General features: G+C 28.3%; 116 protein-coding genes and 1 tRNA gene (2 of these 117 only partly in view). 89 read left to right on the forward strand and 28 right to left on the reverse strand.

Going from position 1 to position 115,343, the window contains the following annotated elements:
• The 11 genes in view from murC to CURT_RS01550 are tightly spaced (at most 39 nt apart) and all read left to right on the forward strand, a layout consistent with a single transcriptional unit that may run on beyond the window.
• A protein-coding gene (gene murC / locus CURT_RS01500; protein WP_018712460.1) for a UDP-N-acetylmuramate--L-alanine ligase crosses the window boundary here: on the forward strand, positions 1–1,302 show its 3' portion. The gene continues 6 nt to the left of window position 1, outside the view; 1,302 of the gene's 1,308 nt are visible here — the last part of the coding sequence; its start codon lies beyond the left edge, outside the window; the stop codon is at positions 1,300–1,302.
• On the forward strand, positions 1,299–1,649 hold the full coding sequence (locus tag CURT_RS01505; RefSeq protein ID WP_018712459.1) for a hypothetical protein: 351 nt from the start codon (positions 1,299–1,301) through the stop codon (positions 1,647–1,649). The genes murC and CURT_RS01505 overlap by 4 nt, the downstream gene beginning before the upstream one ends.
• Positions 1,636–3,834 (forward strand): endonuclease MutS2, encoded by a 2,199-nt coding sequence (locus tag CURT_RS01510; RefSeq protein ID WP_018712458.1) that lies wholly within the window; start codon positions 1,636–1,638, stop codon positions 3,832–3,834. Before CURT_RS01505 ends, CURT_RS01510 begins: the two co-directional genes overlap by 14 nt.
• Before the next feature lie 39 nt (positions 3,835–3,873).
• Positions 3,874–4,479: a LysE family transporter gene (locus tag CURT_RS01515; protein ID WP_018712457.1), complete on the forward strand. Its 606-nt coding sequence runs from the start codon at positions 3,874–3,876 to the stop codon at positions 4,477–4,479.
• Positions 4,476–5,588, forward strand: coding sequence for a succinyl-diaminopimelate desuccinylase (gene dapE / locus CURT_RS01520; RefSeq protein ID WP_018712456.1), 1,113 nt, complete (start codon positions 4,476–4,478; stop codon positions 5,586–5,588). Before CURT_RS01515 ends, dapE begins: the two co-directional genes overlap by 4 nt.
• Positions 5,589–5,597: 9 nt before the next feature.
• Positions 5,598–5,969, forward strand: coding sequence for a RidA family protein (locus CURT_RS01525; RefSeq protein WP_018712455.1), 372 nt, complete (start codon positions 5,598–5,600; stop codon positions 5,967–5,969).
• A gap of 1 nt (position 5,970) precedes the next feature.
• Complete coding sequence (locus CURT_RS01530) at positions 5,971–7,059, forward strand: nitrous oxide reductase accessory protein NosL (RefSeq protein ID WP_018712454.1); 1,089 nt, start codon at positions 5,971–5,973, stop codon at positions 7,057–7,059.
• The gene (locus tag CURT_RS01535) at positions 7,052–7,336 is read left to right on the forward strand and encodes a hypothetical protein (protein WP_018712453.1); all 285 of its coding nucleotides are present in this window, start codon (positions 7,052–7,054) and stop codon (positions 7,334–7,336) included. Before CURT_RS01530 ends, CURT_RS01535 begins: the two co-directional genes overlap by 8 nt.
• A gap of 2 nt (positions 7,337–7,338) precedes the next feature.
• Entirely contained in the window at positions 7,339–8,508 is a 1,170-nt protein-coding gene (locus CURT_RS01540; protein WP_018712452.1) for an ABC transporter permease, read from the forward strand.
• A gap of 5 nt (positions 8,509–8,513) precedes the next feature.
• Complete coding sequence (locus CURT_RS01545) at positions 8,514–9,167, forward strand: ABC transporter ATP-binding protein (protein WP_016646010.1); 654 nt, start codon at positions 8,514–8,516, stop codon at positions 9,165–9,167.
• A gap of 1 nt (position 9,168) precedes the next feature.
• The gene (locus tag CURT_RS01550; protein WP_018712451.1) at positions 9,169–10,134 is read left to right on the forward strand and encodes a hypothetical protein; all 966 of its coding nucleotides are present in this window, start codon (positions 9,169–9,171) and stop codon (positions 10,132–10,134) included.
• A gap of 42 nt (positions 10,135–10,176) precedes the next feature.
• On the opposite strand, the gene CURT_RS01555 is transcribed toward CURT_RS01550, so the two are convergent.
• A complete protein-coding gene (locus CURT_RS01555; protein WP_018712450.1) occupies positions 10,177–11,961 on the reverse strand; it encodes a biotin/lipoyl-containing protein in 1,785 nt (594 codons plus the stop codon).
• Between the two features lie 158 nt (positions 11,962–12,119).
• Here CURT_RS01555 and pyk point away from each other — a divergent pair, with 158 nt between their 5' ends.
• A complete protein-coding gene (gene pyk, locus CURT_RS01560; protein WP_018712449.1) occupies positions 12,120–13,574 on the forward strand; it encodes a pyruvate kinase in 1,455 nt (484 codons plus the stop codon).
• Here the strand turns inward: pyk and recR are convergent.
• Genes recR through CURT_RS01575 form a run of 3 tightly spaced genes read right to left on the reverse strand, consistent with a single transcriptional unit; the run spans position 13,571 to position 16,085 of the window.
• Complete coding sequence (gene recR / locus CURT_RS01565; protein ID WP_018712448.1) at positions 13,571–14,137, reverse strand: recombination mediator RecR; 567 nt, start codon at positions 14,135–14,137, stop codon at positions 13,571–13,573. The genes pyk and recR overlap by 4 nt on opposite strands.
• The gene (locus tag CURT_RS01570) at positions 14,134–15,417 is read right to left on the reverse strand and encodes an ArsS family sensor histidine kinase (protein ID WP_018712447.1); all 1,284 of its coding nucleotides are present in this window, start codon (positions 15,415–15,417) and stop codon (positions 14,134–14,136) included. Before CURT_RS01570 ends, recR begins: the two co-directional genes overlap by 4 nt.
• Positions 15,414–16,085, reverse strand: a complete 672-nt coding sequence (locus tag CURT_RS01575) for a response regulator transcription factor (RefSeq protein WP_018712446.1) — start codon at positions 16,083–16,085, stop codon at positions 15,414–15,416. The genes CURT_RS01570 and CURT_RS01575 overlap by 4 nt, the downstream gene beginning before the upstream one ends.
• Positions 16,086–16,201: 116 nt before the next feature.
• On the opposite strand from CURT_RS01575, the gene dnaJ reads away from it, so the two are divergent.
• Positions 16,202–17,317 (forward strand): molecular chaperone DnaJ, encoded by a 1,116-nt coding sequence (gene dnaJ / locus CURT_RS01580; protein ID WP_018712445.1) that lies wholly within the window; start codon positions 16,202–16,204, stop codon positions 17,315–17,317.
• 599 nt (positions 17,318–17,916) lie between these two features.
• Here dnaJ and CURT_RS01585 read toward each other — a convergent pair.
• The 5 genes from CURT_RS01585 to CURT_RS01605 are packed head-to-tail and all read right to left on the reverse strand — an operon-like array spanning position 17,917 to position 25,416.
• On the reverse strand, positions 17,917–18,294 hold the full coding sequence (locus CURT_RS01585) for a response regulator (protein ID WP_018712444.1): 378 nt from the start codon (positions 18,292–18,294) through the stop codon (positions 17,917–17,919).
• 4 nt (positions 18,295–18,298) lie between these two features.
• Positions 18,299–22,321 carry an ATP-binding protein gene (locus CURT_RS01590; protein ID WP_018712443.1) on the reverse strand — a complete coding sequence of 1,341 codons (4,023 nt, stop codon included), beginning with the start codon at positions 22,319–22,321 and terminating at the stop codon, positions 18,299–18,301.
• Positions 22,318–23,112 carry a hypothetical protein gene (locus CURT_RS01595; RefSeq protein ID WP_018712442.1) on the reverse strand — a complete coding sequence of 265 codons (795 nt, stop codon included), beginning with the start codon at positions 23,110–23,112 and terminating at the stop codon, positions 22,318–22,320. Before CURT_RS01595 ends, CURT_RS01590 begins: the two co-directional genes overlap by 4 nt.
• Before the next feature lie 56 nt (positions 23,113–23,168).
• Entirely contained in the window at positions 23,169–24,974 is a 1,806-nt protein-coding gene (gene uvrC, locus CURT_RS01600) for an excinuclease ABC subunit UvrC (protein WP_018712441.1), read from the reverse strand.
• Entirely contained in the window at positions 24,961–25,416 is a 456-nt protein-coding gene (locus CURT_RS01605) for a hypothetical protein (protein ID WP_018712440.1), read from the reverse strand. Before CURT_RS01605 ends, uvrC begins: the two co-directional genes overlap by 14 nt.
• Before the next feature lie 164 nt (positions 25,417–25,580).
• On the opposite strand from CURT_RS01605, the gene guaA reads away from it, so the two are divergent.
• The 36 genes from guaA to CURT_RS01775 all read left to right on the forward strand — a co-directional run bounded on the left by guaA (position 25,581) and on the right by CURT_RS01775 (position 58,167).
• Positions 25,581–27,119, forward strand: coding sequence for a glutamine-hydrolyzing GMP synthase (gene guaA, locus CURT_RS01610; RefSeq protein ID WP_018712438.1), 1,539 nt, complete (start codon positions 25,581–25,583; stop codon positions 27,117–27,119).
• Positions 27,120–27,502: 383 nt separating this feature from the next.
• The gene (locus CURT_RS09280) at positions 27,503–27,712 is read left to right on the forward strand and encodes a helix-turn-helix transcriptional regulator (protein ID WP_217907054.1); all 210 of its coding nucleotides are present in this window, start codon (positions 27,503–27,505) and stop codon (positions 27,710–27,712) included.
• 162 nt (positions 27,713–27,874) lie between these two features.
• Positions 27,875–28,114, forward strand: coding sequence for a hypothetical protein (locus CURT_RS09285; protein WP_211216840.1), 240 nt, complete (start codon positions 27,875–27,877; stop codon positions 28,112–28,114).
• A 537-nt stretch (positions 28,115–28,651) separates the two neighbouring features.
• Positions 28,652–30,007 (forward strand): RNA-binding domain-containing protein, encoded by a 1,356-nt coding sequence (locus CURT_RS01620; protein WP_018712437.1) that lies wholly within the window; start codon positions 28,652–28,654, stop codon positions 30,005–30,007.
• Between the two features lie 234 nt (positions 30,008–30,241).
• Positions 30,242–30,631 (forward strand): HpaII family restriction endonuclease, encoded by a 390-nt coding sequence (locus CURT_RS01625; protein ID WP_255199046.1) that lies wholly within the window; start codon positions 30,242–30,244, stop codon positions 30,629–30,631.
• A gap of 43 nt (positions 30,632–30,674) precedes the next feature.
• The gene (locus CURT_RS09290) at positions 30,675–31,478 is read left to right on the forward strand and encodes an AAA family ATPase (RefSeq protein ID WP_202751549.1); all 804 of its coding nucleotides are present in this window, start codon (positions 30,675–30,677) and stop codon (positions 31,476–31,478) included.
• Positions 31,479–31,540: 62 nt separating this feature from the next.
• Positions 31,541–32,290, forward strand: coding sequence for a DUF4435 domain-containing protein (locus CURT_RS09295; RefSeq protein WP_202751547.1), 750 nt, complete (start codon positions 31,541–31,543; stop codon positions 32,288–32,290).
• A gap of 509 nt (positions 32,291–32,799) precedes the next feature.
• Positions 32,800–33,405, forward strand: coding sequence for an arginase family protein (locus CURT_RS01635; protein WP_255199047.1), 606 nt, complete (start codon positions 32,800–32,802; stop codon positions 33,403–33,405).
• 493 nt (positions 33,406–33,898) lie between these two features.
• Entirely contained in the window at positions 33,899–34,372 is a 474-nt protein-coding gene (locus tag CURT_RS01640) for a 4'-phosphopantetheinyl transferase superfamily protein (RefSeq protein WP_169478810.1), read from the forward strand.
• 68 nt (positions 34,373–34,440) lie between these two features.
• The gene (locus CURT_RS01645) at positions 34,441–35,640 is read left to right on the forward strand and encodes an NAD(P)/FAD-dependent oxidoreductase (protein ID WP_018712431.1); all 1,200 of its coding nucleotides are present in this window, start codon (positions 34,441–34,443) and stop codon (positions 35,638–35,640) included.
• Positions 35,641–35,650: 10 nt separating this feature from the next.
• Positions 35,651–35,980 (forward strand): hypothetical protein, encoded by a 330-nt coding sequence (locus tag CURT_RS01650; RefSeq protein ID WP_101636438.1) that lies wholly within the window; start codon positions 35,651–35,653, stop codon positions 35,978–35,980.
• Positions 35,977–37,119 carry a beta-ketoacyl synthase N-terminal-like domain-containing protein gene (locus CURT_RS01655; protein ID WP_018712429.1) on the forward strand — a complete coding sequence of 381 codons (1,143 nt, stop codon included), beginning with the start codon at positions 35,977–35,979 and terminating at the stop codon, positions 37,117–37,119. The genes CURT_RS01650 and CURT_RS01655 overlap by 4 nt, the downstream gene beginning before the upstream one ends.
• Positions 37,116–37,571: an ApeP family dehydratase gene (locus CURT_RS01660; RefSeq protein WP_018712428.1), complete on the forward strand. Its 456-nt coding sequence runs from the start codon at positions 37,116–37,118 to the stop codon at positions 37,569–37,571. Before CURT_RS01655 ends, CURT_RS01660 begins: the two co-directional genes overlap by 4 nt.
• Positions 37,564–38,262, forward strand: a complete 699-nt coding sequence (gene fabG / locus CURT_RS01665; RefSeq protein WP_018712427.1) for a 3-oxoacyl-ACP reductase FabG — start codon at positions 37,564–37,566, stop codon at positions 38,260–38,262. The genes CURT_RS01660 and fabG overlap by 8 nt, the downstream gene beginning before the upstream one ends.
• Before the next feature lie 10 nt (positions 38,263–38,272).
• The gene (locus tag CURT_RS01670; protein ID WP_018712426.1) at positions 38,273–39,487 is read left to right on the forward strand and encodes a beta-ketoacyl-ACP synthase; all 1,215 of its coding nucleotides are present in this window, start codon (positions 38,273–38,275) and stop codon (positions 39,485–39,487) included.
• Between the two features lie 9 nt (positions 39,488–39,496).
• Positions 39,497–39,943 carry a hypothetical protein gene (locus CURT_RS01675; protein ID WP_018712425.1) on the forward strand — a complete coding sequence of 149 codons (447 nt, stop codon included), beginning with the start codon at positions 39,497–39,499 and terminating at the stop codon, positions 39,941–39,943.
• Positions 39,944–39,953: 10 nt separating this feature from the next.
• A complete protein-coding gene (locus CURT_RS01680; RefSeq protein WP_018712424.1) occupies positions 39,954–40,373 on the forward strand; it encodes a hypothetical protein in 420 nt (139 codons plus the stop codon).
• Positions 40,370–40,915 (forward strand): beta-ketoacyl synthase chain length factor, encoded by a 546-nt coding sequence (locus tag CURT_RS01685; RefSeq protein WP_018712423.1) that lies wholly within the window; start codon positions 40,370–40,372, stop codon positions 40,913–40,915. Before CURT_RS01680 ends, CURT_RS01685 begins: the two co-directional genes overlap by 4 nt.
• Positions 40,912–41,637, forward strand: a complete 726-nt coding sequence (locus tag CURT_RS01690) for a lysophospholipid acyltransferase family protein (protein ID WP_018712422.1) — start codon at positions 40,912–40,914, stop codon at positions 41,635–41,637. Before CURT_RS01685 ends, CURT_RS01690 begins: the two co-directional genes overlap by 4 nt.
• A complete protein-coding gene (locus tag CURT_RS01695) occupies positions 41,634–41,888 on the forward strand; it encodes a phosphopantetheine-binding protein (RefSeq protein ID WP_018712421.1) in 255 nt (84 codons plus the stop codon). Before CURT_RS01690 ends, CURT_RS01695 begins: the two co-directional genes overlap by 4 nt.
• Positions 41,885–42,127, forward strand: coding sequence for an acyl carrier protein (locus CURT_RS01700; protein ID WP_018712420.1), 243 nt, complete (start codon positions 41,885–41,887; stop codon positions 42,125–42,127). Before CURT_RS01695 ends, CURT_RS01700 begins: the two co-directional genes overlap by 4 nt.
• 10 nt (positions 42,128–42,137) lie before the next feature.
• On the forward strand, positions 42,138–42,626 hold the full coding sequence (locus CURT_RS01705) for a COG4648 family protein (RefSeq protein ID WP_018712419.1): 489 nt from the start codon (positions 42,138–42,140) through the stop codon (positions 42,624–42,626).
• Positions 42,619–44,178 carry an AMP-binding protein gene (locus CURT_RS01710; RefSeq protein ID WP_018712418.1) on the forward strand — a complete coding sequence of 520 codons (1,560 nt, stop codon included), beginning with the start codon at positions 42,619–42,621 and terminating at the stop codon, positions 44,176–44,178. Before CURT_RS01705 ends, CURT_RS01710 begins: the two co-directional genes overlap by 8 nt.
• A 3-nt stretch (positions 44,179–44,181) precedes the next feature.
• A complete protein-coding gene (locus CURT_RS01715) occupies positions 44,182–44,880 on the forward strand; it encodes a glycosyltransferase family 2 protein (protein WP_018712417.1) in 699 nt (232 codons plus the stop codon).
• Positions 44,867–45,763, forward strand: a complete 897-nt coding sequence (locus tag CURT_RS01720; RefSeq protein WP_018712416.1) for an LpxL/LpxP family acyltransferase — start codon at positions 44,867–44,869, stop codon at positions 45,761–45,763. Before CURT_RS01715 ends, CURT_RS01720 begins: the two co-directional genes overlap by 14 nt.
• Positions 45,738–46,139, forward strand: a complete 402-nt coding sequence (locus CURT_RS01725) for an acyl-CoA thioesterase (RefSeq protein ID WP_018712415.1) — start codon at positions 45,738–45,740, stop codon at positions 46,137–46,139. Before CURT_RS01720 ends, CURT_RS01725 begins: the two co-directional genes overlap by 26 nt.
• Positions 46,136–46,651, forward strand: coding sequence for a LolA family protein (locus tag CURT_RS01730; protein WP_018712414.1), 516 nt, complete (start codon positions 46,136–46,138; stop codon positions 46,649–46,651). The genes CURT_RS01725 and CURT_RS01730 overlap by 4 nt, the downstream gene beginning before the upstream one ends.
• Positions 46,648–48,771 carry an MMPL family transporter gene (locus tag CURT_RS01735; RefSeq protein WP_018712413.1) on the forward strand — a complete coding sequence of 708 codons (2,124 nt, stop codon included), beginning with the start codon at positions 46,648–46,650 and terminating at the stop codon, positions 48,769–48,771. Before CURT_RS01730 ends, CURT_RS01735 begins: the two co-directional genes overlap by 4 nt.
• A complete protein-coding gene (locus tag CURT_RS01740; RefSeq protein WP_018712412.1) occupies positions 48,764–49,408 on the forward strand; it encodes a uroporphyrinogen-III synthase in 645 nt (214 codons plus the stop codon). The genes CURT_RS01735 and CURT_RS01740 overlap by 8 nt, the downstream gene beginning before the upstream one ends.
• 254 nt (positions 49,409–49,662) lie before the next feature.
• On the forward strand, positions 49,663–50,910 hold the full coding sequence (gene purD / locus CURT_RS01745) for a phosphoribosylamine--glycine ligase (protein ID WP_018712410.1): 1,248 nt from the start codon (positions 49,663–49,665) through the stop codon (positions 50,908–50,910).
• Positions 50,907–51,329 carry an RDD family protein gene (locus CURT_RS01750; RefSeq protein ID WP_018712409.1) on the forward strand — a complete coding sequence of 141 codons (423 nt, stop codon included), beginning with the start codon at positions 50,907–50,909 and terminating at the stop codon, positions 51,327–51,329. The genes purD and CURT_RS01750 overlap by 4 nt, the downstream gene beginning before the upstream one ends.
• Positions 51,319–53,556 (forward strand): LPS-assembly protein LptD, encoded by a 2,238-nt coding sequence (locus tag CURT_RS01755; RefSeq protein ID WP_018712408.1) that lies wholly within the window; start codon positions 51,319–51,321, stop codon positions 53,554–53,556. Before CURT_RS01750 ends, CURT_RS01755 begins: the two co-directional genes overlap by 11 nt.
• A complete protein-coding gene (locus tag CURT_RS01760) occupies positions 53,553–54,263 on the forward strand; it encodes a hypothetical protein (RefSeq protein WP_018712407.1) in 711 nt (236 codons plus the stop codon). Before CURT_RS01755 ends, CURT_RS01760 begins: the two co-directional genes overlap by 4 nt.
• The gene (locus tag CURT_RS01765; RefSeq protein ID WP_018712406.1) at positions 54,248–56,410 is read left to right on the forward strand and encodes a polyribonucleotide nucleotidyltransferase; all 2,163 of its coding nucleotides are present in this window, start codon (positions 54,248–54,250) and stop codon (positions 56,408–56,410) included. The genes CURT_RS01760 and CURT_RS01765 overlap by 16 nt, the downstream gene beginning before the upstream one ends.
• 81 nt (positions 56,411–56,491) lie before the next feature.
• The gene (locus tag CURT_RS01770) at positions 56,492–57,343 is read left to right on the forward strand and encodes a universal stress protein (RefSeq protein ID WP_018712405.1); all 852 of its coding nucleotides are present in this window, start codon (positions 56,492–56,494) and stop codon (positions 57,341–57,343) included.
• A 155-nt stretch (positions 57,344–57,498) separates the two neighbouring features.
• Positions 57,499–58,167: a hypothetical protein gene (locus CURT_RS01775; protein WP_018712404.1), complete on the forward strand. Its 669-nt coding sequence runs from the start codon at positions 57,499–57,501 to the stop codon at positions 58,165–58,167.
• A 94-nt stretch (positions 58,168–58,261) separates the two neighbouring features.
• Here CURT_RS01775 and argH read toward each other — a convergent pair whose 3' ends face one another.
• Genes argH through pckA form a run of 3 tightly spaced genes read right to left on the reverse strand, consistent with a single transcriptional unit; the run spans position 58,262 to position 62,537 of the window.
• Positions 58,262–59,653 carry an argininosuccinate lyase gene (gene argH / locus CURT_RS01780; RefSeq protein WP_018712403.1) on the reverse strand — a complete coding sequence of 464 codons (1,392 nt, stop codon included), beginning with the start codon at positions 59,651–59,653 and terminating at the stop codon, positions 58,262–58,264.
• Positions 59,654–60,985 (reverse strand): CAP domain-containing protein, encoded by a 1,332-nt coding sequence (locus CURT_RS01785; RefSeq protein ID WP_018712402.1) that lies wholly within the window; start codon positions 60,983–60,985, stop codon positions 59,654–59,656. It lies immediately after the preceding gene.
• Positions 60,960–62,537, reverse strand: coding sequence for a phosphoenolpyruvate carboxykinase (ATP) (gene pckA / locus CURT_RS01790; protein WP_018712401.1), 1,578 nt, complete (start codon positions 62,535–62,537; stop codon positions 60,960–60,962). The genes CURT_RS01785 and pckA overlap by 26 nt, the downstream gene beginning before the upstream one ends.
• 224 nt (positions 62,538–62,761) lie before the next feature.
• On the opposite strand from pckA, the gene CURT_RS01795 reads away from it, so the two are divergent.
• The 4 genes from CURT_RS01795 to CURT_RS01810 all read left to right on the forward strand — a co-directional run bounded on the left by CURT_RS01795 (position 62,762) and on the right by CURT_RS01810 (position 64,779).
• Positions 62,762–63,457 (forward strand): thiol:disulfide interchange protein DsbA/DsbL, encoded by a 696-nt coding sequence (locus CURT_RS01795; RefSeq protein ID WP_018712400.1) that lies wholly within the window; start codon positions 62,762–62,764, stop codon positions 63,455–63,457.
• A 31-nt stretch (positions 63,458–63,488) separates the two neighbouring features.
• Entirely contained in the window at positions 63,489–64,154 is a 666-nt protein-coding gene (dsbI, locus tag CURT_RS01800; protein WP_018712399.1) for a protein-disulfide oxidoreductase DsbI, read from the forward strand.
• A 157-nt stretch (positions 64,155–64,311) separates the two neighbouring features.
• Positions 64,312–64,656, forward strand: coding sequence for an ATP synthase F0 subunit C (gene atpE / locus CURT_RS01805; RefSeq protein ID WP_016645977.1), 345 nt, complete (start codon positions 64,312–64,314; stop codon positions 64,654–64,656).
• Between the two features lie 37 nt (positions 64,657–64,693).
• Positions 64,694–64,779 (forward strand) — tRNA-Leu (locus tag CURT_RS01810).
• Positions 64,780–64,803: 24 nt separating this feature from the next.
• On the opposite strand, the gene CURT_RS01815 is transcribed toward CURT_RS01810, so the two are convergent.
• The 9 genes from CURT_RS01815 to CURT_RS01850 form a co-directional block, all read right to left on the reverse strand.
• Positions 64,804–65,688: a tyrosine-type recombinase/integrase gene (locus CURT_RS01815; RefSeq protein ID WP_018712398.1), complete on the reverse strand. Its 885-nt coding sequence runs from the start codon at positions 65,686–65,688 to the stop codon at positions 64,804–64,806.
• A gap of 2 nt (positions 65,689–65,690) precedes the next feature.
• Positions 65,691–67,121 (reverse strand): replication endonuclease, encoded by a 1,431-nt coding sequence (locus CURT_RS01820; protein WP_018712397.1) that lies wholly within the window; start codon positions 67,119–67,121, stop codon positions 65,691–65,693.
• Position 67,122: 1 nt separating this feature from the next.
• Positions 67,123–68,352, reverse strand: a complete 1,230-nt coding sequence (locus CURT_RS01825; protein ID WP_018712396.1) for a type II secretion system protein GspD — start codon at positions 68,350–68,352, stop codon at positions 67,123–67,125.
• Positions 68,303–69,427 carry a zonular occludens toxin domain-containing protein gene (locus CURT_RS01830; RefSeq protein WP_018712395.1) on the reverse strand — a complete coding sequence of 375 codons (1,125 nt, stop codon included), beginning with the start codon at positions 69,425–69,427 and terminating at the stop codon, positions 68,303–68,305. Before CURT_RS01830 ends, CURT_RS01825 begins: the two co-directional genes overlap by 50 nt.
• A gap of 2 nt (positions 69,428–69,429) precedes the next feature.
• Positions 69,430–69,876: a hypothetical protein gene (locus CURT_RS01835; RefSeq protein ID WP_018712394.1), complete on the reverse strand. Its 447-nt coding sequence runs from the start codon at positions 69,874–69,876 to the stop codon at positions 69,430–69,432.
• 14 nt (positions 69,877–69,890) lie between these two features.
• Positions 69,891–71,243, reverse strand: coding sequence for a hypothetical protein (locus CURT_RS01840; RefSeq protein ID WP_018712393.1), 1,353 nt, complete (start codon positions 71,241–71,243; stop codon positions 69,891–69,893).
• 178 nt (positions 71,244–71,421) lie between these two features.
• Positions 71,422–71,556 carry a hypothetical protein gene (locus tag CURT_RS09340; protein WP_018712391.1) on the reverse strand — a complete coding sequence of 45 codons (135 nt, stop codon included), beginning with the start codon at positions 71,554–71,556 and terminating at the stop codon, positions 71,422–71,424.
• Positions 71,557–71,692: 136 nt separating this feature from the next.
• Positions 71,693–71,929: a hypothetical protein gene (locus CURT_RS01845; protein WP_018712390.1), complete on the reverse strand. Its 237-nt coding sequence runs from the start codon at positions 71,927–71,929 to the stop codon at positions 71,693–71,695.
• Between the two features lie 78 nt (positions 71,930–72,007).
• Entirely contained in the window at positions 72,008–72,499 is a 492-nt protein-coding gene (locus CURT_RS01850) for a hypothetical protein (protein WP_018712389.1), read from the reverse strand.
• Between the two features lie 366 nt (positions 72,500–72,865).
• On the opposite strand from CURT_RS01850, the gene CURT_RS01855 reads away from it, so the two are divergent.
• Both CURT_RS01855 and CURT_RS01860 read left to right on the forward strand, forming a co-directional pair.
• The gene (locus CURT_RS01855) at positions 72,866–73,066 is read left to right on the forward strand and encodes a hypothetical protein (protein WP_018712388.1); all 201 of its coding nucleotides are present in this window, start codon (positions 72,866–72,868) and stop codon (positions 73,064–73,066) included.
• Positions 73,067–73,075: 9 nt separating this feature from the next.
• The gene (locus tag CURT_RS01860; protein ID WP_018712387.1) at positions 73,076–73,624 is read left to right on the forward strand and encodes a hypothetical protein; all 549 of its coding nucleotides are present in this window, start codon (positions 73,076–73,078) and stop codon (positions 73,622–73,624) included.
• A gap of 640 nt (positions 73,625–74,264) precedes the next feature.
• On the opposite strand, the gene CURT_RS01865 is transcribed toward CURT_RS01860, so the two are convergent.
• A complete protein-coding gene (locus tag CURT_RS01865; protein ID WP_081617937.1) occupies positions 74,265–74,882 on the reverse strand; it encodes a site-specific integrase in 618 nt (205 codons plus the stop codon).
• A 105-nt stretch (positions 74,883–74,987) separates the two neighbouring features.
• On the opposite strand from CURT_RS01865, the gene CURT_RS01870 reads away from it, so the two are divergent.
• Entirely contained in the window at positions 74,988–75,818 is an 831-nt protein-coding gene (locus CURT_RS01870) for a transporter substrate-binding domain-containing protein (protein WP_018712385.1), read from the forward strand.
• A gap of 104 nt (positions 75,819–75,922) precedes the next feature.
• On the opposite strand, the gene CURT_RS01875 is transcribed toward CURT_RS01870, so the two are convergent.
• The gene (locus tag CURT_RS01875; RefSeq protein WP_016645975.1) at positions 75,923–76,282 is read right to left on the reverse strand and encodes a histidine triad nucleotide-binding protein; all 360 of its coding nucleotides are present in this window, start codon (positions 76,280–76,282) and stop codon (positions 75,923–75,925) included.
• Between the two features lie 133 nt (positions 76,283–76,415).
• Between CURT_RS01875 and pheS the strand changes: the two genes are divergently transcribed.
• The 8 genes from pheS to CURT_RS01915 all read left to right on the forward strand — a co-directional run bounded on the left by pheS (position 76,416) and on the right by CURT_RS01915 (position 88,822).
• Positions 76,416–77,399 carry a phenylalanine--tRNA ligase subunit alpha gene (pheS, locus tag CURT_RS01880; protein ID WP_172539789.1) on the forward strand — a complete coding sequence of 328 codons (984 nt, stop codon included), beginning with the start codon at positions 76,416–76,418 and terminating at the stop codon, positions 77,397–77,399.
• The gene (gene pheT / locus CURT_RS01885) at positions 77,396–79,723 is read left to right on the forward strand and encodes a phenylalanine--tRNA ligase subunit beta (RefSeq protein WP_018712383.1); all 2,328 of its coding nucleotides are present in this window, start codon (positions 77,396–77,398) and stop codon (positions 79,721–79,723) included. The genes pheS and pheT overlap by 4 nt, the downstream gene beginning before the upstream one ends.
• Positions 79,720–80,997 (forward strand): 3-phosphoshikimate 1-carboxyvinyltransferase, encoded by a 1,278-nt coding sequence (aroA, locus tag CURT_RS01890; protein ID WP_018712382.1) that lies wholly within the window; start codon positions 79,720–79,722, stop codon positions 80,995–80,997. Before pheT ends, aroA begins: the two co-directional genes overlap by 4 nt.
• Positions 80,987–81,814: a 4-hydroxy-3-methylbut-2-enyl diphosphate reductase gene (locus tag CURT_RS01895; protein WP_018712381.1), complete on the forward strand. Its 828-nt coding sequence runs from the start codon at positions 80,987–80,989 to the stop codon at positions 81,812–81,814. Before aroA ends, CURT_RS01895 begins: the two co-directional genes overlap by 11 nt.
• Positions 81,815–81,918: 104 nt before the next feature.
• Complete coding sequence (locus CURT_RS01900) at positions 81,919–83,595, forward strand: 30S ribosomal protein S1 (protein WP_018712380.1); 1,677 nt, start codon at positions 81,919–81,921, stop codon at positions 83,593–83,595.
• A gap of 45 nt (positions 83,596–83,640) precedes the next feature.
• Positions 83,641–85,221: a phosphoglycerate dehydrogenase gene (gene serA, locus CURT_RS01905; RefSeq protein WP_237721139.1), complete on the forward strand. Its 1,581-nt coding sequence runs from the start codon at positions 83,641–83,643 to the stop codon at positions 85,219–85,221.
• A complete protein-coding gene (locus CURT_RS01910) occupies positions 85,221–86,093 on the forward strand; it encodes a Ppx/GppA phosphatase family protein (protein ID WP_018712378.1) in 873 nt (290 codons plus the stop codon). Before serA ends, CURT_RS01910 begins: the two co-directional genes overlap by 1 nt.
• Complete coding sequence (locus CURT_RS01915; protein ID WP_018712377.1) at positions 86,090–88,822, forward strand: M16 family metallopeptidase; 2,733 nt, start codon at positions 86,090–86,092, stop codon at positions 88,820–88,822. The genes CURT_RS01910 and CURT_RS01915 overlap by 4 nt, the downstream gene beginning before the upstream one ends.
• A gap of 24 nt (positions 88,823–88,846) precedes the next feature.
• Here CURT_RS01915 and CURT_RS01920 read toward each other — a convergent pair whose 3' ends face one another.
• Genes CURT_RS01920 through glnA form a run of 5 tightly spaced genes read right to left on the reverse strand, consistent with a single transcriptional unit; the run spans position 88,847 to position 94,843 of the window.
• The gene (locus CURT_RS01920; protein WP_018712376.1) at positions 88,847–89,344 is read right to left on the reverse strand and encodes a threonine/serine exporter family protein; all 498 of its coding nucleotides are present in this window, start codon (positions 89,342–89,344) and stop codon (positions 88,847–88,849) included.
• Positions 89,341–90,114, reverse strand: coding sequence for a threonine/serine exporter family protein (locus CURT_RS01925; RefSeq protein ID WP_018712375.1), 774 nt, complete (start codon positions 90,112–90,114; stop codon positions 89,341–89,343). The genes CURT_RS01920 and CURT_RS01925 overlap by 4 nt, the downstream gene beginning before the upstream one ends.
• A complete protein-coding gene (locus CURT_RS01930; protein WP_018712374.1) occupies positions 90,095–91,420 on the reverse strand; it encodes a sodium:solute symporter family protein in 1,326 nt (441 codons plus the stop codon). The genes CURT_RS01925 and CURT_RS01930 overlap by 20 nt, the downstream gene beginning before the upstream one ends.
• A 3-nt stretch (positions 91,421–91,423) precedes the next feature.
• Positions 91,424–93,367, reverse strand: coding sequence for an adenosylmethionine--8-amino-7-oxononanoate transaminase (gene bioA, locus CURT_RS01935; RefSeq protein ID WP_018712373.1), 1,944 nt, complete (start codon positions 93,365–93,367; stop codon positions 91,424–91,426).
• Between the two features lie 48 nt (positions 93,368–93,415).
• Positions 93,416–94,843 carry a type I glutamate--ammonia ligase gene (glnA, locus tag CURT_RS01940; RefSeq protein ID WP_018712372.1) on the reverse strand — a complete coding sequence of 476 codons (1,428 nt, stop codon included), beginning with the start codon at positions 94,841–94,843 and terminating at the stop codon, positions 93,416–93,418.
• 183 nt (positions 94,844–95,026) lie between these two features.
• On the opposite strand from glnA, the gene CURT_RS01945 reads away from it, so the two are divergent.
• From CURT_RS01945 to CURT_RS02065, 25 genes are all read left to right on the forward strand, one after another.
• The gene (locus CURT_RS01945) at positions 95,027–96,466 is read left to right on the forward strand and encodes a WG repeat-containing protein (RefSeq protein WP_018712371.1); all 1,440 of its coding nucleotides are present in this window, start codon (positions 95,027–95,029) and stop codon (positions 96,464–96,466) included.
• 93 nt (positions 96,467–96,559) lie between these two features.
• Complete coding sequence (gene pdxS, locus CURT_RS01950) at positions 96,560–97,441, forward strand: pyridoxal 5'-phosphate synthase lyase subunit PdxS (RefSeq protein ID WP_018712370.1); 882 nt, start codon at positions 96,560–96,562, stop codon at positions 97,439–97,441.
• 66 nt (positions 97,442–97,507) lie between these two features.
• Positions 97,508–98,191, forward strand: a complete 684-nt coding sequence (locus CURT_RS01955) for a hypothetical protein (RefSeq protein ID WP_018712369.1) — start codon at positions 97,508–97,510, stop codon at positions 98,189–98,191.
• A gap of 14 nt (positions 98,192–98,205) precedes the next feature.
• Positions 98,206–99,465, forward strand: a complete 1,260-nt coding sequence (locus CURT_RS01960; protein ID WP_018712368.1) for a peptidase U32 family protein — start codon at positions 98,206–98,208, stop codon at positions 99,463–99,465.
• A gap of 15 nt (positions 99,466–99,480) precedes the next feature.
• Positions 99,481–99,987: a 5-(carboxyamino)imidazole ribonucleotide mutase gene (gene purE, locus CURT_RS01965; RefSeq protein ID WP_018712367.1), complete on the forward strand. Its 507-nt coding sequence runs from the start codon at positions 99,481–99,483 to the stop codon at positions 99,985–99,987.
• Positions 99,984–100,886, forward strand: coding sequence for a glycine--tRNA ligase subunit alpha (gene glyQ / locus CURT_RS01970; RefSeq protein ID WP_018712366.1), 903 nt, complete (start codon positions 99,984–99,986; stop codon positions 100,884–100,886). Before purE ends, glyQ begins: the two co-directional genes overlap by 4 nt.
• A complete protein-coding gene (locus CURT_RS01975) occupies positions 100,873–101,595 on the forward strand; it encodes a Nif3-like dinuclear metal center hexameric protein (protein WP_018712365.1) in 723 nt (240 codons plus the stop codon). Before glyQ ends, CURT_RS01975 begins: the two co-directional genes overlap by 14 nt.
• 11 nt (positions 101,596–101,606) lie before the next feature.
• A complete protein-coding gene (locus CURT_RS01980; protein ID WP_018712364.1) occupies positions 101,607–102,326 on the forward strand; it encodes a zinc ribbon domain-containing protein in 720 nt (239 codons plus the stop codon).
• Positions 102,326–103,474, forward strand: coding sequence for a lipid IV(A) 3-deoxy-D-manno-octulosonic acid transferase (gene waaA / locus CURT_RS01985; RefSeq protein WP_018712363.1), 1,149 nt, complete (start codon positions 102,326–102,328; stop codon positions 103,472–103,474). Before CURT_RS01980 ends, waaA begins: the two co-directional genes overlap by 1 nt.
• On the forward strand, positions 103,464–104,237 hold the full coding sequence (locus tag CURT_RS01990) for a pseudouridine synthase family protein (protein ID WP_018712362.1): 774 nt from the start codon (positions 103,464–103,466) through the stop codon (positions 104,235–104,237). Before waaA ends, CURT_RS01990 begins: the two co-directional genes overlap by 11 nt.
• 60 nt (positions 104,238–104,297) lie before the next feature.
• Positions 104,298–105,635: a signal recognition particle protein gene (gene ffh / locus CURT_RS01995; RefSeq protein WP_018712361.1), complete on the forward strand. Its 1,338-nt coding sequence runs from the start codon at positions 104,298–104,300 to the stop codon at positions 105,633–105,635.
• A gap of 77 nt (positions 105,636–105,712) precedes the next feature.
• Positions 105,713–105,940: a 30S ribosomal protein S16 gene (gene rpsP / locus CURT_RS02000; RefSeq protein WP_018712360.1), complete on the forward strand. Its 228-nt coding sequence runs from the start codon at positions 105,713–105,715 to the stop codon at positions 105,938–105,940.
• A gap of 8 nt (positions 105,941–105,948) precedes the next feature.
• On the forward strand, positions 105,949–106,194 hold the full coding sequence (locus CURT_RS02005; protein ID WP_018712359.1) for a KH domain-containing protein: 246 nt from the start codon (positions 105,949–105,951) through the stop codon (positions 106,192–106,194).
• Positions 106,195–106,198: 4 nt separating this feature from the next.
• Positions 106,199–106,726: a ribosome maturation factor RimM gene (gene rimM, locus CURT_RS02010; protein ID WP_018712358.1), complete on the forward strand. Its 528-nt coding sequence runs from the start codon at positions 106,199–106,201 to the stop codon at positions 106,724–106,726.
• A complete protein-coding gene (gene trmD, locus CURT_RS02015; protein WP_018712357.1) occupies positions 106,723–107,409 on the forward strand; it encodes a tRNA (guanosine(37)-N1)-methyltransferase TrmD in 687 nt (228 codons plus the stop codon). The genes rimM and trmD overlap by 4 nt, the downstream gene beginning before the upstream one ends.
• A complete protein-coding gene (gene rplS / locus CURT_RS02020) occupies positions 107,399–107,755 on the forward strand; it encodes a 50S ribosomal protein L19 (RefSeq protein WP_018712356.1) in 357 nt (118 codons plus the stop codon). Before trmD ends, rplS begins: the two co-directional genes overlap by 11 nt.
• Before the next feature lie 99 nt (positions 107,756–107,854).
• Positions 107,855–108,187, forward strand: coding sequence for a cupin domain-containing protein (locus CURT_RS02025; protein WP_018712355.1), 333 nt, complete (start codon positions 107,855–107,857; stop codon positions 108,185–108,187).
• 82 nt (positions 108,188–108,269) lie between these two features.
• Positions 108,270–109,211 carry an AAA family ATPase gene (locus CURT_RS02030; protein WP_018712354.1) on the forward strand — a complete coding sequence of 314 codons (942 nt, stop codon included), beginning with the start codon at positions 108,270–108,272 and terminating at the stop codon, positions 109,209–109,211.
• Between the two features lie 4 nt (positions 109,212–109,215).
• Positions 109,216–110,040 carry a DUF58 domain-containing protein gene (locus CURT_RS02035; RefSeq protein ID WP_018712353.1) on the forward strand — a complete coding sequence of 275 codons (825 nt, stop codon included), beginning with the start codon at positions 109,216–109,218 and terminating at the stop codon, positions 110,038–110,040.
• Position 110,041: 1 nt separating this feature from the next.
• On the forward strand, positions 110,042–110,458 hold the full coding sequence (locus CURT_RS02040; protein ID WP_018712352.1) for a hypothetical protein: 417 nt from the start codon (positions 110,042–110,044) through the stop codon (positions 110,456–110,458).
• Positions 110,455–111,345 carry a vWA domain-containing protein gene (locus CURT_RS02045; RefSeq protein WP_018712351.1) on the forward strand — a complete coding sequence of 297 codons (891 nt, stop codon included), beginning with the start codon at positions 110,455–110,457 and terminating at the stop codon, positions 111,343–111,345. Before CURT_RS02040 ends, CURT_RS02045 begins: the two co-directional genes overlap by 4 nt.
• Positions 111,338–112,282 (forward strand): vWA domain-containing protein, encoded by a 945-nt coding sequence (locus tag CURT_RS02050; RefSeq protein WP_018712350.1) that lies wholly within the window; start codon positions 111,338–111,340, stop codon positions 112,280–112,282. The genes CURT_RS02045 and CURT_RS02050 overlap by 8 nt, the downstream gene beginning before the upstream one ends.
• The gene (locus CURT_RS02055) at positions 112,279–113,310 is read left to right on the forward strand and encodes a tetratricopeptide repeat protein (RefSeq protein WP_018712349.1); all 1,032 of its coding nucleotides are present in this window, start codon (positions 112,279–112,281) and stop codon (positions 113,308–113,310) included. The genes CURT_RS02050 and CURT_RS02055 overlap by 4 nt, the downstream gene beginning before the upstream one ends.
• Complete coding sequence (locus CURT_RS02060) at positions 113,294–114,808, forward strand: BatD family protein (protein ID WP_018712348.1); 1,515 nt, start codon at positions 113,294–113,296, stop codon at positions 114,806–114,808. The genes CURT_RS02055 and CURT_RS02060 overlap by 17 nt, the downstream gene beginning before the upstream one ends.
• 103 nt (positions 114,809–114,911) lie before the next feature.
• A protein-coding gene (locus CURT_RS02065; RefSeq protein WP_018712347.1) for a hemolysin family protein crosses the window boundary here: on the forward strand, positions 114,912–115,343 show its beginning. 846 nt of this gene lie beyond the right edge of the window; only the first 432 of its 1,278 coding nucleotides appear in the window; it begins with the start codon at positions 114,912–114,914; the stop codon falls past the right edge of the window.

The following is a 115,343-nucleotide window of genomic DNA, read 5'->3' on the forward strand; positions in this document are numbered from 1 at the left end:
AAAGTTCATTTTATAGGCATTGGTGGAATTGGAATTTCAGCAATTGCAAGATTTTTAAAAGAAAAAAATTTTATTATAAGTGGTTCTGATATTAGTGAAAGTGAAACAGTAAAGGATTTAAGAAATGAAGGGATGAAAATTTCAACCCCTCATTCAAAAAACAATATTACAGATCAAGATTTTGTGGTTTATTCAGCTGCCATAAAACCAGATAATGAAGAGCTTTTAGAGGCAAATAAAAAGGGGATAAAATGTTATTCAAGAAAAGAAATTTTACCTTTTGTTTTAAAAGATAAAAAGGTTTTTTCAGTTGCTGGAGCTCATGGCAAAAGTACTACCTCAGCAATGCTTTCAAGCTTGATTGAAGGAAGCGTTATAATTGGAGCTATTTCAAAGCAGTTTGGTTCAAATATGAAATATTTTGAAAGCGATAAGATAGTTTTTGAGGCAGATGAAAGCGATAGCAGTTTTTTAAACTCAAATCCTTACTTGGCTGTTGTGACAAATGCCGAACCAGAACATATGGAACATTATGATTTTAGTATAGAAAAATTTCATGCTGCTTATAAGGGTTTTTTAGAAAGAGCTGAAATTTGTGTTATAAACGCAGAGGATGAGTTTTTAGGAAGTTTAAAAAAAGAGTGTATTAAACTTTTTCCAAGCAAAGATATAGAGGACATTAAACTTGTTTTAAGAGATTATGAGCCATATATGAGTTTTAGGCTTAAAAATTTAGGAAGATTTGAAGTTTTTGGCATTGGTGAACATATCGCAATTGATGCAAGTCTTGCTATTTTAGCGGCAAGTTCTCAAATAGGGCTTGAAGAAATTAAAAAAAATTTAACATTTTATAAAGGCATAAAAAGAAGATTTGACATTTTGGTTGCAAAAAAAGACTTTGTTTTAATAGATGATTACGCTCATCATCCAACTGAGATAAAAGCAACTTTAAAAAGTGTAAAAGAGTATGCAAAACTTTTAGGGATTAATAAAATCACAGCTATTTTTCAGCCACATAGATTTACAAGACTTAAAGCAAATTTAAATGGCTTTAAAGAATGCTTTAAAGAGTGTGATGATTTAGTTATTTTGCCAGTTTATAGTGCTGGAGAAAGCGATAATGGTATTTCATTAAAAGATGAGTTTTCACACTTAAATCCACTTTTTGCAAACTCTGTAAAAAGGGTAGATGATCATATAGAATTTAGTGATATTTATGATGTTAAGCATATTTTAAATGAAGGTATTGTTGTTGGATTTGGTGCTGGAGATATATCAAATCAGTTAAGGAAAATTTTATGAGATATGTTATTTTTATAGCTTTAATAATTTTTATTTTAATAATTTTAAGCTTAGAAAATTTAAGTAAAAAAATTAAAGCTTTAATTATATCAATTTTAATTTTAATTGCGCTATTTGGGTATTTTTTTGAAATTAATAAAGAAGAAAAAAGTTCAAATTTAGATGCAATAATAACTGCATTTTTACAAGGACAGACGATAAAATGTGGAAAAATAGATGCAAATTTGACAAATTTTGATTATCTTCCTGCAACAAAAAGTTTAAGCGCTAAAAGAGACGCACCTGAAAATTTTAAAAATTTAATATTTGACATAAAAGATTGCAAGGTTTTAGATGGAAATATTTAAAAAACTTGACCTAGATGAATACTTAGCTGAGTTTAATTCATATCTTGCAAGGAAAAAACCACTTTTTTTAGAAGGCGATAGCAAAACTTATTTTGATTGGATAGATGAAATATCAAAATTTGATGTCGCTCTTTGTGAAAATATCTCAAATTTAGATGACGCGTTAATGAGAATTTCTAAATCGGGCATTTTACATATAAGCGAAATCTATGAAATTTCAAAAATTATAAAATATTTTAACTATATAAAAAAAATTGAGTTTAATGGAAGTTTTGCAAACTGGCTTTTAAAAATAGAAATTCCAGAAGTTATAACGGAAATATCAAATTATTTTGATGAAAAAGGTGAGTTTAAAGATAGTGTTGATGAGAGGTTTTTTGCTTTTAAAAATGCTTTTAATATTAAAAAAGATGAGATTAACTCGCAACTTAAAAAATTAATTTATACAAAAAGTTTAACGCCATATTTAGTAGATACTCAAATTCATTATATAAATGATAGTGAAACACTTTTAGTAAGGGGCGGGTTTAATCACGCTTTAAAAGGAAGTGTTGTAGCAAGAAGTAGTGGTGGGTATTTTTATGTTTTACCTAGTGCAATATCAAAACTAAAAAGCGAACAAGCTGAAATTTTAGATAAAATTGAGGAAATAACCTATGAACACTGCAAGAGAATTTCAGGTATTTTTAATAAAAATTTAAGCTTTTTAAGATTTATAAATAAATCATTTGATCGTATTGATAGCGTTGTGGCAAGGGCAAATTTTGCTAAAAGCAAAGACTATGAGTTTATTTTGCCATCAAATTCAAACGAAATTATTATAAAGGATTTTGCTCATCCAATACTTAAAAATCCAAAAAAAATAAGTGTAAATTTTACTAAAAGTATACTTTTAGTAACTGGTGTAAATGCGGGTGGAAAAAGTATGCTTTTAAAATCAATTTTAAGCGTAGCACTACTTTCAAAATATTTACTTCCTATGAGAATCGATGCAAATAAAAGCAAAATTGGCTCTTTTAAAGAGTTTTCGCTTATAATGGAAGATCCGCAAAACTCTAAAAATGATATTTCAACTTTTGCTGGAAGAATGTTAAGTTTTTCAAAACTTTTTGGTAAAAAAAACCTTCTTTTAGGAATTGATGAGATAGAGCTTGGAACTGATTTTGAAGAAGCAGCAAGCCTTTATGCTGTTATAACCCAGCATCTTTTAAAACAAAATATAAAAATGGTTATTACAACTCATCATAAGCGCCTAGCTATGATTTTAGCTAAAAATAGCGATGTGGAGCTTGTTGCTGCGCTTTATGATGAAAAAAAATCTCTTCCAAAATATGAATTTTTAGAAGGCACAATAGGAAAATCGTATGCTTTTGAAACAGCTTTGAGATATGGAATCTCACCAAATATTGTAAAAAATGCAAAAGAACTTTATGGAGATGAAAAAGAAAATTTAAACGAAGCTATTAGTAAAACTTTAAATTTGGAGTTAAAACTAAAAGAGGAGCTAAAAAAAACCTCTCAAAAGCAAAATAAATTAGATGATTTATTAACTAGTCTTAAAAATCAAAAAGAAAATTATGAAAATGCTCAAAAAGAGATTATTTCAAAACTAGAATTAGAGTATTATAAAGCCATAAATGAGGCTAAAAAAGGTATAAACCTACAAGATACAAAAGACAAACAAAGAAGCATTAATAAAGCAAACGAGCTTAAAAAAGCTATAAAAAAACCTGAATTTAAAGCTGAAAACGAGACTTTTGAAGTTGGTGATTATGTAAAATATGGTTTATTAAAAGGAACTATTTCAAAGCTTAATAAAACAGATGCGATAATTTTAACGGATGATTTAAGTCTTAGAGTTCCTTTAAAGCTTCTTAAAAAAAGTAACTCTAAACCTATAAATCAAAAATCAAAGATAAAAATAAGCATAGAAAAACCACAAAAACCAGATTTAGTTTTAGATTTGTATGGTCAAAGAGTTGAAGAGGCTTTAAATAATTTAGATAAATTTATCTCAGATAGCCTTTTAATGGGATTTGATGAGGTTATCATAAAACATGGAATAGGAACAGGTAAATTATCAAAAGCAGTTAAAACTTTTTTAAATTCTCATCCAAGTGTGAAATCATATAGAGATGGAGCGCCAAATGAGGGAGGTTTTGGCTCAAAAGTAGTTAGTTTATGATGAAAGACTTTAAGTTAAATTTTAAAAAGCAGATTTGAAATGAGCTCATTTTTACAAGGCGTTTTGCTTGGTTTTGGTGTAGCAGTGCCAATTGGCCCTTTAAATATTTTAATAATGTCATACGCTTTTACAAGCTATTCAAAAGCTCTTTGTTTAGGGCTTGGAGCGATGAGCACTGATGTTTTTTATTTAATACTTCTTAGTTTTGGGGTTTTACACTTATTAAACACTCCAATAACCTTAAAGATAGTTGCTATTTTTGGAAGTTTGTTTTTGATTTATATGGCTTTTGGTCTTATAAAAGATGCAAATAAAGAGATCAAAGTAAAATCAAATTCAAAGCAAAAAGGATATTTAAATACTTATTTTAAAGGATGTTTTTTAAATTTAACAAATCCTTATGTGATAATTTTTTGGTTTAGTATGGCAGCAATTACAACTAGTACAAATAATTTATCACTAACACTTTTTGGGCTTATTGTAGGAATTTTAAGCTGGATTTTAGTTTTTCCACTTATTATTTACAAAAGTAAAAATTTTATAAGTAAAAAAATGATGAGAGCACTAGCTTATTTTTCAGCTTTTGTGTTGCTGTTTTTTGCTTTAAATTTATTGTATCAGCATTTTTTTAAGGAAATTTTATGAAAAAAGAGATAGATCAAGAACTTTCGCTTTTAACAGAACTTTTAAAATTTAAATCAATTACTCCTAATGATGATGGTTGTTTAAACTATATAGCTATGCTTTTTGTGGATTTTGAAACTAAATTTATAGAAAAAAATGGAGTTAAAAATCTTTTTTTAAAAAAGAAATTTGGCGATGGTGATCACCTTTGTTTTGCAGGACATGTTGATGTTGTGCCACCAGGAGATGGTTGGCAAAGTGATCCATTTAAACCAGTAATTAAAGATGGCTATATCTATGCTAGAGGTTCGCAAGATATGAAAAGTGGCGTTGCTGCGTTTTTATCAGCGATTTTAGAAACAGATGATTTTGATGGAACTTTAAGCATGCTTTTAACAAGTGATGAAGAAGGGGACGCTATTTATGGAACTAGGGAGGTTTTGAAATATTTAGATGAGATAGGTGAACTTCCTGATTATGCTATTGTGGCTGAGCCAACTTCTGATATAAAATTTGGAGATACGATAAAAGTTGGAAGAAGAGGCTCGATTAATGGCACATTAACTATAAAAGGCAAACAAGGACATGCTGCTTATCCAAATAAGTGTATTAATCCAGCTCATATTTTAGCAACTAAATTTAATGAGTTTGCTGAATTTAATTTGGATAATGGTGATGAGTTTTTTGAGCCAAGCAAAATTGTAATTACCGATATTCGTGGTGGCATGGAAGTTTGTAATGTCACTCCAAATGAAGTAAAAATTATGTTTAATGTAAGAAATGGAATGCTTACAAATTTAGAAAAAGTTGAAAATTATATCAAAAATTTATATGATGGTTATGAAATAGATTTAAAAATTTCAGCTTCATCTTTTCCTTTTATTACCTCAAAAAACTCTAAAATCATTAAAAATTTAAGTAAAAGTGTGGAAAAAATATCTGGCATTAAGCCTAAGCTAAATACAGCTGGTGGGACAAGTGATGCAAAATATTTTGCAAAATTTGGCGTTGAATGTGCTGAGTTTGGCGTGGTAAATGATAGAATTCATAGTCTAGATGAAAGAGTTAGCATAGATGAATATAAAAATTTATGTAAAATTTTTAAAGATTTAATACAAAATTTCAACTAAGGAGAAAAAATGAAAGTTATAAAAACATTAGAAGCACCAGCGGCAATTGGTCCATACTCACAAGCTATTAAGGCAAATGGATTTTTGTTTGTTTCAGGGCAAATTCCACTAACTCCAAACGGTGAACTTGCAGGGGATGATATAAAAACTCAAACAAAACAAGTTTTGAAAAACTTAAAATCAATTTTAAAAGAAGCTCATTTATCGCTAAAAGATACAGTAAAAACAACAATTTTTTTAAAAAACATGGATGATTTTTCTGTAGTAAATGAAATTTACGCACAAGCTTTTAAAGAGCATAAACCCGCTAGAAGCACGATTGAGATTTCAAAACTGCCAAAAGATGTTTTAATAGAAATAGAGCTTATCGCAAAAGCATAAAATGATAAGAAGCTTAACCGTTTTTTTATTTCTTTCTTTATTTGTTTTTGCAGACGAGCCAAATTTACAGTTAGGCTTAGATGAAAATTTATCTACAAAATTAGATGATTTTTCATCCTTTAGTGCAAAACCTTTAAAAAATTGCGTTAGAACGGCATATTTTGCAAAGCTAAAAAGTGGTGAAAATTTACAGTATTGCGACCTTGGAGAGCTTTCATTCCACTCTATGGATGAGGATATTTTATTTAGTTCTATAAAAGTGACTGATAATAAAACCTTGTACTTAATACCTGCTTTAAAAGCAAATTATGTAGCGAATGAAAAAGGCGAGTTTGCTTTTGAAAAAAGTGCTGATGCTTTGGAATTTATCACTAAATTTGGCGGTGAAATTCTAAGCTTTAATGATGCGTTTGATAAAGCTTACAAAAGGCAAAGCAAAGCAAAAAAAGAACAAATAAACATAAAAAAAGCTAAAAAAATTTATGAAAAAAGGTGCGAAAAACTCTCAAAAAACGACTATAGATTTATAAATGAGTTAAAAGCTGACGCGTTTAAAAAATGTAAAAATTTATATTTTGATGAAAATTTAGAAAATTATGAGAATTTAAGTGGCATTTTAGAGGAGTCTTTTGATGAAAAAAAGGCTGATTTAGTAACAAATTTTATCTGGTTTTTCGATGAAAAAAATGAAAATTTAAAGATAGAATTTAGTAAAAGCACAAGATGTCCAATTTGTGGAATGTTTGTTTATAAATACCCAAAATGGGCAGTTTCGCTTAGTTTTAAAGATGAAAAATTCGCATTTGATGGCATAAAAGATATGATGAAATTTATCCTAAAAGATGAGAGATTTAAAAGCGGTGAAATTTTAGTAAGGGATTATTACACACAAAAGATAATTGATGCAAAAAACGCCTTTTTTGTTGTAGGAAGTGATGTTTTAGGACCGATGGGAAATGAACTAATAGCATTTGAAACTATGAAAAGTGCAAGAACTTTTAGGCTTGAACATGGCGGAACTGAAATTTATAAATTTGATGAGATTACAAACTCAGTAACTTGTGCTTTAGATGGAAGAAGTTGTGAATAATAAATTTATTTTTTTAGTTATTTTTGTATTTGGATTTTTGTTTGCCGAAATAATTTATTTAAACTTAAGAGATGAACATTTGGATGAAAAGCTTGAGTTTGTAAAATTAACCAAAACAAATAGTTTTGCATTTTATAACGAAACTCCATATTTAAGGCATCAGTTTTCTTATGAGATAAATGATGTTTTTAGTTTTCATCCTGGCTTTAGAGAAGTAGAAATTGGCACTTTTGTAAACTCAGGCTATGCTAAAAAATTTATAAACAATAAAGAGTAAGTATGAAAAATATATTTAACTATACCTTAGCTTCAATTACAAGATATGGTTATAAAAACTTAACTATTACATTTATTTTTGGAGTTTTAGTTTGGCTTTTATCATCAGTTTTGATGATAACAAACTCACTAAATAATGAATACAAAAGTATTTCAAAAGAATTTCCTGATATTTTGGTAAGTAAGAGTTATGGTGGAAGAAGTTATTTAATAGAGGGTAATTTAACCAATGAGTTTTTGAAAATTGCTGGAATAAAAAGTGCAAAAGGGCGTGTTTGGGGGCAATATTATTTTGAAAGAAATAGGGTTTATTTAAGTATTTTTGGCATAAAAAGTTTTGAAGAGCAGTATCAAAAAGAGATAGAAAAAATTGCTGAAGTTTTTAACGAAAGTAAAAATCCGCCTTTTATGATAACTTCAAAAAGTATTTTAAAAGTTTTAGAGGCAGATTTAAAACTTTATAAAAGTGTGCCATTTTTTACACCAGAAAACAGTATGATAAAAGTAAATGTTGGCGGGGTTTATAAATTTAATCACTCTTTGGAAAACAACGACATAATACTGCTTGATGAAGATGTTGCAAGAGAAATTTTAGGTATTAAAAAACCATATTTCAGTGATATAACTATAGATGTTTCAAATCCTTTAGAGGTTGATTTTATAGCCAAAAAAATAGCTATTTCAAATTCAAATTTAAAGGTTATCACAAAAGATTCTATGTTAAAACAATATCAGCTTTTATTCGATTATAAAAGTGGGCTTTTTTTAATGCTTTTTATAATATGTTTTGTAACATTTGCAACCGTTTTATATGATAAAGCAAGTGGTTTAAGAAGTGAAGAAAAAAGAGAAATAGGCATTTTAAAGGCTCTTGGCTGGGAAATTTCACATATTATAAATTATAAATTGATGGAAAGTTTAATTTTATCGGTTTTTGCTTTTGTTGTTGGCGTAAGTTTGGCAATATTTTTTGTCTATATTTTGCAAGCACCTTTTTTAAAACAAATTTTTATAGGATATAGTGAGTTAAAATTTCCATTTGAACTTGTTTTTAATTTAAATTTTAAAATAATAGCGCTTCTGTTTTTTGTTACAGTGCCTTTGTATGTGGCAGTTTGTATAATACCGGCATGGAAAATAGCCGTAAGTGATGCGGGTGAAATTTTAAGGTAGGCAAAATGGAAAATTTTATAGAGATAAAAAATATTACTAAAACTTTTAATGAAAACACAAGCCAAGAATTTACTCCGCTTAAAAATATAAGCTTTAATATTAAAAAAAATGAGACATTTTTTTTAAAAGGGGTTAGTGGAAGTGGCAAAAGCACGCTTTTAGGTCTTATTGCAGGACTTTATAAGCCAACTTTTGGAGATATTGTAATTGGTGGGGAGAGTATTTCTAAACTATCTTTAAAATTTGCTTCCAAATTTAGGAGAAAAAATATAGGCATTATTTTTCAAAATTTTAATTTAATTCCAACCTTAAGTGTGATTGATAATATTTTACTCCCAACTTTGCCTGATAAAAATGGAAATTTAGAGTATATAAAAGAACTTCTAGACAGGTTTGGAATTTATTCAAAAATCAAATCAAAAGCCTTAAATTTAAGTGGTGGAGAGCAGCAAAGAGTTGCTATAATTAGGGCCTTAGTAAATAATCCAAGTATTATTTTAGCCGATGAGCCAACTGCAAATTTAGATAAAGCATTAAGTCAAAAACTTATAGAATATTTTTCTTTAATGAAAGATAAAACAATAATCATATCAACGCATGATCCATTTTTACTAGAAAGTGGCTTGGGCAATGATTTTTATGAGTTAAAAAAGGATTAAAATGCTTATGCTTTCACCTTTTATAATAGCTCTTTTGGTTGTTGAGAGTTTAATAATTTTTTTTGGAACAATAGCTTTTATATTTGCAATTAAAATTGTCAAAAACTACAACCCCGATATTCTTTCAGATTCTCAGTATAACTTAGCAAAAAATGGATATTTGGTTTCAACCATTATATTTTTTATATTAGCAGTAAAAATTCCACTATTTTTATTTTTTGTTTGGACTATGGATGATATTTCGTTTTTAGTTCCAGGTGCTATGTGCGCTGCTGGAATAGTTGATGCAACAAATTATGGTGTTTTTATGTTTGGAGTAAAAATTTTGAATCTTTTCTTTTTAAGTGGCTGGATATTAATAAATAAAGAAGACTCTAAAACTAAGAATTCCATTTTTTTAAAGCTTAAATTTAAATTTTTTATACCCTTATTCTTGCTTTTAGTTTTAGAATTTATTTTAGAAATTTTACATTTTAGTGGCATAAATTTAAGTGAACCTGTGGTTTGTTGTAGTGATATTTTTAGACAAACTGGACTTCACGATATGAAATTTTGGCATAAAGATAGTTTTATTTTGGGTATTTTTTACATTTTATTTTTTTTAAATTTTATATCTGCACACTACAAAGCTGATCTTTTGATAAGTATTTTTACATTTTTGTTTATACCATCTACAATCTATGCAATCATTAGGTTTTTTTCACCATATATTTATGAACTTCCTACTCATAAATGTCCATTTTGTATGCTTCAAGCAGATTATTATTATATTGGATACTTTATTTATGCGCTTATTTTTATAGGTGGAATTCCTGGATTTTTTATATTTATAATGGATTTGTTAAATGTAAAAATTTCAAATTTGTGGTATAAAATTTCTATGTTCGCAAATTTTATTTTAGTAATTTTACTAACTTATTATCCAATAAATTATTATATAAAAAATGGAGTTTGGCTTCAAAATTAATTAAAAAATTTGTAAAGCCAAATTTAATTTGGCTTTACTTTTTTATTCCAAAGAGGCTATTATATCACCACTTTCTACATTTCCACCAACTTTTACAAAAACTTCTTTTATAACGCCATCGCTTGGGGCATTTACTTCTATTTCCATTTTCATAGCCTCTAAAACAACAATTGGCTGGTTTTTCTTTACAGTTTCACCATTTTTAACAAGTACTTTATAAACATTTGCTGAAATTTCAGAAATTATGTCTTTGTTTGATGTTTGCCTTTTTTCTTCTTTTTTGTGAGTTTTGCCTGAGTTTAATTTTTCAATATTTTTAATGTTTAAGTCTTGATTGTGACCTTTTGTAATTTGAACATTGTATTTTTCACCATTTACTATTATTGTATAATCACCTTGCTTAGCTGGTTTTGGTTCAAATTTTCCTTTTCTCACATTTACTTTTGCCTCGCCTTTTAGATATGTAATTCCTTTTTCTTTACATGCAAGAGCTATAAAAATGTTTTCTTCGGTTGTTTCTATATTTGCATGATCAAGTATTTTTTTAGCATATGCTATGCTTTTTGTAGAATCTTCATCGGCTATATCAATAGCAGCTCTTGTAGTTGGCTCTAAGCCAAGTTGCTTGCTAGCAAGTTCTATAATTTTCTCATCAGCCTTAACAGGAGTTTTTCCAAAATATCCAAGCACCATTTTGCCATATCCTTCTGCTATTTTATTCCATTTTCCAAACATGACATTATTAAATGCTTGTTGGAAGTAAAACTGGCTAACTGGAGTTACACTTGTTCCAAATCCGCCTTTTTTAACAACCTCTCTCATCGCTTTTATAACTTCTGGAAATTTATGAAGAATATTATTATCTCTCATCATTTGAGTATTTGCAGTAAGAGCTCCACCTGGCATTGGAGAAAATGGAATAATAGGACTTACTTTTGTAGCTTCAGGTGGTAAAAAATACTCTTTCAAGCAGTCATTTAAAACATCTTCGTATTTCAATATTTTTTCACTATCAAGTCCACCTAAATCATAGTTTTTACCTTTTATAGCATGAAGCATGGTTAAAATATCTGGTTGGCTTGTGCCACCGCTCACAGGACTTGCTGCAAGGTCAATCCCATCAGCTCCTGCTTCGAGTGCAGCTAAATAACATGCTACGCTAACACCTGCAGTTTCGTGGGTATGAAGTCTAATGTGAGTATTTTGTGGAAGTAGTTTTCTAGCCATTTTTATAGTCTCATAGACTTTATTAGGGCTTGATGTTCCACTTGCATCTTTAAAACATATACTATCAAAAGGAATCTCACTTTTTAAAATTTCTTTTAGAACTTTCTCATAAAATGATGCATCATGAGCTCCAACACACCCATTTGGTAAATCCATCATAGTAATTACTATTTCGTGTTTTAATCCATATTTTTTTATACATTGACCACTAAATTCTAAATTTTTAACATCATTTAATGCGTCGAAATTTCTAATTGTTGTAGTGCCGTGTTTTTTAAACATTTTAGCGTGTAAATCAACAATTTCACGGCTACCAGTATCAAGTGTGACTGTATTTACACCACGACTTAGAGTTTGAAGATTCGCCTCATCTCCTACAATGCTTCTAAATTTATCCATCATATCAAATGCATTTTCATTAAGATAAAAAAACAAGCTTTGAAATCTAGCTCCACCACCAAATTCAAAATGCGTAATACCTGCTTCTTTTGCCGCGCTAACTGCCGGTAAAAAATCATCCATTAAAACTCTAGCACCATAAACAGACTGAAAACCATCTCTAAAAGTTGTATCCATAACATCAATAAATTTTTTTGCCATTTTTTTGCCCTTTTGTCAAACTAATTTAGGATTGATTTTATCAAAACTATGCATTAAAAAAGCTGAAATATTAAAATTTATAAAAGTATCTAAAAAGTTATAAAAATATGATATTATTTTACAAAATTCAAAGGAATGGATAAAGTTAAGGAGTTAAAATGGATAAAAAAACTAAAATTTTAGCAACCATAGGTCCTGCAAGCGATAGCATTGATATAATTGAAGGTTTAGTAAAAGCAGGAGTTAATGCTTTTAGGATGAATTTTAGTCATGGTGATCATAGCTATCATAAGTCAAATTTGGAAAAAATTAAAGATATTGAAAAAAAACTTAATAAAAGAATTGGAATTTTTCAAGACATAAGTGGTCCAAAAGTTAGGGTTAAGACTCTAAAAGAGATGTTTAAGTTAAATTCAGGAGATAAGCTTATTTTTGTAAAAGATGAGATAGTTGGTGAAAAAATAAGTGAAAAAACATATAGGCTTTGTATAAATCATCCTGAGATTTTAGAACTTATTAAAAATGGTGAATATATTTATCTTTGTGATGGTGCTATAAGAGCAAAAGTTGATTATGTAAGTAAAGATGAAGTTCATGCTGTACTTGAGAATAGTGGAATTTTAACATCAAATAAGGGGGTAAATTTTCCAAATACAAAATTAAATATTGATGTTATTACAAAAAAAGATGAGCTTGATTTGGAATGGGGAGCAAAAAACGGTGTTCATTTTGTGGCTGTTTCGTTTGTGCAAAAAGCAAGTGATGTCTTAAGAGTAAAAAGAATACTTGAAAACTACGGAAGCAAAGCAAGAGTTTTTGCAAAGATTGAGAAATTTGATGCTGTTGAGAATATAGATGAAATCATAAAAGTAAGTGATGGAATAATGGTTGCAAGGGGTGATTTGGGAATCGAAGTACCTTATTACGAAGTGCCGAATATACAAAAAATGATAATTAAAAAAGCAAATTTGTACTCAAAACCAGTTATTACAGCCACTCAAATGATGCTTTCAATGACACAAAATGAAAGAGCTACAAGAGCTGAGATTAGTGATGTTGCCAATGCTGTACTTGATGGAACTGATGCTGTGATGTTAAGCGAAGAAAGTGCAGTTGGAAAACATCCTGTAAAAGTTGTAGAAGCAATGAGTAACACGATAAAAGAAATTGAAAAAATTTATCCTTATTATAAGAGTTTTGATGCAGTTGATGAAACAGATATGGTAGCTTGTAGTTCTGTAAGTTTAGCTAAAAATATAAATGCAAGAGCTATACTTTCTATAACAGGATCGGGAAGATCAGCTATAAAAATGGCTAGAAATCGTCCAGAAACTAAAATTTATGCCATATCTCATGATGAAGAAACAGCTCACTTTTTAACACTTGCTTGGGGAGTAAGTCCTGTGATAGTAAAAGATAAAAGCGATGTTGATTTTTTAATCGCAGATACGATAAAAGAGGCTTTTGAAAAAGGCTATATTGATCTTGATCATACCTATATAATGACAGCAGGTTTTCCAACAGGAATTGCTGGAAGCACAAACTATATAAGAATTATCAAAAAAGATCAAATTAAATACTACCAAAATATTGCTAAAAATAGAAAAAATTAAGTTTTCATTCTATTGTTTAAAGCCTTGATAAGAGAAAGCATATCAACATTATCAAGGCTTACGCCAGTTGGAATTCCTTGAGCTATTTTACTAAAGTTTATATCAAATTCACTAAATTTATCTTCGATATAAAGCATGATTCCATCGCTATTAATTCCAGGTGTTAAGGCAAAAATAACTTCTTTTATTTGATTTTCATCTATATATTTTTTTAAACGTTCCAGAATGCTATTATCTACATCATCTAAAACAAAATATAGTCCATTATAAGAACCACTTTTTTCTATTATTAAGATATCTTTTGGGCTTTCTACAATGCAAAGGATTTCTCTATCTCTCTCATCATCTGCACAAATTTCGCAAATTTCATCTTCGCTTAAAGCTCCGCATTTTGAACATCTTTTTAAAAGTTTAACCGCATCTTCTATACAATGAGCTAAATTTAATCCAGCAAAAGAGTCATTTATACTTACATGATACGCATATCTTAAAGCTGATTTTTTGCCAACTCCAGGAAGCTTCATAAATGCTTCCACCAACTCATCAAATTTAGAAATATTCATTTTTTCTTTTTTAGAAATTTTGGTTTTTTAGGGATTTCACAACTTGCTTTGTTTTTGTTAAAAACTATACAAAAATGGTGCTTTCCATCTGAATAGTAATAATCTAAACAATACTTATGCATATTGCAAATTCTATCAATTATATAAAGTCCAAGTCCCATTCCAGAAACTTTTTCATTTATATTTCTAACAAAAGCCTGCTTGTAATGAGCTATATCTACTGGAAGTGGATCGCCACTATTTGCAATGCAAATTTGCTCATTTGTTGAGGTGATATAAACTTTTTGATCGTTTGAATATTTTAAAGCATTGTCAATTAAATTTTTAAGCGCTAATGAAAACATTTGAAAATCGGCTTTTAAAAGTGGGTCGCTTATTAAATTTAGTTCAACTTTTTTATCCCAATCATCAAGCATTAGCAAATCTTTGGCTTGCTCTAAAATAAGACTAAAATGATAATCTTCATAATTTATAGAATAAGATTTTGATAAGAGTTGCTCAATTTTAGCAAATTCATTTATTAAAATTTCAAGTCTTTCAAATATATTGATAAGGCGTTTTTTTTGAAGCTCGTTTGGTATCATTTCAGATACGATTCTGCCTTTTCCAATAGGCGTTTTTAATTCATGCATAATTGTTCTTAAAAAAAGTTGTCGCGATCTAATAAGCTCTTTTATTTTTATAACCGCTTTATCAAATTCCTTTGCAACTTGTGCTATTTCATCATCACCTTCGACATTTACTGTTGCGGTTTCTAAATTTCCTGTTGCAAATTTTTTAATATTATTATTTAATTTTTTAAGAGGAGCTAAACTTTTTAAAACTGAAAAATAAAGTGATCCTAATAAAATAATAGTTATAAAAAATCCAACCCAAAGTGGATCATTTAAATTTTTACCACCGCTACTTTCAAAAGTCGCACTAAAATTTAGATTTTTTATATGCATAAACATAGAATTTTGATATTTTAATGAAACAATATCTCCAATTGGAGTTTGGCGAGTAAATACAATATCGCCTCTTGTTAGAACATTTGATATTAAATTTTTATCTTTTGTAGCGACTAGATTAAAATTACTAAAATACTCATCTAAATTTTCAGGCGGAGTGTTTCTCTCATATAATCCTAAAAGATAATTTATAGAATTTATCTGTGCAACCGTCATTCTATCGAATGCTTGGTTTAGCTGAATTCTTCCAAAAGTTATGAAAAGAATGCATACCAAACCAAAGGCAATTGCAAATACAACACTTATTTTTGTGCTTAGTGAGTATCTCATCCTAAAAGTTTATATCCGATTCCGCGAACTGAAAAAATATGAGTTGGATTTTTAGAGTTATCACCTATTTTTGTTCTTAATCTTCCAATTATAACATCTAAGCTTTTTGAATTTTTATCTTTTAGGCTTTTACAATGATATACAAGTTGTTCTCTTGAGACTGAAAAGCTGTGTTGTTTGATAAGATATTCCAAAATCTCATATTCAGCTGGAGTTAAAACTAAAGCTTCATCGTGAAAATAAATTTCATGTCTTTTTTCATCAATTCTAAAAGCACTATCAACATCGTTTTCTTCTACTTGAGCTGTTTTTTTATAGCGTCTTATTAAGCTCATTATTCTAGCATGCATCTCTTTTGGATCATAAGGCTTTGGAAGATAATCATCAGCTCCAATTTGAAGTCCAACAACTCTATCGCTTACATCGCTTCTTGCAGATGATATAATTATAGGAATATCATACTTTTCTCTTATTTCCTTACATACTTCAAGTCCATCAAGTCCTGGCAAAGTAAGATCAAGTATTAATAAATCGTAGTTTTTTATACCAGCACTAAGTCCTAAATATGGATCTTCAAAATTTGTTATTTTTATATTGAATTGACTTAAATACTCAGATAAAATTTGTGCGAATTCTGTATCATCTTCTATCATTAATACATTAACCATGTTAATCCTTTCAATTTTTTTAATGATAATTATAGCTGAAATTTGTAAAGATTTATAAATGCTTAAAATAATTTTGATAGAATTAAAAATTAAAAATTTTTAGGAGTATTTAAAAAGTGGCTACAGAATTGGATTATTATGAAATATTGGAAGTCTCAAGAAATGCAGACTCTGAAACAATTAAAAAATCTTTTAGAAAACTTGCATTGAAGTATCACCCAGATAGAAATCAAGGCGATAAAGAGGCTGAGCAAAAATTTAAAGAAATAAATGAAGCCTATCAATGTTTAAGCGATAAAAACAAAAGAGAAATTTACGATAGATACGGAAAAGATGGCTTAAACAACGCCGGATTCAGCAGTGGATTTGGGGAAGGTTTTAGCGGCTTTGAAGATGTTATGGGAGATATATTTGACTCATTTTTTGGAGGCGGTAGAACAAGCTCAAGAAGAAGAAAAAAACCTATTGACAATTATGATTTAGATATTGAAATTTTAGTTGATTTAGAATTTAAAGAGGCTGTTTTTGGAACCCAAAAAGAATTAAAATATAAAATAAAGAAACCATGTAAAGAATGTAATGGCACAGGTGGCCAGAAAACAACTTGTGATTATTGTGGCGGAAGAGGGCAAATAAGCCAAAGACAAGGCTTTATGAGTTTTGTTCAAACCTGTCCAAAATGTGGTGGTCATGGCGAAATGCTAAAATCAAAATGTCCAAAATGTGGTGGCAAAGGATATGAGGAGATTGAGCAAAATTTTAAATTTAATATACCAAAAGGCGTAGATACTGGTATAAAAATAAGAATAAGCCAAAAAGGAAATCTTTCAAAAGATGGAAGTTATGGTGATTTATATGCTGTAATTAGAGTAAAAGAAGATGATAGGTTTGTAAGAGATGGAGATGATGTTTATTTAGAAGTACCAGTTTTTATAACTCAAGCAATGTTAGGAGAAACTATTATTATACCAACTTTAGATGGCCAAAAAGAGTTAAAGCTTAGAGTTGGTACACAAGATAAAGATCAGTTTGTTTTAGAAAATGAAGGAATTGAAAATTTAAGAACTAAAAAAAGAGGAAATTTAATAGCCCAAATTTCAATTAAAATGCCAAAAAAATTAAATGAAAATCAAGAAAAACTTATAAAAGAACTTGGAAAAAGTTTTGGAATAGAACCAAATAAGATGGTTGAAGAGAGTATGTTTGACAAAATAAAAGGTTGGTTTAAATAAAAGTTGCCAAAAATGGCAACTTCAAGTTATCCAAAGATAGAATAGATATCATCTAATAAAAAGTATTTTTTATCAGCAGTGCCTTTATAGAAAGGATCTATGCTATCTATAAATTCTTTTTGAAAAAAAATTATCCTTGCTTAACTGTATTAAGGATTGGTTTACAAAGCTTAAAAGATCTTTGTTTCCTTTACAAAAACCTACTCTAAGTATACTTTTTTGTTTTATTTCCTCGGGCAAGTTAATAAAAAACTAATACAATCATATAAAATTAACAGTTTTTTATTGTTGATTGTAAGAAAGAGAAATTTAATCTAAATTTTTTAACATACTGCAAATAAAATCTTAAAGCTATTATTGCGCTTTATTTTATGAGTAAGTTGTATAGTTTTAAAATATTATTAAATGCCTTTAATAATGATTGTAAAGTATAAAAATAATTAGTTTATCATTTTTTCAGCAGATGCGATTTTAGGTTATTTTATTTAGAAATTAATTATAAATTTTATCATTCATATTATATCGAGTATATAAATTTAATTCGTTTTTAGAATGATAAAAAAGGGTGTTTTGTCATCATTTGGGATGACAAAACAAATTTATAGTGCGATAAAGTTATTTATTTTTTCAAATAAAAGTTTTTCTGTTATAGGTTTTGTTAAAAAGTCATTAGCACCTTTGCTAAGCGAGTCTTTTTTAGTAGTTTCATCTGTCGTTAAGACTATAACAGGTATATTTTTTATAAGAGATTTTACCTGAGAATTATCTAGAAACTCAAGCCCATTCATGACGGGCATAACAATATCAAGCAAAATTATACCAATATCTTTTCTTTGAGTTAAAATATTAAGAGCCTCAAGCCCATTAGGAGCTTTGATAATCTCACCTATACTGCCATGCTTTTTAAGCATCATTTCTACCAATTTTAAGTTAATAACATCGTCATCAACTGCTAATACATTTACTAAATTTTCCATTTATTCATCCTATATATTTTTTAGTTAGTTCTTCAAGCTCAGCTTTATTCACCTTGCTATTTGTTATTTCAGCAAATCTATTTTTGATATTTTCACTGATATTATCATTTTGATTACCAAACAAGACTGTTTTTGTGTCAGGGCTTACTTGATCTATGATATCTAGTAAAAGCTCGGCATCAAAATTTTCAAGCTTAGAATCAAGCATTACTAATTTATATGAATTTGAACTAAGTAAATTTACAATTTCATCTACATTATTAGTTTTGTCAATATCTTTAGCAAATCTTTTTAAAATAGTATCAAAAATTTTATTTTCCAAATGACTTTTTCTACAAATTAAGATATCTTTTTTTGTTAAATTTAAATTTTCGGTTTTAACTTCCTCTTTTTTAGGCAAGTTATTCTCTATTGGAATCTCTTTTTTCACAATAACAGGCTTTTGCTTCAAAACTTTTTTAATAACAGTTTGGGGTTTCAAAACTTTTTTAATAACAGTTTGAGGAACTTTTTTGATAACTTTTCTTATTTCTTTTTTCTTTATAGTTCCGCCTCCGCTAGCACCTTCTTTTTTCTCAGGAATAAACATATTAAGCATTGCTGATAGTGCCTCTTTTTTAATTGGCTTTGTGCAATACTCATCAAGTCCTTGTGACATAAATCTTTCTCTATCGCCTTTTAGTGCATTTGCCGTAACTGCAACAATTGGTATATGTGGAAGACTATTTTCACTCTCGTAAGCTTTAATTTGTTTTGTTGCTTCAACACCGTCCATTACAGGCATCGCAATATCCATAAAAATCATATCATAGATTTTTTCTTTTCTTTCTTCAAGGGCTAATTTACCATTTCCTACTATGGTTATATCCAGTCCAAATAGCCCAAGAGTATGTCTCATAAGTTTTTGGTTGATTTCGTTATCTTCTGCAACTAAAACTTTTGCATTATATTTATCCATGCCACCAGCTGATGGTGCTGTACTTGGTGCTGGCACTTCAACTTCAACTTCTTCTTCAACCTCTTTATCAATATATTCAGTTACTTCTTCTTCAACCTCAACATATTCGGTTACTTCTTCATCGACCCATTCATCAACCATAATTGTTTCTTCAACAATTTTTACTTGAGGTTTTATTTCAGGAGTTTTAGTTGCTTCTTCTATTTTGATTTGAGCATGTTGTTCTGGCTTACTTACAACCTCAGGCTCTTTAATTGCATCAGTTATATCATCAGAAATTTTTATTTCAGGCTCTTTAGTTAGAGTTGGCTCAATTGAGACTTTTTCAATAACTGGTTCATCGATTGCTATTTTAGGCTCATCAATATTTATTTTAATATCTTCACTAGTTGATATTTTTGGTTCAACCTTTTCTTTTATAACTTCCTCTTTTATTATAGGTTCTTCGATAGAAATTTTTATTTCAGGTTCTTTTTTAATTTCAGGTTGAATCGCTATTTTTACTTCTTGTTCTGGTTTAATTTCAGGTTCTTTTTGAACTGTAGGTTGAGATATTGTTTTTTCTACTCTTGGCTCATCTGGTTTTATAACCACTTTTGGTTCGCTAGGAGTAGTGCTTTGGTTAATTCTAGCTCTTAATTTATCTCTTAAGCTAAGTTCAGTTTTATCTTCTTTTATAGGTTCTTCTACTACAACCTCTTCTTTTATAGGCTCAGCAACTACAGGTTGTTTTACAACAGGTTCAGATGTTATAGGAGTTATAGTTTCATTATATACCATATCTTGAACAGGCTTAGAGGTGGCTACAACAGGACCAGATTCTAATACTCTTTGTGTGGTTTTTAAAATTTTTGTTATATTTACAGGTTCTGATAGAGTAAAAATGCTTTCTTTATCAAATCTTGCATTTTGAATCTCTCTAAGATTTCCGCAAATTACAATAGGTATATCTAATTCTTTACTAATCATTGGATAATCTTCAAGTCTTATTATCAGAATATCAAAATAATTTCTATTTATTTCTCTATCACTTTCAAGGATTTTTATATTTGCACCCATGTATGTAAGATAATCTTTTATAATTGTATTATGTATATCTTTTGGTTCATCAGTTAACAGTGCAAACCTTTTTCCTTTTATTCCATTATACATAGTATCTGAGTCTGATTTTTTAGTTTCTTTAAATGATAGAGTGAAGAAAAATTCACTTCCTTGTCCTTTTTCGGAGGCAACTTGAAGCATTCCACCCATCATGGCAACATATTTAGATGAAATTGTAAGTCCTAGTCCAGTTCCGCCATATTGTCTTGTTACAGTAGAATCGGCTTGTGAGAATGCACTAAAGATTTTTTCAAGTTTGTCTTTTGCTATACCAACACCAGTATCTCTAACACTAAATTTTATGTTAGTTTCGCTTTCGCTTACAGAAGGAAGCCTTCTTATATCAATTATAATACTACCATTTACAGGAGTAAATTTAACAGCATTACTCATTAAATTTATTAAAACTTCTTTTATTTTTGTAATATCACCATAAAGTAAATTTACAAGACTTGGATCTACATATGATAAAAGGTTTATATTTTTTTCACTTGCTTTTGCCGCATAAACTTCAATAGCACCTTCAAAGTCGTTAATTGGATCAAATAAAATATCCTCAAGTTCAACTTTGTTACTTTCAATTTTAGAAACATCAAGAATGTTATTTATAATTGTAAGTAGGTTTTCTGAACTTTTTTCTATTGTATCAACATAATCTTGCTGTTCATTATCTAAGCCTGTGTTTTTCAAAAGCTCAGTAAAACCAATAACTCCATTTAATGGGGTTCTTATTTCGTGCGACATATTAGCTAGGAATATTGATTTTGCTTTATTTGCTTCTTCGGCAATCTCTTTTTGTTTGGCAATAACATCAATCGCATCCTGGATAATTGTATAAGCTCTTGACATACCTTCTGATGTTCTTAAATCTATTCTAATATCTTGATCTGAGATATGGCTTATACTATTTAAAACATCATCAAGCTCAGATATGTTTTTTTGGAATCTACTGATAAATCTAAGAGTTATAAGTAAAAATAGTATTGCTATTGCAAATAGTCCAATTGCTATAAACAAAACTTTTTGTAGTTCTTGTTTATACTCATCTGTTTGCACTATAAGTTCTTCGCTTAATTTTTGAGTTATTTCTTTTGCTAGGCTGATTTTACTACTTGCTGCACTAAACCACTCCATAAGACTAACGCTATATTCGCCAGATAGCGCTTCTTGTTGAAGTTGTGTATTAAGAGTGTTTGCTGATGAAATTATAGCTTGTGAATCAGGTGAAGAAAGAAGTTTTAAAATTTCTGTTTTTGCCTGTGATTCAGGAAGTGATGTATAAGATATAAATGCACTTTTATTGCTTATTTCACTCCATTTTGAAAGAGTTGAATAATCAATTGCTTCTCTTGTGCCAAGTAAGGATATAACATAATCTCTTTGATAGCTTGAAGCATTCATAATCTCGTAAGTAGAAACTAAGTTTGAACCCAAAGACGCAATGTCTTGTGAAGTTGCATACTGCTGAACAAATCTCGCATAATTCAAATACTCTTCGTCAACAACTGAAAAGAAATTTGTAAAAATAGTATTAAAATCGGTATCTAAATTATCTATCTTAGATCTTGCTTCGTTGATGTTTTTAAGTAGAGATGACATTTTTAAAAGTTCATTTGGAACAACTGAATTTTTGTTTAAGAAGCTACTACCAACAATGCTTTCATAATTTGATATAAGATTATTAAGTTTCTTTATTTCGGCATCTGTTTGTGCTCTTTGGTTTTGTAAAAGCTCAGAAACATTAAGTTTTCCACCACTTGCTGTGTAAATAACACTTAGCCCTCTTTCGTTTCCAAGTTGCTCAATTAACTCGCTAATATTGTTAAGATTAGCAACTGACTTGTTAAGAGTATCGGCTTCTTTATAGTTGTTGTATGAACTATAAAGATAAAACAATCCAATTAACATAATGATTAGTAACGGTATACCTGTTATAAATCTAAGTATAGAAGTCGTATTTAGCTTCATATGTGATTCCTTTTTGTAATGGTTTTATCAATTTTTTCAATAACATCTTTATATTGTCTAAAATTTTTTGAAATTTCATCTATTTGTGAATTTTCAAGTCTATAAATAGCTTTTGTAAGAGGTTTAATGTTATAAGAATAGGCTAATTTTTTTATTTCGCTTAAATTTTTTACTGATTCATTTAAATCACCCAAAACAATTGCTTCATATAAAATTTCTTCTTTCTCATATGCTTTACTAATTAAGCTTTTTAAGCTATTTATAAATTTACCTAAATTTATAGAAAGGTTATTTGATGTGTTTTTAAGCCACTCATCATTTATTAGGGTACTTTCTTCTAAATCATTGAGTTTTATCTTTTTGATATTTTGAAGCTCTAAATCATATGTTTTTTTAAAAATATTATCAACTGATAACAAATTTGATCTTTTTATAGTGTTTTTTGGTAAAAAATCATCTTGTGTATTCTGACTTTTGATACTTGGAGAATTCAAAAAAATCACATAGCCATTATTTTCATCACTGAAAAATAAGTTGTTTATTTCAAATTTAATTTCTATTTCTAAATTTTTAGAGTTTTTTAATAAAACTAAAAGAGGTTTTTTGCTTTTAAGCATATATTCTTGAAAGCTTACTCTCTTTCCGTATATATAAAAATCCTCTTTATCTACAAATAATTCAGAAATATCACTATGGTTTGAATAAAATGCGTTAAAACTAGGGTAGCCTAGTAAATTTAAAGCATGTTCGCTCATTCCAAGTAATTTAAAATTTGCATCATAAATCAGCATTAAATACCTTTCTTAAAATTAATGAGATACATTTTACCATATATTTTCTGTTTTCTTTATAAAAATATTTTTTTTGCAGCAGTTTTTCCTATTAAATTTGAAATTTCGTCAAAATTTGAATCATAAATTTTTTCAAAACTACCAAAATAATCAAGCAATTTTTTTATTTTTCCTTCGCTTAATCCTGATTTTATTAAATTTGATTTTTGTAAGTCAATTTTTCTTTTTGTTTTTTGATGAAAACTTATAGCAAATCTATGAGCTTCATCTCTTAGTTTTTGAAAAAATTGAAGTTTTTTATCGCTTGGTGGTAGTAAAAATTCTCTATTTTTTGTATAGAGTTTATCCTTTGCTGAACCTTTTGAGCGGTATGCTTTAGCATCAATTTTTTCTTTCGAAATGGCTATTATATCTACATTTGCTCCAACGCTTTTTAGTATTTCATCAGCTAAATTTAAAAGTGTAGCTCCACCATCAATTACCCATAAATCTGGTGGATTTAACTTATCAAATCTATTTACTCGCATTGTTAAATACTCTCTCATTTGATCATAGTCATTATTTGATTTAAGATGAGCGTGACGATAGTTTTGCTTGTTAAATCCATCTTCATTATAAGCTATCATAGCTCCAACCACAGCACTTCCAAACATGTGTGAGTTATCATAAGCTTCTATATTTATTGGTAAATTTGTAAACCCAAAATACTCTTTCATGGAGTTTAGAAATTCAAAATCATAAGCTTTTAAGTGTTTTTGAATATTAATTTTCGCATTTTGGTGCGCAATATTGCAAATTTTTCTTTTTTCTCCAATTTTCGGAACAATTATCTCAAATTTTTTACTATGTCTAGCTTCTAAAATCTCACTTACTAGGTCAATATCTAAAAAATCATCATTTACATATATTTTAGAAACTGCTACAGGTGATTCGGTAGGAAAAGCATCAAGTAGTGTTTGTTTATAAAGTTCATCAATCTCACTTTTTTCTAAATTTTCAAAGTTTTTTAAATTTATGATTTTTGAATTTGAGTTTGTTATTTTTCCATCTCTTATGCTAAGTCTTACTGCACAAGCAAAGCTTTGGAAAGAATTTATAGCAAATACTTCAAAATCTTCAAGTTTTGCTAAATCGACTTCTATTTTTTGATCATTTTCTTTAAGTATTTCTATTTTATCTCTTAAATTTGCAGCTTCTTCATAATTTTCATTTAGTGAATATTTTAACATAAGCTCTTTTAAGTATTCAACCATTGAAGTTGGATTTTTAATGGCATACAGCGCATCTTTTATTATTAAATCATACTCTTTTTTTGTTATTTTTTCTTCACAAGGTGCTAAACAACGATTTATTTGATAAAATAGGCAAGCTTTTTTATTTTTTAAACATCCTTTTTTTTGAATTAGTTTAAATTTCATATATAAAGTTTCTAAAATTTCACGCGATCCTTTGAAATATGGTCCAAAATATTTAATATTTGAACCTTTTATTACTTTTCTAGTTATATTAAATCTTGGAAAATTTTCATTTAAATCAATATAAATGTATGGATAAGTTTTATCGTCTCTTAGTAAAATATTGTATTTTGGATTAAGTTGTTTTATGAATGAATTTTCTAAAATTAATGCATCGGCTTCGCTTTTTGTTACAATATATTTTAGATGAATACTTTCATTTATCATTTTTTGTATTCTTAAGCTAACCCTTGGGTTTGGAGCTAATTTTGGCGTAAAAGAAAAATAACTTCTTACTCTTTTTTTTAAATTTTTAGCTTTTCCAACATATAATAGCTTTGCGTTTTCATCAAAATATTCATAAACTCCAGGTAAATTTGGGAGTGATTTTATATCATTTATTAGCAAGGATTAATTTCCTTATTTCTTCAAATAAAGCATGGTTTTTTTTATCTCTAATATTGTTTTTAAATTCGCCATTACTTGGATCTACAAATTTTGGTGGTAAATTTATCTTAAAAATTTCTTTAATTTTTTCTTTTTTTTTCATAAATTTACTTGCAACAAAAAATCTTATATCCTTAATTCCATTTAAATTTGAATCCGGGTGAAATTTTATATATGTTTTTAATAACTCTTTTATCAAATTTATATTACTATCTTTTTTAAGTTCTTGAAGACCTACATTATGTTTGCAGGCAAAGTAAAGAATTTGATCTTTTAAGTAGATAAAAGCAATTAATTTTTGATGCGTTTTACTTAGTAAGCTCAAAAATTTACGCTTATCATTAATATCATTAAATAGGGGTGAAGTTTGAATTTCTTCAATTATATTCTTAGCACTTTTCATAAGGACATTTTAGCAAAATTATTATTAATTTTTCTTATAATTGGAATTTGTGGATGTGGTTATAAAGGACCGCCAGTTTATACGCCAAGCGATACAAACACAACAAAATCAAGCTAAATTTAGTTAAATTTGGTATAATTTTTGATATTTTTTAAGGATTTTATATGAAGACAGCAGATATTATTATTTTAGATTTTGGATCACAATACACGCAGTTAATCGCACGAAGATTAAGAGAGCAAGGTGTTTATGCTGAGCTTTTGCCGTTTGATGCAAAACTAGGTGTCATAAAAGAAAAAAAGCCAAAAGGCATTATTCTAAGTGGCGGACCAGCAAGCGTTTATGCAAAGGATGCGTATTTTTGTGATGAAGGAATTTTTGAGCTTGGATTGCCAATTTTGGGAATTTGTTATGGAATGCAGTTAATTGCTCATAAATTTGGTGGAAGTGTTGTTCCAGCAGCAAGCAAAGAGTATGGAAAAGCTGAAATTTCTCTTACTTGTGAAAGTGATCTTTTTAAAGATACGCCTAAAGATCAGGTTGTTTGGATGAGTCATGCAGATAAAGTTGAAGCACTTCCTTCAAATTTCAAACTATTAGCCAAGACAAAAAGCAGTGAATTTTGTGCATACGCAGATGAAAAAGCCAAAATTTATGCTTTGCAATTTCATCCAGAAGTTGCTCACAGTGAGTTTGGCGATGCAATCCTTAAGAACTTTGCTAAATTTATATGTGGTTGTGAAAGCACTTGGAATATGGGGAGTTTTGCCAAAAATGAGTGTGAGAAAATCAAAAATCTAGTTGGTGAAGATAAAATTTTATGTGCAGTAAGTGGCGGCGTGGATAGCTCAGTCGTTGCAGCACTTTTGGCTCATGCAGTCCCTAAAAACCTTATAGTTGTTTTTGTTGATAATGGGCTTTTAAGAGATGGCGAAGCAAAGCAAGTAAGTGATACATTTAAAACAAAGCTTGGAATCGATCTAATAAGCATAGATGCAAGTAAAATTTTTCTAGAAAGATTAAGTGGTGTTATAGAGCCAGAAGTTAAAAGAAAAATTATAGGAAATACCTTTATAGAGATATTTGAAGAAGAGGCTAAAAAGCATAAAGATGTAAAATATCTAGCTCAGGGGACACTTTATAGCGATGTTATAGAAAGCAGTAGTTTTGGTGGAGTTAGTAAAACTATTAAAAGTCATCACAATGTTGGCGGACTTCCTGAACATATGAAATTTGAATTAATTGAACCTTTAAGGGAAATTTTTAAAGATGAAGTTAGAGCTTTAGGACTTGAGCTTGGGCTTAGTCGTGATTTAGTTTTTAGGCATCCATTCCCTGGACCTGGGCTTGCAATTAGAATAATGGGAGAGGTTACAAACGAAAGACTTGAACTTTTGAGAAAAGCAGATGTTGTATTAAGACAAGAGCTTAAATCAAGTGGTTGGTATGAGAAAACTTGGCAAGCATTTTGTGTACTGCTAAATGTAAATTCTGTAGGAGTTATGGGTGATAATAGGACTTATGAAAATGCAGTTTGTGTCCGTGTAGTTGATGCAAGTGATGGAATGACTGCAAGTTTTTCAAAGCTTCCATATGAATTGCTTGAAAATATAAGCCGCCGCATCATAAACGAAGTAAATGGTATCAATCGTGTAGTTTATGATATTTCAAGCAAGCCACCAGCAACTATTGAGTGGGAGTAAATTTCCGGCTAAGACGGAATTATTCAAAGTGTTTGGAGAAAATATAGTAGAAATTTTTAAAAGCTCATAAAAGATACAAGAATGTTATTTTTTGTGAGTTTTTTTGATTTTCACTGAAACAGAAGTGTTGTAGTAAATTTCAGATTTATCAAAAGCGTAATAAGATAATATGCGGTTGATGAAAGAAAAAAATTTTTGAAATTAAACTTATGTCTTCTATAATAATATTTTTAACGTGGTGCAACAGAGCAAGATGAGTTTGAATTTATGATAGAAAAATACTGCTAAATTTAGTGATTTAGACTATGTAAAAAGGTTTTGACAAAGACATTGTTGTAAAGAAGGTTTGATAGAAATAATATAACATCTCAGATATAGTCATTTTGAAGGGAGGTATGTATTTTATGGAACTTGGCAATCAAATTAAATATTACAGAAGCGAAAAAGAACTATCTCAGGAAGAACTTGCAGATAGATTATATGTTTCAAGACAAACTATTTCGAATTGGGAAAACAATAAAAATTATCCTGACATAAACAGCATTGTATTACTAAGTGAAGTTTTTGAAATATCAATTGATAATTTAAGTTAGAGGAGATGTTGAACAAATGAAAAAGGAAATTAATACAAAAGAAGTTAAAAATTTGAATTTCTATTCATTAATGATGCTTATTTTTATGCTAGCAGCATTTATTTTGCTTATACTAATGCTTAAATTCATTGGTTTGTATGGGTTATTCCATATTTTGCATTAATGGCTTGCGCTATGTTTTGTGCACTCAAAGTTGAGAAAATCAAGAAAAACAATGATATTCAAACATACAAGGAGATTTTAGCATTCACTGAAGGAAAAAGATTAGACGAGATAAGGAAAATTGAAGAAAAGGCAAAAAGACCATATCAAAAAATTATAGCAGCATTACTAATTGCAGTGATTACTTTATCGATTTGTGGACTTATGTTTTTTTACTTAAATTATAAGACTTTTATTTAGATTTATTAATCACAGGCCAATTCTAGTTGCTAGAGATAAATAATTAAAAAATCGGAAGATACGATAAAATCAAAATTTTACCGTCTTTTTTTATACTCAAAATTAGTAAACTAAGATGGTAAGGATAAGAAGCCCCTCTAATAAAATTAAATAATAAACACATTTAGTGATTGAATTAAAGTTCAATGTCCCTTATTTCCGTGTCCGGATTTAATGGGGCGTTACAGAGCTGCAGTCTTTTTATGTAAATATTTTTATTTTACAAATGTAAATTTTTTAAATTAGAATGATTTTTATGTTTATATTTTTAAGCCTTCATTTATTTTTATAAAAAATTATATAGCAAAATCTGAACATGCTTTCAGAAATACAGCTAACATAAATAATTTTTCTAAAAAAGATGATTGAAAGTTAATTGGGTAAATTAGATTATAAATTAATTTAGCAAACAATTACATAATGCGACAATAAAATGTCGGTTTGAATTTTCGTAATGTCGTAAATATGATATAATAATTATGTTAGAGGAGGATTGCAATGAACAAATATATTGAATCAGAGACATTAGAGTTAAAAGAAAAATATACTGATACAATTGCAAAAGAAATAGTATCTTTTCTTAATACTACTGGAGGAACAATTCTTATTGGTGTAAAAGATAATGGGACTGTAATTGGTGTGAACAAAATTGATGAAGTTCTTAGAAAAATTTCCGATATCATAACAAGCCAAATTGAACCGAATTCTCAAGATGAAATTAAATCAGATCTTCAATTTGATGAAGGAAAAACTATCATTGCAATTCATATAAATAAAGGTCGTCATCATATTTATTGCCAAAAGAAATATGGATTCTCTTCTACTGGATGCACAATACGAATCGGAACAACCTGTAAAGAGATGACAACGGAACAGATAAAAATTAGATATGAGAAAAAATTTATAGATAATGAATACATGCTTAAGAAAAAATCAAATTCATCAGATTTATCGTTTAGGGAACTTAAGATATATTATTCAGAAAAAAATTATCACTTGGAAAATAAATCTTTTGAAACGAATTTGAATTTAAGGAATGAAGCTGGAGAATATAATTTATTGGCAGAACTATTATCCGATAAAAATAATATTCCCTTTATTTTTGTGAAATTCCAAGGACAGAATAAAGCTTCTATATCTGAAAGAAGCGATTATGGTTATGGATGCATATTAACGACTTATGGAAAAATAAAAAACAGATTGAAGGCTGAAAATATATGTATTTCTGATACTACAGTTAGACCAAGAAAAGACACCTATTTATTTGATTTTGACTGTGTAAATGAGGCAATTTTAAATGCTTTAGTTCATAACGATTGGACAATCACTGAACCACAGATTTCAATGTTTAATGATAGGCTCGATATATTATCACATGGTGGGCTTCCTGATGGAATGACAAAAGAACAATTTTTTGATGGAATAAGCAAGCCTAGAAACGCAACATTGATGAGGATATTTTTAAATATGGGACTTACTGAACACACCGGACATAGAATTCCAACGATTGTAGAAAAATATGGTAAAGACGTTTTTGAAATTGAAAGCAACTATATTAGATGTACTATTCCTTTTAATCAAGAAGTAGTTGACCAAATAGACAATAAAAATGTCGGTTTGAATATCGGTTTGAATATCGGTTTGAATGTCGGTTTGAATGTCGGTTTGAATAAGACCGAGAAGAAAGTGATTGAACTTCTGATAGAAGATCCAAGCCTAACATCAATTGAACTTTCAGAAAAAATAGGTGTAACAAAGAGGACTGTTGAAAGAGTATTTAAGCCTTTACAAGAAAAGAAAATGATAGAAAGAATTGGATCCAAGCGTGATGGAAATTGGATTGTTGTGGGATGAAAGAGCTATCTTTAATTTCTGATATATCAATTTTGTTTTATCTTAATATGTTTAAATTTAAAAATTTAAACCTGTAGTAAGTTTTCAGATATAATATAATAAATATAAGTGATATTCTGATTTTTAAAATAGACCAAGTTTTAGAAGAAAAAAATATAAGCAAAAAAATTAGAAAAAGAAGCAAATTTTCAAAGGACGCAACTTAATTATTATTGTAATAACAAGGATAATATTATTGCAGAAACTATTTTATATTTTTACAGGAATGGATTCTGTAATTGCATAGATATGGTAAAGAAGCTGGAAGTTGAAAATCCAATGAATTATGGAAATGTTAATGCCAATAGGTATAAATTTAAAAAGTTTTTAACAGCAGTGGCGCTAGGTATGAAACCAGCAACAATTTGGGATGGTATTGATGAAGCTAATGGAGGATATATAATTATAACCAAACAAGGGGATATATTAGCATATCATATTTATAATCGCAATTATTTTGAAGAATATTTACTTAATAATACAAAATATGAAACAGCATCCACATCAAGACATGATTTTGGAAAAGTTTATAGTGAGGATGGAGAAGATTTTATTAAGTTAAATCTTCAAATTAGGTTTAGATAAAACGATTGTATTAATTTGAAGCTAAGTTTAAGAGGTGAGCAATATGTTGAAGAATTTGAAAAGTTATAAATATAATCTACCTAAAACTAATGGTGGTATTGAAGAACACACAATAAATAATAATTCAGTAATAATTATAGGAGCAAATGGTAGTGGGAAAAGCAAATTAGGAGCGTGGATAGAAGATCAAGATCCTGATATTGTTCACCGAATTGGAGCTCAAAGAAATCTTAATTTTAATCCTAATCTACCACTTAGTAATTATGATGATGCAAAGAATAAAATAATTTACGGAACAGATGATGAGGATACCGTTAAAAGACGTGATAAAAGTTTTAGATGGAATTGGGGAAAATCTAAAACTACTAAGCTAATTGATGATTTTGATGATGTCTTAGCAGCTTTAATAGCAATGTATCACAATGAGACATCAGAATACTTTAAAATTTGTAAAAAAGCAGAAAAAAACAATTTGGTTAAGCCAAAAACTCCTTTGACTGTTATAGATAAACTAATGGAAATATGGAATAGTATATTTCCACAAAGAAATCTTCTGTTTGAAGATTCTAAGTTTTATGCCCATGAAGAAATCAAGCCTTCAGAAAAGTATTCTGCAAGTCAAATGAGTGACGGAGAAAGAGCAGTATTATACTTGGCCTCACAAGTTTTAGCTATTCCTGAAAATAAAACACTGATAATTGACGAACCTGAAATACATCTTCATGGTACAATAATGAATAAGCTATGGGAAAGCCTAGAAGACTATCGCTCTGATTGTTTATTTATTTATATAACACATGATACAAATTTGCTGCTTCTCATAAAAATTCAGAAAAGATATGGATAAAGAGTTATGATGGGGAAAATTGGGATTTAGAAAAAATAATTTCTAATGAATTACCAGAAAAGTTGCTATTTGATATTTTAGGGTCACGTAAAAATATTTTGTTTGTAGAAGGAGAAGAGAATAGTTTTGATAGTCAATTATATTCTATCTTATACCCAGACTATTTTATTATTCCTTGTGGAAGCTGTATGCAAGTTATTATGAGAACAAAATCTTTTAATTCAACCCAAAAGATTCATAATAATAACGTTTATGGAATAATTGACCGCGACTTTAGGACAGAGGTTGAAATAAATAAATTAGAAAAAGATAATATTTATACATTAAAGGTCTCAGAAGTGGAAAATTTATTTATTATAGAAGAACTGATCAGTTTTTTAGCAAATCATTTAGGTAAGAATTTTAGTGATGTTTTTAGTGATATTAATGATTATATAATTAAGCAAAGATTTGGTAATCAAATTTGTAGTCAGGTTAAGAAAAATGTAGTATCTCAGATAAAACATAAATTATCTATAGTTGAAATTTCTGAGATTAATACAAAAGAAAGTTTTACTAATGCTATTGAAAATATAAATGCTGATAGTATTTATGAAGAAACATTAAACTCATATAAAGAAGCATTGATGAGTAATAATTACAATAAAGTGTTAGAGATATTTAATGAAAAGGGATTAGCTAAGTCAATAGGTCATCATCTTAGTATAAAAGACAATGATTACTTAAATACAGTTATTTCTATTTTGCGAAATAAGGAACGTAATGAAGTATTAGAGATATTCAAAAATTATATACCGAAATTACAAAATTAAAACGTAATATAAATTTAGTTCAAAACAATAATAATTATTTGGTACTGGGACTGGGACGGGACAAAAAATTTGAAAACGTCATATAATTAGATGGATTTAGTTGTATTAGAAAAAATAGGACCTAGTATTTTGAATGGTTTGGGATATATCGGACGTTTGGAAAAGAAGAGTGGGAATAGTTAAAAGCTTATTAGTCAAATTTAGACCGCTAAATTTCATCGGTGGTCTTTTTTGTCTTAATTAAATTTATAAGGATAATAAAATAAAAACGATAAGATTACTATATCCAGATTATATAAGCGGAGGGTTGGATACCTATTATTTTGGAGCAAAACTTCTTCAATATATTCTTCCTAAAAATAAAAATCAGCTACTTGTAGAGGTAGATATCATGCCTCCTAATGGAGAAAAAAGTCAATTACAAATGGAATTTTGGGTGAGGATGAGATGTTGTATGGTATCAAAAATGCTCAAAATAAGATCAAAGAAGAAAATCTCCCGATAAAATCATTACAATTGGTGGCAACTGTATTGTTTCGCTAGTTCCATTTGATTATTTGCATGGTCGTTATGAAGGCTTAGGAATTATTTGGATTGATGCTCATGCTGATGTATCTAAGGTGGAAGATGGATATCCAAATGCCCATGCTATGGTGCTTGGAAGTTTAATGGGACATGGCGCAAAACAACTTAGTGCTCAAATGGAAAATAAGGCGTTTAAGCCAAACGAAATATTTTATATTGGACTTCAGCCTCTCCACGGTTGTCAGGAAAAATTTTTAAATGATATGGGAGTGGATTATAAAATCCAGGAAAAAGAATTTGTTTCTAATGATGCTATTTTATCATTTATGAACAAATTTGATCATATCTTAGTCCATTTTGATATAGATGTTCTTGATGAGCGTTTCTTTCATTCAACATATTTTGCCAATCCTAACGCAGGAGGAGATGGGGCAGGTGGTGGAAAAATGACAATAGAAAAATTAACAAAAATTCTAGAGCTAATTACAGAAAATACAGATGTCGTTGGCTTTACCGTTGCAGAATATTTGCCATTTGATGAGCATAGACTACATAAAATGTTTTCAAAAATAAAGCTTTTTACTGAGTGATAAAAGTAAAATAAATTGTGCTAAAGTAAATTTAAAACTTTTCTATTTGGGCTAAATACAAAACTTGTTGATAAAAATATCAACTTGTCTGAAATAAAAGATGAAATTAATCGTCACATCAATAAAGAGTGGAACAAAGATGATGTGGATATTTTGTAAACTTTTTAAATTTTCTAAAAAACACATTAAATATTTAATCAAGTACAATAAACAAGTATTCTATTGTTCTTATTATAGGCACAATTCGGATCCATTTAGCTTCAAAAACGTAAAACAATGCTTGAATTTTTATATGAATTAAAATTTATCCACCAAATTTTAGTTTTTGATATAAGCAAAGCTTTAGAATGTGTTATAATCAATGTATGTTTTATTGGTATTATAAAAAATAGAATGTAGTGTTTTGAGTTATTTAAGTTATATTGTATATTTTGATAATTAAGAGCGGAGTAAAATCGAATAAAGTTAAATGTTTTTAACTTTTTTGCAAAATATGAAAATAAATCTTTATTTCAGTAGCAAAAAAAAGAGAATTTCTTTTAAAAATTTAAGTAAAAAAGATAAGCGAAGAGTAAAAAATTCTCCAAATTTATTAAATAATTCAAATTTTATCTCATCGAGGTGGTTAAAATTTGACCATAAAAAAAGAAAATTTTGCATTTCTCATAAAAATGGTTTTAGTGTTTTAGCAACATTTGATAAAAAAATTGCCATAGATATGGAAATTTATAAAAAAAGAGATTTTATAAAAGTAGTTGATTTTTGTTTTGATAAAAATGAAAAAAAATATTTTTATAACTCATCAAACCAAAAACTTGCTTTTTATAAAATTTTTACAACCAAAGAGGCTATTATAAAACTTAAAAATTTAGGCTTTGAAAATTTTGAAGATATTAGCTATTTTGATAAAAATATAACCAAATTTCATATTTTATTGAATGGTTTTTTTATAACAATTGTATTTTAAATTTATAATATCTTTTTAAGCTGTTAAAAAGTATAATAATTTCACTATAATGATTAAGGAATAAATTAGTGAGAGAATTTGATATATTAGTAATTGGAGCTGGTCCTAGTGGAGCAATTTCAAGTTCCTTGCTAAACAAGTATGGTTTTAAAGTTTTATGCGTTGATAAAGAGAAATTTCCAAGATTTGTAATAGGAGAGAGTCTTCTTCCTTATTGTATGACCTTTTTAAAAGAGGCAAATTTATTAGAAATAGTTGAAAAAGCAGGGTTTCAGTATAAAAATGGCGCAGCTTTTAGTTGTGGAGATAACTACACTTATGTTGATTTTTGTGATAAATTTACACCTGGTTTTGGAACAACATTTCAGGTTAAAAGAGCCGATTTTGATAAGCTTTTAATAGAAGAAGTTCAAAATCAAGGTGTAAAAGTTGAGTTTGATACAGAGGTTCAAGATATTAAATTTCATCAAAACTTTTCCTTGGTAAAAACTCAAAATGACGAAATAAAGACTAAATTTATAGTTGATGCAAGTGGATATGGAAGAGTTTTGCCAAGACTTTTAAATTTAGAAGAAAAAAGCACACTAAGTAGCAAAAAAGCATATTTTACACATATTAAAGACAATATCTCTGAACCACTTTATGATAGAAATAAAATTCTAATAACAACTCATCCAAAAAATAAAGAGATTTGGTATTGGCTTATCCCTTTTAGTGATGGAACTTGCAGTATCGGTGTTGTTGCAGAAGATAGATATTTAAATATTGGATTGAATGATAAAGAAACTTTAAAAAAACATGTTTATGACGCGCCGATGTTAAAAAGACTTTTAAAAGATGCTCAGTGGCTTAAGGATGCAAGGACAATTGAAGGTTATTCTAAAAATGTTAGCAAGCTTTATGGTGATAAATTTATTCTTTTAGGAAATGCTGGAGAGTTTTTAGATCCTGTTTTTAGCAGTGGAATTACAATTGCTTTTAAATCAGCTAGTTTAGCCGCAAAGTGTATAAATAAAAAATTAAAAAATAAAAGTGTTGATTTTCAAAAAGAGTATGCTGATGAATTAATGCTTGGAGTAAATTGTTTTAGAACCTATGTTGAGGGTTGGTATAGCGGAATTTTTCAAGATGTGATTTACTCTAAAAATCAAAATTATGATATAAAAAGAAAAATAAGTTCAGTTTTAGCTGGTTATGCTTGGGACATGAACAACCCATTTGTTGTAAGATCAAATGAGGCATTAAAAGCTGTTTATGAGTATTGTTAGGATTTTAATTATGGCTATTTTTATTAGCGGATGTGCTATAAAATATGATGAAAATTTAAATTTAAATTTTTCTCAAAAATCTTTTAATTTAAATTGCAAAAATCAAAATTACATTATGATAGTTAATCAAAACGGTGAAAATTTTGCAATTTTTGATAGTATGATGACGCCAATATCTCAAAAACTTTTTAAAAATGGTAAATTCAAAAATACCAAATTTCTTCCACCTAGCTCAAAATTTGATGATTTATTTTTTTATACTCTTAAAATGATAAAAAAAAATATTTTAAATTTTGATTTTAAAGATAAAAAATTAAATTGTAAAGTGAATGAGTTTTGAAAATTTATATCTCAAAGCCGGCAATTTTAACAGGAATTGGTAATGAAAAAGATATAATTAATGCATCTTTAAATAATAAAACTTCACTGCATAAAGAAAGTTTTTTAAATAAAGAGTTTATGGTTTCTAAAATAAAAGAAAAACTTGAAAAAATTCCAAATTCATTTGATAGCTCAATGCACTCAAGAACTAATGAAATAGCACTTAATACAGTTTTGAAAATAAAAGATGAGATTAATAAAACTATAAAAAAATATGGAAAAAACAATATTGGAGTTGTTGTAGCTACAACAACAAGCGGTGTTGATGAAAATTTTAAGATTTTCAAAAAAGGGGAGTTTGATAGATCTAAATTTGAAATAGAAAAAAATGCACTTTATAATCCAAGTGAGTTTATAAAAACTCTTTTTGACTTAAATAATATAAGCTATACTATTTCTACTGCATGTACTTCTGGTCTTAAAGCTATAAATGAAGGTGTAAATTTAATAAAATCTGGTATTTGTAAAGCTGCTATTGTTGGTGGAGTTGATAGTTTAAATGCACTTACTTTGTTTGGTTTTGATAGTTTGTCTATTTTATCAGATGAAAAATGTATGCCTTTTTCAAAAGATAGAAAAGGTACAAATTTAGGCGAGGGTGCTTGTTTTATGCTGCTTGATAAAGAACAAGTAAGTCCATTTTTAATAAAAAGTTTTTCCAGCAATTGTGATGCTTTTCATATAACAACTCCAAGAAATGATGGCTTTTTTCAAGCAAAACTTATAAAAGATGCTCTAAAAACAGCAAATTTGAACGAAGTTGATTATATAAATCTACATGCAACTGGAACATTAGCAAACGATGAAATGGAGAGTAATGCGATAAATTTAACACTGCCAAATACACCAGCAAGTGGAATAAAACAAATAATTGGACATACTTTAGGTGCAGCTGGTGCGATAGAAATAGGAATTTGTCTAGAGCTTTTATCTGAGGAAAATATTTTACCTTTTCACAATATAGAAAAAATTGATGAAAATTTACCTAAATTTAATCTTTTAAAAACTCCAATTAAAAATAAAATAAAAAATGCTATGAGTTTATCTTTTGCTTTTGGTGGAGACAATGCTGCAATGATAGTAGGGCTAGAAAAATGAGTTTTGATATTAAAATAAATCAAAATTTAGAAAATTTATTACCTCATAGTGGGGTTATGATTTTAGTTGATGAGATGATTTTTGTAAGTGAAAGTGAAATTAAAACAAAAAGCGTTATTAAAGATTCTCCATTTTTAAGAAATGGTAAGTTTTATACTTATGGGTTAATTGAGATAATGGCACAAAGTCTTGGGTTATACAAAAGCTATCACGATAAAACAAATTCAAAAGATTTAGCATTTTTAATAGGATGTAGAAAATTTCAAATTTTTAAACCATTTTTAAAAATAGCGGATGAGGTATTAACATATGCAAAACTTTCAATGCAAGATGAGAGTGGATTTGGAGTTTATGATTGTGAGTGTAGTGTAGGGGATTTATTAATTGCAAAAGCAACTATTAGTGTGTTTAACCCAGATAAAGAAAAATTAGTGGAGATAAAAAATGCATAAAGTTTTAATAACTGGATCAAGCAGGGGTATAGGTGAAGAAATTGCTAGAAAGCTAAAAAATAGTGGCTATGAAGTTGTTTTGCATGGAAGAAGCAAGAGTGAAAAGCTATTAAGTTTAGCAGATGAATTAAAAGCTAGTTATATAACTTTTGATGTTTCTAACTACGAAGAGGCAAAAGAAGCTTTGAGTAAATTTCAAGAGCCATTTTATGGTATCGTCTTAAATGCAGGAATTACGAAAGATGGCACCTTTGCAGGGCTTAGTTACGATGAGTGGAAAAGTGTTATTGATACAAATTTAGGCAGTTTTTACAATGTTTTAAATCCACTTATCATGCCAATGGCAAGGGCTAAAAAAGGAAGAATTGTTGTTATTAGCTCAGTTAGTGGAGTTTTGGGCAATCGTGGTCAGAGTAACTATGCTGCAAGCAAAGCAGGCTTAATAGGTGCTGCAAAGTCTTTGGCGATTGAACTTGCAAGTAGAAATATAACTGTCAATGTTATCGCTCCTGGACTTATAGAAACTGATATGATAGATGAAAATTTGCCACTTGATGAGATAAAAAAGGCTATCCCTATGAGAAGATTTGGAAAAACAAAAGATATTAGTGGTTTGGTAAATTTTTTGTTAAGCGATGAGGCAAGCTATATAACAAGGCAAGTCGTTGGTGTAAATGGTGGAATGATATAAAAGGATAAAAATGAGAAGAGTTTTTGTAACAGGATATGGACTAATTACGGCTTTTGGAAAATCATGGCAAGATAATAAAATAGCTTTAGAAAAAAAAGAAAATGCCGTTAAAATTATGAATGAGTGGGATAAATATTCTGATTTAAATACTCGTCTTGCAGCTCCTATTTTAAATTATACTCATCCTAAGAATTGGACTAGAAAACAAACTAGAAGTATGGGAAGAGTTAGTGAATTTAGTGTTGAGGCAAGCTCTATGGCTTTTGATATGGCAAAACTAGGAGATGAAATCAAAGATGGAAGAATGGGTGTTGCTAGTGGCTCAAGTACAGGAAGTACTGATGCAGTTGCATCTATGGCAAGGCTTTTGTTAGAGGGTGGAAGTGATTGCAATGCAAATACATATATAAAAATGATGCCTCACACCACCGCTGCAAATATTGCTCTATTTTTTGGATTAAAAGGTAGGATTATTCCAACAAGTTCAGCTTGCACCTCAGCAAGTCATGCTATTGGATATTCGTTTGAAGCCATTAAATATGGACTTATTGATATGATGATAGCAGGTGGTGCTGAGGAGCTTTGCCCAAGTGAAGCTTATGTTTTTGATACTCTTTATGCAACAAGCACAAAAAACAGCACGCCAAATTTAACTCCTTGTCCTTTTGACAAAGATAGAGATGGTTTGGTGCTTGGAGAAGGTGCTGGTTTTTTGGTGCTTGAAAGTGAAGAGAGTGTTAAAAAAAGAGGGATTGTGCCAATAGCTGAAGTAGTTGGATTTGGTAGTACAAGTGATGGTACTCATATAACTCAGCCAAATCCAAATACAATGAAAGAAGCTATGGCTTTAGCTTTAAAATCAGCAAATTTAAACCCCAAAGACATAAAATACATCAATGCCCACGCCACAGCTACAACTCTAGGTGATATTGCTGAAAGCAAAGCAACAAATGAGCTTTTTGGTGAAAATATTGCAATTTCTAGCACAAAAAGTTATTTAGGGCATACTCTTGGAGCGTGCGGTGGAATAGAGGCAATTTTTAGCATTGAGATGATGAGACAAAATTTATTTTATCCAACGATAAATTTAAATAATATTGACGAGAAGTGTGCAAAATTAAACTATTTAATGGATATAACAAATATCAAAACTGATTATGTTATGAGTAATAATTTTGCATTTGGTGGTGTAAATACAAGTCTGATATTTAAAAAAATATTTTAAAGGATAAAAATGAACAAGATTTTTTTAATAGTATTTATTATATTTAATTTTTTAAATGCTAAAGACTTAATTTTTTATCACGATATAAAAGAGGCGTTAAATTCAAAATTCGCAAAACAATATTTAAAAAATGATGTAGATTTTGAATTTTATAATAATAAAACATTGGATGATGAGCAACTAAAAATATCAAAAGCAACCAGTAGATATAGAAAAATTTATGATACTTTAAAAAAAGAACATGTTTTACTAGATAAAGACTATAAAACTTCATGCCAATACGCTTTTATAGCAGTCTTGAAGGCTTTTGAAGAAAAAGCAAAAATAGAAAATAAAGCAAAGGTTATAAATTTACAAGGAAATTTTAAAAATCAATTATATAATTCAAAAGATAAATTTCAATGTGCAGTTGGTAAATTTGTAACAACAGTTTCACTGCAAGGAAATTTAAAATAAAGGAGAAAAAATGAAAAAGTTAGTCTTAGCTATTTTTATAGCTTTTGGTTTTACAAATTTGAGTGCAAAAGATAAGATTTTATATCTTCCAATTAGCGATGTTTTAAACTCAAAAGAGGCAAAAGAAGCACTTGATCCAAACATAAAACTAAGTTTTGGAAGCGGAACAAAAGCAAATATTATTGCCAAAAATTTGCAAGCAAATAAAAAAACAAACTCTGTAAATAAAAGTGATGAAGAAGCTTGTAAATGGGTACTTTTATCTGCTTTAAAAACTTTTCAGGATAGAGCCGTAAAAGAGGGTGGAACAAAAGTTGTAAATTTAACAGGATATTTTAAAAAACAACCTTATGACTCAAAAGATAAATTTCAATGCGCAGTTGGTTCTATAATGGCAGGAGTGACATTAAGAGGAGATATTGCTAAGTGATAAAATTTGATATTTGTGATATTAAATTTTGCGATGATAAAAGCGGTTTTAATTTAGAAGGATTAAAACCGCTTGAAAAAAGACGCCTTGGAAATGCAGCAAAGTCTATCTTTACAGTTTTAAATGGTCTTGAAATTGATGATGATTTAGCATTTATTTTTTCATCAAGCCAGGGTGAGTTTTCAAGATGCATATCTCTTTTAAAAGAGCTTAGTATAGATAATTTTGTATCTCCAACATCGTTTTCTTTATCTGTTTTAAACTCTGGTCTTGCAACTTTTGGTATTATGAAAAAAGCAAATTCTCCTATTTTTGCTATAAGTTCAAAATTTGTCGTGCGTGATGCTTTTGCTTGTGCATATTCAAAGCTTAATGAGTTTGAAAAAATTTGTGTTGTTTGTTATGAGGAAGTGCCATTTAAAGATAGTTTTATTTGTGCTGGTTTTATGGTTAAAAAAGGAGATGGTTTTCTTATAGATTTGGATAAATTAAAAAACTATGAAATAGAGGATTTGAAAAAAAATTTAAGGACTCAACTGTGAAAGTTGTTAGCGTTGGATTTTTATTCTTGTTGTTTGGCATTATTTGTTTATTTGGAAATTTGATTTTTATTCCAATAATTTTACTAAATTTACAAAGATTTAGAGTTGTTAAAAATTTTAGTAGATTTTTAGTGAGAATTTCATGGAATTTTTTCTTAAAATGTACTGAGATTTTTGGCTATCAAAGTTCTAATTATCATATTTTGCAAAATCTTAATGGATTAAATTCTATGATAATTTGCAACCATCCATCTTTGCTTGATGTTGTATTTTTTTTAGCAAAAGTAAAAAATGCAAATTGCGTGGTTAAAAAAGAGCTTAAAAAAAATATATTTTTATATCCAGCGATTAAGGTAAGTGGATATATCTTAAATGATGATTTATTTTTAGAAAATAGCATCAAATCTTTAAAAAGTGGAGAGAGTTTGATTGTTTTTCCAGAAGGAAGTAGAACAAAAGATGAAATTCTGATGCATAAAGCCGCTTTTTTTATCGCTATAAAAGGTGCTAAGAACTTAATAATCACAACTTTAACTATGAATCCAAGGTCTTTAAAAAAAGGCCAAAAATGGTATGAGACCCCAAAAATAAAGGTAAAATACGACTTTAAAATAGACAGTGAGATTGATTTGGAAAAATTTTATGCTAACAAACCAGATACTTTAAGAGTTAGAATTCTTACACAAGAAATTAATAAATTTTATAAAAAGGAGTTTAAATGATAGAAGAAACCAAAAATTTTATAATCAATTGCCTAAATTTAGAAGATATGAAGGCTGATGATATAGGAGATGAAGAGCCTTTGTTTAATGATGGTTTAGGACTTGATAGCGTTGATGCTTTAGAGCTTGGCTTAGGAATTTCAAAAACATATAGAATTACCTTGGATCCAAAGAGTTCTGATTTAAAAGAAATTTTTAAAAATCCTAAAAATTTAAATGAATTTATAGAAAAAAATAGGAAAGACAGATGAATAAAGATGAAATATTTGAAATTCTAAAGAAAAACTTAATAGAGCTTTTTGAAATCGATGAAAAGCTTATTAGGCTTGATGCAAAAATTTATGAAGATTTAGATATTGATAGTATTGATGCGATTGATTTAATAGACAGTATAAAGAAAAAAACAGGCTATAGGCTTGAACCAAATGATTTTAAAAATGTTCGCACACTTGGAGATATTGTTGAAGCAGTCGCAAGCAAGGCTCTTTAATCAAATAATATTGACTTTTTTTAGTGTAATTTATCCATTTGGAGTAGTTTTTAAAAGTGAGTTTTTACCTATAATAGCACTTTTTTTAGCTGTGCTTTGGAGTATAAAAGCGTATTTTGATAAAAATAATAGCTATTTTTTAATAGCTATGTGTTTTATTTTGGTCTCGTTTTTTAGAAATTTTGCTTTTTTTTATCCGGTTTTAGTAAATTTATTTATGTTTTTTTTGTTTTTTAATAGTTTAAAAAGTGAAAGCATAATAACGAAATTTGCTAAAATAAAAAACCCAAATCTTCCAAAGGAGGCTTTAATTTACACAAAAAATTTGACTAAAATTTGGTGTGTGTTTTTTACTATAAACGGCTTTTTAAGTTTGATATTGTTTTTTATAGATAAAAATATTTGGGCTATTTATTGTGGTTTTATAAGTTATGTTTTGGTTGGTATGTTGTTTTTTGGAGAAATTTTATTTAGAAAGGTTTTTATAAAAGGTGTTTAGTAAAGAGCTTTATTTTATTTTAGAAGAAAAAAGTTTAAAAGAAGTATTTGCATTATCTGCTGCTTTTTCAAAATGGTTAAATGACAATAAAATAAAAGAAATTTCAATAAATTTAAATAACATTTATGAATTTTTTATAGCCTTTTTTGGTACCTGCAATGCTAAGGTAAAATGTTTTATAAATGCAAACGAAGGATATGTTTTAAACGATGTTGATTTTGCAAAGATAGATTTAGTTCACACGCAAGATAAGTTTTTATTAGATGAAAATTTTGAATTTTTTGTTAAAACATCAGGAAGTAGTTCAAAAAGTAAAAATATAAAAAAAACTTTTTCTCAAATGATTAATGAGGCTAAAGCTTTAGACAAATTTTTAAATTTAAAAGAAAAAACTTTTTTTTCAAGTGTGCCACATTTACATCTTTTTGGACTCACTTTTAGAGTTTTTTTACCTCTCATAAGTGGTGGAAAAATTTATTCAACAACCTTAAATTATCCAGAAATTATGCAAAAAATAAATTTTAAAAATGGTATTTTTATAACATCACCAACTATTTTAAAAGCTATTTATAGACACAATAATTTACCAAATTTAGCCCAAATTTCACTTATGATAAGTGCTGGATCAAAATTAAATGACGATCTTAGAAAAAACCTTATTTCAAAATACAATATAAAAATTATGGAAATTTATGGAAGTAGTGAAACTGGTGTAATTGCTAGAAAATTTGAAGATGAATTCGAAATTTTTGACGAAGTTGAAATTTGCACCAAAGAAGATGATAGGTTTTTTATTAATTCTATGTGGTGTAAAGATTTTTTAAGTAACGATGTTGGTAAAGTTGATGGGAAAAAACTTATTTTGAGTGGCAGATTGGATAGAATAGTTAAGCTAAATGATGTGCGTTTTAACCTTGATGATGCTGAAAATTTGTTAAAAACTCATGAGTTTATAAGCGATGCAAAATGTGGAATTTTAGATAATGATAATAGAGTTTCTACTATTATAACTTTGAGCGATATTGGAAAAAAAGCATTTTTAAAAGGTGGAAAAAAGCTTATTGTGGATGAACTAAAGGCTCTTAGCAAAAACGATTTTAAAACAAATTTAAGACATTTTAAAATAATAGAAGAAATTCCTTATAATGAAAATGGAAAATTTAAAAAAGACGATTTTTTAAATATTTTCAAAACTTTTAAACCACCTTTTATTAAAAAAATAACCGATAAAAAAATAGATGAAAACTCATCTTTATTTGAGTTTGAAATTTACACAAGTGAAGAGTCTTTTTTTTATGAAGGACATTTTAATACATTTCCAATAACTCCTGGATTTATTGAAATAGGCTTTATATACGATGCTTTAGAAAGTTTAGAGTTTAATATAGATATGATAAAAACAATTGAAAATATTAAATTTACAGCACTTCTTAGACCTTTTGAAAAAGTTATATTAACAATTAAAAAAGATAAAAATATTTTTAATTGTCAGATAAAAGGAGATAAAATTTATGCTAGTGCAAGAGTTAAATTTGAAGATAAGAAAGATTAAGATTTGAATAAAATTTGTTTTTTGATACCATATTATAATCATCCAGCAAAGATTTCAAAGCTATGCAAAATTTTAAAACAATATAATTTGCCAATTATTTTAGTTGATGATGGAAGTAGTGATAATTTTAATTTTGAAACATTAGATATTGAGGTTTTAAAACATGATAAAAACAAAGGAAAAGGTGCTGCTTTAAAAACAGGGTTTAATTATGCTATAAAAAATGACTATACTCACGCTTTTCAAATAGATGCAGATATGCAGCATGATTTAAGTAAAATAGATGAATTCTTAGAAATTTATAAAAATAATAAAGATATTGTAATTTGTGGTTATGGAAAATATGATCAAACAGCTCCAAAAGCAAGAGTTTATGGTAGAAAAATCACCAACTTTTGGGCTTTTATAAATACCTTCGGAGGACATTTTAAAGATTTAATGATAGGTATGAGAATTTATCCATTAAATGAGGAAGTTTTTAAAAAAACCAAGTCAAATAGGATGGAATTTGACATAGAAGTTTTGATTAATTATTTTAAATTTGATTATAAATTCGCTTGGGTTGAGGTTATGATAAATTATGAAAGTATTTCACATTTTAAAATGCTTAGAGATAATATTTTAATAAGTAAAATGCATGCAAGATGTTTTTTTTCACTACCAAAGTTTTTATTTAAAAGGCTAAAAAATGCCTTGGTATAATCAAAAAGAAAAAGGAACTATTTTTTTACTGAAAATAACATTTTATTTAGTAAAGTTTTTTCCTAGTTTTTTACTTAAACCGATTATTTTTTTTATTAGTTTAATATATTTTGCACTTAGCAAAGATGAAAGAAACAATATAGAAAATTTTTATAAAAACTTAAAATATGATAATGTAAATTTAAAAATAATTTTTTCAAATTTTTATAATTTTTCACTTAGTATCACAGATAAAATTGCTGTTTGGATTGGAAAAATCAAATTTGAAAATATAGTGTTGGAAAATGAAGAAGATCTTTTAGAAAAACTTGTTTTGCCTAAAAATGGTTCAATAATAATTGCAAGTCATTTTGGTAATGTTGAAATAGCAAGGGCATTAAGCGATAAAAAACATAATGTAAAATTAGCAATTTTAGCTCATACAAAAAATATGCTTAAATTTAATTCTTTAATAAATGAGATAAGCTCTAAAAAAATAGAAATTTTTGAAGTTAAAGATTTAGATATTGACAAGATGATTAAGCTTGATAATTTTTTACAAAATGGTGGGCATTTATGTATTATGGCTGATCGGGTGCCGATTAATTCAAACAGAGTTCTAAGAGTTAATTTTTTAGGAAGAGATGCTTTGTTTCCAACTGGGGCGTTTGATTTAGCATATCTTTTAAAATGCCCTGTAAATTTACTTTGGTGTATAAAAAAAGATGGAATTTATCATGTAAAAGTAGATGAAATTTCAAAAAAAATAGAAAAAAAAGAGATAAAGCAAAATTTGGAAAAATATGTAAAATTATTGGAACAAAATTGTAAAAAATTTCCAAGTATGTGGTTTAATTTTTATGATTTTTGGAGTAAAGATGATAAAAAAAGTTTACAAAAATAGAGTTGAGTTTTACGATGTAGATAGCTTAAATGTTGTTTGGCATGGAAATTATGTTAAATTTTTAGAAGTTGCAAGATGTAATTTTTTGAAGGATATTGGATATGACTACATAAAGATGAAAAACGATGGTTTTGCATATCCAATAGTTAAAATGGACTTTAAGTTTATCAATCCATTATTCTTCGGTGATGAGTTTAAAGTAGAAATTGCTCTTTTAGAGATAGAGAGTTTTTTAAAGTTTTCATATCTCATCAAAAAAGACACTCTTAAAATTTGCAAAGCGACAACCTCGCAAGCTTGTATTGATATAAAAAATATGCAAACTTGTTATGCTCCACCACAAGCTTTAAAAGAAATAATCAAAGGTATATCATGAAAAAAATTTTTTTAATATTAGTTTTTTTAGTAAATTCTTACTCAAGCGATGAAGAAAGACTTAAAAATATGATTAAAATTGGCAATATAAGTGGAGATTTTAATCAAACTAAAGTTTTAACATCTTTTAAAAATCCAATAAAAAGCGAAGGTGTTTTTAAAATTTATGATAAAACTTTTGAACAAAATACTACTAAGCCTTTTAAAGCAAGTATAAAAGTTAATAAAGATGGAGTTTTTGAGTATAAAGATGGTAATTTCATCAAAATTAATTCAAATTTTGATGAAGAGCTTTTTTTAAATATTTTTACTTTAAATTTTGATAAATTAAAACAAAATTTTGATTATAAATTAGAGTTTGAAGATGGCTGGAGAGTGATATTAAAACCAACTGGTATAATGGCAAAAATTTTTAAAAACATAGAAATTTATGGCAAAAACCATGTGAAAAAAATAATTCTCAATGAATCAAATGGCGATCAAACTATATACAATTTTTTTAATATAAAATGAAAAAAAATATATTTTTTATAATAACTTTTATATTTTTTTCTGCAAGTATTGTTTTAAATATTCATAAAATCAAAACTGATTTTTTTTCACTTTTAGATATTGACACGTCATCATATAAAACAGCTGCAATTAAAAATTTGCAAAATTCTACTAAAAATACTTTTAGTATTTTAGTAAAAGATAAAGATAATGCTCATAAAATAAGCGAATTAGCAATATCATCAAATTTATTTAAAAAAAATACAATTGATTTGGATCGAATTTTTGATTTAAAATTGGTGCTATTTAATAATTTAAAAGATTTAAAAGATGGAGTTTTTTTTGAAAATTCAATTAAGAAATTGTATTTGCCAAGTTCAAATTTAAAAGATGATTTTTTTTCAATGATTAATTTCCCAAAATTAATAAATGCTGATTTTGACATCCAAACAGGATTTTTAAAAACAAAAAATTATTATTTGTTAAGTTATAATTTAAAAGATGATTTTAACCAAGAAGAACTTTTAAATTTTTATAAAAATATTAAAAATTTTAATGAAGTTTATGTAAGCTCATCTCAAATTTATAGTTTGCATTCTAAAATTTCAGCACAAAAAGAAAGCTCAATTTTTGGTGTAGTTTCACTTATTTTAACAGGAATTTTTATATATTTTGCATTTGGTAATTTTAGAGCTTTTTATATTATATTTGTAGTGATTTTTTCTCTTGTGTGTGGGCTTGGAATGAGCTTAGTGTTGCTAGATGAATTAAGTTTTTTATCTCTTGTTGTATCAACTAGCTTAATTGGGCTTATTGTTGATTTTACGATGCACTTTTTGAGTGCAAATTTAAATAGGCCTTGTAAAAAAAATAGTATAAAATCTCTTAGAAATTTATTTTTAACAGCCCTTTTTATTACAGCTTTTGGTTATGCTTTATTTTTTCTTTCACCAATGAAGTTTTTACATCAAATAGCCTGTATTTCAATTTTTTCTTTGATATTTTCATTTTTGATTACTTATTTTAAATTTGGAGATTTTGTTGAAAACGCAGTTTTTAAAAATAAAATTTTTTTTAGAAGTGTTTTTGAAAAATATATTTTTATATTAAGCAACACTAGCTTAAATTTTAAATTTAGTATTATTATATTTATTTTGATGTCGCTATTCATATATTTTTTAAATCCAAATTTAAAAGATAATGTTAAAGAGTATGCAAATTTACCTGCGACCCTGATGAATGATACAGTTATTTTTGCTAAAGAGCTTAATATAAAAAGTGATTTTATTTTAGTCGATAAAGAATTTTCTTTTGATTTAGTTAAAAACTTAGAGTCTAAAAATTTAATTAAAGATCCTTTATATATAACAAATTTTATAAACGATGAAAAAACTCAATTATTGATAAAAAATCAGTTTGAAATGGCAAAAAACGACATAAACACATTGAATTTATATACTGATTTAGGATTTGATGAAAAAGATATTTTAGGTGAATTTGATAAAGTTATAAATGAAAAAATACTTTACTATAATGATATATTTGAAATTTTAAATTTAAATTCAAATCAATTTTTTATAGAAAATAAGGAGATAATAAAAGCTTCAAATTTTATAAAAAATGATGAATTTTATAGTATTTTAAAAACTTTCAATGCAGATTATGTAGATTATTTAAGCGATATTAATGAAAATTTAAATTTAGTTAAATTAGATGCTATTTTTATAAAAATATTTGGTTTTATTGTAGCTTTTATAGCTCTTGCCATTTTTCTAAATATTAAAAACTCATTTTTTATAGTATATTACATAATTTTTAGTTCGGTAATAGCTGCATTTATTTTCACAATTATTGGTAAAAATATAGATATTTTTGCAATATTTGGATTTATTTTGGCAAGTGCAGCAGGAATTGACTATATGCTTTTTGCTTTTAATTCTTATCTTGATTTTACAAAAAGAGTTTTTGGCATAGTAACAGCTAGCTTTACATCAATTCTTTCATTTTTTATGCTTTCATTTAGCAATACTTCTGCGGTTTGTAGTTTTGGACTAAGTGTAAGTTTAAATTTATTAATTGTATCTATAATAAGTTCATATATTGCTATAAAAATTAATAAAAAAGGCAAAATAAATGGATGAAATTTATCTCATATCTCATACACAAAATCAAGCAGTTAAAAATTTAAAAGTTTGTGAAATAGAGTTTTTAAAATTTAGTGTTGATTTAAGTAAATTTGAAGCTTTAGTCATTACTTCAAAAAACTCTATTGAAGCCTTAAAATTTAACAATATAAAAAAAGTAAATTTGAAAGTTTTTGGTATAGGTGATGGTTCGACAAAAGAAGCTTTAAAATATGGATTTAGTGATATTTATACAGCGAAAAATTCTCACGGAAATGAATTTGCAAATGAAATAGCTTCTTTTTTAAAAGGTAAAAAAACTCTATTTTTAAAAGCTGAAAAAACAGTTTCAGATGTTGGTGGAATCCTTATTAAAAATGGAGCAATTCTTACAAAAATAACTGCATATAAAAATAATTTTTTAAATTTAGATGAAAGCTTAAAGCCACCACTTGGAAGTATTTTGATATTTAGCTCTCCTTCAAATGTAGAAGGTTTTATAAAAAACTTTGGAAAAATAGATGAAAGCTATAAAGTAGTTGTGATTGGAAATGCTACTGCAAAGCTTTTATCATCTCACAAAAATTTAATCATTTCAGAAAAACAAAGTATAGATGAGTGCCTAAATTTAGCTAAAAATTTAATAAATCAGTAAACGCAACTATTTTTTAAGTATTTTTTTGTTATAATTTCTTTGCCTGAGTGGATCGACAGCGTTAAAAATGAGGGTCCAACACTAATAGTATGGCGAAGATGTGAGCTTTTGGTGCGATGTGATTTTGTTTGAGCTTAAAAAAGTGAGAATTTGCAACCTAAAAAAAGCTCCTATTTGCAAGATTGGCTTTTATAGGGCCGAATCTAAAACTATGCATCGACCACTTGGGTTTTACTAAATTTATGGAGCTTGGTTTGAATATTTTAATTATTGGAAATGGTGGGCGTGAGTATTCGATAGGTTTAAAACTTAAAAAAGAAAAAATTGTAAATAAGATATATTTTGCCCCAGGAAATGGTGCCACTATAAATTTAGGTGAAAATGTTGAAATAGACGATTATGAAAAATTAGCAAAATTTGCTGTAGATAACAACGTTGATCTTACAATCGTAGGACCTGAAATGCCTCTTGGCAAAGGCGTTGTTGATATTTTTAAAAAACACAACTTAATTATTTTTGGACCTAGCAAGGCTGCTGCTAGACTTGAGACAAGTAAATCTTACATGAAAGATTTTTTACAAAAATACGACATAAAAACTGCAAAGTATTTAAGTAGCAGTAATTATGATGAAATTTCAAAATTTATAGATAAAATGGATGGTAAGATTGTTGTAAAGGCAGATGGATTGTGTGCTGGAAAAGGCGTGATAATAGCAAGCAGCAAAGATGAAGCAAAAAACGCAGCAAAAGAGATGCTTGATGGCAAAAGTTTTGGTGATGCTGGAGAAAAAGTTGTAGTTGAAGAGTTTTTAGATGGCTTTGAGCTAAGTTTTTTCGCAATTTGTGATGGTAAAAATTTTGTAAGTTTGCCAGTAGCTCAAGATCATAAAAAACTTCTTGACAAAGATGAGGGGCCAAATACTGGTGGAATGGGTGCTTATGCTCCAACTCCTCTTGCAACAAAAGAATTAATAAACAAGATAGAAAATGAAGTTGTAAAACCTACTTTAAGTGGTATGCAAAAAGAAGGTTCTCCATTTTGTGGAGTACTTTTTGTGGGGATTATGGTTGTTGATAATAAGCCTTATGTTTTGGAATTTAATGTTAGATTTGGTGATCCTGAGTGTGAGGTTATAATGCCTTTGATAGATGGAAATTTAAGTGAAATTTTATATGAAGCAGCAGTTGGAAGATTAAAACCGATAAGTTTAAAAGATCAATTTGCAGTTGGTGTTGTGGTGGCAAGCCAGAATTATCCATATAAAAGTTCACCTGAAAAACTTATAAAAATAGAAGAAATACCTGAAAATTCTCATATTTGCTACGCAGGGGTAAGTTCTAAAAATAGGGAGCTTTATGCAGATGGCGGTAGGGTTTTAGTTTGTGTTGGAAAAGGCGATACCATAAAGCAAGCTACTAAAAATGCTTATGAACTCTGCAAAAAAATAAAATTTGATGGCATGCAGTATAGAAGTGACATAGCCTATCAGGTGAATAAATGAATGATGAAGTAAGTCTTGCTTCATTTGGCAAAAGATCATTTGCTTTTTTAATAGATGAGCTTATAGTATCTTTTTTGATAATAATTATATTTTATAATCAAATTTTAAATGCCTCAACACCTGAAGATATTGCAAATCTTGCACCTCTTTTTTTGGTGCCTCAAACTGTGATAAGACTTATTTACCACACTTTTTTTATCTATTATTATGGCGCTACTCTTGGCAAAAAGGCTTTAAAGATAAAGTGTATAAACCAAGATAAAGAAAATCCTAGCTTTTGGGCATCGCTTTCAAGAGCCTTAGTTAGATTTTTTAGCGAGGCGATTTTTTATTTAGGTTTTGCTTGGGCTTTTTTTGATCCTTTAAGACAAACTTGGCACGATAAAGTAGCTAAGACTTTGGTGGTAAATGTTGAATAAAAGAATATTTTTTTTAATCTTTTTTATAATTTCATCTGTTTGTGCCAATGTCCAGGATGTAGAGTTTTTAGCAGATAATGTAAAAAAAGTTGATACAAAAACCCATGCAAATGGAAATGTTATAATGTATTCAAAAGACTATTTAGTAACTTCTGATATGGCTATTTATGATGAAAAAAATGAAATTGCTGAGTTTTTTGGAAATGTAAATTTACTTAAAGGCAAAAACGAAACCTCAAAAACAACTTATCTAAAGTTAGATTTAAAAAATAAAGAAAATTTTGCCAAAGAAAATTTTATGATGGATAAAGAAGCTGAGATTTGGATGCAAAACAAAACAAGTTGTACCGATCAAAAATACTACCGAACAAAAAACTCAGTTGTTTCAAGCTGTAATATAGAAAATCCTGATTGGAAGATAAAATACACTAGTGGAAAATTAAATAAAGAAACTAAATTCTTACATCTTTTCAATCCTGTTTTTTATGTAGGAAATGTTCCAGTTTTGTATCTTCCATACTTTGGTTTTCCAACTGATAAAACAAGAAGAACAGGGCTTTTAATACCAGAAGTTGGCTATATCTCAAAAGAAGGTTTTTACTATAAACAACCAATTTATTTTGCCCCTTATGAGAGTTGGGATTTACAACTTGACCCACAGGTTAGATCAACTCGTGGATTTGGAATTTATGCTACTTTTAGATTTGCTGATTCGCCTTATTCTTATGGAGAGATTAGAGGTGGGGTTTTTGATAATTTTAAAAGAGCGCAAGAAAGATTAGAGTATAAAAACGAAAAACATCATGGATATGAGTTTGACTACGATAGAAGCAAGCTCTTAGGATATTTAGTAAATGGAGAGTTTAAAGAAAATTTATGGATTAGATTTACTAATATAAATGATGTGGAATATTATGATTTAAAAGAAAAAAGTGGAAGCGAAGAAGATGGGGACTCGCTTGCTACTTCAAAGCTTAATTACTATCTAACTACTGATGAGCACTATTTTGGAGCTTATGCAAGATATTATATCGATACTGATAAGTTAAATAGTAAAAATCATTTTAAAAACGATGATACCTTGCAAGAGCTTCCAACTTTGCATTATCACAAATTTACAAATTCTGCTTTTTTGGATAATTTGCTTTATTCAGCTGATTTTAAAGCTCATAATTACACTAGAAAAGTTGGTGTTACGGCCAAACAATATGAGTTTAATTTACCACTTGTTTTTACAACTCCACTGCTTAATGATTGGTTAAATTTCAAATTTGCAGAAGCACTTTATGCAACTCATATTGACTATAGTAAAAATTACATATATCAAAATGGTGAATTTTACAAAGACAAAAGTAGCGATTATGTAAATAACTACCATAAATTTTCTCTTGGTACAGACATTGCAAAATCGTATGAAAGCTATTTTCATACGATGAATTTAGATCTTTCATACTTGATTCCAGGATATCAAAGTGGCGATATAAATCAAAGATTGTTTAAAGAATTTAAATATAACTATGATAAAGATAAAAATATTGTAAATAGCAATGCCTTAAAAGATATGTCTAATAGACTTTATTATGAAGATAATTTTTTGGGCGAGCTAGGCAAAGACTATACTCAAAGAAATTTAATGGCAAATTTTACAGAGTATCTTTATAATAAAAATGGTCGTAAATTTCTTCGTCACTCAGTAAAACAAAAATATGATTTTGAAGATAAAGAATTTGGAAATTTAATTCATAGGCTTGATTTGTACTTTTCAAATGGTTTAAATTTGGGTAATAAATTTGAATACTCAAATGAAAATAAACGCTTTGAAAAAGTTCAAAGTTATGCTGGATACTCAGACAAGACTTTTAGTGCCAGACTTTCTCACTCGTATGAAAATATAAAAAGATTTGAAAAATACGATAAAGACAATTATTTGATTTTAGATACATCTTTAAATTTGCCATATTTTTACAAGCTTTTTGCTAAATATGAGTATGATTTGGAGCGTTCATATAGTAAAATGTGGCGTTTAGGTCTAACTCGCAATAGAAAATGCTGGAATTACACATTTGTTTATCAGGAGGATTTAGAGCCAAGAACTTCAAGTAATTTTGACTATAAAAAAGCAAATAGAAAAAGAGCATTTTACTTTTTTATAAATTTTTATCCTTTTGGTGGTGTTGGATATGATGTATCAAAAAATACAGATTATGATAAAGATATATCAAAATGATAATTCCAAGAAAAAATCTAATTTTTAAAGATCAGATTGAGGCAGCAAAGGCACTGTATGATATCTTGCCAGTTGATGATATGCTAAGAACAAAGCCATTAATAATTGCGCCATCTTTGGCTTCGGTTTTATTAGTCGATGAGCTTGCAAAAATGCTAAAACTTAACTATGAGTTTTTATTTACCGAAAAAATTTACTCTCCATTAAATAAAGACTGCGTTATAGGCATGGTTAGTGAAACAGAAGAAATTGTTTATCTAGAAGAGCTTGTTAATTCATTTAATATTAGCATGGATTATGTTTATGGAGAGGCAAATAGAAAATATGAAGAAAGTATTTTAAAAAATATTTATAAATATAGAAAAGGAAAATTAATACAAAGTTTTCAAAATAGAGATATTTTACTTTTAGATGAAGGTTGTGAGTCAGGCGTTACAGCTTTGGTTTGCTTAAAGTCAATTATTGGTTTAAATCCAAAGTCTTTGAGTTATGCAACACCACTTATAGCAAGTGATATGGTGGCAAATTTAAACTCAATGGTAGATCAAATTTACACAGTTAGAAACATTACAAATTTTGTAAATGTTGATTTTTATTACGAAGAAAAGATTGAGTTATCACCACAAAAAATTATTTCTATTTTAGAGACAAGTCCGTATTATTTACCGTTACAAAAAGAAGGAGAAGAAACATGCGTTATAGAGTAGATATAAATAACAATTTAGAAATTTATGATGTTGATAAGGTTGCAAAACAAGCTTCAGGGGCTGTTTTATTACAAATTAAAAATGCAGTTGTTTTAGCAACTGTTGCAAGAGAAGATGAAAAAGTAGAAGGAGATTTTTTACCTTTAACTGTTTCATATATAGAAAAACAATACGCAGCAGGAAAAATTCCTGGTGGTTATATTAAAAGAGAGACTAAACCAGGGGATTTTGAAACACTTACTTCAAGGATAATTGATAGAAGTTTAAGACCGCTTTTTCCAAAAGGATATGCTTATCCTACCCAAATAGTTGTTTTTGTTTTATCGGCTGATAGCGAAGTTGATTTACAAGTTATGGCACTAAATGCAGCAAGTATGGCGCTGTATCTAAGTGATATTCCTGTAGATGCACCAGTTTGTGGTGTTAGAGTTGCTATGATAGATAATGAGTTTGTTTTAAACCCTACAAATAAAGAACTCGATAAGAGTGTCTTGGATCTTTATGTTGCAGGTGTTAAAGATGAGCTTTTAATGATAGAAATGCGCTCAATCCCGCAAAAAAATGATAAAAAAGAAATTTCCAACGATCCACTTGATGCTTTAAATTTTACTCCAAATCAGAATATGAATGAATTTGATGAAGAATTGATGGTAAAGGCTATAGATTTTGCTGGAAAAGCCATATTAAATGGAAGTCAAATTTATGAAGATACCTTTAAAGATGCTAGAAAAACTAAATTGGATTTGGAGTTAAATCCAGAAATGGAAGATGAGGAGATAGCTAAATTTATTGATGAAAATTATAAAGATGAGGTTAAATTTGCTATAAACCAAATGGCAAAAAGCGAAAGAGCAACCGAGCTTAATAAAATAGTCAAAAAAATATCAAATGGTGAAATGGCACTAAATTTGGATTGGAAAGAAGAAGTTATTTCAACTGTTTTAAACAAATACAAAAGAAAAATCGTAAGAAGTCAAATTATAAATGAAAATGTTAGGGCTGATGGAAGAGGTCTAAAAGAAATTAGACCAATAAGCATTGAAACAAACATTCTCCCAAGTGCTCATGGAAGTTGTCTTTTTACAAGAGGGCAAACACAAGCCTTGGTGGTTGCGACACTTGGCAGTGAAAATGACGCTCAAGTAAGCGATGTTTTAACCCAAAGTGAACCACTAAGTGAGAGATTTATGGTAAATTATAATTTCCCAGGATTTAGTGTTGGCGAAGCAAGCCCTTTAAAAAGTCCTGGAAGAAGAGAACTTGGTCATGGAAATTTAGCTAAAAGAGCTTTAGCCCCAAGTGTTGATTTAGAAAATGCAGAAGTTATAAGGCTAGTTAGTGAAATTCTTGAAAGTAATGGATCTAGCTCTATGGCAACAGTTTGTGGGGGATCTTTAGCTCTAAGAGCAGCTGGAGTAAATACCTATAAGTTAGTTGCAGGAATTGCAATGGGGCTTATATTCGAAGATGGAAAACATGCTATTTTAAGCGATATTATGGGGCTTGAAGATCATGATGGAGATATGGATTTTAAAGTTGCTGGTTCACTTGATGGTATAACTGCTCTTCAAATGGATATAAAGCTTGGCGGAATTAGCCTTGATGTTTTAAAAGAAGCTCTTTATCAGGCAAAAGAGGGAAGAGAACATATATTAAATTTAATGAATGAAGCTGATCTTAAAATAAAGGTAAATGATGAAATTTTGCCTAAAACTGAAATTTTTAATATCGATCCAAACAAAATGGTAGATGTCATCGGACAAGGTGGAAAAACAATAAAAAGCTTAGTTGATGATTATTTAGTTACAATTGATCTTGATAGAGATAGCGGCGAAGTGAAAATTCTCGGTAAAAATAAAAATTTAGTTTATGAAGCAAAGGAAAAGATTCTTGAAATTGTAAAAAAAGATAATAAATTTAAAGGCCCAAAAAAAGATCATAAAAAAAATATCAAATTTGAAATAGGTGAAGAATTTGAAGGTGAAGTTAAAAGCGTTATGCCTTTTGGAGTATTTATTAGTTTAAGAGATGGGGTTGATGGATTGCTTCACATATCAAATATAAAAGATGAACTAAAAGAGGGCGATATAGTAAAAGTTGCAGTAGATGGGCAAAAAGGTAACAAAATATCTTTAAAGCTTGTTTAAAAAATAAGCAAATTTAAAAGTTAAGGGCATTGTTAGTAAATAAAAAGTAGAATAAGTAAAATACATTAAAAAGGATTTAATATGGATTTTAAAAAGTTATTTTTTCCAATCGGTGGCGGAGAAGAGCTAAGAGAGAGAATTCATGCAGCTTTACTTATAAATAAGTATTTTGGATCTCATCTTAGCATTATTGCTTGCCAGCTTGATCCTGAGACTGTTTATAATACTAGAATGACTCTTAGGGGCGGAATAATGCTTGATGAGTTTTTAAGAACTGCAAAAGAGGAACTCGCTGAAGAGCAAAGTTTAAATGAAAAAATTGTAAAAGAGGAATGCAAAAAGCTTGGGATAACATATAGTGAGGATCAGCACACTAAAAATAGTGCATTTTTAAGAAATATGCTTGGAACAAGATCTGAACTTGTTGAAAAACACTCTAAATATTGTGATTTAGTAGTGGCCGCAGTTCCTCCGCATGGCGTTATAACAGGCACTTTTGAAGCTTCTGTTGTAAAAAGTGGTAAGCCAGCTATTGCATTTCCAAGAAAAATGACCGAGTTTAAAGCAGATAGAATTTTACTCAGCCTAACAGGTAGCACATCAAGTGCAAGAGCATTGCATAATGCACTTCCAATCATTAAAAATGCAAAAGAGGTATTTTGTATAACTTCTCAACATTATTTACAAGATGGAATGGATGAAACAAAAGGAAGAATTTTAAACTATCTTGATATTCATGGTATTAATCCTAATTTTGAAGTTGTAAAGACAGAAGGCAAAGTTCCAGGTCAAGCACTTTTAAAAGCAGCTGATAAATACGAAGTTGATATGATTGTAGCGGGTATTGATACAAATACTGGAATTAGAGAAATTTTCTTAGGCGGAGCTTCAAAATACTTCCTTGAAAATACAAAATATCCTGTAATGATGTAAATTTAATAGCCCTTTTTGGGCTATTTTATCATTTAAAATTTATTATATAAATACTTGGCAGCACTATAAAATTTTATAAAAAATTTAAAGGATAAAATAGATGAAAATATTTTATAGTTTTCAAAGTTGTAAAATTGTAGTGCAATGGAACTAAAATGACAAATGAAAAATCTCAAATATCGCCAACTAAAAAAAGAATTTTTTTAGTTAAAGTTCAAGCTATTATATTTTTAGTTGGTATGGCTTTTGCTGTATATTTTGGTGGTTTGGATTGTGTTGATAGCTATAACGATAACAAAATAGGTGTTTTCGACTTTTTAATAGGATCTTTTTTTGAAGCTATTTTTTATAAAATATATATTATATTTTTATCTTTGATTTTATTTTGCAAATTATTTTATTTTAAAAATTTGAAACAAATAAAAAAATATTTATTGATTTTATTTTTAAATATTTTTCCATTTTGTTTATTTATATCAACCAATAAAACGCCATATGATTCACTTTATTTAGTAAGTACATTGTATTTAATTTGTATTTTTATATACGCTATCTCAGTATGCTTAATGTATAAATTTTATAAATCAATCGATGAAATATTTTTATTTAAGTCATTTATATTCATAAATATCTTAGAAATTTATATGTTGATATTGTATGGTGTAGAGATATTAAATAGTTTATCAAAACTTGGGATAATTTTTATAGAACAAACATTTGTATTTGTATTAGTTATGCTTATTTTTTGGTTTACTTTACCACTAACTATTTGGCTATCTATACCTTTAAATTTAATAAACGAATACAGATATTTTAAAAAATAGTTAAATAAAAATTCAAATAAGTTATTAAATTAAAATTCCAAAAGTACTCTTGGAATTCTAATTTATAATTTTTTACTTTTTTGCTTGTAAAAATTTAAATTTCATTAATTTTTAAAAACTCATCTATAAATTCAATTTGAACTAAAACGCTTTTATTTGCTGTTCCGCCAAAGTTTTTTCTAGCTTCTTTTGAGTTATGCAAGTCTAAAACTTTTAAAGCCTCTTCATCAAAAATTTCATTAACGCTTTGTAATTCTTTAAATGAAATTTGGCTTAAATCTACTCCTTTGCTTTCAGCCAATGCCACACATTTGCCAGTTATAAAATGAGCTTCTCTAAAAGGAATATTTTTTTTACTTACTAGATAATCAGCCAAATCAGTTGCGCTTAAATGTCCCATTTGGCAAGCTTTTTCCATATTTTCATTTTTAAATATAGCAGTTTTTAGCATTTCATTTAATATTATTAGTGATGAAGTAGCTGTTTTTACGCTATCAAAAACTCCTTCTTTATCTTCTTGCATATCTTTATTGTACGCTAGTGGTAAAGACTTCATAGTGGTTAAAAGTGATATCAAATTTCCATAAACTCTACCTGTTTTCCCGCGTATTAGCTCAGCTACATCAGGATTTTTCTTTTGTGGCATTATGCTTGAGCCTGTCGCAAACTTGTCGCTTATCTCAATAAATTTAAACTCTTGTGAACTCCATAAAATAAGCTCTTCGCAAAGTCTTGAAGTGTGCATAAAAACAACACTTATATTAAATAAAATTTCTAAAGCAAAATCTCTATCACTCACACTATCCATTGCATTTTGTGTTGGAGCAGTAAAATTTAATAATCTTGCTGTAATGTTTCTATCAGTTGGATGTGGTGTTCCTGCTAATGCACATGCTCCAAGCGGTAAAAAGTTATTTCTCTCAAAGCTATTTTGAAATCTTTCAAAATCTCTTTTAAACATATTTGCATAAGCCAATAGATGAAATGCAAGGCTAACTGGTTGAGCATGTTGAAGATGGGTAAAGCCAGGCATTAAAGTATTTAAATTTTTTTTAGCAATTTCGTTTAATGTTTTTATCAATTTAAGCAATAAATTAGAAATTTCTTTGTTTTTATTTAAGACAAACATCCTAAAATCAAGTGCAACTTGATCATTTCTGCTTCTTGCTGTGTGAAGTTTTCCACCTATTTCTTTGCCGATAATTTCACTTAGTCTTTTTTCAACAGCCATATGAATATCTTCATCTTCTATTTTAAATTCAAATTTGTTATTTTCAATCTCATTTAAAATTTGATTTAATCCATTGCAAATTTTATCTTTTTCATCATTTGTTAAAATGCCACATTCACAAAGCATTGTAGCGTGGGCTATTGAGCCGTTAATATCTTCTTTATATAAAGCTTTATCAAAACTAATTGAAGCATTAAAATCTTCTAAAAGTTTTGAACTTGCCTCTTTAAATCTTCCTTCCCACATTTTTTGCATTTATCTTCTCCTAATTATAAAAAATAAAGCTAAAACTATAACTAAAATAACGCCTAAATAAAGTTTATTTATGAAAAAACCACCAGAACTATTTGTAATATAGACAGTTATTTTTTTTCCATTATCTGTTTTTATAGTAAGTTTTGCATTTTTTGAGCCACTTAAATTTATATTTATTAAATTTGTATCAACTGACTCAATAAGTGGCTTTTTCATGAACCTATATGTTGTTTTATAGCTTGTAAAAACATCATTGCAATCATTAGGCTCAAAAAATATACTATACCACTTATTTGCCTCAACGCCTATTTTATCGCCATCTTTTACAATAAAATATGGAAATTTGGGTGAGGATGTTTTAAAACTCCATTCTAAGTTTTTTTCTTTATTATCTTGAATGTAAGAAAATAAAACTTTATAATCTTGATTAAACTTAAATACATCTTTTGAAAAAAATGCAAATTGAAATTCATTAAAAATAGAATTTGGATCATTTTGTTTAGTTAAAATTTTACTATTTTTAAGCTCATTTTCGTTTTCAAAAACCTTAAAACTTTTCATTTTTACAGGTTTTCTAAACTCATTAAATTCGATACTTACAGGATTTGCAGTAATTTTACACTCAGGCATCGGATCAGGAGTCTCTCTGCTAAAAAATGCTTTTGTTTGGCTGGAGTTTGGAAAATAAACATATTCGTTTCTATTAATTCTATTTAAAGAGTTATATTTATCCCCAGAAATTGCAACATTTTCATTTTTGCAAACTTTTGTGTAAAATTTACCATATCCATCATCAGATTTTGCCTTTTTACAAAAATCATTTAGTTTTGAATTTCCCATATTATAAACGAAATTTTGAGATTTTTCATCACCAAATTTGGCATATCCAATCTCGTTTATTTTTGTATCCAAAAAGCCAAAACGGTGATAAATAGCACTCATTAATCCATCAATTGAGGCAACTTCATCTTCTGCGCCAACTGACAAATTTTCACTAATTTGCGTAAAATATCCTACACTAAAAGCTCTATCTTTTGGGGTTGCGCCTGTGAAATTTGGCAAATTTGAAACTTCATTATGCGAATCGACCTTGTTTGTAAAAGTATATTTTGCATGATTTTGTGCTGAGGTTGTTAAAATATCATTTTTTGAAAGTGTGCTTAGATTTGAGTTAAGCCTTAAAGAATTTAAGTAGCTTAATGCATTATTTGAAACAACTCCACCAGTTGGTTCCAGTGGAGTTTTAAGATCTTTTTTATCATCACATGCACTTAGTAAAAAAAGCAGCGAGAAAGCAATTAAAAGCTTATAAATTTGGTCCAGCTTTTGCAAACTCAACGCCTTCTTTTACATCTTCATATCTTTTGAAATTTTCTATAAATCTTTTTGCTAAATTTAGTTTTAACTCGGCATATCTTTTTTTATCAGCCCAAGCGTTTATTGGGTTTAAAAGCTTTGTTTCAACGCCATTAAGCTCTTTTGGAATTAAGATATTAAAAATATCAAAATTTTCAAATTCACATTTATTTATACTTCCATCTAAAATAGCATTTATGCAAGTTCTTGTAGCTTTTATGCTCATTCTTTTGCCAATGCCGTATTCACCACCACTCCAGCCAGTGTTTACAAGATATACATTAACTTCGTGCTTATCTATTTTTTCACCTAAAAGTCTTGCATAGACTGTTGGGTGAAGTGGTAAAAATGCCTCTCCAAAACAAGCGCTAAATGTTGCAACTGGCTCAGTTATGCCTCTTTCAGTTCCTGCAACTTTTGCAGTATATCCACTTAAGAAATAATACATTGCTTGCTCTTTGTTTAGCTTTGCAACAGGCGGTAAAACACCAAATGCATCTGCTGTTAAAAAGATGATATTTTTAGGGTGATTTCCTTGTGAATTTTCTTTTCTATTCTTAATGTGAGTTATTGGATAACTTACTCTTGTGTTTTCTGTTTTACTGCCATTGCTATAGTCAACTTTTCCATTTTCATCAGCTACAACATTTTCTAAGAGTGCATTTTTTTTGATAGCTGCATAAATTTCAGGTTCACTTTTTGGATCTAAATTTATGCACTTTGCATAGCATCCACCTTCAAAATTAAATACGCCATCATCGTCCCAGCCATGCTCATCATCGCCTATTAATTGTCTATTTGAATCAGTTGAGAGAGTGGTTTTTCCAGTTCCGCTAAGTCCAAAAAATAAAGCTGTATCACCATCTTTACCAATGTTTGCAGAACAATGCATTGAAAGTTTTCCTTCTAGTGGAAGCCAATAGTTCATCATTGAAAAAATTCCTTTTTTCATCTCCCCACCATACCATGTTCCGCCAATTACAGCAATATTTTCCTCAATATTAAAAATGACAAAAACCTCACTATTAAGACCATCTTTTTTATACTCTTCATTCACGCATTTACAAGCGTTATACACTACAAATTCAGGATGAAATTCTTTTAGCTCCGCTTCGGTTGGACGGATAAACATATTTTTTACAAAATGTGCTTGCCACGCAACTTGAGTTACAAATCTAACGCTTTTTCTGCTTGAAATACTTGCACCACAAAACGCATCTTGGATATAAATTTCTGAGTTTGAAAGTTGAGATTTTGCTTTTTTATAAAGTTTATCAAAAAGTTCTTTTGAAATAGGTTTATTGATATTTCCCCAAGCAATATACTTTTGCGATGGGTCTTGCTTCACAAAATACTTATCTTTTGGGCTTCTTCCTGTAAAAATACCTGTATCAACCATAAAAGTCCCATTATCACTTACTCTACCTTCTTTGTTTTTAACTTCATGTTCGAAAAGTTTATCGTAGCTAAGATTGTGATATATCTCTTTTATGTTTGTAAGTCCTAGTTTGTCCAAGTCATTTACCATTTTTAAATCCTTTTTTAATAAATTTTTTATCTTATTTTTAAAACTTTTGTAAAATTATACCTAAAAATAGTCTTTATAAGGTAAAGCAATACTTTAATTTTATAAAATTTTATAAATTTATATGTATTGCAAATAAAATTTAGGTAAATTAAATTTGACTTTTTACCGAAAATATTATAAAATGTGAACTGAAATTTTCAAAAATATTTTTTAAGGAGTAATAAATGAAAATATCTTCAATTTTTAAAAGTGTTGCAAAATCAATTGCTGTTTTAGCTTTAGTAGTTGGCGTAGGAGCTAATGCTTTAGAAGAAGGAAAAGACTACGTTTTACTTGAAAGGGTTATTCCAAACGCTGAAGGAACAGTTATAAAAGCATTTAGTTATGATTGTCCATTTTGCTATAAGTATGATAAAGCAGTTACAAAACCAGTTATGGAAAAAGTTTCTGATATGAAATTTGTACCTTATCATTTAGCTACAAAAGGAGTTTTTGGTAAATATGGTAGTGAGGTTTTAGCTGTTGCAATTGCAAAAGATAATGCTGATGGAGTAAACTTATTAGATGATAAATCAAAATTTAAAAAAGCAAAATTTGCACTTTATAAAGCTTATCACGATAAAAAAGAAAGATGGGGAGCTGATGCAAGCAACCAAGCAAATGTAGATGCGTTTTTAAATACTGCTCTAGCAGCAGCAGGTATAGATAAGGCTGATTTTGAAGCTGCTTTAAACACTGACGAAGTTAAAAATATTTTAAATTCTTGGGGTATGGATAATAATGGAGATGCCTATATGATAGCAAAAGTTCAGGGTGTTCCTGCATTTGTTGTGGATGGAAAATATCTTATTAAAACAAGCGCTATTAAAGGTATAGATCAAATGGCTGATATGATCAAAGAACTTCATAGTATGAAATAGTAAATAAAATTTAACTTTAAGGATAAAATTAATGGGTTTATGGAAAAATTTTAAAAGTTCGCCAATAAATACAGTAGCAAGATGGCAAGACCAAAGATTTTTATGGCTAGTTATGTTTGTGGCTATGCTTGGTATGGTTTTATTAGCTCATAGTTTTTTTCAAAACTATTTACATATGGCACCTTGCGAACAATGTGTTTATATAAGATTTTCAATGCTTGTAATGGCGCTTGGTGGATTAATAGCTGCTATAAATCCAAAAAATGTAATTAATAAGTTAATAGGTTATATTTTTGGATTTTACGGTGCAATTATTGGCATTGGATATAGCGTTAAGCTTCGTGCTATTCATAAAGCTGTTCATTCAGATGATCCATTTGCTATGATGGGTATGCAAGGATGTTCGACAGATCCTAGCTTTCCTTTTGGGCTTCCGCTAGCAAAATGGGCACCTGATTGGTTTCAGCCAACTGGAGATTGTGGATATGATGCGCCAATTATTCCAGATGGTGTTACATTAAACTCAATTCAGGAATTTTTTACAAATCTTTACAGTGAGGGTTGGTATCTTATTCCATCTATGAAATTTGCTGATATGGCAACTTGTACATTATTGGCTTATATTGTTGCATTTGCACTTTTAGCTGTAATGTTTATTTGTTGGATAATAAATTTATTAAAAGCTAAAAAGGCATAAAATTAAGCGAGTGCATATAGTTAGTTGCACTCGCAAATTCTCAATTTTTAATCAATTTAAAAGCTTATTTTTTATATAATTATGTGTTTAAAGTTTTCTAAGTAGGGGAAATGATCCGAAAAGACTTTAAATAAAATAAATTTTTAAGGATTATCATATGAAAAAACTATTTTTTCTTATGTTTGCATTAGTTGGCTTTGCTTTTGGAGCTGACAATGAGCTGCTTGGCTCATATACAACTATAACTGCTTGCTCAGTTATTGGTGGTTCTATTGTTTTAGGAATTGCTGCATTAGGTGGTGCTTTAGGTATGGGAAATGCTGCTTCTGCAACTATTTCAGGAATAGCAAGAAACCCAAGCGTTTCTAACAAGCTTTCAACTACAATGTATATTTCTTTGGCTATGATTGAAGCTCAAGTTATTTATGCACTTGTAATTTGCTTTATTTTGCTTTTTGCAAACCCATTTGTTACAGACGCACTAAAAGCTGTAGCTAACTAATTTTTTACCCTGATTTTTCAGGGTAACTCCTTTTTATGCGATCATGGTGGAACTGGTAGACACGCTATCTTGAGGGGGTAGTGAGCCACGCTCATGCGAGTTCAAGTCTCGCTGATCGCACCATTAAAGAAAAAATTAAGAATACTTCTAATAAATGCTTACATCTCTTTTAAAATTATCGTTTTGATTAGCAAGAAATTTTACATATCTGTTAAAAACCATTTCAGTGGTATTATGTCCTAGTATATGGGCAAGTTCGTGCGGAGTTAATATCCTTTTTTTTAAAATATTTGTTGCAAATGTGTGCCTAGTAGTGTATAAATTTCTAAATTCTAAGTTTAGTTTTTTTAGTATTGGTTGCCAGTAATATTTTATTAATGCTCTTGATCCAGTGTAGGGTTTATCATATTGAGTTTTAAAAATATAATCTTTACTTTTGTTATAAATTTTATAATTTTCTAAAATTTTGTAAAGATCATCAAATATAGGAACACTCCTTATACTTCCTGTTGTTTTTGGGCTATGTTCTCCAAATTGACCCCTTGTAGATTTTATGTAAATTAATCTTTTTTCATAATCAATTAGATTAAATTTCAATGCTAAGATCTCGCCAGTTCTCATTCCTGTATAAAAAGCAATACACAAATAAAGATAAAATCTTTCATCTTTTTTCTTAGCTAATTTTAAAATTGATTTAACTTCTAAATCACTAAAAGGCTTTATTATTGGCTTAGCTGGGGGTTTAGGTTTAATATAGTGAGTTGGATTTTTAGATATTACTTCATCAAATTTAGCAAGATCAAAGATCTGATTTAAAACACTTTTATAGTCTTTTATTGTCTTATAAGTTAAAGTTTGGCTAAGAGTTGAAAGATATAGTTTTACTTCACTTACTTTTATGTTTTCAATTTCTCTATTTTTAAAAACTGCATTTATCTTTTTTGTGATATTTTTATATTTATACCGCGTTGCTGGTTTCCAGCTTGGATATCCAATTTTTAAAAACAAATTTGAATAATGATGAAATTTCATATTTAAAAATCCAAAAACATTTTTTCTTTATCAATAAATTTATTATAAAGTTCATCGCTATCACCGATATAATGATAAGTTGTTTCGCCTGTAAAATTATTTAGATCACGATCCAGCATTTCATTTTCTAAAATAGCTAATTTTACGGGATTGTTAAACTCATCATTGTAAAAGTTTGTAAGATATAAATACTCTTGCACTATTTCAAAATCACTCATAGTATAGTAATTTTTTTCTTTTACATTATCATATCTATAAAAGTGCTGAAGCTCTTTTTTACTCATTGCCATATTTCTACTAACTGATTTATTGTATTGTCTTAAATCTTTTGCTTTTGCAGTTGGTTTTTGTAGTTTTGCTTGAAGTCCATTAATGCCTATTTCTTTATCAGGTAAAACAAGCTTAACGCTTTGATTACGCTTATAAGCTACGTAATGTATAGTTTCATAAAAACCATTAATAGATACTATAATAGCGTCTATTGTAAAGTCAGTTGAGAGCATTTTTTCACCACTAGCCATTTTAAAAGGATCAGCAATTAAATCACAACTTATATAACCATTGTTATATAAATTTGTCATTTCTTCTAGATCTTGTAAAAAATCTCTTCCTTTGATTTTTCTATAAAAGTGCATGGGTAAAAGCGTTCTACTAGTTGAAAAACGCCTTATTTTATTGTAGATATACCAATAAGCTATATCGCTTAACTCTCCATTTTTTCCGTTTATAAAGGTTTTTAAAACATATTTTAAAAGATAGGCTACAACTCCGCCGATATTTCCTTTAAATTCTGTTTTTATATCTGTTTTTGTTTTAAAATATCTTTTGGCTAGTTTTACAAATCTTTCTTTATATTTACTTGGTATAAATAAAACAATATGAGCGTGACAACTACCATCTAAAAAAGGCTCATAAGTTCTTAAAAAAATCATTCTTTCTTTAAATTCTTTTTTAATATCTTTAAAAATACCGTGATTTAAAAATCTACGCCAAACATCTGTTAAATACTCCCTACTTTTTTGTATATAGTATTTATCGCCGTTAAATTTAGGATTATCAACAAGCTTATAAGTGTCTTTAGATTTTAGTTTTACTTGCTTTAAAGGTTTCAAATAGCTAGGCGGTGTAAGAGTGATAAAAATAGGTGTATCAAAGCCTTTATTTTTAGCAATTTTACGCATTGTATTAATACGGTTATATAATTCTGCGTGATATTTTTGTGGTTGAATATTTGCAGCCATAGAACAATCAAATAAGGTAACTTCATTTACTCCATCAATTTCAATGTAAGAGTTTTTTAAATAATTGATATTTTTTTCAAGCTGGTTTTTAACAATAGATCTTATTTTAGGTGTAACACCGTAAGCAAAATTTAACTTTTCAAAATGAGAATTAAAAAGGTAAAATTTGCTATCTTTTTTATAAACATTCATTTTAAATCGCCTCTATTGTGATCGTTAAAACATTAGATGATTTTTTTGTAAATTCATAACTGAAAAGATATTTTAAAAGCCAAATATCTTTTAAAATAGGTATTCCACTTCTGTATTTAAAATCGTTTTCTTGATTGATACCTGATAAAACTAATACATCACCTTTATTAAGAGTATAATTACTTCTTAATTCTTTTTTCTTTGTAACTGGAGTTAAAGAATTTTGATCTAATAAACTATCAAATACCAAATGCAGATCAAAATCTATATAATCATCAAAAATAACTGGTTTTATAGTAAGCTTTAAGCCTACATCTCTATACTCGTAAGAGTTTTGTGAGCTAGTGCCTGATTGTGTGTATTTTGAATTTGTAATCAAATATGGAATATTTTCAACAACACTAAAATAAACACTTGTATTACTTTTAGCAGTTAAAAATGGCGAACTTTTTATTTTACTTATGTTATTAGTATCTAAGAAATTTAACACTCCATAGAATTTATCTTTTTTAGATCGTATAACATTAGTAGTTAAATTATAAGGAGCAGATATTAAATTTGCAAAAAATGAAAGATCGTTTCTATCAATAACTTTTAATAAACTATTTAATTCAGTGCCTAAATTTCTAGCATTGTTAAGATCTGTTTCAAGTATTGTTATTTTAAAAGTGATCTGATCTAATTTTTTCTCATCAAGGCTATTTATTGCCTCTAAAATCTGTGAATAAATTTCATCATTTGCTAAAAATGATACTGCGTTATCTTTTGCAATATAAGTGCAATTCTTATCTAAATTTAATAAAATATCTGAAATCTCTAAGTAAGAGTTATTTTTTAATTTTACATACCTTAGTTTATCTTTTGTGATATCATCTTCAACATAACTCTTAAAACCTACAGAGTTACCACCTTTTAAATAATCTTCAAAGTCGATATACTCTTTTTCTTGCTTTGACCTATAAGGATCATAAACAAAATAAAAACCTTTCTTAGATGTTAAAAGTTTTAAGCCTTTTAATTCAAGCATTTTTTTAAATACTTCAAGGCTTGGAAGTGGTTCATTATCTTTAGTATAAAAATAAAAGCTATTTAATTCAATATCGCCACTAATTAAAATTTGGGCGTTGTTATGAACTGCTACAGCATCAGCAAAATTATAAAGGTTAATTTCGTGTTGTCTGCTAAAGCTTAAAGTTGTTAAAAGTAGAATTGTTAAAACTATCTTTTTCATTTTCGGATACTCCTTTTTTTGTTTTTAAAAAATCAAATACAGGATCTTTAAAAACATAAACATAAATTTGCATATTTTTAAAACTTGATATTTCTTTAGCGTAAACAGGATCTGAACTTAAAACGATATTTGAAACTATGTCATGAGGGTAAAATTCTTTTTCATCTTTTAAGTTGCAATATCCTTTTAAGCAGTAAAAAACATATACAAAGTTATATTTACTTTCGAAATTTAAATCTTGATTTTTTTCAACTGGTTTTAAAAAATCATTTGTAGATAAATCAGTTTGTTGATCTGATATAGCAGGTTCATTTTTAGGAACATCTTTTAAAAGAACTTTGTTTATAAAAAACTTAAAACCGATAAAAAGTAAAATAAAAATCATAATGCCAATAACTATAAGTTGTCTGATAAAGCTTTTAGTAGAAGTTTTATCGCCTGAATGATAAAGAGCAAATACTTCAGGCAGTATTGGTATATGAATACCCTTGCGATTAACTAAATCTTTATCATAAAGCTTATAACTTGAAAATTGTTGGTATCTAAATTTGTTTTTAAATAGCCTTAGTTGGGCGGGAATTGCTTTATAAAAATATTCTGCTATTGATTTATAACCTGTTGCTATAAGGCTGAAATCTTGAGTTATTAAAATGATATCTTGGTATAAATGCCTGTGATAAGTTAGCCACCATTTTAAAACTTCATCTTCTTTATCATTTAAAAAGTTATGTGCTTCATCTAAAACGATTAAAACCTGATAAAGGTCTAATTCTTTAGCTTTTTCAATAAGAAGTGTGTCATCTTTACCATCAACACTTTTATAAACTTGATATAAAATGTTTAATTTGAAATTAAAATCTATATTGTCAAATGGAATAAAGTTATCTTTTAACTCAAATTTAAACTGGTTTATATTTGTGTATAAAAACAGATATTTACTTTTTTTAGGTGCTTGTTTTTTAAAATTTAAAAAACCTTTTTTCTTTGGTTCTTCTAAAAATTCTTTATAGATTTGATAAACTGCAAAGTAGCTTTTACCACTTCCTGGAATGCCTGTTATATATGAAATAGCCATTTTTAAATCTTTGCAATAATTAAAGAAAGTATTGAATTTCTTAAAGATAAGAAAAATTTAGTGCCAACAGCATAACCAACAGAAACAAAAACTAAAGAAACAATAGGCTTAAATAAATTTATAACATCATTTAAGGCTTGAAAAAACAAAGCAGATCCAAAAATGTCTCTTGTCAAGTTAGCAACTTCAGAACTTGTATTTTTAAAACTTAAAACATTAATAAAATCATCTATAAAACCATAAGTTTCAAGTAAAATTTTAATTACTAAGCCATAATATAGAATAGTAATAGTAAGTATAAAACCATTTATCCAAACAATAGCCCAATAAGTTACAAATTTAGTTAAAAACCATAATGCACCACTTTTTATAAATCTATATATAAAAAGTATGCCAGTAGCAATGCCAGAGATAATACTAGGTAAAGCACCAACTAAAGGTAAAGCCATTTATTTATCTCCTTTTAAAATATTTTAAATAGTGCAAAAATAACAAATCTTAAAAAAATATAAAAGAAAGTTACATAAAAAACAAGATAAGTAACGCTATTAATTTTACATATCATTTCACAAGGATTGATCTCTATTTGAATAGATTTAAAGCCTAAATTTAAAGGCTTGGAATATAAACAATTACAAGTTTTATAATTACTAATATTTACGCCTAAAGGATTTTTTAATTTAGATATTGCACTATCTAAACTACTTTTAAATTTCAATCCTTCATTTTTTATATCTTTAATAATTGTCTCAGTTGATTTTTTAATTTCAGACATTCCATCTGAAAGCTGTTTTAAAATATTTTCACCATCTTTAACCTGAAAATCTAAATCTTTTTTATCAAAATCTTCATAATCCTTACTGTCTAAAAGATCGTCTAGCCTATCTTTAATTTTTTTTAAATTTTCATTGTTGAAATCATTACCACTTGAATTGTCATCAGGCTTAGGAACTGGCGGAGTATCTGAATCATGGTCATAATCTCCACCTTTTCCATCATCTCCACCTTTTCCATCATCTCCGCCTTTTCCATCATCTCCACCTTTTCCATCATCTCCACCTTTTCCATCATCTCCGCCTTTTCCATCATCTCCGCCTTTTCCATCATCTCCGCCTTTTCCATCATCAGGCTTATTATATGGATAATAAGAAGAGCAAACATCTTCATCAGATAAAGCAATAGAGCCAGTATCACATTCCAATACACAAGAATATTTATCATCACAATAAGTTTTTTTATTAAAGGCATCATAACAATTAAGACCCAAAGAATTAGGATCATTAGTTATTACTGAATAAGTTTTTGAAGAGCCGAATAAATTTATAGCTTCTTTAAAATTACCAAAGCCACCAGATAAACAAAGGTTAACATCACACTGTTTAGTTTCAGGGTTATAAATTTCATTTTCTTGACATTCTTTTATACACTGTCTAGAGCCTAAATCTATAATATAACCTTCAGGGCATTCAGTAAGACATCTATCAACTTCTTTTACAGAATAAGCTTTTAAATTTCCAGAATAAACATCATAATAAAAATAAGCTTTATTTATATGGTCGTAAAACTTTCCACCAGCATAACCACAATTACCAACATTATAATCTTCAATTAAATCAACAACTATAAAACTTTGATTAGAATGTCGATAAGTACTAAAACATAACTGATCTGTATAGGCTTCATTGCGAGATGAAACAGATTCCCTTTTAGAACTAGTTAAATACTTATCATTTCTATCTTTTGGGGTGCAATCTGCAAAAAGATTAAAATTTAATAATATGAAAAATATAGATATAAATTTAAATATAGGTTTCATTTGTAAAGCCTTAAGGATACTATAGAAAACATTTTTACCACTTTCTAGTAAAAAGAACTAAAACTAAAAAAAGGGAAACTGTCCCTAAATTAAAATAAAAAAATAAAGAGAAAAAATAATCAAAACTTTTAACACCTGTTAAGGTTAGAGCTGTAAATTCCATTTTTTTATCTCCTTATTATTTTATTTGACTTATGAAAAGTAAAAGCATAAAAGTTAAAGTAAAACCGCATAAAATACCACTTAAAGCCATCATTTCATTATATTTATCTACGCTTAAACCTGTCATCTCTAAAATCTGCATAGAGTTCATTTATAAGCCTTATTTGTGGAATAGATCTAACACAGCATTAATAATTTTTACACTAAATAAAGCTACAATAATCACAGCTATATAACTATTAGTAAAAAGTATAAGTTTAGTTAGATCTATTCCCATAGTGCAACTCTTATCTGCCAAAAAGACCGATTACTCTTCTTACGCACCAAAAAGCACCAAGAGCACCAAGGATAATAGCTGCTCCGGACATAAATGGAGCAGGGTCAATAGATCCAGTCATTACACCAGTAGCAGGATCAACAGTTACACCAGCAGCGTTTGCACTAGATACACCAACTAAACCAGCCACAGCAAGTGTGCCAACTTTAGCTTTTGTTGATTTGAAAAAGTTTTTTAACTTATTCATATCGAACTCCTTTATTTGGATTTGAGTTTATTTTTATAAACTCTATCAAGCCTATTTTTTTAATAGGCTTTGTAGAATTTATTTAGTAGTTTTAGGTTTTTCAAATTCATTAATAAAAACTTGTAGATCAAAGTTTTCATCAATATTTACCTGAGAACAATTTTTAACGATATTTCTAACATTGTTTTTGAATTCAAAAACTGGCATTTCTTCACCTACTGGTAAAGTGATGAACTTTTTACCTACAAAATTATCAGTAAAGAATTTCCTAACTTTATCGGCTGTGAGTTTTTGATCTAAAAGATATTGCATAGGAAATTTTACATATAAGGTTTTTACTGTTGCGTTATCTTGGCTTACTTCGCCTAATTCGTTTATGCTTTGATAAGTTGATTTATATGTTGATACTAATTGAAACCAAAAGGTTTTTTTACCTTGTTCATCTATATCGTTGCTAGAATTTGCTTGAATAGGGAAAAATGTTATATATGAAAATCTTTTGAACTGATTGTCAAAACTAAAGGTTAAATTTGTGTTTTTTTCGATGTAGTTTAAAACTGCACTTGACATAGGATACTCCTTATTTTTATTTTTGATACTTTTAGATTTATTTTAAAGTAGGGCGGAGTATCCTTACCACCCTACTAAAAAGTTTAATGACTTTTTTAGGTCAATACCTTTTAAGGTATGTGCATAACTTAACGCCCCGTTATCTCCCTACAGATCTCTACTCTCTGGCGGAGTGGTCAGTTAAGGGTTAAATTTGCTTAAATTTGTTAGAATTGTGTTGAAATGATTAACAAAATTTAAGCTGATAAAAGATTACGCACAACTATTGTGCAAATCTTTAAAAAGATATTACCTAATATTTTCTTAATGTATCCTTTATCCGCATAAATATTGTGCAAAAAATTTAAAATTTAAAGATATATGCCTATGAATAGACAAGAATTAGCAAAGCTTTTAAATGTAAGTAGAAATACATTAACAAACTGGGAAAAAGAAAAACCCGAATTAATAAGATTAATTAATCAAGGTTTGGCATTAGATGAGCAAATAGAAGAAACAAAAAAATACCTTGAAAAATTAGAAAACATAAAGCAAAGAGCATTAATTTCTAAAAAGATAAATTTATAAAGGTAAAAAATGAAAAAAGTATCCATATTTTTATTATTTATAGCATTATTAAAAGCACAAGATTATAGCCTAGATGTAGGAAAAGCTGTATCCGATGGAATGAAACAAGGAATTCAACTACTAGGTAAAGAAATGCTAAATATAGCAACTGGAAACAAGCAAGTTGATGAACAAAAAGAAAAAGAAAAATTTAAAGAAAAAATTAACAAATTCGATAATTTAAAAATTGAAGGTGAATGGACTTTAACAATGGATAGGGTAATAACAAGTTTTTTAAATTATACGGCACAAGAATGGAAATTTAAATTTAAAAATGATAGATCGTTTTATATGTTTGATAAAAAACAAGATTACTTATGGAAATATGAAAACGATAATATACAATTAGAAAGAATAAATAAAACAAAATGGGATAAAAACATAGAAATCAAATTTGAAGAATATAAAGGCGATTATTGTTACAAAGTTTCATACAATGAAGCAGAAGCTACAATGTGTAAAACAAAAGGTGAAAGATTTAAAGATAAAAGTAAAGCTATAAAAATAGAAATGTATTAATTTTTTTTACTGCTTACATTAGTATATAAGGACACAAGAGCGGTGCTTTTGTTCGTGCGTCCGCAAAGCGTCCGCACTCACCCACGCACCGCACCGCCACCCTTAAATTTAAACTCAAATTTTAAAAGGTTTTATTTTAGTTTTAATAGGTTTTTTAAGTTTAGTTTTAGTTTTGATTTTAGTTTTAATATTTTTTATTTTGTTTTCTTTTTGGGCGTTCCCCTACGGGTCGGGCTTTTCGCTTGTATCTTTTTCGCTGGGGCGAAAAAGGATACCGCTACAATCCCTAACGCGGGGTCTTAGTGCTTTTTATGGTCTTATGAAAATTATAAATTTTTAAGTGAATTTATATTTTTTTAATTACGCTTGGTAGGGGCAGGCTTTATCCGTTCGTTCGCCAAGCGGGGGCGAACTCACCGCCTGCGGTGTGGCTTGTTTTTTAGGTGTCTAAAAAACTACGCCACGATTTGCGATATTGTCGCTTTGCTCCATCGCAAATCAAACACTTTTAGGAGGGAAAAGAGGGTTTTGTTTTTTAAAGTTACATAAGAAAAATAATATACAATAGATAAAAAATATTTATATGTGTAATGTTCAAGTCTCGCTGATCGCACCATTAAAGAAAAAATTAAGAATACTTCTAATAAATGCTTACATCTCTTTTAAAATTATCATTTTGATTAGCAAGAAATTTAACATATCTATTAAAAACCATTTCAGTAGTATTATGTCCTAGTATATGGGCTAATTCGTGCGGTGTTAATATTCCTTTTTTTAATATATTTGTTGCAAATGTGTGTCTAGTAGTATATAAATTTCTAAATTCTAAGTTTAGTTTTTTTAGTATGGGCTGCCAGTAATATTTTATTAATGCCCTTGATCCAGTATAAGGCTTATTATATTGAGTTTTAAAAATGTAGTCTTTACTTTTGTTATAAATTTTATACTTTTCTAAAACCTTATAAAGATCATCAAATATAGGAATACTTCTTATACTTCCTATTGTTTTTGGGCTATGCTCTCCAAATTGACCCCTTGTAGATTTTATATAAATTACTCTTTTTTCATAATCAATTAGATTAAATTTCAATGCTAAGATCTCGCCAGTTCTCATTCCTGTATAAAAAGCAATACATAAATAAAGATAAAATCTTTCATCTTTTTTCTTAGCTAATTTTAAAATTGATTTAACTTCTAAATCATTAAAAGGCTTTATTATTGGCTTAGCTGGGGGTTTGGGTCTAGAAAAATCGAATATATATTAAATTTACAATATATACATATAAATATTTATTATAAATAAATAATAAAAATGATAAAATTAGCTGGATGTTTTAAATAAATAAAAATTAGGAGGAGTAAAATGCGAAAATTGTCAATCGTTTTTTTATTAAGTTTGTTGGTTTGTCAACTCTATGCAAATTCTCTAAATGAGATTTTATCAAAAAAAGAGATTAGAATTGGCGTTAGAAAAGATTTTCCACCACTTGGCTTGTTAAAAGATGGAAAGCTTGAAGGTTTTGAAATTTTACTTGCAGAAAAAATAGGCAATAGAATTTTAAATAATCAAGGCAATGTAGTTTTTGTGCCAATAAGCGGTAAGGAAAGAATTCCTATGCTTAAAGAAAATCAAATAGATCTTGCAATAGCGGGTATGGCTATAACACAGCAAAGAGAAGAGGAAATTGATTTTTCCACCCCATATCTAACAACAAATATGTCTATAGTTTCGAAAAAATCAAAACAAATTAAAAAATTATCTGATTTTAAAGGTAAAACATTGCTCGTTGTCCCTGGTACAACCTCAAGTGAATATGTTGATAAAGAAAAATTAATGTTTTCAGATATAAATATAAAATCGTGCACAGGATTGCAGGATTGTTTTGATAAGTTAAAGTCTGGAGAAGCTGATGGATATTTTCATGCTGTTTTAGCTCTTGGGGTTTTGCCAGTTTTAGATTCAAATTACGAGTTGAGTGTTAAAATGGTGGGCAATACAGATATGGTTGCTGTAGGAGTAGAAAAGGGAAATACTGAATTATTAAAAGCTGTAAATAAGGAGATTTTAAATCTTGCAAAAGAAGATTTTTTCAAAGACGCTTATAATAACACTTTCAAGGTATATTATCGTGGGCTTTTAGATAAAAAATATTTTCTCCTAGATGATATTTATAATTTTCTAATGACTAATTAGTAAATGATATGTCATAAATCATTTCAAATTTATGGTTTATGACATAAATTCATCTATCAAAATATTAAATAATCAGATATTTTCATTTTAATTAATAAATAAAATCAAAACTCATCTTTTGCGTTAAATCCTGCTGAATTATCCCACGCAAGTTTTGCACCTGCAAGTAAATGAAAATGAAGATGCATAACTTCTTGTCCGCCATTTTCTCCGCAGTTATTTATAAGTCTATATCCTGTTTTATCAACGCCCATTTTTTTAGCAACTTCTTGGATAAATTCAGTCATTTTAACCATAATTTTTGGATCTGTTTCTTGAAAGTTTTTATAGCATTTTTTTGGGATTATTAATATATGGATTGGAGCTTTTGGGTTTATATCGTGAAATGCTAAAAATTCATCATTTTCTAAAACTTTATTACTAGGAATTTCTCCATCAACTATTTTTTCAAAAATATTTTTCATGCCAATACCTTTTTTGTAAATTTAGGGTATTATAACCAAAATTACGGAATTTAGGAGAAATTTTACTTTTAATTTAAACAAATTTAGATAAAATCTACAAAAATATTTATCACAAGGAATAAAAGTGGATGAAATGATATCAAAGATTTATTCATCAAAAACGCTTGATGAATTAGATGAAATTAGAGTTAAACTTTTTGGAAAAAAAGGGTTAATTACCGCTGAGTTTTCAAAAATAAAAGACTTAAAAGCGGATGAAAAAAAAGAATTTGCACAAAAGCTAAATGAAAAAAAAGAGACTTTAAATAGTGCAATTTTAGAAAAAAAGCATGAACTTGAAAATTTAAAATTACAAGAAAGAATGAAAAAAGAAGCTATTGATGTTACGCTTTTTAATGAAAGTCTAAATATCGGAGCCTTACATCCTATAACAATAACAATGGATAAAATAATTGAGTATTTTTTATCTCAAAATTTCAGTATTGAAAATGGACCTTTAATTGAGGATGATTTTCATAATTTTGAAGCTTTAAATTTACCGAAATATCACCCAGCGCGCGATATGCAAGATACATTTTACACATCGGATAATAATCTTTTAAGAACCCATACAAGTCCAGTTCAAATTAGAACTATGCAAAATGAAAAACCACCTATTAGAATGATAGCACCCGGGACTGTTTTTAGAAGAGATTTTGATCTTACTCATACGCCTATGTTTCATCAAATAGAAGGATTAGTTGTTGAAAAAGGAAATAAAGTAAGCTTTGCAAATTTAAAATATATTTTAGAGGATTTTTTACGATATATGTTTGGTGATGTTAAAGTAAGATTTAGACCTAGTTTTTTCCCATTTACTGAGCCATCTGCTGAAGTGGATATAAGTTGTATATTTTGCAAAGGACATGGTTGTAGGGTTTGTTCAAACACAGGCTGGTTAGAGGTTTTAGGTAGTGGTGTTGTAGATCCTAATGTTTTTAAATTTGTTGGATATGAAGATGTGAGTGGTTATGCTTTCGGTCTTGGAGTAGAAAGATTTGCCATGCTTTTACACGGTGTGCCTGATTTAAGGTCGTTGTTTGAAGGAGATATTAGATTATTGGAGCAATTTAGATGATAGTAACTAGAAATTGGTTGCAAGAATGGATAGATATTTCACAAATAAATAGTGAAAAATTAGTTAAAATTTTAAATGAAATTGGTTTAGAGGTTGATAGTTATAGTGAGATAAGGTTGCCACAAAAAGTGGTTATTGGATATGTAAAAAGTAAAAGAGCTCATGAAAACTCTGATAAATTAAATATTTGTGAAGTTGATGTAGGAAGTGAAATTTTACAAATTGTTTGTGGTGCTAAAAATGTAGAAACTGGTCAGTATGTTGCAGTAAGTCTAATTGGAGCAACATTGCCAAATGGCATTAGGATAAAGCCTGCAAAATTAAGAGGAGTTGACAGTTTTGGTATGATTTGTTCGGCTACGGAGCTTGGACTTCCAAAACTAAATGATGGTATTATGGTTTTAGATAATAGCCTAGGTGATATTGTTATTGGAAGAGAACTTTGTAAATATCCACTTTTAAATGATGATATTATTGAGATAGGTCTTACGCCAAATAGAGGTGATTGTCTTAGTATTTATGGTGTTGCAAGAGATTTAAGTGCTGCTTTAGATATTTCTTTAAAACCTCTTTCATATAGCGATCAAGATGGTCTTTTAGGCATTGGAAGACTTTTAGGAATTCATTCTAGTGAAAAAATAAATAGTTTTTTTGAATATAAAGCCTTTAGTATAGAAAAAGAGTTAAAACTTGATTTAATAAAGTCTTTAAGGGTAAATTTCGCAGGAATTTTAAAAGGTAGTGTAACTGAAAATTTACTAGCTTATGCAACTTACTCAACTGGAGTTTTACTCAGAGCTTATGATGGTCAAAAGCTTAAAAATAAAGACGATAAGGTTATGCTCGAAATAAGATCTGAGAAATTTGGAAATTCAAGTGTTTATGAAAACAATCAGCTTATTTCTTTAGCAGGAATTTCACAAGATGATAAGTTTAAAGTAGATGAAAACTCAAAACTAGTAATAATAGAGGCAAATTACACAGATCCAAAAATAATAGCTACAGCAACTAATGAAAATAAAGAGTTAAAAGGTGATGGACATATCTACAGAGCAGTTAGAGGAAGTGAGCCAAAGCTTAGTGTAGGGCTTGAGTATTTATGCAGTATTATTTCAAAAAATGATAGTATAAATTTATACAGTGGCACTCAAAAAGTAAAACCTATAAAAGAACCAAAAACTGTAATTTTCAGTGCTGAGCAAATAAATAACATTATAGGAAAAGAAATTTTAAGAAATGATGCAGTTAAGATTCTTAAAAAACTTGGATTTGAAATTGGAATAGAGCAGGATTTAATAAATGCAAAAGTACCTTTATTCAGACATGATATTGAAAATGTTTACGATATAGCAGAAGAAATAGTTAGAATAATTGGTATTGACAATATTCCTTCAAAAGCACTTATATTTAATGAGCAAAATAGAATAAACAACTATTTTAAAGAGTATAAAAACAAAAAAAATTTAAAAAGAAAAGCTTGTGATAATGGTTTTTTTGAGTGTATTCATTATATTTTTGACAGCGAAGAAGAACTTTTAAAATTTGGTTTTAAAAAGTGTAAAACACAAATTTTAAATCCTATAACAAGTGATTTAAACACTCTCAGGCCAACTTTAATAAATCACTTATTAAAATCAAGCGTAAGAAACTATAAAAATTCCCAAAGATCAATTAAGCTTTTTGAAATAGGAGCTGTTTTTGATGAAAATGCAAAACAAAACGATAAAGTTGCCTTTTTAATGAGTGGACTCATAAATGAAGCAAGTTTATTAAACACTCAAAAGCCAAAAGAGATAGATTTTATAACTTTTGCTTCAAAAGTGCAAAATATAATTGGCAAATTTAGTTGCAAAGTACCAAATAGCGCAATTTCTTATTTAAATAAATTTGAACAAGCTCAAATTATTCAAGATAAAAAAGTAATTGGATATATTGGTAGAGTTGATTTAAGTATTGAAAATGAGCTTGAGCTACCTAAAACATACATTTGCGAAATTAACTATGAAGATCTTAAATTTGATGATATTGTAGCTAAAGCATATTCTAAATTTCCAAGTATTGGCAGAGATTTAAGTTTAATAGTTCCTAAAAATATGCGCTACGAAGAAGTTAGAGAAGTTTTAAAATCGGTAAAAACTAAAAATTTAAAATCTTTTAATTTGGTCGATATTTATAGTGATGATAGTTTGAAAAGCTTCAATAGTGTAACTATTAAATTTATATTCCAAAGCATGGAAGAAACTTTAGAGGATAATGAAATTTCAAAAGAGCTTGATGAAATTTTAAAGGCTTTAAAAGAAAAATTAAATGTTGGTATAAGATGAAAATTTATGCTTTAAAAACTCCTATAATTGGTGAACTTTCAAATATAGCTTTTGATAAGTCAATTTCACATAGAAGTGCTATTTTTTCACTTTTAAGCGATAAAGTTTCAGTTATCAAAAACTATCTTTTTGCAGATGATACAAATGCAACTTTAGAAATAATTAAACTTCTTGGGGCAAAAGTTGAAATTTTAAAAAATCTGGTAAGAATAACACCCCCAAAAGACATAAAAGAGCCAAGTCAAATTCTAGATTGTAAAAATTCAGGCACTGCGATGAGAATTCTAATGGGGTTATTGGCTAGTAAAAATGGTTTTTTTATTTTAAATGGGGATAGATACTTAAATGAAAGACCAATGAAAAGAGTTACAAAGCCCTTATGTGAAATAGGAGCGAGCATAGATGGAAGAGATGACGGCGATAAAGCACCACTTTGTATAAGAGGAAACAAGCTAAAATATTTTGAATATGAAAGTAAAATTGCCTCAGCACAAGTAAAATCTTCTTTAATTTTGGCTGCACTTAACTCAAATGGATGTAAATTTAAAGAACCTGAACTAAGCCGCGATCATAGTGAAAAAATGCTTATTTCAATGGGTGCTTATATTAAAAGAGATGGTCTTAGTATAGATGTAAAACCACTTAAAAATGCATTAAAACCAATAAATATTGAGGTTCCAAATGACCCAAGTTCAGCTTTTTATTTTGCTGTTGCAGCATCAATCATACCTGGCTCACACATTGTTTTAAAAAATGTTTTGCTTAATAAAACTAGAATTGAAGCTTATAAAGTTTTAGAAAAAATGGGTGCTAATATTGAGTTTATTCAAACGCAAAATGATTATGAAAAAATTGGAGATATAAAGGTTAAATTTGCAAAATTAAAAGCTGTTGAAGTAAAAGAAAATATTTCTTGGTTAATTGATGAAATTCCAGCCTTAGCCATTGCATTTGCGTGTGCTAATGGAAAAAGCATTATAAAAAATGCAAAAGAGTTAAGAGTAAAAGAGTGCGATAGAATCTCTGTTATGGTTAGTGGATTAAAAGCATGTGGGCTTGAGGTTAGTGAGTTTGAGGATGGCTTTAGCGTTGTATCAAAAGGCGAATTAAAACCTGCCATAATTGATAGTTTTGGTGATCACAGAATTGCTATGAGTTTTGCAATTTTAGGTTTAAAAAGTGGAATGATAATAGAAGATGATGAGTGTATAAACGCATCTTTTCCAAATTTTAAAGAAATTTTAAAAAGTCTTGGAGTAAGTGTTGAAAATTGAACTTGCTGATAGTTATGGGTTTTGTTTTGGTGTAAAAAGAGCTATAAGAATTGCTGAAAATACAAAAGATAGTGCTACTTATGGTGAGCTTATCCATAATGCTGAAGAGATAAAAAGACTAAAAGAGCATTTTAATGTAAAAACATTAAATACAATGCAAGATTTAGAAAATGAAAATAGCATTATTATAAGAACTCATGGTATTACAAAAAAAGATCTAGATACTTTTAAATCTCAAAATAAAAAGATAATTGATGCAACTTGCCCATTTGTTTCTAAGCCTCAAAATATTGTTGAAAAAATGAGCAAAGAAGGCTATGATATTGTTATTTTTGGTGATAAAAATCATCCCGAAGTAAAAGGCATTATGAGTTATGCACTAAAAAATGTTTTTGTTATTTTAAGTACAGATGAACTTATAGATAAAAAAATTTCAAACAAAGTAGCAGTTGTTTCACAAACAACAAAAAAAGTTGAAGAATTTGCAAAAATAGTCTCTTATTTAATAACTAGATCAAAGGAAGTAAGAGTTTTTAATACAATTTGCAATGCCACTTTAGAAAATCAAAAAGCTGTTGAAAAGCTTGCAAAAAAAGCTGATGTAATGATAATAATTGGTGGAAAAAACTCATCAAATACAAAACAACTTTATTTAATATCGAAACAAATTTGTTCTGATAGTTATCATATAGAAAACGAAAGTGAGCTAAAAAAAGAGTGGTTTAAAGGCAAAAATTTATGTGGTATAAGTGCAGGAGCAAGCACGCCTGATTGGATTATAACAAACGTTTCAAACAAAATAAAAGAGCTTTCATAAAAATCTAAATTGCATTATTTTAATAAGATTTAAAGCATAATTTAACTAAAATTAAGTCTTAATTTATTCTGCCGTGAATAAAAATTACATTTAAAGGGAAAAAAATGGCTGAGGTGAACGAGAAAGAAGTTCAAAATACTATAGGTGAGGAATTTGAAGATTTTGAATCTATGCTAGAAGAGTCTTTAGAAAAGACTTCAGGTGGTGGTGTTACAAAAGGCATCGTTGTTGCTATAAAAGGTGAAGATATTTTTGTTGATGTTGATAGAAAAACAGAAGGCGTTTTAAAAGCGTATGAAGTAACTGACAAAGATGGAAATATAACTGTAAAACCAGGCGATGAGATAGAAGTCATCATCACAGGAAACAGAGGTGGAAAGCCACTTGTTTCATTTGAAAAAGCAAAAAGAGTTAAAAAAGTAGCTGAGTTTATTGAAAATTTTGATGAAAACAATGAAGTAGATGTTGAAGCTAAAATTGTTTCAAAAAATAGAGGTGGATATATTTGTATAAGCAAAGATGGTGTTGAGTTCTTTATGCCAAGATCACAAAGTGCTTTAAGAGATTCTAACTCTTTAATTGGAAAAACTTATAAAGCAAGAGTTTTTAAAATAGATAAAGAAAATAGTGCTATTTTGATATCTAGAAAAAAGATTCTAGATGAAGAAAGAAAAGTAAAAAAAGAAGTTTTAGATCAAATTTCTCAAACAACAGATATCATTGAGGGTGTTGTTAAAAAAATTACAACTTATGGAATGTTTGTTGATGTTGGTGGTGTTGATGGACTTGTTCATTATAGTGAAATAAGCTACAAAGGTCCTGTTAATCCAAGTACTTTATTTAAAGAAGGTGATAAAGTCCCAGTTAAAGTATTAAGCTATGATAAAGAAAAAAAGCATCTTTCACTTTCTATTAAAGAAGCAATGCCAGATCCGTGGCTTGAGCTTGCAGAAAGCGGACTTGCTATGGGTGATGTTATAAAAGTAGTTGTTAATAACATAGAGCCTTATGGTGCATTTGTGGATTTAGGAAATGATATAGAGGGATTTTTACACATTAGTGAAATTTCATGGGATAAAAACATTCAAAATCCAAAAGATTTCATAAATGAGGGTGATGAAATAAATGTTGAAGTTATAGAGATAGACACTGAAAAAAGAAAACTTAGAGTAAGTCTTAAAAATTTACTAGAAAAGCCTTTTGATGAGTTTAAGAAAAACTATAAAGTAGGCGATGTTGTAAAAGGAAGTGTAGTAACTATAACTAAATTTGGTGCATTTATTAAAATAGGCACAGTTGAAGGTCTTTTAAGAAACGAAGATGTTTCTTGGGATAGAAATGAAACTTGCAAAGATTTATTAAAAGTTGGTGATGAGGTTGAAGTAAAAATAACTTCAATTGATACAAAAGAAGATAAGATTTCTCTAAGTAAAAAAGATTTAGAAGATAGCCCAATTGCAAAATATGCCGCTAGCCACAAAGTTGGTGACATAGTAAAAGGAACAATAAGAAATATTAAAGATTTTGGTTTATTTGTTGAGCTTGAAGAGGGCGTTGATGCACTTTTGAGAAAAGAAGATATTTCTAATATTGAAGATTTAAAAGTTGGCGATGAGATAGAATCAGCAATTGATTATCTTGATACTAAAAGAAATAGAATTAGATTAAGTGTAAAAAGACTTTCAAGGCAGAAAGAAAGAGCTGTTTTAAATGAAATAAATAGCGAAAATGATGACAATGTAACTATTGGAGATCTTATAAAAGAACAACTTCATAATTAATTTTAGGCACTTTTTAAGTGCCTATTTTCTACATAAAGGTGTAAAATCATGAATAAAATAATCGTATGTGATGCAATCAATGAAGCTGGATTTGAAATTTTAGCAAAAGAAAAAGACATAGAAGTAGTTAATGCTACAGATGTTCCAAAGGATGAGCTTTTAAATTTATTAGTTGATGCTGATGTTGCTATAACTAGAAGCCCAACTGAAATAAGTGAGTCTTTTTTAAATGCTGGTAAAAAACTTAAAGCAGTTGTAAGAGCTGGTGTTGGGGTTGATAATGTTGATATTGATGGATGTTCAAAAAGAGGAATAATTCTAATGAATGTTCCAACAGCAAACACAATTGCAGCAGTTGAAATGACAATGTGCCATCTTTTAAATGCAGCCAGAAAATATGTGAATTCTTGCAATGATTTGAAAATAGATAGGATTTGGAAAAGAGAAAAATGGTATGGAACTGAGCTTTATGGAAAAACATTAGGCATAATAGGTTTTGGAAATATTGGCTCAAGAGTAGGAGTTAGATCACTTGCTTTTGGCATGAAAGTAATAGCTTATGATCCATACATTGAGCCATCAAAAGCAAAAGATTTAGGTGTTGATTATACTTCAAATTTCGATGATATTTTAAAATGTGATTTTATAACTATTCATACTCCAAAAACAGCTGAAACAACAAATATGATAGATGAGGCTGAAATTGCAAAAATGAAAGATGGGGTAAGAATTGTAAATTGTGCAAGAGGTGGTTTGATAAACGAGGATGCACTTTTAAAAAATTTAAAAAATGGCAAAATTGCCTATGCTGGAATCGATGTTTTTGTAAAAGAGCCTGCAACAGATCATCCTTTGCTTGATATTGAAAACTTAACCGCAACCCAACATCTTGGAGCCAATACAGTTGAGTCGCAAAAAAATATAGCTGTTCAAGCAGCCGATCAAGCAATAAGTGCTCTTAGGGGAATTTGTTATCCAAATGCTCTAAATTTACCTATAAAAACAGAAGATATTCCAAATGAAATCAAACTTTATTTAGATTTAGTTTCAAAAATGGCATATCTTGCAACTCAGATTAATAAAAATCTTATAAGAAATATTAAAATAGAAGTTTCATCAAATTTGAAAAAATATTTAGATCCGATGCTTACTTTTGCATTGGTAGGCGCATTAAAAACTCAACTTGGCGATAGTATAAATTATGTAAATGCTAAATTTGTAGCTGATGAGCGAGGCATAAAAACAGAATCCGTCGTTACATCAAGTCTAAATTTAAAAAGCTTAGTTACTGTTAAAGTTATAACAGATAAAGAAGTTACTACTTTTAGCGGTGTTGTTTTTGGAGAAAATGAAGAAAGAATTGTAAATATTAATGGTTTCAAAACTGACTTTAAGCCAAAAGGTAAGATGATTTTCTTAAAAAATAGAGATATTCCAGGATTTATCCGTGATATCAGTGCAATTTTGGCAAAAGAAAATATTAACATTGCTGATTTTAGACTTGGCCGTGGTGAAGAAAAAGACGCTTTAGCTGTTGTTTTAGTTGATGAAGATATAAACAGTGAAATATTAAAAGAGTTAAATAGCGTTGAGGCTTGTATCTGGGCAAGATACGCAAATGTTTGATGAGTAATGACTGTTTGGTTGGAGTTGATTTAGGCTCAAACAGTTTAAAAATTTCTTTGATGAATGCTAAGTTTGAGGTTTTAAAAACTGATGAATTTGGCATTCAAAGTGCTTTTGGCTTAAAAGAAAATTTAAGTGATATCGCTAAAAATAAAATCATACTTGCTTTAGAAAAAATATCAAAAAATTATGATTTAAAAAATGCATTGGCTGTTGCAACGGAAGCATTTAGAGTTGCAAAAGATAGTGGTGAGTTTTTTAAATTATTAAATGATAAATTTGGTATAAAATTTGAAGTAATAAGTCCTTTAAAAGAGTGCGAGCTAACAAAACTTGCAGTTTATAAAAGATGTGAAATGCTTGGTGCTAGCACTAGCAATCTTGCCATAGTTGATCTTGGTGGTGCTAGTTGCGAAATCGTGCTTGATGAAAAATTTAAAAGCTTTAAATTTGGCATCATAAAAGTTTTTAATAATTTTTTAAATTTAGAAAACATAGAAAAAAATGCAAAATTTATAACAAAAGAAGCAAATAAATTTTTAAAAAATTTAAAACCAAAAAATATTGTCTTAAATTCTACTATTTCAAAAAAACTACTAAATTTAAAGCAAAATTATAAAAATTCAAAAATTTTAGAATTTGATGATTTTAAAAAACTTAAAAAGCTTATTTTAAATAATACAAAATCACATCTTAAAAACTCAGATGAGCAAGCCATGGACAGTCAAATTTTAAGTGAAAGAAATTTGCTACTTTGTGGAATTTATCTTTATGAAAATATTTTAAAAGGCTTTGATGATTTTATAATTATTGATTATGGTTTAAAAGAAGGTGTTATTATAGAAAAAATTTTAAAAAAGGAAATTTTATGAAAAAAATTATTCTCATTTTGTCCATTTTTTTATCTATTTGTTTTGGTTTTAAAAACGATGAAAATCTAAAAATAGGTAAATTAGATAATGGATTTTCATACTATCTTTATAAAAATCAAACTCCAAAAGATAGCATTAGTTTGATACTTTATTTCAATGTTGGATCAAGTGATGAGCTTGAAAATGAAAAAGGGATTGCTCATTTTGTCGAACACATGGCATTTAACGGTACAAAAGATTATACAAAAAATGACCTTATTAAAGCACTTGAAAGTTTAGGGGTAAAATTTGGAGCTGATTTAAACGCTGCAACTAGTTTTAATGAAACTATTTATAAACTTGATATAAAAAAAGAAAATTTAGATAAGGCATTGAGTGTTTTATCAAATATGGGCTTTAAGGCTTTGTTTGAAAAAGATGATTTAGAGGCTGAAAAAGGGGTAATCATCGAAGAAGAAAGAAATAGAAAAAATGCCTATGTTAGAATAATGGATCAAGGATTAAAATATTTTTATCCAAACAGCATCTATGCAAGTAGACTACCAATTGGTGATATGAATATAATAAAAAATGCAACTCCAGCTCTTTTAAAAGGGTTTTATAATAAATTTTACACTCCAAATAATGCAAAATTAATAATAGTTGGAGACTTTAATGAAAGCGAAACTAAAACTCTCATAAAAAAGTATTTTAATAATATAAAAAATAATGATTTTGCAAAAAGAGCGGATAAAAGCATAAGTTATTTTAACGATCTTGTTATTTTTAATCCAAACGATGAAGAGATAGCAAATAATTCAGTTTCTATAATGTTTGAAGATACGCCTTATAAATTAAATAGCATTGAAAATTTGGAAAAAGAGTATAAAAATAGATTTATTTCAAAAATGTTTTCTTTGCTAAACGAAAAAAGAAAGTCTAAAAGCAAGACGCTTTTAACCACAAATTATTATGATATAAATTTATACAATTTAAAAAAACTAAACTCATTTTATGCAACAGTTGTAAAAGATGATGTTAATGCTAGTTTGAGTGAGCTTATTTCAATTATTAAAACAGTTCAAAAAAATGGCTTTAATAAAGATGATTTTTTAAGTGCAAAAAAAGAACTTTTAGCACAAAATTTAGCAAATTTTGAAAAAAAACAAAAAAGATATAACTCTGAAATAGTTTCTGAAATTTTAAATTTAATAGAAGATGACACAACTTTTTTAAGCCCAAAAGATGAAAAAGAAATAAGTCAAAATATTATTGATAAAATGACTCTTGATGAGATAAATAAAGAGTTTAAAAAAAGTGTTTCAAGTAGTGGAGTTTTAGTAAATTTAACAACAAAAAAACCTATTTCTTTAAGCAAAGATGAGTTTAAAATTTTGCAAGAAAATGCTCAAATTTTAAAAGATGATAGTCTAAATTTGCCTAAAACCATTTTAGAAAAAAAGCTAGCAAATAAATCCCCAATAAGCTCTAGTGTTGATAAAAATTTAATATATAAATTTGAATTTACAAATGGTGCAAAGGTCTATTTTAAAGAGATAAATACAAATAAAGATACCATTTATTTTAAAGCTTTTAAAAAAGGCGGTCTTACAAATTTTGATGATATTATAAATCTTAACTTTGCTATAAATATTTCAAATGGAAGTGGAATTGGTAAGTTTAACGATTATGAGGTTAGGAAAATAACAGCTGGACAGATGTTTGAATATAAAAAATTTATCGATAAAACATCTTTAGGGTATATTGGAAATGCTCAAGTTAAAGACTTTGAAAATTTGTTAAAAGCATTTTTTACTGATTTTGAAAATCCAAAAATAGATGATGAGTATCTTAAAAGATATCAAACATTAGCACTTGATCTATTGGCTAAAAATTTAAATCATTCAGATTATAAATTTGAAAAAGAGTTTAATGAGTTTTATTTTAACAACTCCTATAAAATGCGTTTTTCAAGTAAGGATGATATTTTAAATTTAGATAAAAACAACTTAGAAAATATGTTAAAAAAAGCTTTTTTAAACGCAGGAGAGTATGATTTTGTATTTGTAGGAGATATGAGCCCAAAAGAATTTATTAAAATTTCTAAAAATTATATTGGAAATTTAAGTGCAGATATAAATCAAACTTTTATAAAAGATGATGGCATCCGCCAAATTTTAGGAAGAAAAAATTTTACAAGAAAATATTTGCAAGAAAACTCATCTAAAAACAGTGTTTTTATAAATAGTTATGATCTTAACTACACACCTAAAAATGCGCTTGCATTAAGTCTTGGAACAGATATTTTAAATATACTTTTAAGAGAAAAAATAAGAGAAGAAGATTCTATGGTTTATGGAATTTATGCTCACAATGAGCTTCAAAACAAGCCTTATAAAGAAGCAAGTATCAGTATTTATTTTACAAGCGATGTAAAAAACATAAATACAATAGTCAAAAATGTTAAAAATACAATAAATTTATTAAAAACTTCTTACGATGATGAAAAAGAACTTAAAAGTGTAAAACTTGCTTTAAAAGTAAAACTAGAAAAACTTTATCAAACACCAAATTTTTGGCTAAATCAGTTAAGTCAAGATTTGCTTTATGAAAAGTATTTTTACAATTATGATGAAATGATGAGTTTAATTGATAGCATAACTTTAAATGATATAAAAAGAGTTGTAAATTTGGCATATAATTTAGATAATTTCATCGTTAAATCAAATATTTATAAAGGCGCAAAATAGTAAATTTGGAGTTTTACTCCAAATTTAGTCTAAGTATCTTTTTTTAAAATCTTTATTTCTAGTCATTGTAAAAGATTTTTCATAAAAAATTAATATTACAACGCTAACTCCAACAGCTAGAGCAAATATAGCTGAAACTGCTGTTGAGCCGTAGTCAAAGATTTCAACTAAATAGTGAGATTTTTTATTCTCAACATTTGTTTGGATAAATAAAAACATTGCAAGCATAGCTTTGTAGGCATAAAGTCCTGGTATCATTGGCAAAAGTGATGGAAATGCGATTATTTCAATAGGAGTTTTTACTTTTCTAGCTAAAAAAACAGCTACAAAACTTATGCAAATTGCACTTATAAAAGTTGATATTGTGTAGCTTAGATAGTTCATAAAAATAACTCTTAAAGAGTATCCAAAACCACCAAGCATAGTACAAAAGAGTAAAATTCTCCTAGGTGGCTTATTAGCGTATGAAAAACCAAGTCCGGCAATTGCAGCAAATACTGCATCTATTAAAAACATACTCATTTTATAAGTCCAAAATTTACTAATGATAAAGTTATATAAATTCCAATACTCATACAAAGTATTAAAATAGTAGCATTTACGGCTCTACTAAGTCCTATTAAAACATTTTTATCTAAAATATCAAACATTGAATTTATTAAAGCAATACCTGGAAAAAGATATAAAATACTTGAACTAATTGAAGCTTCAGGTGTTTTACTAAATCCAAATTTATATCCTAAATATGCAATAAATGATGATATAAAAGCACAAAATATATAAGTTATCCTAATATCAACTTTTTTTAAACTCAACAAAAATTTTGATAAAACTCCACAAAATGTCCCAAAAATCACAAACACAACTCCAAAGATATCTCCACCAAAAAGCCTACAAAATGCTCCAAAAGCTATACTTGTTAAAGCAAAAGTAATTAAAATATTTCTTTTTTTCTTTGCTATAATTTTTTGATAAATATCTTTTGCTTCTTTAAGGCTTAGATCTTCATCGCTTACCGCCCAGCTTAATGCGCTAAGATCCGAAATAGTTTCTAAATTTATCTCTTTTTGAGTTGCATCTTTTATAAAAGACTTTCTAATTTCAGGGTTTGTTTTGTTGCTTACAGTCAGGTTTATAAATTTAATAAGTATAAATATAGAAGCATTATATCCATAGTGTGAAGCTATTCTTTTAACGCATCTTATAACTCTTGCATTATATGCTCCTACGCCACTTAGCGCATCTGCATAATCAGCTAAAAAATTTGTAAGTTCATTGATTTCTGGCTTCAACTCTCCCTCCTTTAAAATGTGCTAAAATTGAAATAATAAATGCTAAAAATAAAGCTATAAATGAGTAAATTTTTTCATCACTCATCGCTCCTATAAGTCCAACTCCTCCACCTATAATCATAGCAAATAAACATATATTTTCATTTAATTTTTTCCTACTTATCATAGCCATAAAAACAACTAAAACAACTCCACTTACATAAATATCATTTGCTCCAAGTAAATATCCTAAAATATTTTTTTTGCCAAAAGTAAGAAGTAGGGCAAAAAGACCAAATAAAATAGTAAAAACTCTATAAATTTTTAGCGACTTTGTTTTTAAGATATCATTACAAAAAACGCTACTTGCAGTAATTAAGCATGAATCAGCCGATGAAATAATAGCTGAAAATAAAACTACTAATAAAATAGCTCCTAAAAACGGCGGTAAAGTTTCACAAATATCTTTCGTTAAAATTTGATCGTTTATAACCGTTGGATTTATTAAATTTTGTGAAATAAGACCTATTAAAACAACCATGATAGCGCCTATTATAATACCTATAACGCCAAAAGCTACACCAAATTTTGCATCAAATTTGCTTTTTGCACTCAAAACTCTTCCAAAGAGCATTGGACAAACTACATAGCTTCCACCAATTATAAGCATAAAGTAACTCCATTTTGAAATGGTAAATTTATCATTTAAAAGCTCAAAATTTAAATTTGCTATAGATACATCTTTGACAAAAACAAACCATAAAATAATTATAAAAAATGTTATAAACATCAACATAGTTTGTGCCAAATCACTTTTTAAAATACTTGCTTGACCTGCTAAAATAGAATAAGTAATTATGATAAACGCACTTACAAAAACAGCAAAATTAAATGGAATTTTTAAAATAGCAGCTAGTATCCAAGCACTTGCTAAAAGTTGTGCTGCTAAAATACTACTCCAAGCAAGAACTATAATAATAGAAGCTATAAACCTTGCTTTTTTTCCTATATAATACTCTATCATTTCAGGCATTGTAAGAGCTTTTGAGATAGCTATTTTTTTAGCTAAAAATATACATAAAACTAAAAGTCCACTTGCTCCGCTTAAAAGCCACCAAATGGCTGGAAAACCAACTTCATAACTTAAGCTTATTACGCCTATTGTTGCACTTCCTCCAATACATGATGCGATAATTGAGCCACCAACTAAATACCAAGAGGCATTTTTGCTAGAAATTGTATAGTGGGTAACATTTTTAGTTTTTTTAAACTCTAAGTATCCTATAAAATAAATTATAAATAAATATATGAAAAATAATATGCTCATCTTTTACTCGTATTTTTTAAATTTAATTGCATTATAAATCGCATTACAAAGAGTTTTTAATTCTTTATCATTTTGTGTAAAATGCGGCATTATATAGATGTTTTTGCCAAAAGGTCTTATCCAAACTCCATTTTCTACAAAAAAACTTTGGATATTTTCTGTATTTACTTCTTTATCAATCTCTACAACTCCAATAGCACCTAAAACTCTAACATCCTTAACGCTTTGAAAATCATAGCATTTCATAAGTTCATCTTTTAGTAGTTTTTCTATATGCTTAACTTTTTCTTTAAAATTTAAATTTTCCAAAATTTCTAAACTTTTTATTGCTACACTGCAAGCTAAAGGATTTGCCATAAATGTTGGACCGTGCATAAAAACTCTGTCATTTTCGCAAATTCCATCAGCTACTTCTTTAGAGCAAATTGTAGCCCCAAAGCTCATAACTCCGCCAGTTAACGCTTTTCCAATGCATATTATATCAGGACTTACATTAGCTATTTTATAAGCAAACATTTCACCTAATCTTCCAAAGCCTGTTGCAATTTCATCAAAGATTAAAAGTGCATCTATTTCATAACAAATTTCTCTTAAAAATTTAAGGTAATTTTCATGATAAAACCACATCCCACCAGCTCCTTGAACAATTGGCTCAACTATGATGGCTGCAATATGGTCTTTATTTTCATAGATGATTTTTTTCATTTTTTCAAGACTTCTTTCATCAAATTTGAAGCCAAATTTTGAAGTTGGTTTTGGCATAAAAATTTGCTTTGCTAAAGTTTCTTTAAACAAAGAATGCATTCCAGTTACTGGATCACAAACACTCATCGCACCAAATGTATCTCCGTGATAACCACCTTTAAAAGTTGCTATTTTTGTCTTATTTGGATTTTTGTTTTGCTGAAATTGAAGTGCCATTTTTAAAGCTACTTCCACGCTTACTGATCCACTATCGCTATAAAAAATTTTATCCATATTTTCTGGCATTAAAGAAAGTAGTTTTTTACCTAAATTTATAGCTGGAGCGTGAGTTAGCCCTCCAAACATAACATGAGAAAATTTATTAATTTGCTTAATTATGGCTTTGTTAAAATCGGCATTTTTATAGCCTAAATACGCACACCACCAAGAGCTCATCCCATCAATTAATGCTTTATTTTGAAATTTTTCATCATTTATATAGATATAGCTATCTTTTGCATTGCTTACACCGTAAGTTTTAAGAGGTTTTATCGATGAGGTATATGGATGAAAAAGATGATGTTTATCAAACTCTAAGTCGATAAAATCATCAGTTTTTTTATAATTTTTTATAAAATTTCTAAATTTTAAAGATGCTTTTTGAATGCTTAAATTTGGCTCTAAATTTATAATATCACAGTTAAATTTATCTTTTAAATATTCTAAATTTGAAAGACTTATCTCATCGCTTAAATCACTAAAATTTAACACTATTAAATCTAGTTTTAAACCTCTATTTTCCAAAGCTTCTATGCTTAAAAGAATTTGATTTATAACACCAAGTTCATTTTTACAAACTAAAACAACAGGTAAATTTAAAGCCTGTATAAAATCTATAATGTAGCTTTTTTCATTAAGTGGAACAAAAAGCCCTCCAGCTCCTTCTACTAAAACATTTTCATAAGTTTGTAAAAACTCATTGCAGTATTTTAAAATTTCATTAAATTCTATATTTATGCCCTCTTTTTTTGCAGCATATGCTGGTGATGATGGAAATTTTAAAGCATATCTCGGAGTAAAGTTATTTTTACTTGAAATTTTTGTATAAGCCATAGCATCGGTTAAAGTTCCTTCTTCACAGCCACTTTGAACTGGTTTTATGGCAACAGTGTTTAAATTTTCGTCTAAAAAAGCTTTTAAAAGTGATGAAGTTACGAAAGTTTTACCAACATCTGTGTTGGTAGCGGTTATAAAAAAATTCATTAATTCTCCTTAAAAAGGGGATGAATTTCCCCTTAAATTTAAAGTTAATTAGCAAGAATATGTAGTTTTAAACTCAAATGGAGTAGGTCTTGCTTCATAAGGCCAAACTTGAGTTTCAAATTTAAATCTTTGATATGTTTGTATAAATTCATCACACATAACAGGTTTTAAAAACTCATTATCTCTTATTAAAGATTCCAAGCTTCCTCTTAGTGTATGAGGGAATTGTTCTATTCCTTTTTCTCTAATTTCATCAAGATGAAGTTCAAACAAATTTATATCCATTGGACCAACTGGTTCGTATTTGTGTTTTATCCCATCAATTCCTGCCATTAAAAGTGCAGCAAAAGCTAAATATGGGCAAGCTGATGAATCTGGAAACCTCATCTCAACTCTTGTGCTGTTTTCACCAGCTCCATAAGGAATTCTAATTGAAGCTGAGCGGTTTTGGCAAGAATATGTTAAGATATTTGGTGCTTCAAAACCAGGGATTAATCTTTTATATGAGTTAATGCTTGGATTTGTAAGGGCTGAAAGGCTTCTAGCATGTTTTAAAACTCCACCTATATAATATTTTGCCAAATCACTTAAATTTCCATATTTTCCTTTTTCATAAAAGAGATTTTTTCCATTTTTCCAAATGCTTTGATGCACATGCATGCCACTTCCGTTATCTCCATAAAGTGGCTTTGGCATGAAAGTTGCAGTTTTTCCGTTTAAGTGGGCTACCATTTTTACAACATATTTATATTTTTGAACATTATCAGCAGCCTCAACTAAAGAGCCAAACTTAACACCTATTTCACCTTGAGCTTGAGCAGCTTCATGATGACATACAAAAGTTTCTAATCCAATTTGCTCTAAAACTTGCACCATTTCAGCTCTTAAATCAACCATGCTGTCAATTGGCTGAACTGGGAAATATCCGCCTTTTGGTCCTGGGCGATGGCCTGTGTTATAAGAGTCTTTATACTCTTTAGCGCTATTCCATTCACCTTCTTCGCTATCTACATTAAACATTGCGCAATTCATGGAATCTACTATTTTCACATCATCAAAAATAAAAAATTCATTTTCAGGTCCAAAATAGCAAGCATCACCAATGCCACTTTCTTTTAAAAAGGCTTCTGCTCTTTTTGCTATGGATCTTGGGCATTTTTCATACATTTTGCCTTTGTAGATATCATATACATCGCAAATTACAATGATTGTAACATCAGCAGTGAATGGATCTAAAAAAGCAGTTTCTAAATCTGGCTTTAAAATCATATCTGATTTATGGATTGGTTGCCAAGCCTCAATTGAACTTGCATCAAATGGAAGCCCTTCATCGAAATCTTTAGGCAATCTTTTATAATTATATGAAATATGGTGCCAAGTTCCTTTTAAGTCTGTAAATCTAAAATCTACAAATGCAACTTCATTTTCATCACAAAATTTAAAAAATTCATCTTTATTTTTTACAAATTTACCCATATTTTTTCTCCTTTGGAATAAAGGGGTTATTTTAACATATTTAGAGTTATATTTTTATAAAATTTAATCATAATTTCTAAATTTAGATATTATTTGCATGATAAAAACATCATTGTATTGTAACATTCATTTTGATATAATTTCACATTTATTGATAATTAAATTTTTATAAAGGATTAAGATATGAAAAAAATCGTTTGTGCCTTGACTTTATTAGTTTTTATTTTTACGGGTTGTGATAGTGATTCAGAGTTTTTAACACCTGCTGAAATAGACGGCAAATATGGTTTTATTAATGAAAAAAGTAAGTTTGTCTTGAAGCCAATCTACGAAAGAGCTTGGGAATTTTCAGAAAATGGCGTAGCAGTAGTTCAGTTAAATGGCAAATTCGGTCTTATAAATAAAAAAGGTAAATTTATAGTTGAGCCTAAATTTGATGATATCGGTTATTTTTCAAAAAATGGTTTAGCAGAAGTTAAGCTATACAGTAAATGGGGTGTTATCAATGAAAAAGGCAAATTTATAATTGAACCTAAATTTGATGATATGGGTTATTTTTCAAAAAATGGTTTAACAAAAAATGGTTTAACAAAAATTGAGTTAAACGGTAAATATGGTTTTATCAATGAAAAAGGAGATATCGTAATAGAACCTAAATTTGATGATATTTACTATTTTTCAGAAAATGGTTTAGCAGCAGCTCAATTAAAAAAAGAATGGGGTATTGGCAGCAAATGGGGTTTTATCAATGAAAAAGGTAAATTTATAGTTGAGCCTAAGTTTGATGATATTGAACAATTTTCAAAAAATGGTTTAGCACCAGTTAAGCTATACAGTAAATGGGGTGTTATCAATGAAAAAGGTAAATTTATAGTAGAGCCTAAATTTGATAATATATGGGAGTTTTCAAAAAATGGTTTAGCACCAGTTAATTTATATAATCGGTGGGGTTTCATCAATGAAAAAGGAGATATCGTAATAGAACCTAAATTTGATTATGTTGATAGATTTTTAGAAAATGGTTTAGCAAAAATTGAGTTAAACGGTAAATATGGTTTTATCAATGAAAAAGGAGATATCGTAATAGAACCTAAATTTGATAATATTTACTATTTTTCAGAAAATGGTTTAGCAAAAATTAAGTTAAACGGTAAATATGGTTTTATCAATGAAAAGGGGGATATCATAATAGAACCTAAATTTGATGATATTGGTTATTTTTCAAAAAATGGTTTAGCACCAGTTAAGTTATATAATCGGTGGGGTATTATCAATGAAAAAGGAGATATCGTAATAGAACCTAAATTTGATTATGTTGATAGATTTTTAGAAAATGGTTTAGCAACAATTGAGTTAAACGGTAAATATGGTTTTATCAATGAAAAAGGAGATATCGTAATAGAACCTAAATTTGATAATATTTACTATTTTTTAGAAAATGGTTTAGCAAAAATTAAGCTAAACGGTAAATATGGTTTTATCAATGAAAAAGGAGATATCGTAATAGAACCTAAATTTGATGATATTGGTTATTTTAAAAAAGGTTGGGCAACAATTAAATTAGACGGTAAACACGGTGCTATAAACGAAAAAGGCGGAGAGATATGGGGAGTGGTATTTTAAAATTACTAGATATTAAATTTAGCTTTTTTGATACTTGCAATAATGTTAAAATTTTTTTATAATAGCGAGTTTTTAAATTTAAAAGGAGAAAATATGTCAAATTTTTGTGAATTTTTAAAAAATTCTGAAAATGCAACTAAGTCATTTATGGGTGGAGTTATAATGGATGTTGTAACACCAGATCAAGCTAAAATAGCAGAAGCAAGTGGTGCTGTTGCAGTTATGGCGCTTGAAAGAGTTCCAGCAGATATTAGAGCAGCTGGTGGTGTCTCAAGAATGAGTGATCCAAAAATGATAAAAAGCATCATGAATGCAGTTAAAATTCCAGTTATGGCAAAATGTAGAATTGGTCATATCGTTGAAGCAAGAATATTGGAAAGTATAGGGATTGATTTTATAGATGAGAGTGAAGTTTTAAGCCCAGCTGATAATGTATATCATGTAAATAAGCGTGAGTTTAAAACACCTTTTGTTTGCGGTGCTAGAAATTTAGGTGAAGCACTTAGGAGAATTAGCGAAGGTGCGATGATGATAAGAACAAAAGGAGAAGCTGGAACTGGAGATGTGGTTCAAGCAGTAACACATATGAGATCAATAATGAGTGATATAAGACGCATTTCAAATTTAAACAAAGATGAACTTTTTAACGAGGCAAAAAACTTAGGAGTTAGCTATGAAATGCTTTTATATGTGCATGAAAATGGCTCACTTCCAGTTGCAAATTTTAGTGCAGGTGGCGTTGCAACACCAGCAGATGCAGCTTTAATGAGAGTTTTGGGTGCACAAGGCGTTTTTGTAGGAAGTGGAATTTTTAAGTCAGGAAATCCTGAAAAAAGAGCAAAAGCTATCGTAAAAGCAGCAAAAAATTATGACAATCCTGACATTATTGCAGAAGTTAGCCAAGATTTGGGCGAAGCAATGGTTGGCATAAACGAAGATGAGATAAAAATCATAATGGCAAATAGAGGAATATAATTAATTTTAATCTATTTTAAAAGCTTTGTAAGGTATAATTTAATTATTCTACAAAAGGGCTTTTAAATGCAAAAAGATGATTTTTTACAAAAATGTAAAGATGAGTATAAATTTAATACTCATCAGCTAAGAGAAGTTGAGCTCGGATTTGAAAACTCTCTTAGTTTTGATAAGATAGAATTTTATGCAAAAACAAAATTTAATTCTCATCAAATGGCTGAGATAAGAAAAGGTTTTGAAAACTCTCTTAGTTTTGATGAGATTTGCAAGTATGCTAAAAACGAGTACAACTCAAATCAAATGTATATTTTAAGAAAAGCTATATTATCAAATTTTAACCTTGATGAAATTTATCCACTAATTGATAAAACTAAATTTGGTTGGCATCAGATGAGTGAGATAAAAGAGGGGTTTAAAGATAAACTCTCTTTAAAAAAAATAAATTTATTTGCAAAAAGTGAGTTTGGAAATTTAAGAATGGCCGAAATAAGAGATGGTTTTAATCATGGATTAAGCTATGAAAAAGTTAGTTTTTATGCAAAAAAAGAATTTAGTCAAAAACAAATGCAAAATATTAAAAATCTTTTGTTAAACGGTGTAAAAAAATCTGAAATAGAAAAACTTATCCTAGAAAAAGAAAAAATCAAAAATAAGCCTACTAAGAAAAAAAATTCATTGATAGATTTAAATTTTAGCTTCAAAGCACCTTTTAAAATAATTTTTTATATAATGCAAAATTTGGATTTTTAAAAAAAGGAAATATTTTGAAAAAACCTGAGCTTTTATCACCTGCTGGGAATTTAGAAAAACTTAAAATTGCACTAAGTTATGGAGCTGATGCTGTATATGCAAGTGTAGGAGCTTTTTCCCTAAGGCAAAGAAGTGCAAAAGAATTTAGTAAAGAGACTTTTAGGGAGGGCGTTGAATTTACGCACAAAATGGGTAAAAAATTCTACGCCACTATAAATGGATTTCCATTTAATGCTCAGCTTGATAAGTTTAAAACCCATATTGAGTTTTTGAAGGATTTAGGCGTTGATGCCTTCATAATCGCAAGTCCAAGCATTATAAGCTTAGCTAAAAAAATATCTCCAGATACTGAAATTCATCTTTCAACACAAGCAAATGTTATGAATTATATGGATGCTCAAATTTATTATGATATGGGTGTAAAAAGAGTAGTTGTAGCTCGAGAAATAGGACTAAAAGATGTAATTTCAATAAAAGAAAAAGTGCCAAATTTAGATATTGAAATTTTTATTCATGGTTCTATGTGTTTTGCTTATAGTGGGAGATGCTTGATTTCAGCTTTGCAAAGTGGTAGATTTAGTAACCGTGGAAGTTGTGCAAATGATTGTAGATTTAATTATGAAATTTATGCTAAAAATGATGAAAGCGGTGCATTATTTAAGTTAAATGAAGATGAAAATGGCACTTATATAATGAACTCAAAAGATCTGAATTTAAGTTCTTACGTTGAAAAAATTATGCAAAGTGGAGCTGTTGATAGTTTTAAAATCGAGGGAAGAACAAAAAGCCAGTATTACGCCGCATGTGCAACAAATGCTTATAGAATGGCAATTGATGATGCACTTAGTGGCAGATTTAATGCTGAAATTTATCAAAAAGAACTTCATACTTTAAAAAATCGTGGTTTTACAGATGGATACTTAGTAAGTCGTCCATTTGAGAGAAAAGATACACAAAATTTTAACTCAACTTTGGAAGAAGGCACTCATCAAGTTTGTGCAATTACTTTAGATGGTGAGTTTTTTGATGTTAAATATAAAATTTCTAAAAACACACCTTATGAAATTTTGGTTCCAAAAGATAGCAAAATTGAAACAATTGAGAATGAAATAGGGAAAATTTATGAAAAATATGGTAAATTCTGGCTTGAATTTAAAGTTTTAAAAGCGAAAAATAACAAAGAATTTGATGAAATTCACAGCGGAAATTTAAATCAAATAATTTCGCCTGTAAAACTACCTAATTTCAGTTTTTTAAGAAAAGAAATAGAGTAAAAGAAAGGAAATATGATGAAATTTGTATCTATTATAATGGGAAGTGGAAGCGATTTAGACATTGCAAATGAAGCAGCTAAGGTGCTTGAAAGCTTTGGTGTGAAATATGAAATGATAGTAAGTTCTGCTCATAGAAGTCCTCAAAGAACGCATGATTATGTTATAGCAGCACAAAATAAAGGTTGTGAGGCTTTTATCTGCATTGCAGGAATGGCAGCTCATCTAGCAGGCGTGGTTGCATCACTTACAACAAAACCAGTTTTAGGAGTTCCAGCAGGTGGTGGAGCTTTGGGCGGGGTTGATTCACTTTACTCAACTGTTCAAATGCCAGGAGGTATTCCAGTTGCTACTTTTGCAGTTGGTAAAGCAGGTGCGAAAAATGCAGCTTATTTTGCAAGTCAAATTCTATCTTTAAGCAATGAAGAACTTGCTTTAAAAATTAAAAACGATAGAGCAAATATGGCAAAAAAAGTTTGTGAAGATTCAAGTAAAATTGAAATTATCTTGAAGGAAGATAAATGACATTTTCAAAAATAATTTTAACTTTGCAAGATTTTTGGCAAGCCCAAGGTTGCGTGATAGTTCAACCTTACGATATTCCTGCAGGAGCTGGGACTTTTCATCACGCAACTTTTTTAAGAAGTCTTGGTAAAAAGCCTTGGCGAGCAGCTTATGTGGCACCATCTAGACGTCCTGCAGATGGAAGATATGGTGAAAACCCAAATAGATTAGGTGCGTATTATCAATTTCAAGTTATTTTAAAACCAAGTCCTAGTAATATTCAAGAACTTTATTTAAAAAGTTTGGAAGCCATTGGTTTTAATCTTAAAAATCATGACATAAGATTTGTTGAAGACAATTGGGAGAGCCCAACTCTTGGAGCTTGGGGGCTTGGTTGGGAAGTTTGGCTTGATGGTATGGAGGTAACTCAATTTACTTATTTTCAACAAGTTGGAGGAATAGCTTGCGAGCCTATAAGTGGTGAGATAACTTATGGTTTGGAGCGACTTGCCATGTATTTACAAAACAAAGAAAATGTTTTTGACATAGTTTGGAATGAATTTAAAGGTGATGTAATAACTTATGGAGATGTTCATAAAAGAAGTGAGTATGAGTTTAGCAAATATAGTTTTGAAGTAGCTGATACAAATATGCTTTTTAAGTCTTTTGAAAGTGCTTATAATGAGTGTTTGAAAACTCTTAAAAAAGAATTATCTCTTCCTGCATATGATTACTGTATGCTTGCATCACACATATTTAATTTACTTGATGCAAGAGGTGCGATAAGTGTTACTCAAAGACAAGATTTTATTCTTAAAATAAGATATTTAGCAAAAGGGTGTGCTATTGTGTATGCAAGTAAAGATGATCCTAGCTTAAAAGAAAAATTTAGTGAGTATTTTACAGATGAAAATAGCTGAAATTTATCAAATTTTAGATGAGGTTGCACCTTTTGAAGCTCAAGAAAGCTGGGATAACTCAGGACTGCTTTTGGGAAATATGGACGATGAGTTTGATAAAATTTATGCAAGTATTGATTTAGACTCAAATTTGATTCAAAAAATAGAAAAAAACTCACTTGTTATAACTCACCATCCTTTAATTTTTAAAGGCTTAAAAAGTCTAAATCCTAGTGTTTATCCATCAAATTTAATTTATGAAATCATTAAAAAAGATATAAAGCTTATTTCAATGCACACAAATTTTGATAAATTTGTTTTAAATCAATTTGTAGCAAGTGAAATTTTAGGTTATAAAATCACTGAAATTCGTGATTTTTTAGTATTTTTTGAAGTTAATAAAATTTTCGATGAGTTTGCTAAAGAGATAAAACAAAAACTTAAAATTTCAAATTTAAGAGTTGTAAAGGCAAGCGAGTTTATAAAAATAGCTACGCTTTGTACTGGGAGTGGAGCTGATTTACTAGGAAGCTTTAAATCAGATTGTTTTTTAACTGGAGATTTAAAATACCATAGTGCACTTGAAAGCCTAGAAAATAAAATATCTTTAATTGATATAAATCACTTTGAAAGCGAAGCCTATTTTGGCCAGTCTTTAGCTAAAAATTTGCAAAAATACAATTTAAATATTATAATAACAAATTCAATTAATCCATTTTTATACATTTAAGAGGAAAATTTATGAACAAAAATTTAGAACAATTAATACAGCTATCAAATTTCGATAAAAATATTGATGGTTTTTCACCAAAAATCGCAGCTATCCAAAAAGAGCTTAATGATAAACAAAATGAAATTACAGAAGTTCAAAAAGAAGTTGAAAATTCAAATAAAGAGATAGAAGATTTAGCTGATGAGATAGAAAAAACTGACAATCATATAAAAGATTTAAACTCACAACTAAAAGCAGGTAGTAAAAAACACTCAGCTATAAAAACCGAAAAAGAGTTAAAATCACTTCAACTTGAAGAAGAGCTTACAAAAGATCAGTTAAGTTCTGCAAATGATGAGATAGAAAGACTTGAAAATTTGATGGAAAATAAAAAATCAAACCAAAATGAGCTTTTAGACAAAGAAAAAACACTAAAAGATGAGTTTGAAAATATTCAAAAAAATACAGAAGATGAGTTAAAAAACATAGAAAGCCAAAGAGAAAAATTTTATCTTGAAAAGGATAAACTTGTAAAAAAAATGGATCAAAAAATCATCTCTTTTTATGAAAAAATTAGAAAATGGGCAGGAAATACAGCTGTTGCAAAGGTTAAAAAACAAGCATGTTATGGCTGTTTTATGCATATAAATGATAAAACTTATAGTAATGTTATAAGATCTGATGAAATTGTAACTTGTCCAAATTGTGGAAGAATACTTTATAAAGATTTTAATGACGAAGAAAAATAGTGTTTTATAACTTATTTTCTTTTTTTATTTGGCTTTTTTTAACTCCTTTTATATTGGTTTTTTCATTTAAAAAAAAGTATAAAAAAAGCCTTCCCGCAAGATTTTTTCTATATAAAAATCCTCCACTAAAAAAAGTTGATGTGCATTTTCACGCTTGCAGTTTTGGGGAAATTTCAGCTCTCGAGATTCTAGCTTTAAAATTTGAAAGCTTTTCATTTACAACGACGACTGCAACAGGTTTTGAAAAGGCAAAAAGCCTAAATGAAAATACAAGATTTTTACCATTTGAATGTTTTATACCTTTTTGGCTTACAAAAAGTAAAGTTTTAGTTGTTTTTGAGGCTGAGCTTTGGTTGAATTTGGTAAAAACTGCTAAAAAAAATGGTTCTTATGTGATACTTTTAAACGCAAGAATTAGCGATAGATCATATAAAAGATATGAAAAATTTAAATTCTATTATAAAGAAATTTTTAAATACATTGATTTAGTATTAGCTCAAAGCAAGCTTGATAAAACTAGACTTTTAAATTTGGGAGCAAAAAACATAGAAGTTGTTGGAAATATAAAAAGTGCAAATTTTAAACTAGCAAGCAAAGACTATCCAAAATTTAGTGAGTTTTTAGTAACCATTGCAAGTACTCATGATGGCGAGGAAGAACTTATTTTAAATAATATAACGCCAAATAAAAATCAAAAATTTATAATCGCACCAAGGCATCCTGAAAGATTTTGTAAAGTAGCTAAAATTTGTGAAGATTTTGCTAAAAAATTTAATCTAAAATTTGAAAAATTTTCACAAAATTTAGGTTTTAAATCAAACATTATATTGCTTGATACAATGAACGAAGTTATAAATTTTTATAAAATAAGTGATGTTGTTATACTTGGAGGAAGCTTTATAGACGGTATTGGCGGACATAATCCAATAGAAATAGCTCAATTTAATAAGCCTTTAATAAATGGTTATTTTTATCATAACCAAAAGGCCTTGTTTGAACTAGTTGATGGTGTAAATTTTAGTGATTTATCAAATTTAAATGAGTTATTAAGTTTAAATTTGAGTAAAACAATGATTAAAAATAAAGCCGATTTACAAAGCATAGAAAATTTGATAAAAATAAAAATAAAGGAACAAAATGGCTGTTGAAAAAGCATATAAACTTTTAGCTTTGCAAGAAAATATCTCAAACAATGAAGCTAAGAACTTGATTGATAGCGGTTTAGTTTATTTAAGTGGCAAGAAAATAATTTTAGCAAGAGGGTTAGTTAATACAAGTGCAAAATTTAAAGTAACAAAATTAAAAAAACCAACTATTATTTTTGAAGATGAAAATATTTTGGCTATAAATAAACCTGAGTTTATAAATAGCTCAGATATTGAAAAAAAATATAAATTTCCACTTATTAATAGACTTGATAAAGAAACAAGCGGTGTTATACTCTTAGCTAAAAATGAGGAATTTAGACAAAAAGCCATACAAGAGTTTAAAAATTTAAATGTAAAAAAAACATATATTGCGATTGTAAGTGGTGTCGTTAGTGAAAAAATAGAAATTAATGATAAAATTTTAACTATAAAAAATAATAATTCAAAAGGTAGAAATGAAGCATTTTCTAAAATTTCAGATAATGGAAAAACCGCTCTTACTACAGTTTATCCATTTATGGTAAGTGGTAAAAAATCACTTGTTAAAATAGAGATTAAAACAGGCAGAACTCACCAAATAAGAGTGCATTTAGCTGCTTATGATCACGCTGTAATTGGCGATGAAAAGTATGCAAAACTAAGCTCAAAAAGACTTTTTTTACACTCATATAAAACTGAAATTTTAGGATATTCTTTTGTAGCTCCGCTTGATAATAGTTTTAACGAGTTTGGTTTTGAGATTTCAAAAGATATGAAATTTTAAGCAAATTTAAGAAAGTTTATTGTAAAATAAGCCCTTTGATTATATTTTAAAAGGTTAGATGTGTTTGTACAAATAGGTGAATCACTTAGATCAGCTGTAAATAAGCTTAGAATTGTTGATGATGAAAAGGCGCTTAAAAATGCCCTTGTAACGCTTAGAAAAGCACTTTTAAAATCAGATGTTCATCATAAAGTAACAAAAGATTTTGTTGCTATGATAGAAGATGATTTAAAAGAAAATGGCATCGGGCAAAAGCAGTTTTTAGACTCAATTAAAAAGAATTTAACAGATATTTTAACAGCTCCAGGAAATCAAGGATTTGTTTATTCAAGCAAGCCACCAACAGTTGTTCTTATGAGTGGACTTCAAGGTGGTGGTAAAACAACATCAACTGTCAAACTTGCAAATAACCTAAAACAAAAAAATAAAAAAGTATTAATAGCTGCTGCAGACTTACAAAGACTTGCTGCAGTTGAACAGTTAAAACAACTTTGCGAGGCAAATGAAATAGATCTTTTTTATATTGAAAATGAAAAAGACCCTGTTAAAGTTGCAAAAGAGGCTTTGCAAAAAGCTAAAAAAGAGCTTTATGATGTGCTTTTTGTAGATACTGCAGGAAGACTTGCAATAGATGAAGCTTTAATGAGCGAGTTAAAAGATGTTAAAAACGCCATAAATCCAGATGAAATTTTTTATGTAGCAGATGCTATGAGTGGACAAGATGGCGTTAGAACAGCTGATACATTTAATAAAGAACTTGGAATAACAGGGGTTATTTTAAGTAAATTTGATGCTGATACAAAAGGCGGAGTAGCTATTGGTATAGCTCATCAAATCGGAGTTCCTTTAAGATTTGTTGGAACAGGCGAAAAAGTAGCTGATATAGAGGGCTTTATACCTGATAGAATTGTCGGAAGAATCATGGGCGAGGGCGATCTTGCTACTTTAGTTGAAAAAACAAGTGCTGTTTTTAATGAAAAAGATGTAAAAGATATAACCAAAAAAATTAAAAAAGGGAAATTTACATTTAATGACTTTGTAAGTCAGCTTGAAAGTGTTAAAAAACTTGGAAATATGAAAAGTTTAATTGGAATGCTTCCAGGAATGGGAAATTTAGCTGAAAAAATAGGCGATATGGATTTAGAAAATTCAAAAGAAATAATTCATATAAAAGCTATGATTAGTTCTATGACACCAAAAGAAAGAGAAAATCCAGATTTGTTAAATAATTCAAGAAAAAGAAGAATTGCTGCAGGAGCTGGCCTAACACAGATGGAAGTTAATAAATTTATAAAGCAATTTACAAATGCCTCAAAACTAGCAAAAAAACTTACAAATAAAGGTGGCATTCGCGGAATGGCATCTTTAATGCAAGGCGGACAAAAATTTCCGGGATAATTTCTCGGAAAGTTTTATTATGAATAAATCTTTTATTTATAATAAAGCTTATATTAAAATTAACAAGGAGAAAAAATATGGCAACAGTTGTAAGACTAACAAAAATAGGTCGTAAAAAAAGACCATTTTATCGTATAGTTGTAACAGATAGTAGAAAAAGAAGAGATGGTGGATATATAGAGAGCATTGGTTATTATGATCCTATGGCAAATCCTGAAGTTGTTAAATTTGACGCTGAAAGATTACAGTATTGGAAAAGCGTTGGAGCAAAACTTAGTGAACGTGTAGAGAGAATAACCAAATAGAGCTAGAAATGGTTGAAGAATTTATCAGACAATATGCTTTACTTATATGCGAGTATCCAGAAAAAATAAAAATAGAAAAAGTAAAAATTGATGATAATTTTTATGAAATTATCATTTACGCAGATAAAACTGATACTGGAAAACTCATAGGTAAAAATGGTCAAATGATAAACGCCATAAGAACTGTTGTTCTTGGCTATAAAGCTAAAGATGCAGCTTCTTATAAATTTAGTGTAAAAGCCCTAGAAGAGTAGTTTTATGAGTGAGCTTCTTACAGTCGCCAAAATTGGTAAAACTATAGGACTAAGAGGAGCTTTAAAACTACATAATAAGAGCGACTTTGTCTCACAATTTAAAAAAAATGCTAAATTTTTTTTAAGTGATGGCACCATACTTGAAATTTTATCTTACAATAGTGCTAGCTCACAAGTAATTTTTAAAGATTATGAAAGTATAGAGCTTGCTTCAAATTTGGTAAATAAATTTCTTTATCAAAGCATTGAAGCTACTAGAAAAAATTGTAAATTAAAAAAAGATGAGTATTTCTACTTTGATATAATAGGTCTTGAAGTTATAGAAAACGGTGAAACCTTAGGAAAAGTTGTGGATATTTTAGAAGTTGGAGCAAATTTTTTATTTGAGATAAAAACTGATGAAAAGTTAGTGAGCCAAGGATTTACAAAAAACTTTTTTGTTCCATATATTGATGAATATTTAGATAAAATTTCAATCCAAACAAAACAAATTTTTACAAAAAATGCAAAACTTATTTTAAAAGAGTCATGAAATTTAACTTTATAACTCTTTTTGAAAATCTTATAAAACCTTATTTTGATGATTCTATACTAAAAAGAGCTTTGGATAAAAATCTTTTTGAAGTTAGTTTTATAAATCCAAGAGATTTTAGTAAAGACAAGCATAAAAAAGTTGATGATTATATGATAGGTGGTGGAGCTGGACTTTTAATGGGCATCCAGCCATTAAGTGATACAATTTTAAATGTAAAAAATAAAAATCCCAACACTCATATAATTTACCTAACTCCAGTTGGCAAAAAATTTACTCAAAAAGATGCAAAAAGACTTTCAAAAAAAGATAATATTACTTTTATTTGCGGACGTTATGAAGGTATAGATGAAAGAGTTATAGAAAAATATGTAAATGAGGTATTTTGTATTGGAGATTTTATCATGACAGGCGGAGAACTTGGAGCTTTATGTATGTGTGATGCAATTTGTAGAAACATAAATGGAGTTTTAGGAAATGCCAATTCACTTGAAGTTGAAAGTTTTGAAAATTCACTTTTAGAAGCACCATCTTTTACAAAACCAAATATTTTTGAAAATTTACCTGTGCCTTCAGAGTTTTTAAAGGGAAATCACGGTAAAATATCAGCTTTAAAAAATCAAATGGCGAGATTAAAGACAAACTATTTTCGCCCTGACTTAAAGGACAATCATGAGAAATAAATATATACAAGCTTTTGAAGAAGCTCAAATTTCTAAAAGAAGTATTCCTGAATTTCGTGCGGGCGATACTTTAAGAGTTGCTATAAGAATTACTGAAGGTGAAAAAACAAGAATTCAAAACTTTGAGGGTATTTGCATAGCTAAAAGAGGAACTGGAACAGGCAAGACTTTTATAATCCGCAAAATCGGTGCAAATAACGTCGGTGTTGAGAGAATTTTCCCACTTTATGGTGAAAACCTCGAAGAGATAAAAGTTTTAAGACATGGAAAAGTTAGAAGAGCAAAACTATTCTATTTAAGAGATAGAAGAGGTAAAGCTGCAAAAATTAAAGAGCTTAGAAAATAATCAAAAATAAAAGAGTTATAACTCTTTTATTGACTTAAATCAACAACTACAACAAAATAAAAGTTATAATATCCTATAAATTTAAAAAAGGATATTGTAATGCAGATTTATAAATTTAACAAAACTGAATTTGATGGTGTTAATGCTAAGCTTTTATATGAAGATAAATTTTCAAAAGAAATTTGTCTTAGTATGGCAAAAAACAGCTTTATGAAGGAGCATTTTGCTCCAAGCCCTATAAAAGTTCAGGTTTTAAAAGGTAGTATCGAGTTTGGCGTTGATAATGAAAAAGTTATTTTAAGCCAGTTTGATATGATAGCTCTTGATTCTATGGTTAAGCACTCTTTAAAAGCCAACGAAGATAGCATAATAAGACTGAGCCTATCTTTAAATGATACTTTTTCAAGAGTTAAAGAAGTATTAAATAAATAAATTTTATCATATTTTAAAAATATATAAAAATCATTAATCAATAACCATTATAATTTCACTAAAAAATAATATAAGGTGGATTATGATCTTACAAGATATAAAAAAAGAAGTAAGTAAGGTGGTTGTTGGTCAAGATGAACTTATTAATGCTTTACTTATAGGTCTTATTTCAAACGGTCATATTTTGGTTGAGGGAGTTCCAGGTTTAGCAAAAACAACGGCTATAAATGCACTAGCAAAAAGTCTTGGCATAAGGTTTAAAAGAGTTCAATTTACACCTGATCTTCTTCCAAGTGATATTATAGGAACTGAAGTTTATAATGTAAAAACTGGTGAGTTTTATCTTAAAAAAGGACCCGCTTTTACAAACTTGCTTCTTGCTGATGAGATAAATAGAGCTCCTTCAAAAGTTCAATCTGCACTTTTAGAAGTTATGCAAGAAAAGCAAATTACAATTGGCGATAATTCATTTAAACTTGATGAGCCTTTTTTGGTTATGGCTACACAAAACCCAATTGAGCAAGAAGGTGCTTATAAGCTTCCTGAAGCTCAGCTTGATAGATTTTTAATGAAAATTTTAGTTGATTATAACACTTATGATGAAGAGCTTGAAATAGTAAATAGAGTTGTTGTAAAAGGTTTTGAAAATATAAATCAAGTTGCCTCAAAAGATGAAATTTTAAATTTAAAAAATGAACTTAAAAAAATTCATTTTGATGAGGAAGTTAAAAAATATATGATAAAGCTTATTTTTGCTACAAGAAAACCTAGTGAATATGGTTTATCTCAAATTGGTGAATTTTTGGAATTTGGTGCAAGCCCAAGAGCAAGTATTGATTTATACAAATCAAGTGCAGCCTATGCGATGATAAACGGTAAAGACTATGTAACTCCACTTGATATTGCAGCTGTTTTAAAAGGTGTTTTAAGACATAGAATAATGTTAAATTATAAAGCAAAAGCAAAAGATATAACGCCAGATATTATAATAGAAAAAATCCTAAACACTATAAAGGCACCATAAATAAATGAATCGTGCAAAAGAAATTTTTATAAAAGCCAAAAAAAATGTCTTTAACTCAAACTTTGGTCTTTATGAAAGCTTGATAAAAGGTGATGGGCTTGATTTTAGAGAGATTAAAGAGTATGAAAATGAGGATTTAAGGCGTATTAACTATAAAGCTAGTGCAAAAAGTGGTGAGTTAAAAGCAAATGTTTTTAATGAAACAAAACAGATGAATGTTGTTGTAGTTTTGGCCTTAAGTAGTAGTTTAAAATTTGGCTCAAGTAGGCTTAAACTAGATCTTGCAGCAGAGATTTTTGCACTTTTGTCTCTTGCGACAACTATGGGTAAAAATTTGCTTTTCCCAGTTGTTTTTAGTAATAAACCTGAGCTTTTTTATGAGCCAGTTAGTGATGAAAATGAAATCTATGAAATAACAAAAGATATTTTAAATCTAAATACTTTTAAAAAGGAGATTGATTTTAAAAAATTGAGTGAGTTTTTAAATAGTGTCATTAAAAGAAAAGCTGCTGTTTTTTTAATAAGTGATTTTTTAGAAGAGATTGATTTAAGTGAAATATCATATCAAAATGATGTTTACGCGGTTGTTTTAAGAGATTTTTTTGAAGAAAATTTGACAACTTTAAATGATGTTGATTTGATAAATCCATTTAATGGAGATAAATTTGAAGCAAATTTGGATGAAATTTCTATTAAAAGATATAAAAAACTTTTAAAAATACATGATGAAAAATTAAAAGAACATTTTTTACAAAATAAAGTTTCTTTTGGCAAAATTTATACAAACGATGAGCCACTTTCAAAGCTCATACAAATAGCAAGGCGTTAAAATGCAAGAATTTGATCTTTTAAAAGAGTTAAAAGATATTAAAGGTATTAGCGAAATTGATTTAAGCTTTTTATATCCGTGGATTTTTTTAATTTTATTTTTATTAATAATTGCAATTTTTTGTCTTTTTAAAATAATTTTTATGCCAAGATATAAAAAAATAAAAAAAATATCTAAAAAAGAGTTGGCATTTAATGAGTTAAAAAGCATTGATTTTAAAAATGAAAAAGAAAGTATTTATAAATTTAGTCAAAACTTTCCATATTTTTTAGATGAAAATAACAGAAATAAATTTAATGAAATCAATAAAAAACTTGAAATTTATAAATATAAAAAAAATACTCCAACTCTTGATAAAAATTTAAAAAGTGAAATTTTAACTTTGATTAAAAGTTTAAAGCCTAAGGACATAAAATGATTGAGTTTGAAAATTTATGGGCTTTTTTAATTCCTTTTATTTATCTTATTTTTTTAAAATTTTGCAAGCAAAAAAAAGAAGCCTTTTATTTCTCAAACATAAAAATGCTTAAAAATGCGACAAAAAATAGAACTATTTTAAAAGAAATTTTAAAATTTCTTTTAATTTTATTATTAAGCACAGCTCTTGCAAGTCCTATAAAAAAAGATGAGATAAAATCATCAAACTCACAAGGATATGAAATAGCTTTAATGCTTGATGCAAGTGGTTCTATGAGTGAGGGAAATAAATTTGAAATTGTTAAGGACATATTAAATGATTTTATAGATAAAAGAAAAGATGATGCCTTGGCTTTAAATGTTTTTGCTGATTTTGCTTACACAGCTATTCCTTTAACTTATGATAAAGCAAGTATAAAAAGACTGCTTGAAAAGATAAAACTTGGTATGGTTGGATTAAACAAAACTGCACTTTATGAAGGACTTTTTTTAACTTCAAATTTATTTAAAGATAGCAATTCCAAAAATAAAATTATAATTTTACCAACTGATGGTATTGATAACGCAGGAACAATTCCACTTGATGTAGCTATAAAAACAGCTCAAAAATATAATATCAAAGTCTATACGGTTGGTGTTGGAAGGGCTGGGGATTTTAATCCAGATGTTTTAAGATATATCGCGCAAGAAACAGGTGGAAAGTACTATTCATCAAATTCAAGCAGTGGCTTAAAACAAATTTATGATGAGATAGATAAGCTTGAAAAAAGCGAGATAGAATCACAAAAATTTATTAAAAAAACTTATTTTTATTTTTACTTTTTAGGTTTTGGACTTTTTTTAATCGTGGTTTTATTTTTATATGACAATAGGAAAATAAATGTTTGAGTTTTTATATTTAGAAGTTTTATATTTGTTAATAATCCCATTTATATTTATTTTTTTAGTTAGAAAAAGTAGAAGTTTAAAAGCAATTTTTTCAAAAGAAGTAATGGAAGAAATTTATATTAAAAAAAGTGGCTTTTCAAAAAGATTAAGAGCTTATATTTTGATTTTTAGCCTTATTTTTGGCATTATTTCTCTTGCTAGACCAGTTATTACAAATGGTGAAATAAAAATAAAACAAAGTTATATAAATGCAGTTATAGCACTTGATATATCAAATTCAATGAGAGTTGATGATCTTTTTCCAAACCGTTTTGAATTTGCTAAAAATAAAATTTATAGTTTTTTGGATAATGCGATGGATAAGCGTTTAGGAGTTGTTGGATTTAGCAATGAAGCTTTTATGATATCGCCTTTAACAAGTGATTTTAGCTCATTAAAATATCTTATTTCAAATTTAAATTTTTCAAATTTAAATTTACAAGGAACAAATATTTATTCACTTTTAAGATCAGTTGATACTCTTTTTAAGGATGAGAAAAATAAAATTTTGGTTTTATTTAGTGATGGTGGGGATAATGAAGAATTTAGTAAAGAAATTAAATTTGCTAAAGAAAATAAAATAAGCGTGTTTGTTTATCTAACAGCAACAAATAAAGGTGGACTTTTTAAAGCACCAAATAATGATGTTGTACTTTTAAAAGCAAATCAAAACATTAAAGATTTAGCTTTAAAAACAGGTGGTGCGTATATGCAAAGCTCACTAAATAACGATGATATGAAAGCTTTAAATTCACTAATTAGTGCTAAATTTAAAAATAGTAGCGATAAAGATGAGGTTATAAAAGACCAAAAAGAGCTTTTTTATTATCCTCTTTGTTTGTCGATAGTTTTATTTTTTATGGCAAATTTTTCCTTGCCTTTTAGGAGAAAAGCGTGAGATATTATATAGGTTTTATTTTATCAATTTTAGGAATTGTATTGATTTTATTTTATAAATACCCTGAGTTTTCTAGTGTTTTAAAAGCAAAAGAAAGTTATAATTTAGGAGATTATAAAACAGCTGCTGAAATTTATAAAAGTTTAAATTTGCCAAAAGCAAAATATAACGAAGGTGTGGCAAACTATGAAGATGGAAATTTCAGTGAGTCTTTGCAAAATTTTAAAGATGTAAAAGATGATAATTTAAGTTTTGAGAGATTGTATAATTTAGGCAACACGTATGCAAATTTACACGATTTTAACAAATCTATTTTGTCTTTTAAAAAAGCTTTAGAGATAAAAGATGATAATGACACAAGGTTTAATTTAGAACTTGTTGAAAAAATAAAAGATCAAAACAAAACTCAAAATAACCAAAATAGTGATAACAATAAAGAGCAAAATCAAGATAAAAATCAAAATAGTAACCAAAACAGTGATAAAAACAAAGAACAAAACAATCAAAACAATAGCGAACAAAACAATCAAAATTCCAAAGATGAAAACGAGCAAAACAAAAATCAGCAAAACAGTGATAAACAAAATAGTGAAAAAAACGAGCAACAAAACGACAAGCAAAATGATAATAAATCAAATGAAAATCAAGAAGATAAAAACAATCAAGAAATTGAGCAAAACAATGAAAAGCAAGAAAATAAAAACAAACAAGAAAATGAACAAAGTAATGAAAGCCAAGAAAACAGACAAAACGAAAACAGTAATATAGCGCAAAAAAGTATTGCAAATGATCAAAAAAAAGATGAGCAAAGAGAAGATGAAAATAAAGAAAACCAAAATGTTGGTAAGCAAGTTGAAAATAAAAAAGATGATAAAATAGATGAAATTCCAGCAGATATAAAACCAATCAGCGATATGGAAGAAGCAAAATGGCAAAAAGCTTTAGAGCATAGAAATATCGGAACTTTTTTAATGCCTATAGGTGAAAAAAATCATAAAAGTGAGGATAAAAATGTTAAACCTTGGTAGAGTATTTTTAATTTTTACACTATTTATAAATTTGGCTTTTTCAAAAGTTAGTTTAACTCTTGATACGCCTGTTGTTTATGAGGGAAATTTAGCGCAATTTAGCATAATTGCCGATGGAAATAGAGTTAAATTTCCAGATATTGATGAGGTTGGTGGATATGCTATTTTAGGAACTTCAAGTTCGCAAAATATTAGCATTATAAACGGAGCTAAAAGCAAAACTGTTTCTAAAATTTATGCTTTTAAGCCTTTAAAAAGTATTGAAATTCCAAGCTTTGAAGTTTTAGTTGATGGAAAACTTTATAAAACAGAACCTGCAAATTTAGAAGTTGTAAAGCAAACTCCAAATAAAACTGGTGATGAGTTTATGGTTGAGCTAAAAACTAATAAAAACAAGCTTATTTTGGGTGATTATTTAAAGCTTGATGTTGTTTTTAAGATAAGAGCAGATGTAAAATTTGATAAATTTGATTATGAGTTTCCAAAGATAGAGCATTTTTTAGTAAAACAGTTAAATGATGTAAAAAATAGCAGCGAAAATGGCTATATAACGCAAACAATATCTTTTTTACTTTTTCCACAACAAGCTGGAAGTTATGAAATATCTCCATTAAAAGCTTATTTTGGAAATACACAAAAAGATCAATTTAGCGATCCATTTTTTAGCTCATTTTTTGGAAATATAAAGTGGAAAGATACTATTTCAAATTCTTTAAATTTAGAAGTTTTGCCTCTTCCTGGCAATGTTCAAAATTTTGGTAAATTTAGCATTGATGCGACTGTGGATAAAACAAAAGTAAATGCAAATGAGCCAGTTAATTTAACACTAAAAATTAATGGCGATGGAAACATAGAAGATATAAAAAAGTTTGATTTAAAGATAGATAATGCATTGATTTATCCAAATAATCCAGAGATTAAAAATTACTTAAATAATGGTTTGTATGGTGGTGAGTTTTTACAAAAATTTGCTATTGTGGGTGATGGAAATTTTACAATTCCAGCTATAGATTTTAGTTATTTTGATAAAGACTTAAACGCTACAAAAACAATCTCTTCACAAGAGATAAAAATAGAAGTTTTAAACTCAAATTTGCAACACTCATCTCAAACTCAAAACTCACCTAAAATTTTAGTTTCAGATGAGCTAAAAAGTGATAATTTAAACGAAATAAAAGATGAAAATTTATCAAATTTAAATACTAAAACTAGTAAAAAATATTTAATTTTAACTTTTATTTTGGGATTTATTTTAGGTATTATTTCTATGATTTTATTTTCAAAAATTAACTTTAAAAAAGAAAAAAAACAAAAACCAATCATAGAAAAACTAAAAGCTGCAAAGAGCGATAAAGAGTTATTTGATTTACTTCTACCGTATATCAAAACTTCTAAATTTATAGATGAAATTTTGGCTTTGCTTGAAGAAAATTTATATAAAAACGCTTCAAATAAAATAGATAAAAGAAAAATCATAGAATATTTTTTAAACATTTAAATTTACAAAAAAGAAATTTACCTAAAATAACTCAAATTTTAGGTATAATTTCACATTTTAAAATTAAAGGAAAACCATTTTGGATACGGATCATTCCACTTTTATGCTATTTTTAGCATTTGTTTTTATATTTTTAAATGCTTTTTTTGTGCTCTCTGAGTTTTCAATTGTTAAAGTTAGAAAAAGTAAGCTTGAAGAGCTTATCCATGAAAATGTCCCAAATGCAAAACTTGCTTTAAAAATCACAAATTCCCTTGATACTTATTTAAGTGCCACTCAACTTGGAATTACGCTAAGTTCACTTGCACTTGGTTGGATTGGAGAACCTGCTGTTGTAAGACTTATAGAATCTCCTATAAAAGAGTTTTTTAGTGTAAATGATATAGCACTTCACACAATTGCAGTTGGAATTTCTTTTACTTTTATTACGCTTTTTCATGTTGTTTTAGGTGAGCTTGTGCCAAAGTCAGTTGCTATAGCAAAAACTGAAAAAATTGTACTTTTTGTAGCAAAACCACTTCATGCATTTTGGCTT

This window comes from Campylobacter ureolyticus (assembly GCF_013372225.1).
In the GTDB taxonomy this organism is placed as follows: domain Bacteria; phylum Campylobacterota; class Campylobacteria; order Campylobacterales; family Campylobacteraceae; genus Campylobacter_B; species Campylobacter_B ureolyticus.

What these genes read in the sequence shown, in the direction of transcription:
- CURT_RS01720 (WP_018712416.1), top strand. Translation starts at nt 44,867, where the DNA reads ATGCCTTGGTATAATCAAAAAGAAAAAGGAACTATTTTTTTACTGAAA.
- glyQ (WP_018712366.1), top strand. Translation starts at nt 99,984, where the DNA reads ATGACATTTTCAAAAATAATTTTAACTTTGCAAGATTTTTGGCAAGCC.
- CURT_RS01550 (WP_018712451.1), top strand. Translation starts at nt 9,169, where the DNA reads ATGCTTATGCTTTCACCTTTTATAATAGCTCTTTTGGTTGTTGAGAGT.
- recR (WP_018712448.1), bottom strand. Translation starts at nt 14,137, where the DNA reads ATGAATATTTCTAAATTTGATGAGTTGGTGGAAGCATTTATGAAGCTT.
- CURT_RS01980 (WP_018712364.1), top strand. Translation starts at nt 101,607, where the DNA reads ATGAACAAAAATTTAGAACAATTAATACAGCTATCAAATTTCGATAAA.
- CURT_RS01585 (WP_018712444.1), bottom strand. Translation starts at nt 18,294, where the DNA reads ATGGAAAATTTAGTAAATGTATTAGCAGTTGATGACGATGTTATTAAC.
- CURT_RS01915 (WP_018712377.1), top strand. Translation starts at nt 86,090, where the DNA reads ATGAAAAAAATTATTCTCATTTTGTCCATTTTTTTATCTATTTGTTTT.
- pheS (WP_172539789.1), top strand. Translation starts at nt 76,416, where the DNA reads ATGATATCAAAGATTTATTCATCAAAAACGCTTGATGAATTAGATGAA.
- atpE (WP_016645977.1), top strand. Translation starts at nt 64,312, where the DNA reads ATGAAAAAACTATTTTTTCTTATGTTTGCATTAGTTGGCTTTGCTTTT.
- CURT_RS01725 (WP_018712415.1), top strand. Translation starts at nt 45,738, where the DNA reads ATGATAAAAAAAGTTTACAAAAATAGAGTTGAGTTTTACGATGTAGAT.
- CURT_RS01660 (WP_018712428.1), top strand. Translation starts at nt 37,116, where the DNA reads ATGAGTTTTGATATTAAAATAAATCAAAATTTAGAAAATTTATTACCT.
- CURT_RS01510 (WP_018712458.1), top strand. Translation starts at nt 1,636, where the DNA reads ATGGAAATATTTAAAAAACTTGACCTAGATGAATACTTAGCTGAGTTT.
- rpsP (WP_018712360.1), top strand. Translation starts at nt 105,713, where the DNA reads ATGGCAACAGTTGTAAGACTAACAAAAATAGGTCGTAAAAAAAGACCA.
- CURT_RS01765 (WP_018712406.1), top strand. Translation starts at nt 54,248, where the DNA reads ATGCGTTATAGAGTAGATATAAATAACAATTTAGAAATTTATGATGTT.
- CURT_RS01515 (WP_018712457.1), top strand. Translation starts at nt 3,874, where the DNA reads ATGAGCTCATTTTTACAAGGCGTTTTGCTTGGTTTTGGTGTAGCAGTG.
- CURT_RS01650 (WP_101636438.1), top strand. Translation starts at nt 35,651, where the DNA reads ATGGCTATTTTTATTAGCGGATGTGCTATAAAATATGATGAAAATTTA.
- CURT_RS02025 (WP_018712355.1), top strand. Translation starts at nt 107,855, where the DNA reads ATGCAGATTTATAAATTTAACAAAACTGAATTTGATGGTGTTAATGCT.
- CURT_RS01595 (WP_018712442.1), bottom strand. Translation starts at nt 23,112, where the DNA reads ATGCTGATTTATGATGCAAATTTTAAATTACTTGGAATGAGCGAACAT.
- CURT_RS01840 (WP_018712393.1), bottom strand. Translation starts at nt 71,243, where the DNA reads ATGAAACCTATATTTAAATTTATATCTATATTTTTCATATTATTAAAT.
- dsbI (WP_018712399.1), top strand. Translation starts at nt 63,489, where the DNA reads ATGGGTTTATGGAAAAATTTTAAAAGTTCGCCAATAAATACAGTAGCA.
- CURT_RS02030 (WP_018712354.1), top strand. Translation starts at nt 108,270, where the DNA reads ATGATCTTACAAGATATAAAAAAAGAAGTAAGTAAGGTGGTTGTTGGT.
- CURT_RS01540 (WP_018712452.1), top strand. Translation starts at nt 7,339, where the DNA reads ATGAAAAATATATTTAACTATACCTTAGCTTCAATTACAAGATATGGT.
- CURT_RS01735 (WP_018712413.1), top strand. Translation starts at nt 46,648, where the DNA reads ATGAAAAAAAATATATTTTTTATAATAACTTTTATATTTTTTTCTGCA.
- CURT_RS01695 (WP_018712421.1), top strand. Translation starts at nt 41,634, where the DNA reads ATGATAGAAGAAACCAAAAATTTTATAATCAATTGCCTAAATTTAGAA.
- purE (WP_018712367.1), top strand. Translation starts at nt 99,481, where the DNA reads ATGAAATTTGTATCTATTATAATGGGAAGTGGAAGCGATTTAGACATT.
- CURT_RS01900 (WP_018712380.1), top strand. Translation starts at nt 81,919, where the DNA reads ATGGCTGAGGTGAACGAGAAAGAAGTTCAAAATACTATAGGTGAGGAA.
- CURT_RS01590 (WP_018712443.1), bottom strand. Translation starts at nt 22,321, where the DNA reads ATGAAGCTAAATACGACTTCTATACTTAGATTTATAACAGGTATACCG.
- CURT_RS01680 (WP_018712424.1), top strand. Translation starts at nt 39,954, where the DNA reads ATGAAAAAGTTAGTCTTAGCTATTTTTATAGCTTTTGGTTTTACAAAT.
- CURT_RS02040 (WP_018712352.1), top strand. Translation starts at nt 110,042, where the DNA reads ATGCAAGAATTTGATCTTTTAAAAGAGTTAAAAGATATTAAAGGTATT.
- dapE (WP_018712456.1), top strand. Translation starts at nt 4,476, where the DNA reads ATGAAAAAAGAGATAGATCAAGAACTTTCGCTTTTAACAGAACTTTTA.
- CURT_RS02050 (WP_018712350.1), top strand. Translation starts at nt 111,338, where the DNA reads ATGTTTGAGTTTTTATATTTAGAAGTTTTATATTTGTTAATAATCCCA.
- CURT_RS09340 (WP_018712391.1), bottom strand. Translation starts at nt 71,556, where the DNA reads ATGAACTCTATGCAGATTTTAGAGATGACAGGTTTAAGCGTAGATAAA.
- pyk (WP_018712449.1), top strand. Translation starts at nt 12,120, where the DNA reads ATGGATAAAAAAACTAAAATTTTAGCAACCATAGGTCCTGCAAGCGAT.
- CURT_RS02035 (WP_018712353.1), top strand. Translation starts at nt 109,216, where the DNA reads ATGAATCGTGCAAAAGAAATTTTTATAAAAGCCAAAAAAAATGTCTTT.
- CURT_RS01750 (WP_018712409.1), top strand. Translation starts at nt 50,907, where the DNA reads ATGAATGATGAAGTAAGTCTTGCTTCATTTGGCAAAAGATCATTTGCT.
- CURT_RS01730 (WP_018712414.1), top strand. Translation starts at nt 46,136, where the DNA reads ATGAAAAAAATTTTTTTAATATTAGTTTTTTTAGTAAATTCTTACTCA.
- CURT_RS01850 (WP_018712389.1), bottom strand. Translation starts at nt 72,499, where the DNA reads ATGTCAAGTGCAGTTTTAAACTACATCGAAAAAAACACAAATTTAACC.
- CURT_RS01830 (WP_018712395.1), bottom strand. Translation starts at nt 69,427, where the DNA reads ATGGCTATTTCATATATAACAGGCATTCCAGGAAGTGGTAAAAGCTAC.
- CURT_RS01955 (WP_018712369.1), top strand. Translation starts at nt 97,508, where the DNA reads ATGCAAAAAGATGATTTTTTACAAAAATGTAAAGATGAGTATAAATTT.
- bioA (WP_018712373.1), bottom strand. Translation starts at nt 93,367, where the DNA reads ATGAATTTTTTTATAACCGCTACCAACACAGATGTTGGTAAAACTTTC.
- CURT_RS01555 (WP_018712450.1), bottom strand. Translation starts at nt 11,961, where the DNA reads ATGGCAAAAAAATTTATTGATGTTATGGATACAACTTTTAGAGATGGT.
- CURT_RS02005 (WP_018712359.1), top strand. Translation starts at nt 105,949, where the DNA reads ATGGTTGAAGAATTTATCAGACAATATGCTTTACTTATATGCGAGTAT.
- trmD (WP_018712357.1), top strand. Translation starts at nt 106,723, where the DNA reads ATGAAATTTAACTTTATAACTCTTTTTGAAAATCTTATAAAACCTTAT.
- CURT_RS01755 (WP_018712408.1), top strand. Translation starts at nt 51,319, where the DNA reads ATGTTGAATAAAAGAATATTTTTTTTAATCTTTTTTATAATTTCATCT.
- rimM (WP_018712358.1), top strand. Translation starts at nt 106,199, where the DNA reads ATGAGTGAGCTTCTTACAGTCGCCAAAATTGGTAAAACTATAGGACTA.
- CURT_RS01855 (WP_018712388.1), top strand. Translation starts at nt 72,866, where the DNA reads ATGAATAGACAAGAATTAGCAAAGCTTTTAAATGTAAGTAGAAATACA.
- pdxS (WP_018712370.1), top strand. Translation starts at nt 96,560, where the DNA reads ATGTCAAATTTTTGTGAATTTTTAAAAAATTCTGAAAATGCAACTAAG.
- CURT_RS01505 (WP_018712459.1), top strand. Translation starts at nt 1,299, where the DNA reads ATGAGATATGTTATTTTTATAGCTTTAATAATTTTTATTTTAATAATT.
- CURT_RS02045 (WP_018712351.1), top strand. Translation starts at nt 110,455, where the DNA reads ATGATTGAGTTTGAAAATTTATGGGCTTTTTTAATTCCTTTTATTTAT.
- CURT_RS01845 (WP_018712390.1), bottom strand. Translation starts at nt 71,929, where the DNA reads ATGAATAAGTTAAAAAACTTTTTCAAATCAACAAAAGCTAAAGTTGGC.
- fabG (WP_018712427.1), top strand. Translation starts at nt 37,564, where the DNA reads ATGCATAAAGTTTTAATAACTGGATCAAGCAGGGGTATAGGTGAAGAA.
- CURT_RS01740 (WP_018712412.1), top strand. Translation starts at nt 48,764, where the DNA reads ATGGATGAAATTTATCTCATATCTCATACACAAAATCAAGCAGTTAAA.
- pheT (WP_018712383.1), top strand. Translation starts at nt 77,396, where the DNA reads ATGATAGTAACTAGAAATTGGTTGCAAGAATGGATAGATATTTCACAA.
- CURT_RS01990 (WP_018712362.1), top strand. Translation starts at nt 103,464, where the DNA reads ATGGCTGTTGAAAAAGCATATAAACTTTTAGCTTTGCAAGAAAATATC.
- CURT_RS01760 (WP_018712407.1), top strand. Translation starts at nt 53,553, where the DNA reads ATGATAATTCCAAGAAAAAATCTAATTTTTAAAGATCAGATTGAGGCA.
- argH (WP_018712403.1), bottom strand. Translation starts at nt 59,653, where the DNA reads ATGCAAAAAATGTGGGAAGGAAGATTTAAAGAGGCAAGTTCAAAACTT.
- CURT_RS01910 (WP_018712378.1), top strand. Translation starts at nt 85,221, where the DNA reads ATGAGTAATGACTGTTTGGTTGGAGTTGATTTAGGCTCAAACAGTTTA.
- aroA (WP_018712382.1), top strand. Translation starts at nt 79,720, where the DNA reads ATGAAAATTTATGCTTTAAAAACTCCTATAATTGGTGAACTTTCAAAT.
- CURT_RS01795 (WP_018712400.1), top strand. Translation starts at nt 62,762, where the DNA reads ATGAAAATATCTTCAATTTTTAAAAGTGTTGCAAAATCAATTGCTGTT.
- CURT_RS01930 (WP_018712374.1), bottom strand. Translation starts at nt 91,420, where the DNA reads ATGAGCATATTATTTTTCATATATTTATTTATAATTTATTTTATAGGA.
- CURT_RS01920 (WP_018712376.1), bottom strand. Translation starts at nt 89,344, where the DNA reads ATGAGTATGTTTTTAATAGATGCAGTATTTGCTGCAATTGCCGGACTT.
- CURT_RS01770 (WP_018712405.1), top strand. Translation starts at nt 56,492, where the DNA reads ATGGATTTTAAAAAGTTATTTTTTCCAATCGGTGGCGGAGAAGAGCTA.
- CURT_RS01860 (WP_018712387.1), top strand. Translation starts at nt 73,076, where the DNA reads ATGAAAAAAGTATCCATATTTTTATTATTTATAGCATTATTAAAAGCA.
- guaA (WP_018712438.1), top strand. Translation starts at nt 25,581, where the DNA reads ATGAAGACAGCAGATATTATTATTTTAGATTTTGGATCACAATACACG.
- CURT_RS01525 (WP_018712455.1), top strand. Translation starts at nt 5,598, where the DNA reads ATGAAAGTTATAAAAACATTAGAAGCACCAGCGGCAATTGGTCCATAC.
- CURT_RS01570 (WP_018712447.1), bottom strand. Translation starts at nt 15,417, where the DNA reads ATGAGATACTCACTAAGCACAAAAATAAGTGTTGTATTTGCAATTGCC.
- CURT_RS01835 (WP_018712394.1), bottom strand. Translation starts at nt 69,876, where the DNA reads ATGGCTTTACCTTTAGTTGGTGCTTTACCTAGTATTATCTCTGGCATT.
- pckA (WP_018712401.1), bottom strand. Translation starts at nt 62,537, where the DNA reads ATGGTAAATGACTTGGACAAACTAGGACTTACAAACATAAAAGAGATA.
- CURT_RS01545 (WP_016646010.1), top strand. Translation starts at nt 8,514, where the DNA reads ATGGAAAATTTTATAGAGATAAAAAATATTACTAAAACTTTTAATGAA.
- CURT_RS01825 (WP_018712396.1), bottom strand. Translation starts at nt 68,352, where the DNA reads ATGAAAAAGATAGTTTTAACAATTCTACTTTTAACAACTTTAAGCTTT.
- CURT_RS01775 (WP_018712404.1), top strand. Translation starts at nt 57,499, where the DNA reads ATGACAAATGAAAAATCTCAAATATCGCCAACTAAAAAAAGAATTTTT.
- CURT_RS09290 (WP_202751549.1), top strand. Translation starts at nt 30,675, where the DNA reads ATGTTGAAGAATTTGAAAAGTTATAAATATAATCTACCTAAAACTAAT.
- CURT_RS01875 (WP_016645975.1), bottom strand. Translation starts at nt 76,282, where the DNA reads ATGAAAAATATTTTTGAAAAAATAGTTGATGGAGAAATTCCTAGTAAT.
- CURT_RS01605 (WP_018712440.1), bottom strand. Translation starts at nt 25,416, where the DNA reads ATGAAAAGTGCTAAGAATATAATTGAAGAAATTCAAACTTCACCCCTA.
- rplS (WP_018712356.1), top strand. Translation starts at nt 107,399, where the DNA reads ATGAGAAATAAATATATACAAGCTTTTGAAGAAGCTCAAATTTCTAAA.
- CURT_RS01820 (WP_018712397.1), bottom strand. Translation starts at nt 67,121, where the DNA reads ATGAATGTTTATAAAAAAGATAGCAAATTTTACCTTTTTAATTCTCAT.
- CURT_RS01670 (WP_018712426.1), top strand. Translation starts at nt 38,273, where the DNA reads ATGAGAAGAGTTTTTGTAACAGGATATGGACTAATTACGGCTTTTGGA.
- CURT_RS01675 (WP_018712425.1), top strand. Translation starts at nt 39,497, where the DNA reads ATGAACAAGATTTTTTTAATAGTATTTATTATATTTAATTTTTTAAAT.
- CURT_RS01945 (WP_018712371.1), top strand. Translation starts at nt 95,027, where the DNA reads ATGAAAAAAATCGTTTGTGCCTTGACTTTATTAGTTTTTATTTTTACG.
- CURT_RS01640 (WP_169478810.1), top strand. Translation starts at nt 33,899, where the DNA reads ATGAAAATAAATCTTTATTTCAGTAGCAAAAAAAAGAGAATTTCTTTT.
- CURT_RS01815 (WP_018712398.1), bottom strand. Translation starts at nt 65,688, where the DNA reads ATGAAATTTCATCATTATTCAAATTTGTTTTTAAAAATTGGATATCCA.
- CURT_RS01975 (WP_018712365.1), top strand. Translation starts at nt 100,873, where the DNA reads ATGAAAATAGCTGAAATTTATCAAATTTTAGATGAGGTTGCACCTTTT.
- CURT_RS09285 (WP_211216840.1), top strand. Translation starts at nt 27,875, where the DNA reads ATGGCTTGCGCTATGTTTTGTGCACTCAAAGTTGAGAAAATCAAGAAA.
- CURT_RS01530 (WP_018712454.1), top strand. Translation starts at nt 5,971, where the DNA reads ATGATAAGAAGCTTAACCGTTTTTTTATTTCTTTCTTTATTTGTTTTT.
- glnA (WP_018712372.1), bottom strand. Translation starts at nt 94,843, where the DNA reads ATGGGTAAATTTGTAAAAAATAAAGATGAATTTTTTAAATTTTGTGAT.
- CURT_RS01575 (WP_018712446.1), bottom strand. Translation starts at nt 16,085, where the DNA reads ATGGTTAATGTATTAATGATAGAAGATGATACAGAATTCGCACAAATT.
- CURT_RS01700 (WP_018712420.1), top strand. Translation starts at nt 41,885, where the DNA reads ATGAATAAAGATGAAATATTTGAAATTCTAAAGAAAAACTTAATAGAG.
- CURT_RS01620 (WP_018712437.1), top strand. Translation starts at nt 28,652, where the DNA reads ATGAACAAATATATTGAATCAGAGACATTAGAGTTAAAAGAAAAATAT.
- CURT_RS02060 (WP_018712348.1), top strand. Translation starts at nt 113,294, where the DNA reads ATGTTAAACCTTGGTAGAGTATTTTTAATTTTTACACTATTTATAAAT.
- CURT_RS01870 (WP_018712385.1), top strand. Translation starts at nt 74,988, where the DNA reads ATGCGAAAATTGTCAATCGTTTTTTTATTAAGTTTGTTGGTTTGTCAA.